This is a genomic window from Pseudomonas sp. 3MA1 (genome assembly GCF_029237275.1).
GTDB lineage: Bacteria > Pseudomonadota > Gammaproteobacteria > Pseudomonadales > Pseudomonadaceae > Aquipseudomonas > Aquipseudomonas fluorescens_AP.
The window spans coordinates 1-110856 of record NZ_JAACFX010000014.1 but is presented as its reverse complement, the minus strand read 5'-3'; the positions used below and the strand labels follow the sequence as shown (position 1 = coordinate 110856).

Annotated in this window: 106 protein-coding genes, 2 tRNA genes, 2 pseudogenes and 1 riboswitch (1 of these 111 only partly in view); of the genes and pseudogenes, 41 read left to right on the top strand and 69 right to left on the bottom strand. The window is 63.3% G+C overall.

What is annotated here, in order from left to right; genetic code table 11:
* Positions 1 to 549, top strand: partial view of a CusA/CzcA family heavy metal efflux RND transporter gene (locus GWQ44_RS27670; RefSeq protein ID WP_275928760.1) — the end only. Its footprint begins 2589 nt before the window's first position; only the last 549 of its 3138 coding nucleotides appear in the window; the start codon falls outside the window, past its left edge; it ends in the stop codon at positions 547 to 549.
* 644 nt (positions 550 to 1193) lie between these two features.
* On the opposite strand, the gene GWQ44_RS27665 is transcribed toward GWQ44_RS27670, so the two are convergent.
* The 3 genes from GWQ44_RS27665 to GWQ44_RS27655 form a co-directional block, all read right to left on the bottom strand.
* The gene (locus GWQ44_RS27665; protein ID WP_170004413.1) at positions 1194 to 1652 is read right to left on the bottom strand and encodes a transposase; all 459 of its coding nucleotides are present in this window, start codon (positions 1650 to 1652) and stop codon (positions 1194 to 1196) included.
* Positions 1653 to 1994: 342 nt separating this feature from the next.
* The gene (locus tag GWQ44_RS27660) at positions 1995 to 2213 is read right to left on the bottom strand and encodes a hypothetical protein (protein WP_275928759.1); all 219 of its coding nucleotides are present in this window, start codon (positions 2211 to 2213) and stop codon (positions 1995 to 1997) included.
* A gap of 176 nt (positions 2214 to 2389) precedes the next feature.
* The gene (locus GWQ44_RS27655; protein WP_016963584.1) at positions 2390 to 3718 is read right to left on the bottom strand and encodes an OprD family porin; all 1329 of its coding nucleotides are present in this window, start codon (positions 3716 to 3718) and stop codon (positions 2390 to 2392) included.
* A 331-nt stretch (positions 3719 to 4049) separates the two neighbouring features.
* Here GWQ44_RS27655 and GWQ44_RS27650 point away from each other — a divergent pair, with 331 nt between their 5' ends.
* Positions 4050 to 4382, top strand: a complete 333-nt coding sequence (locus GWQ44_RS27650) for a DUF2790 domain-containing protein (protein ID WP_103741506.1) — start codon at positions 4050 to 4052, stop codon at positions 4380 to 4382.
* A 22-nt stretch (positions 4383 to 4404) separates the two neighbouring features.
* On the opposite strand, the gene GWQ44_RS27645 is transcribed toward GWQ44_RS27650, so the two are convergent.
* Positions 4405 to 4899, bottom strand: coding sequence for a RidA family protein (locus tag GWQ44_RS27645; protein WP_047306098.1), 495 nt, complete (start codon positions 4897 to 4899; stop codon positions 4405 to 4407).
* Between the two features lie 215 nt (positions 4900 to 5114).
* On the opposite strand from GWQ44_RS27645, the gene GWQ44_RS27640 reads away from it, so the two are divergent.
* Both GWQ44_RS27640 and GWQ44_RS27635 read left to right on the top strand, forming a co-directional pair.
* Positions 5115 to 6431 (top strand): PAS domain-containing methyl-accepting chemotaxis protein, encoded by a 1317-nt coding sequence (locus tag GWQ44_RS27640; protein WP_275928758.1) that lies wholly within the window; start codon positions 5115 to 5117, stop codon positions 6429 to 6431.
* 185 nt (positions 6432 to 6616) lie between these two features.
* On the top strand, positions 6617 to 7933 hold the full coding sequence (locus GWQ44_RS27635) for a PAS domain-containing methyl-accepting chemotaxis protein (protein ID WP_275928757.1): 1317 nt from the start codon (positions 6617 to 6619) through the stop codon (positions 7931 to 7933).
* A 47-nt stretch (positions 7934 to 7980) separates the two neighbouring features.
* Here GWQ44_RS27635 and GWQ44_RS27630 read toward each other — a convergent pair whose 3' ends face one another.
* The 3 genes from GWQ44_RS27630 to GWQ44_RS27620 form a co-directional block, all read right to left on the bottom strand.
* Positions 7981 to 8508, bottom strand: coding sequence for a GNAT family N-acetyltransferase (locus GWQ44_RS27630; protein WP_047306095.1), 528 nt, complete (start codon positions 8506 to 8508; stop codon positions 7981 to 7983).
* Positions 8509 to 8566: 58 nt separating this feature from the next.
* Positions 8567 to 9472, bottom strand: coding sequence for a LysR family transcriptional regulator (locus GWQ44_RS27625; protein ID WP_047306094.1), 906 nt, complete (start codon positions 9470 to 9472; stop codon positions 8567 to 8569).
* Positions 9473 to 9582: 110 nt separating this feature from the next.
* Positions 9583 to 10356 (bottom strand): SDR family oxidoreductase, encoded by a 774-nt coding sequence (locus GWQ44_RS27620; RefSeq protein WP_047306093.1) that lies wholly within the window; start codon positions 10354 to 10356, stop codon positions 9583 to 9585.
* Positions 10357 to 10519: 163 nt separating this feature from the next.
* Here GWQ44_RS27620 and GWQ44_RS27615 point away from each other — a divergent pair, with 163 nt between their 5' ends.
* On the top strand, positions 10520 to 11125 hold the full coding sequence (locus GWQ44_RS27615) for a flavin reductase family protein (protein ID WP_275928756.1): 606 nt from the start codon (positions 10520 to 10522) through the stop codon (positions 11123 to 11125).
* A 114-nt stretch (positions 11126 to 11239) separates the two neighbouring features.
* Here the strand turns inward: GWQ44_RS27615 and GWQ44_RS27610 are convergent, their stop codons facing one another.
* Entirely contained in the window at positions 11240 to 12169 is a 930-nt protein-coding gene (locus GWQ44_RS27610; RefSeq protein WP_275928755.1) for a DMT family transporter, read from the bottom strand.
* A 102-nt stretch (positions 12170 to 12271) separates the two neighbouring features.
* Here GWQ44_RS27610 and GWQ44_RS27605 point away from each other — a divergent pair, with 102 nt between their 5' ends.
* On the top strand, positions 12272 to 13171 hold the full coding sequence (locus GWQ44_RS27605; protein ID WP_016967383.1) for a LysR substrate-binding domain-containing protein: 900 nt from the start codon (positions 12272 to 12274) through the stop codon (positions 13169 to 13171).
* A 33-nt stretch (positions 13172 to 13204) separates the two neighbouring features.
* Here GWQ44_RS27605 and GWQ44_RS27600 read toward each other — a convergent pair whose 3' ends face one another.
* The 4 genes from GWQ44_RS27600 to GWQ44_RS27585 all read right to left on the bottom strand — a co-directional run bounded on the left by GWQ44_RS27600 (position 13205) and on the right by GWQ44_RS27585 (position 17584).
* On the bottom strand, positions 13205 to 15439 hold the full coding sequence (locus GWQ44_RS27600) for an ATP-binding protein (protein WP_275928754.1): 2235 nt from the start codon (positions 15437 to 15439) through the stop codon (positions 13205 to 13207).
* On the bottom strand, positions 15436 to 16050 hold the full coding sequence (locus GWQ44_RS27595; RefSeq protein WP_275928753.1) for a biliverdin-producing heme oxygenase: 615 nt from the start codon (positions 16048 to 16050) through the stop codon (positions 15436 to 15438). Before GWQ44_RS27595 ends, GWQ44_RS27600 begins: the two co-directional genes overlap by 4 nt.
* Positions 16051 to 16307: 257 nt before the next feature.
* On the bottom strand, positions 16308 to 16694 hold the full coding sequence (locus tag GWQ44_RS27590; RefSeq protein WP_016967385.1) for a cupin domain-containing protein: 387 nt from the start codon (positions 16692 to 16694) through the stop codon (positions 16308 to 16310).
* A gap of 80 nt (positions 16695 to 16774) precedes the next feature.
* Complete coding sequence (locus tag GWQ44_RS27585) at positions 16775 to 17584, bottom strand: AraC family transcriptional regulator (protein WP_275928752.1); 810 nt, start codon at positions 17582 to 17584, stop codon at positions 16775 to 16777.
* A 194-nt stretch (positions 17585 to 17778) separates the two neighbouring features.
* Here GWQ44_RS27585 and GWQ44_RS27580 point away from each other — a divergent pair, with 194 nt between their 5' ends.
* Both GWQ44_RS27580 and GWQ44_RS27575 read left to right on the top strand, forming a co-directional pair.
* Positions 17779 to 18258, top strand: a complete 480-nt coding sequence (locus tag GWQ44_RS27580; RefSeq protein WP_179599797.1) for a GNAT family N-acetyltransferase — start codon at positions 17779 to 17781, stop codon at positions 18256 to 18258.
* A 100-nt stretch (positions 18259 to 18358) separates the two neighbouring features.
* Positions 18359 to 18671: pseudogene (locus tag GWQ44_RS27575) on the top strand (gamma-glutamylcyclotransferase).
* Between the two features lie 9 nt (positions 18672 to 18680).
* Here GWQ44_RS27575 and GWQ44_RS27570 read toward each other — a convergent pair.
* The 9 genes and pseudogenes from GWQ44_RS27570 to ggt form a co-directional block, all read right to left on the bottom strand.
* The gene (locus tag GWQ44_RS27570) at positions 18681 to 19262 is read right to left on the bottom strand and encodes a hypothetical protein (protein ID WP_179599798.1); all 582 of its coding nucleotides are present in this window, start codon (positions 19260 to 19262) and stop codon (positions 18681 to 18683) included.
* Positions 19263 to 19328: 66 nt separating this feature from the next.
* Positions 19329 to 20054 (bottom strand): polyphenol oxidase family protein, encoded by a 726-nt coding sequence (locus tag GWQ44_RS27565; RefSeq protein ID WP_275928751.1) that lies wholly within the window; start codon positions 20052 to 20054, stop codon positions 19329 to 19331.
* Positions 20055 to 20187: 133 nt separating this feature from the next.
* On the bottom strand, positions 20188 to 21000 hold the full coding sequence (locus GWQ44_RS27560) for a GyrI-like domain-containing protein (protein ID WP_275928750.1): 813 nt from the start codon (positions 20998 to 21000) through the stop codon (positions 20188 to 20190).
* Between the two features lie 78 nt (positions 21001 to 21078).
* The gene (locus GWQ44_RS27555) at positions 21079 to 21450 is read right to left on the bottom strand and encodes a helix-turn-helix domain-containing protein (RefSeq protein ID WP_016967390.1); all 372 of its coding nucleotides are present in this window, start codon (positions 21448 to 21450) and stop codon (positions 21079 to 21081) included.
* 5 nt (positions 21451 to 21455) lie between these two features.
* Complete coding sequence (locus GWQ44_RS27550) at positions 21456 to 21758, bottom strand: type II toxin-antitoxin system HigB family toxin (protein ID WP_275928749.1); 303 nt, start codon at positions 21756 to 21758, stop codon at positions 21456 to 21458.
* Between the two features lie 115 nt (positions 21759 to 21873).
* A complete protein-coding gene (locus GWQ44_RS27545) occupies positions 21874 to 22140 on the bottom strand; it encodes a DUF3077 domain-containing protein (RefSeq protein ID WP_016967392.1) in 267 nt (88 codons plus the stop codon).
* A gap of 476 nt (positions 22141 to 22616) precedes the next feature.
* Positions 22617 to 22896 (bottom strand): annotated as a pseudogene (locus GWQ44_RS27540) (transcriptional regulator).
* Positions 22897 to 23086: 190 nt separating this feature from the next.
* On the bottom strand, positions 23087 to 23581 hold the full coding sequence (locus tag GWQ44_RS27535; RefSeq protein ID WP_275928747.1) for a GNAT family N-acetyltransferase: 495 nt from the start codon (positions 23579 to 23581) through the stop codon (positions 23087 to 23089).
* Between the two features lie 154 nt (positions 23582 to 23735).
* Entirely contained in the window at positions 23736 to 25571 is a 1836-nt protein-coding gene (gene ggt, locus GWQ44_RS27530; RefSeq protein WP_275928746.1) for a gamma-glutamyltransferase, read from the bottom strand.
* Between the two features lie 247 nt (positions 25572 to 25818).
* Here ggt and GWQ44_RS27525 point away from each other — a divergent pair, with 247 nt between their 5' ends.
* The 4 genes from GWQ44_RS27525 (at position 25819) to GWQ44_RS27510 (ending at position 31012) form a co-directional block, all read left to right on the top strand.
* Complete coding sequence (locus GWQ44_RS27525; protein WP_016967395.1) at positions 25819 to 26811, top strand: cytochrome-c peroxidase; 993 nt, start codon at positions 25819 to 25821, stop codon at positions 26809 to 26811.
* Between the two features lie 144 nt (positions 26812 to 26955).
* Positions 26956 to 27468, top strand: a complete 513-nt coding sequence (locus tag GWQ44_RS27520) for a sigma-70 family RNA polymerase sigma factor (protein ID WP_060841054.1) — start codon at positions 26956 to 26958, stop codon at positions 27466 to 27468.
* A gap of 2 nt (positions 27469 to 27470) precedes the next feature.
* The gene (locus GWQ44_RS27515; protein WP_275928745.1) at positions 27471 to 28412 is read left to right on the top strand and encodes a FecR domain-containing protein; all 942 of its coding nucleotides are present in this window, start codon (positions 27471 to 27473) and stop codon (positions 28410 to 28412) included.
* Positions 28413 to 28531: 119 nt separating this feature from the next.
* Positions 28532 to 31012, top strand: coding sequence for a TonB-dependent receptor (locus GWQ44_RS27510; protein ID WP_275928744.1), 2481 nt, complete (start codon positions 28532 to 28534; stop codon positions 31010 to 31012).
* 60 nt (positions 31013 to 31072) lie between these two features.
* Here GWQ44_RS27510 and GWQ44_RS27505 read toward each other — a convergent pair whose 3' ends face one another.
* The 7 genes from GWQ44_RS27505 to GWQ44_RS27475 form a co-directional block, all read right to left on the bottom strand.
* The gene (locus tag GWQ44_RS27505) at positions 31073 to 31912 is read right to left on the bottom strand and encodes a 5'-nucleotidase, lipoprotein e(P4) family (RefSeq protein ID WP_275928743.1); all 840 of its coding nucleotides are present in this window, start codon (positions 31910 to 31912) and stop codon (positions 31073 to 31075) included.
* 180 nt (positions 31913 to 32092) lie between these two features.
* Positions 32093 to 32169 (bottom strand) — tRNA-Met (locus GWQ44_RS27500).
* Between the two features lie 77 nt (positions 32170 to 32246).
* On the bottom strand, positions 32247 to 33710 hold the full coding sequence (locus tag GWQ44_RS27495; RefSeq protein ID WP_275928742.1) for an amidase: 1464 nt from the start codon (positions 33708 to 33710) through the stop codon (positions 32247 to 32249).
* A gap of 70 nt (positions 33711 to 33780) precedes the next feature.
* Positions 33781 to 34815 carry an extracellular solute-binding protein gene (locus GWQ44_RS27490; protein WP_275928741.1) on the bottom strand — a complete coding sequence of 345 codons (1035 nt, stop codon included), beginning with the start codon at positions 34813 to 34815 and terminating at the stop codon, positions 33781 to 33783.
* Positions 34816 to 34842: 27 nt separating this feature from the next.
* Positions 34843 to 35652 (bottom strand): ABC transporter permease, encoded by an 810-nt coding sequence (locus tag GWQ44_RS27485; protein WP_275928740.1) that lies wholly within the window; start codon positions 35650 to 35652, stop codon positions 34843 to 34845.
* Positions 35649 to 36569, bottom strand: coding sequence for an ABC transporter permease (locus GWQ44_RS27480; protein ID WP_103741952.1), 921 nt, complete (start codon positions 36567 to 36569; stop codon positions 35649 to 35651). The genes GWQ44_RS27485 and GWQ44_RS27480 overlap by 4 nt, the downstream gene beginning before the upstream one ends.
* Positions 36570 to 36584: 15 nt before the next feature.
* Complete coding sequence (locus GWQ44_RS27475) at positions 36585 to 37703, bottom strand: ABC transporter ATP-binding protein (RefSeq protein WP_275928739.1); 1119 nt, start codon at positions 37701 to 37703, stop codon at positions 36585 to 36587.
* Positions 37704 to 37930: 227 nt separating this feature from the next.
* On the opposite strand from GWQ44_RS27475, the gene GWQ44_RS27470 reads away from it, so the two are divergent.
* Positions 37931 to 38836, top strand: a complete 906-nt coding sequence (locus tag GWQ44_RS27470; RefSeq protein WP_275928738.1) for a LysR substrate-binding domain-containing protein — start codon at positions 37931 to 37933, stop codon at positions 38834 to 38836.
* A gap of 12 nt (positions 38837 to 38848) precedes the next feature.
* On the opposite strand, the gene GWQ44_RS27465 is transcribed toward GWQ44_RS27470, so the two are convergent.
* Positions 38849 to 40906: a methyl-accepting chemotaxis protein gene (locus tag GWQ44_RS27465; RefSeq protein ID WP_275928737.1), complete on the bottom strand. Its 2058-nt coding sequence runs from the start codon at positions 40904 to 40906 to the stop codon at positions 38849 to 38851.
* Between the two features lie 326 nt (positions 40907 to 41232).
* Here GWQ44_RS27465 and GWQ44_RS27460 point away from each other — a divergent pair, with 326 nt between their 5' ends.
* Positions 41233 to 42450 (top strand): MFS transporter, encoded by a 1218-nt coding sequence (locus GWQ44_RS27460; RefSeq protein ID WP_275928736.1) that lies wholly within the window; start codon positions 41233 to 41235, stop codon positions 42448 to 42450.
* Between the two features lie 95 nt (positions 42451 to 42545).
* Here the strand turns inward: GWQ44_RS27460 and GWQ44_RS27455 are convergent, their stop codons facing one another.
* From GWQ44_RS27455 to GWQ44_RS27435, 5 genes are read right to left on the bottom strand one after another with little or no spacing between them, the layout of a single operon-like run.
* Entirely contained in the window at positions 42546 to 42917 is a 372-nt protein-coding gene (locus GWQ44_RS27455) for a c-type cytochrome (RefSeq protein ID WP_275928735.1), read from the bottom strand.
* Positions 42918 to 42976: 59 nt separating this feature from the next.
* A complete protein-coding gene (locus GWQ44_RS27450; protein ID WP_275928734.1) occupies positions 42977 to 44545 on the bottom strand; it encodes an FAD-binding oxidoreductase in 1569 nt (522 codons plus the stop codon).
* A gap of 13 nt (positions 44546 to 44558) precedes the next feature.
* Positions 44559 to 45248 carry a hypothetical protein gene (locus tag GWQ44_RS27445; protein ID WP_275928733.1) on the bottom strand — a complete coding sequence of 230 codons (690 nt, stop codon included), beginning with the start codon at positions 45246 to 45248 and terminating at the stop codon, positions 44559 to 44561.
* A gap of 10 nt (positions 45249 to 45258) precedes the next feature.
* Positions 45259 to 45594: a cytochrome c gene (locus GWQ44_RS27440; RefSeq protein WP_275928732.1), complete on the bottom strand. Its 336-nt coding sequence runs from the start codon at positions 45592 to 45594 to the stop codon at positions 45259 to 45261.
* Positions 45595 to 45642: 48 nt separating this feature from the next.
* Entirely contained in the window at positions 45643 to 47118 is a 1476-nt protein-coding gene (locus GWQ44_RS27435) for an aldehyde dehydrogenase family protein (protein WP_275928731.1), read from the bottom strand.
* Positions 47119 to 47630: 512 nt separating this feature from the next.
* Here GWQ44_RS27435 and GWQ44_RS27430 point away from each other — a divergent pair.
* Entirely contained in the window at positions 47631 to 49466 is a 1836-nt protein-coding gene (locus tag GWQ44_RS27430) for a sigma-54-dependent Fis family transcriptional regulator (protein ID WP_275928730.1), read from the top strand.
* Between the two features lie 79 nt (positions 49467 to 49545).
* On the opposite strand, the gene GWQ44_RS27425 is transcribed toward GWQ44_RS27430, so the two are convergent.
* Complete coding sequence (locus GWQ44_RS27425; protein ID WP_275928729.1) at positions 49546 to 50481, bottom strand: transporter; 936 nt, start codon at positions 50479 to 50481, stop codon at positions 49546 to 49548.
* A gap of 218 nt (positions 50482 to 50699) precedes the next feature.
* Complete coding sequence (locus GWQ44_RS27420; RefSeq protein WP_275928728.1) at positions 50700 to 51590, bottom strand: helix-turn-helix domain-containing protein; 891 nt, start codon at positions 51588 to 51590, stop codon at positions 50700 to 50702.
* 191 nt (positions 51591 to 51781) lie between these two features.
* On the opposite strand from GWQ44_RS27420, the gene pobA reads away from it, so the two are divergent.
* Positions 51782 to 52969 (top strand): 4-hydroxybenzoate 3-monooxygenase, encoded by a 1188-nt coding sequence (pobA, locus tag GWQ44_RS27415; protein ID WP_275928727.1) that lies wholly within the window; start codon positions 51782 to 51784, stop codon positions 52967 to 52969.
* A gap of 202 nt (positions 52970 to 53171) precedes the next feature.
* Positions 53172 to 55226 carry a TonB-dependent receptor gene (locus tag GWQ44_RS27410; protein WP_275928726.1) on the top strand — a complete coding sequence of 685 codons (2055 nt, stop codon included), beginning with the start codon at positions 53172 to 53174 and terminating at the stop codon, positions 55224 to 55226.
* Between the two features lie 59 nt (positions 55227 to 55285).
* Here the strand turns inward: GWQ44_RS27410 and ychF are convergent, their stop codons facing one another.
* The 8 genes from ychF to GWQ44_RS27370 form a co-directional block, all read right to left on the bottom strand.
* Complete coding sequence (gene ychF / locus GWQ44_RS27405; RefSeq protein WP_016967414.1) at positions 55286 to 56386, bottom strand: redox-regulated ATPase YchF; 1101 nt, start codon at positions 56384 to 56386, stop codon at positions 55286 to 55288.
* A gap of 23 nt (positions 56387 to 56409) precedes the next feature.
* A complete protein-coding gene (gene pth, locus GWQ44_RS27400; RefSeq protein WP_016967415.1) occupies positions 56410 to 56994 on the bottom strand; it encodes an aminoacyl-tRNA hydrolase in 585 nt (194 codons plus the stop codon).
* Positions 56995 to 57162: 168 nt separating this feature from the next.
* The gene (locus GWQ44_RS27395; protein WP_016967416.1) at positions 57163 to 57762 is read right to left on the bottom strand and encodes a 50S ribosomal protein L25/general stress protein Ctc; all 600 of its coding nucleotides are present in this window, start codon (positions 57760 to 57762) and stop codon (positions 57163 to 57165) included.
* A gap of 138 nt (positions 57763 to 57900) precedes the next feature.
* The gene (locus tag GWQ44_RS27390; RefSeq protein ID WP_003171603.1) at positions 57901 to 58842 is read right to left on the bottom strand and encodes a ribose-phosphate pyrophosphokinase; all 942 of its coding nucleotides are present in this window, start codon (positions 58840 to 58842) and stop codon (positions 57901 to 57903) included.
* Positions 58843 to 58890: 48 nt separating this feature from the next.
* A tRNA-Gln gene (locus GWQ44_RS27385) sits at positions 58891 to 58965 on the bottom strand.
* 37 nt (positions 58966 to 59002) lie between these two features.
* Positions 59003 to 59848, bottom strand: a complete 846-nt coding sequence (gene ispE, locus GWQ44_RS27380; protein WP_060844602.1) for a 4-(cytidine 5'-diphospho)-2-C-methyl-D-erythritol kinase — start codon at positions 59846 to 59848, stop codon at positions 59003 to 59005.
* A gap of 6 nt (positions 59849 to 59854) precedes the next feature.
* Positions 59855 to 60472, bottom strand: a complete 618-nt coding sequence (lolB, locus tag GWQ44_RS27375; protein ID WP_047306055.1) for a lipoprotein insertase outer membrane protein LolB — start codon at positions 60470 to 60472, stop codon at positions 59855 to 59857.
* A gap of 4 nt (positions 60473 to 60476) precedes the next feature.
* Positions 60477 to 62201 carry a tetratricopeptide repeat protein gene (locus tag GWQ44_RS27370; protein ID WP_199010702.1) on the bottom strand — a complete coding sequence of 575 codons (1725 nt, stop codon included), beginning with the start codon at positions 62199 to 62201 and terminating at the stop codon, positions 60477 to 60479.
* Positions 62202 to 62384: 183 nt separating this feature from the next.
* On the opposite strand from GWQ44_RS27370, the gene hemA reads away from it, so the two are divergent.
* From hemA to GWQ44_RS27340, 6 genes are all read left to right on the top strand, one after another.
* The gene (gene hemA / locus GWQ44_RS27365; protein ID WP_275928725.1) at positions 62385 to 63659 is read left to right on the top strand and encodes a glutamyl-tRNA reductase; all 1275 of its coding nucleotides are present in this window, start codon (positions 62385 to 62387) and stop codon (positions 63657 to 63659) included.
* On the top strand, positions 63659 to 64741 hold the full coding sequence (gene prfA / locus GWQ44_RS27360; protein WP_016965521.1) for a peptide chain release factor 1: 1083 nt from the start codon (positions 63659 to 63661) through the stop codon (positions 64739 to 64741). Before hemA ends, prfA begins: the two co-directional genes overlap by 1 nt.
* Entirely contained in the window at positions 64742 to 65572 is an 831-nt protein-coding gene (gene prmC, locus GWQ44_RS27355) for a peptide chain release factor N(5)-glutamine methyltransferase (protein ID WP_016965519.1), read from the top strand. It begins immediately after the preceding gene.
* Positions 65566 to 66321: a molybdopterin-synthase adenylyltransferase MoeB gene (moeB, locus tag GWQ44_RS27350; RefSeq protein ID WP_047306124.1), complete on the top strand. Its 756-nt coding sequence runs from the start codon at positions 65566 to 65568 to the stop codon at positions 66319 to 66321. Before prmC ends, moeB begins: the two co-directional genes overlap by 7 nt.
* On the top strand, positions 66314 to 67105 hold the full coding sequence (gene murI / locus GWQ44_RS27345; protein ID WP_016965515.1) for a glutamate racemase: 792 nt from the start codon (positions 66314 to 66316) through the stop codon (positions 67103 to 67105). Before moeB ends, murI begins: the two co-directional genes overlap by 8 nt.
* 113 nt (positions 67106 to 67218) lie before the next feature.
* Entirely contained in the window at positions 67219 to 67737 is a 519-nt protein-coding gene (locus GWQ44_RS27340) for an acyloxyacyl hydrolase (RefSeq protein WP_047306051.1), read from the top strand.
* Between the two features lie 8 nt (positions 67738 to 67745).
* Here the strand turns inward: GWQ44_RS27340 and GWQ44_RS27335 are convergent, their stop codons facing one another.
* The 12 genes from GWQ44_RS27335 to GWQ44_RS27280 form a co-directional block, all read right to left on the bottom strand.
* Positions 67746 to 68051, bottom strand: coding sequence for a YkgJ family cysteine cluster protein (locus tag GWQ44_RS27335; protein ID WP_047306050.1), 306 nt, complete (start codon positions 68049 to 68051; stop codon positions 67746 to 67748).
* Positions 68052 to 68105: 54 nt separating this feature from the next.
* On the bottom strand, positions 68106 to 68621 hold the full coding sequence (locus GWQ44_RS27330; RefSeq protein ID WP_016965511.1) for a DUF2878 domain-containing protein: 516 nt from the start codon (positions 68619 to 68621) through the stop codon (positions 68106 to 68108).
* Positions 68614 to 69885, bottom strand: coding sequence for a cyclopropane-fatty-acyl-phospholipid synthase family protein (locus tag GWQ44_RS27325; RefSeq protein WP_016965510.1), 1272 nt, complete (start codon positions 69883 to 69885; stop codon positions 68614 to 68616). The genes GWQ44_RS27330 and GWQ44_RS27325 overlap by 8 nt, the downstream gene beginning before the upstream one ends.
* Positions 69872 to 70687 carry a DUF1365 domain-containing protein gene (locus GWQ44_RS27320; protein WP_047306049.1) on the bottom strand — a complete coding sequence of 272 codons (816 nt, stop codon included), beginning with the start codon at positions 70685 to 70687 and terminating at the stop codon, positions 69872 to 69874. The genes GWQ44_RS27325 and GWQ44_RS27320 overlap by 14 nt, the downstream gene beginning before the upstream one ends.
* Entirely contained in the window at positions 70684 to 71931 is a 1248-nt protein-coding gene (locus GWQ44_RS27315; protein WP_275928724.1) for an FAD-dependent oxidoreductase, read from the bottom strand. Before GWQ44_RS27315 ends, GWQ44_RS27320 begins: the two co-directional genes overlap by 4 nt.
* Positions 71928 to 72698, bottom strand: coding sequence for an SDR family NAD(P)-dependent oxidoreductase (locus GWQ44_RS27310; RefSeq protein ID WP_047306047.1), 771 nt, complete (start codon positions 72696 to 72698; stop codon positions 71928 to 71930). Before GWQ44_RS27310 ends, GWQ44_RS27315 begins: the two co-directional genes overlap by 4 nt.
* Complete coding sequence (locus GWQ44_RS27305; RefSeq protein WP_047306046.1) at positions 72695 to 73120, bottom strand: nuclear transport factor 2 family protein; 426 nt, start codon at positions 73118 to 73120, stop codon at positions 72695 to 72697. The genes GWQ44_RS27310 and GWQ44_RS27305 overlap by 4 nt, the downstream gene beginning before the upstream one ends.
* Positions 73117 to 74559 (bottom strand): deoxyribodipyrimidine photo-lyase, encoded by a 1443-nt coding sequence (phrB, locus tag GWQ44_RS27300; RefSeq protein ID WP_275928723.1) that lies wholly within the window; start codon positions 74557 to 74559, stop codon positions 73117 to 73119. The genes GWQ44_RS27305 and phrB overlap by 4 nt, the downstream gene beginning before the upstream one ends.
* A 13-nt stretch (positions 74560 to 74572) precedes the next feature.
* Positions 74573 to 75508, bottom strand: coding sequence for a MerR family transcriptional regulator (locus GWQ44_RS27295; RefSeq protein WP_275928722.1), 936 nt, complete (start codon positions 75506 to 75508; stop codon positions 74573 to 74575).
* 3 nt (positions 75509 to 75511) lie between these two features.
* Entirely contained in the window at positions 75512 to 76462 is a 951-nt protein-coding gene (locus GWQ44_RS27290) for a DUF523 and DUF1722 domain-containing protein (RefSeq protein WP_016965957.1), read from the bottom strand.
* A gap of 120 nt (positions 76463 to 76582) precedes the next feature.
* Positions 76583 to 76798: a TIGR02450 family Trp-rich protein gene (locus GWQ44_RS27285; RefSeq protein ID WP_016965958.1), complete on the bottom strand. Its 216-nt coding sequence runs from the start codon at positions 76796 to 76798 to the stop codon at positions 76583 to 76585.
* Positions 76795 to 77781 (bottom strand): NAD(P)/FAD-dependent oxidoreductase, encoded by a 987-nt coding sequence (locus GWQ44_RS27280; protein ID WP_016965959.1) that lies wholly within the window; start codon positions 77779 to 77781, stop codon positions 76795 to 76797. The genes GWQ44_RS27285 and GWQ44_RS27280 overlap by 4 nt, the downstream gene beginning before the upstream one ends.
* 194 nt (positions 77782 to 77975) lie before the next feature.
* Here GWQ44_RS27280 and GWQ44_RS27275 point away from each other — a divergent pair, with 194 nt between their 5' ends.
* Positions 77976 to 78878 (top strand): TIGR01777 family oxidoreductase, encoded by a 903-nt coding sequence (locus GWQ44_RS27275; protein ID WP_016965960.1) that lies wholly within the window; start codon positions 77976 to 77978, stop codon positions 78876 to 78878.
* A 13-nt stretch (positions 78879 to 78891) separates the two neighbouring features.
* Entirely contained in the window at positions 78892 to 79917 is a 1026-nt protein-coding gene (hemH, locus tag GWQ44_RS27270; protein ID WP_016965961.1) for a ferrochelatase, read from the top strand.
* 60 nt (positions 79918 to 79977) lie between these two features.
* Here hemH and GWQ44_RS27265 read toward each other — a convergent pair whose 3' ends face one another.
* On the bottom strand, positions 79978 to 81252 hold the full coding sequence (locus GWQ44_RS27265) for a uracil-xanthine permease family protein (protein ID WP_016965962.1): 1275 nt from the start codon (positions 81250 to 81252) through the stop codon (positions 79978 to 79980).
* A 2-nt stretch (positions 81253 to 81254) separates the two neighbouring features.
* Positions 81255 to 81893, bottom strand: coding sequence for a uracil phosphoribosyltransferase (gene upp, locus GWQ44_RS27260; RefSeq protein ID WP_011063386.1), 639 nt, complete (start codon positions 81891 to 81893; stop codon positions 81255 to 81257).
* Between the two features lie 165 nt (positions 81894 to 82058).
* On the opposite strand from upp, the gene GWQ44_RS27255 reads away from it, so the two are divergent.
* The 4 genes from GWQ44_RS27255 (at position 82059) to GWQ44_RS27240 (ending at position 84024) form a co-directional block, all read left to right on the top strand.
* Positions 82059 to 82616 carry a hypoxanthine-guanine phosphoribosyltransferase gene (locus GWQ44_RS27255; RefSeq protein ID WP_042941423.1) on the top strand — a complete coding sequence of 186 codons (558 nt, stop codon included), beginning with the start codon at positions 82059 to 82061 and terminating at the stop codon, positions 82614 to 82616.
* A 3-nt stretch (positions 82617 to 82619) separates the two neighbouring features.
* Positions 82620 to 83093 carry a WbuC family cupin fold metalloprotein gene (locus GWQ44_RS27250; RefSeq protein ID WP_047306041.1) on the top strand — a complete coding sequence of 158 codons (474 nt, stop codon included), beginning with the start codon at positions 82620 to 82622 and terminating at the stop codon, positions 83091 to 83093.
* Positions 83094 to 83187: 94 nt separating this feature from the next.
* Positions 83188 to 83673: a hypothetical protein gene (locus GWQ44_RS27245; protein WP_016965965.1), complete on the top strand. Its 486-nt coding sequence runs from the start codon at positions 83188 to 83190 to the stop codon at positions 83671 to 83673.
* 63 nt (positions 83674 to 83736) lie between these two features.
* On the top strand, positions 83737 to 84024 hold the full coding sequence (locus GWQ44_RS27240) for a PA4642 family protein (protein WP_016965966.1): 288 nt from the start codon (positions 83737 to 83739) through the stop codon (positions 84022 to 84024).
* 67 nt (positions 84025 to 84091) lie between these two features.
* Here GWQ44_RS27240 and mqo read toward each other — a convergent pair whose 3' ends face one another.
* Together mqo and GWQ44_RS27230 are read right to left on the bottom strand one after the other, a co-directional pair.
* Positions 84092 to 85603, bottom strand: a complete 1512-nt coding sequence (gene mqo, locus GWQ44_RS27235; protein WP_047306039.1) for a malate dehydrogenase (quinone) — start codon at positions 85601 to 85603, stop codon at positions 84092 to 84094.
* Positions 85604 to 86339: 736 nt separating this feature from the next.
* A complete protein-coding gene (locus GWQ44_RS27230) occupies positions 86340 to 86573 on the bottom strand; it encodes a hypothetical protein (RefSeq protein ID WP_047306038.1) in 234 nt (77 codons plus the stop codon).
* Between the two features lie 206 nt (positions 86574 to 86779).
* Between GWQ44_RS27230 and GWQ44_RS27225 the strand changes: the two genes are divergently transcribed.
* Positions 86780 to 87364, top strand: coding sequence for a YajG family lipoprotein (locus tag GWQ44_RS27225; RefSeq protein ID WP_016964399.1), 585 nt, complete (start codon positions 86780 to 86782; stop codon positions 87362 to 87364).
* An 88-nt stretch (positions 87365 to 87452) separates the two neighbouring features.
* On the opposite strand, the gene GWQ44_RS27220 is transcribed toward GWQ44_RS27225, so the two are convergent.
* Positions 87453 to 87659, bottom strand: coding sequence for a hypothetical protein (locus GWQ44_RS27220; protein ID WP_016964398.1), 207 nt, complete (start codon positions 87657 to 87659; stop codon positions 87453 to 87455).
* Between the two features lie 188 nt (positions 87660 to 87847).
* On the opposite strand from GWQ44_RS27220, the gene GWQ44_RS27215 reads away from it, so the two are divergent.
* A complete protein-coding gene (locus GWQ44_RS27215) occupies positions 87848 to 88135 on the top strand; it encodes a hypothetical protein (RefSeq protein ID WP_177431187.1) in 288 nt (95 codons plus the stop codon).
* 66 nt (positions 88136 to 88201) lie between these two features.
* On the opposite strand, the gene GWQ44_RS27210 is transcribed toward GWQ44_RS27215, so the two are convergent.
* Positions 88202 to 89368 (bottom strand): 1-acyl-sn-glycerol-3-phosphate acyltransferase, encoded by a 1167-nt coding sequence (locus tag GWQ44_RS27210; RefSeq protein ID WP_047306037.1) that lies wholly within the window; start codon positions 89366 to 89368, stop codon positions 88202 to 88204.
* Between the two features lie 140 nt (positions 89369 to 89508).
* On the opposite strand from GWQ44_RS27210, the gene GWQ44_RS27205 reads away from it, so the two are divergent.
* The 3 genes from GWQ44_RS27205 to GWQ44_RS27195 are packed head-to-tail and all read left to right on the top strand — an operon-like array spanning position 89509 to position 90623.
* Positions 89509 to 89691, top strand: coding sequence for a CPXCG motif-containing cysteine-rich protein (locus GWQ44_RS27205; RefSeq protein WP_016967048.1), 183 nt, complete (start codon positions 89509 to 89511; stop codon positions 89689 to 89691).
* Between the two features lie 15 nt (positions 89692 to 89706).
* Positions 89707 to 89967 (top strand): DUF2007 domain-containing protein, encoded by a 261-nt coding sequence (locus GWQ44_RS27200; protein WP_047306036.1) that lies wholly within the window; start codon positions 89707 to 89709, stop codon positions 89965 to 89967.
* 35 nt (positions 89968 to 90002) lie between these two features.
* Positions 90003 to 90623 carry an SOS response-associated peptidase gene (locus GWQ44_RS27195; RefSeq protein ID WP_047306035.1) on the top strand — a complete coding sequence of 207 codons (621 nt, stop codon included), beginning with the start codon at positions 90003 to 90005 and terminating at the stop codon, positions 90621 to 90623.
* A gap of 134 nt (positions 90624 to 90757) precedes the next feature.
* Here the strand turns inward: GWQ44_RS27195 and GWQ44_RS27190 are convergent, their stop codons facing one another.
* Positions 90758 to 92899: a methyl-accepting chemotaxis protein gene (locus GWQ44_RS27190; protein WP_016964382.1), complete on the bottom strand. Its 2142-nt coding sequence runs from the start codon at positions 92897 to 92899 to the stop codon at positions 90758 to 90760.
* A 274-nt stretch (positions 92900 to 93173) separates the two neighbouring features.
* On the opposite strand from GWQ44_RS27190, the gene GWQ44_RS27185 reads away from it, so the two are divergent.
* The gene (locus tag GWQ44_RS27185; RefSeq protein WP_103741274.1) at positions 93174 to 93992 is read left to right on the top strand and encodes a M48 family metallopeptidase; all 819 of its coding nucleotides are present in this window, start codon (positions 93174 to 93176) and stop codon (positions 93990 to 93992) included.
* Positions 93993 to 94076: 84 nt separating this feature from the next.
* On the opposite strand, the gene GWQ44_RS27180 is transcribed toward GWQ44_RS27185, so the two are convergent.
* The 3 genes from GWQ44_RS27180 to GWQ44_RS27170 all read right to left on the bottom strand — a co-directional run bounded on the left by GWQ44_RS27180 (position 94077) and on the right by GWQ44_RS27170 (position 96923).
* Entirely contained in the window at positions 94077 to 94661 is a 585-nt protein-coding gene (locus GWQ44_RS27180; RefSeq protein WP_042940848.1) for a TMEM165/GDT1 family protein, read from the bottom strand.
* Positions 94662 to 94753: 92 nt separating this feature from the next.
* Positions 94754 to 94875: riboswitch (yybP-ykoY riboswitch) on the bottom strand.
* Positions 94876 to 94927: 52 nt separating this feature from the next.
* Positions 94928 to 95926: a class I SAM-dependent methyltransferase gene (locus GWQ44_RS27175; protein WP_275928721.1), complete on the bottom strand. Its 999-nt coding sequence runs from the start codon at positions 95924 to 95926 to the stop codon at positions 94928 to 94930.
* A gap of 31 nt (positions 95927 to 95957) precedes the next feature.
* Positions 95958 to 96923: a 2-hydroxyacid dehydrogenase gene (locus tag GWQ44_RS27170; protein WP_179599884.1), complete on the bottom strand. Its 966-nt coding sequence runs from the start codon at positions 96921 to 96923 to the stop codon at positions 95958 to 95960.
* 84 nt (positions 96924 to 97007) lie between these two features.
* Between GWQ44_RS27170 and GWQ44_RS27165 the strand changes: the two genes are divergently transcribed.
* Positions 97008 to 97637: a LysE family transporter gene (locus tag GWQ44_RS27165; RefSeq protein ID WP_016964387.1), complete on the top strand. Its 630-nt coding sequence runs from the start codon at positions 97008 to 97010 to the stop codon at positions 97635 to 97637.
* Here the strand turns inward: GWQ44_RS27165 and GWQ44_RS27160 are convergent.
* Complete coding sequence (locus GWQ44_RS27160; RefSeq protein ID WP_275928720.1) at positions 97621 to 98394, bottom strand: helix-turn-helix transcriptional regulator; 774 nt, start codon at positions 98392 to 98394, stop codon at positions 97621 to 97623. The genes GWQ44_RS27165 and GWQ44_RS27160 overlap by 17 nt on opposite strands.
* A gap of 85 nt (positions 98395 to 98479) precedes the next feature.
* Between GWQ44_RS27160 and GWQ44_RS27155 the strand changes: the two genes are divergently transcribed.
* The 5 genes from GWQ44_RS27155 (at position 98480) to GWQ44_RS27135 (ending at position 108132) form a co-directional block, all read left to right on the top strand.
* Positions 98480 to 99664 carry an MFS transporter gene (locus tag GWQ44_RS27155; RefSeq protein WP_275928719.1) on the top strand — a complete coding sequence of 395 codons (1185 nt, stop codon included), beginning with the start codon at positions 98480 to 98482 and terminating at the stop codon, positions 99662 to 99664.
* Between the two features lie 146 nt (positions 99665 to 99810).
* Positions 99811 to 101493 (top strand): fatty acid--CoA ligase, encoded by a 1683-nt coding sequence (locus GWQ44_RS27150; RefSeq protein WP_275928718.1) that lies wholly within the window; start codon positions 99811 to 99813, stop codon positions 101491 to 101493.
* Between the two features lie 337 nt (positions 101494 to 101830).
* The gene (locus tag GWQ44_RS27145; protein ID WP_275928717.1) at positions 101831 to 103693 is read left to right on the top strand and encodes a DUF1302 domain-containing protein; all 1863 of its coding nucleotides are present in this window, start codon (positions 101831 to 101833) and stop codon (positions 103691 to 103693) included.
* A 30-nt stretch (positions 103694 to 103723) separates the two neighbouring features.
* A complete protein-coding gene (locus tag GWQ44_RS27140; RefSeq protein WP_047306030.1) occupies positions 103724 to 105088 on the top strand; it encodes a DUF1329 domain-containing protein in 1365 nt (454 codons plus the stop codon).
* 308 nt (positions 105089 to 105396) lie between these two features.
* Positions 105397 to 108132 carry a LuxR C-terminal-related transcriptional regulator gene (locus GWQ44_RS27135; protein WP_275928716.1) on the top strand — a complete coding sequence of 912 codons (2736 nt, stop codon included), beginning with the start codon at positions 105397 to 105399 and terminating at the stop codon, positions 108130 to 108132.
* A 37-nt stretch (positions 108133 to 108169) separates the two neighbouring features.
* Here the strand turns inward: GWQ44_RS27135 and GWQ44_RS27130 are convergent, their stop codons facing one another.
* Positions 108170 to 109072 (bottom strand): LysR family transcriptional regulator, encoded by a 903-nt coding sequence (locus tag GWQ44_RS27130; protein WP_016964394.1) that lies wholly within the window; start codon positions 109070 to 109072, stop codon positions 108170 to 108172.
* A 392-nt stretch (positions 109073 to 109464) separates the two neighbouring features.
* A partial coding sequence (locus GWQ44_RS27125) for a calcium-binding protein (RefSeq protein ID WP_275928715.1) occupies positions 109465 to 110856 on the bottom strand: 1392 nt, incomplete at its 5' end.

The following is a 110856-nucleotide window of genomic DNA, read 5'->3' as shown; positions in this document are numbered from 1 at the left end:
GCGGGGTACTGGACCACTTGGGGCGGCCAGTTCGAGCAGTTGCAGGAAGCGTTCCAGCGTCTGCAAGTGGTGGTGCCGGTGGCGCTGCTGCTGGTGTTCGGCTTGCTGTTCATGATGTTCAACAACCTCAAGGACGGCCTGCTGGTGTTCACCGGCATTCCCTTTGCCCTGACCGGCGGGATCATGGCCCTGTGGCTGCGGGACATTCCGTTGTCGATCTCGGCGGGGGTGGGGTTCATTGCCCTGTCCGGTGTCGCCGTACTCAACGGCCTGGTGATGATTGCCTTTATCCGCAACCTGCGCGAGGAAGGGCGCTCGCTGTCCGTGGCGATTCATGAAGGCGCCCTGACCCGTTTGCGCCCGGTGCTGATGACCGCCCTGGTGGCGTCCCTGGGCTTCATCCCCATGGCCCTGGCCACCGGCACCGGCGCCGAAGTGCAGCGGCCCCTGGCGACCGTGGTGATTGGCGGCATCCTGTCCTCCACCATCCTCACCCTTCTGGTCTTGCCGGCGCTGTATCAATGGGCGCACCGCAAGGAAGAGGACTAGCGCCTGTCGCCGCTGCCGCAGGCTGTGAGCGGGCTGGGCGGCACTCCGTTGAAGGGGCGCGGCGTTCTTGAGGCCGCTGCGGGGTTGGCGGGAGCTCGTCAGGCAAGGTCCTGCGGACCTTTGCGCAGCTTCGCCGTGGCTCAGCAGCGGCTACAGGGCCAGTGCCGATCCGAGATTTGTGTAGCCGCTGCCGCAGGCTGCGAACGGCACGAAGGGCCGCGGCGTTCTTGAGGCCGCTGCGGGGTTGGCGGGAGATCGTCAGGCAAGGTCCTGCGGACCTTTGCGCAGCTTCGCCGTGGCTCAGCAGCGGCTACAGGGCCAGTGCCGATCCGAGATTTGTGTGGCCGCTGCCGCAGGCTGCGAACGGCACGAAGGGCCGCGGCGTTCTTGAGGCCGCTGCGGGTTCGGCGGGGGATCGTCAGGCAAGGTCCTGCGGACCTTTGCTCAGCTTCGCCGTGGCTCAGCAGCGGCTACAGGGCCAGTGCCGATCCGAGATTTGTGTGGCCGCTGCCGCAGGCTGCGAACGGCACGAAGGGGCGCGGCGGTCTTGAGGCCGCTGCGGGTTCGGCGGGAGATCGTCAGGCAAGGTCCTGCGGACCTTTGCGCAGCTTCGCGGGCTCAGCAGCGGCTACAGGGCGTGTGGGTTAGAGCCAGGCGGCATCCCAGAGGGGATAGTCACCCACGCGCTGGACCAGTCCCGCTCGAACCGGGTTGTAGATGATGTAGCGGGCAAGCGCCTTGAGGTCTGCTTCGCGACGGATGGCCCGTTCGTAATACCCTTTTTGCCACAGTCGACCACGCTGGTTAAGGCGCTGGTTGATGTTGCGCCCGCTTCGTGACTTGAGCCGGCACAAGGACTCTTCCAGCGAGCATTTCTGCAGTTGGAACAACCAGTGAATGTGATCAGGCATGACCACCCAGGCCAGGGAGTGGATGAGTCCCGCTTCGTGTTGGGCCCTGATTTGTTCGACCACCAGCCGCCCCAGGTAGAAGTCGCTGAACATCGGGCGTCGCTGTTCGGTCACGGCGGTTATGGCGTAGATTCTACCGATCTGTGTGTGTCGTCCTTTGAGCAGGCGATAACCATTGGATCGGAATTGCATTACCCGGCTCTCCCTGTGCTGGAATGATCCCTTCAAGCTAGTCCTGGCTCGGCCTGTTAACAGATGTATCTCGTTAACACCCGTGTCTCTCTTGCATCCCTGTAGCCGCTGCTGAGCCAAGGCGAAGCTGCGCAAAGGTCCGCAGGACCTTCAGCGCGGTAAAGAACGGCGTCTCCTGCGCAGGTGTTCGCAGCCTGCGGCAGCGGCTGAAAAAGCCCAGCATGGCCGGTAATTCTCGGGCAAAAAAAAGCGCCCCATGCGGGACGCTAAAAATTCATCTCTTTCCAAAGGAGCATCCAAAAAACGCTTCAAGAGATGAATGTGCTCGGTGGGCAGGGGCCGTTAAATATCTTCCTCGGCCGCTGCTGTGGAAGCATCGCGAAGGGCTGTGCCGGTGTCGCCCGTGGCCGCGGTTTGCTGGTTGGCGTCGCCGTGAATCTGTTCCTGGCTGGCCAGGAAGGCGTCACGCATTTGCTGCGGCCGTTCGCTGCCGTCGTCGGCCAAGGTGGTGAAGCTGGTGCTGGCCAGAAGGCCGATCAACAACAGTTGGGTTGGGCGCATGAATGGACTCCCGAGAAGCTCTTGGACCGTGGTAAACACGGCGGATTTGAGTGTGCTCGGGAGTATAGGGAGGCCAACCTAACGAGAAGGTGAGGCCGATATTACAGTTCTGAAAGGCGTGAGTCTGTGAAGAAGTTTTAACACCGGGCAGGCCGCAACCTGCCCGGGCAGACGCTCTAGAGCAGGGCCAGCGGGTACTCGACGATCAGCCGGAATTCCTCCAGGTCGGATTCGAACTGGCTGGAACGGATGGTCGCCTGGCGGATGCGCAGGGACAGGTCCTTGAGCGTGCCGTCCTGGAACACGTACTTGGCTTCGATGTCCCGTTCCCAGCGACGTTGATCGGTCAGTGGATCACCGGCGGCGTCGCGGCGCATGTACACCGAGTTGGCGTGGCTGTAGTCGGCGCCGCTACCGCGGGCGTAACGGCTCATGAACGACAGACCGGGAATGCCGAAGGTCTGCATGTCGAGGTCGTAGCGGACCATCCACGAGCGTTCCTTGGGCGAGTTGAAGTCGCTGTACTGGATCGAGTTGTCGAGAAAGATCGAGTCCGACTGGCGCAGGTAGTCGAAGTCGTCATTGCCGTTGTTGCGCTGGTGCGACAGGGCCAGGGTGTGGGCGCCGTAGGTGGCGCCGACCTTGGCGCTCCAGATGTTGTTGTCGAACTCGCCCAGCAGTTTCTTGCCCTCGTCCACGGCCTTGTAATAGTTGAAGCCGCTGAACAGGGTCAGGTCGTCGGACACCGGGTAGTTCACCGCCGTGCCGAAGTAGTACTGATCCCAGGCGTCTTTCAGGCGGCTGCTGTAGAGGCTGAAACTGAGGTTGGGGTTGAGCTTGTAGTCGCCACCGAAGTAGCCGACCCAGGGCGAGTCGACCTTGCCGGCGTAGAAGGTGGCGAAGCCGTCGCGCATGCCGCTGCTGTCGGGCTGGCTCATGGCGTGCAGGCGCCCGCCCTGCAGGTTGAGGCCGTCGAGGCTGGTGTTTTCCAGGGTCACCCCGCGAAAGCTTTCCGGCAGCAGGCGCGAGTCGCCGTAGTGCACCACCGGGGTCTTGGGGAACACATCGCCGACTTTCACCACGGTGTCCAGGGCCCGCAGTTTCACCGCGCCGCCGGCCTTGCCGTAGCCGTCGGCGGGCGCGTTGTCGTGGTTCACCGGCAGCATGCCGAAGGAGCCACGGCCGCCGCTGCGCCCGCTGCCGGAGTCGAGCTTGAGGCCGTACATGGCAAAGGCGTCGATGCCGAAGCCGACCGTGCCCTGGGTGAAACCGGATTCGAACCGGCCGATCAGGCCCTGGGCCCAGGCTTCGGAATAGCCGTTGCCGGTGGGGCTGGACTGGCCTTTGCGGTCGTCGCGGTTGAAGTAGTAGTTGCGCAGCAGCAGGTCGAGGCGGCTGCCTTCGATAAAGCCTTCGGGGCGTTCCTCGGCGGCCACCGCGGCCACGGGACACAGTCCCAGGACCGCGGCGAGCACGGACAGGGACAAGGGGGGATTGATACGCATGGGGTCGCTCCTGAGTGTTGGCAGCTATCAACTTTTATATCGCCGGAGGCGTTCTTATTGGGCTCGACCAACAGGCGCGGTAACGCCCTGCAAGTCGGCGTCGATAGTTGCAAACGGCAGATAACGGCGCGGTGACCCGCTGATTACAATTGTGCAAGAAAGGCTCGTCGACAGAGGCCGGCGGCGTCCCTGAAACCCCGCTGAACCGGGGGTTGGATGGCGCACCGGGGCGGCGTGCGCAGGCGCATGACAGATAAGTAATGTGCCCGCGATCATTCTGAAAGGGTCGGTTGCTTATCCTCGCCGCTGTCAACTGGACGAGGAAACTGTCATGAACACCGTCAACCTGAGTATCGCCGCGCTGCTGCTGTCCCTCTCTTCCCTGGCCCTGGCCGAAGGCGGTGGTGATCGCACCTTTGCCCGGGCCATGGTGGAGAACCAGAAGGCCATGGAGCGCTATGCGGCGAGTCAGGGCAAGCCGGCGCCGGTGGTGCAGAACTACCGCTACGGCATGGACCTGGATATCGCCAGGGTGGTCAGCGTCACCCCGCCGATCAAGTCCTGCAAGGTGGTGCCCTCGCGCATGACCTACGAAGACTCCGCCGGCCAGCTCAAGACCATCGAGTATCAGGTCATGGGTCAGTGTCGCAACAACGGCAGCTGATCCCTGGGGGCTGGCGCAGCCTTCAGGCGTCGCCGGTTTCGGGGTGCAGGGCGACGATCATGTCGACTTCCACCGAGGCGTTTTTCGGTAACTGATAGACCCCCACCGATGTGCGCGTGTGCACCCCGGCTTCGGCGAAGATCGAATAGAGCACCCCTGAGGCGCCGTCCGCCACCTCGCTCTGCTGGGTAAAGTCCGCCGCGCTCTGCACGTAGACGTTGATCCGCAGGATGCGCTGGATCCGTTGCAGGTCGCCGAGCATCTGCTCAAGGATCGCCAGGGCCCGCAGGGTACAGATCTGTGCCCCGTGGCGGGCCTGCTCCAGGCTGGTTTCGGCGCCCACCCGGCCGACCACCATCACCCTGTCGTCGATACGCGGGATCTGTCCGCTGACATACACCTCATCGCCATTGCGCACCGCCGGCACATAGTTGCCGCCAATGCGCATCTCGCCCTCGAAACTGTGTCCGACTCGTGCAGCCTCTTGCTGAAAAAGCGCCTTGCGTGATGCGTCCATAGTCCAACTCCGTCGATCGCCTGAGATTTCCCGATGCCGACTATACGCGCTGCCGGGCGCCGGTAAATCTTCGGTGAAAGGCCCGCAGGCAGGGGCTTTGCCCGCGGTTGAATTATTTTTGTCAGACAAGTCCGGGTTGCTATTAAGAAAAGACTTTCAGGGCCGATGTTAGGCCCACAGCAGCCTATTTTTTTAAGTCCTCCCGGTGCCTCCCCATGTTCAATAAACGCTTGAAGCAAGAGCTGGCGGCTCTTCGTGAAGAACTCTCGAGCCTTCAGCAAGTGAAGGAAAGCCTTGAAAGCGAGATGCTCGTGATCAATTTGAGCGCCGATGGACGGATTCAATCGGTCAATCACAACTTCGCCCAGGAAATGCTCTACAAGAGCGGCGACCTGCTGGGGCGCTCCCTGGAAGACATCGTTCCGGCCCACGTCAAGCACGACGAGTTTCACCAGCGCTTCAAGGCGACCCTGGCCCGGGGCGAGCACTTTGCCGGAGCGGTGCGCCTGCTGCGGGGCAACGGCGAGGAGGCCTGGCTGCGCTCGATCTCCCAGCCGGTCCATGACTCCGAGGGGCGGATCAAGTACTTCGCGATCTTCTCCAGCGACCTGACCCGCACCATCGAGGCCTCCCGGGAGCACGAGAACCTGATCGGCGCCCTGATGCGCTCCACCGCGCTGATCGAGTTCGACCTCAATGGCCATGTGCTGATGGCCAATGAGCGCTTTCTTTCCGGCATGGGCTACAGCCTGGCGCAGATCAAGGGCAAGCATCACCGCATGTTCTGTGAGCCCGAGGAGTACAACAGCGCGGCCTATCAGGCGTTCTGGAAACGCCTGAATGCCGGGGAATTCATCGCCGACCGTTTCAAGCGCATCGATGCCCATGGCCGCACGGTCTGGCTGGAGGCGTCCTACAACCCGGTGCTGGACGCCAACAACAAGCTCTACAAGATTGTGAAGTTCGCCACCGTGATCACCGATCAGGTGAACCAGGAACTGGCCGTGGCCGAAGCGGCCAACATTGCCTACAGCACTTCGCTGCAGACCGACAACAGCGCCCAGCGCGGCACCACGGTGGTCACCGAGGCGGTGAACGTGATGCGCGATCTGGCCAGGCACATGCAGGACGCCGGCGAGGGCATCGGCGCCCTGAACGAGCAGTCCCTGGTGATTGGCAGCATCGTCAAGACCATCAGCGGGATTGCCGAGCAGACCAACCTGCTGGCCCTCAACGCGGCGATCGAGGCGGCCCGGGCCGGTGAGCAGGGCCGCGGTTTCGCCGTGGTCGCCGACGAGGTCCGGCAACTGGCCTCGCGTACCAGCAAGGCCACCGAGGAAATCGTCGGCGTGGTCCGGCAGAACCAGGACATGGCCCGTGAAGCCGTGGAACTGATGGCCGAAGGCAAGTTGCAGGCCGAGCAGGGCCTGGCGCTGGCGGCGGAAGCCGGCACGGTGATCGTCGAGATCCAGGACGGCGCACAGAAGGTGGTGAGCGCGGTGGGGCAGTTCGCCAATCAACTGTCCAGCTGAGTCCGGAGGCCCCGGTGACGGGGCACGCTCGCCGGTGCGGCGCTGCTCAGTGCCAGGAATTATCGGGATCTTTCCGAGATGGTCTTAGGATTATTCTGAAAGGTCGGGCAGGGCGTGGAGAATGGTCAGCCAGCGCCGATGGCTAGAGGGATCGTTGTATTCACTCTTAGTCTGTCGGTGTATCCATGTTCAATAAACGTCTGAAACAACAGCTTGCCTCACTGAGCGACGAGCTGGCCGCTCTGCAGCAATTCAAGGCCTGTCTGGAAACCCAGGTGCTCAGCATCGAACTGGACAGCGAAGGGGTGATCCGTCGGGTCAACCAGAACTTCACGCGGACCCTGGGCCTGGATGGCCAAGAGCTCTGTGGGCAACCCCTGGAGCAGATCGTGTCGAGCCATGCGCAGGCGGCGCAGTTGTATCGTTCCTTGAGGGCGGCCCTTGAGCGCAACGAAGGCTACATCGGTCAACTGCGCTTGCAGCGTGGCGACGGTCGCGACGTCTGGTTGCATACCTGTGTCCAGCCGATCCACGACCCAGCCGGCCATCTCGACCACTACTCGCTGATCTGCACCGACCAGACGGCGTCGGTGGAAAGCGCCTGCGAGCATGAAAACCTGATGGCGGCGTTGCTGCGTTCCACCGCGGTGATCGAGTTCGACCTGCAAGGCCGGGTGTTGACCGCCAACCCGCGGTTTCTGGCGTGCATGGGTTACCGCCTGGATGAAGTCCAGGGGCAGAACCACCGCCTGTTTTGCGATCCCCAGGAATACGAGGGGCCGTCGTACCAGGAGTTCTGGGCGCGCCTGAACGCTGGCGAGTATGTCGCCGACCGCTTCAAGCGGATCGACAGCCAGGGCCGGGTCGTGTGGCTCGATGCCTCTTACAACCCGGTGCTGGATGCCAACGGCCAGCTGTACAAAGTGGTGAAGTTCGCCACGGTGATCACCGACCAGGTGAACCAGGAACGCTCGGTGGCCGAAGCCGCCGACATTGCCTACAGCATCTCCCGGCAAACCGATACCAGCGCCCAGCGCGGCTCGGCGGTGGTCACCGAAACCCTGGACGTGATGCGTGACCTGGCCAAGTGCATGCAAGAGGCCGGTGACGGCATCGAGGCCCTGAACGAGCAGTCCCTGGTGATTGGCAGCATCGTCAAGACCATCAGCGGGATTGCCGAGCAGACCAACCTGCTGGCCCTCAACGCGGCGATCGAGGCGGCCCGGGCCGGTGAACAGGGCCGCGGTTTCGCCGTGGTCGCCGACGAGGTCCGGCAACTGGCCTCGCGTACCAGCAACGCCACCGACGAGATCGTCGGCGTGGTCCGGCACAACCAGGACATGGCCCGCTCAGCGGTGGAACTGATGGCCGAAGGTCGGCAACAGGCCGAACAGGGCCTGACCCTGGCGGCGGAGGCCGGTGCGGTGATCGTCGAGATCCAGGACGGTGCGCAGAAAGTGGTGGGTGCGGTGGGGCAGTTCGCCAGTCAACTGTCCACCTGAGTGGCGTGCCGCCGGTTCAGGCTCCGCGCCCGTGGGCGCGGATCGGCTCAGCGCGGCGAGGGGGCATGGCACTCGTAGTGCAGACGGTCGAACCACTGCCCGTGCAACAGGAAGCTGCGGCGTGAATGGCCGTAGCAGGAGAACCCGGAGGCCTCCAGGACCCTGACCGAACCGAGGTTTTCCGGGCGGGCGTTGGCTTCGACGCGGCTCAACTGCAACTCGCCGAAAGCCCGTTGCAGGACCTGCGCCACCGCCGCCCGGGCGATACCCCGGCCATTGAATCGGGCGCCCACGCGATAGCCCAGTTCGGCGCAATTGAAGTAGGGGCGCTGCACCCGGTGCAGGTTGATGCGCCCTACCAGCTGTGAGTCCTGTCGAATCAGAAACTGATAGCCGCGATCCGCCGCAGCGTCCTGTTGCGCCTGGACGATGGCCTCGGCGACCCCTTCGGCGCAGTAGTAGGCCGCGGGGCGGGCGTTGATCGAGGCTTCGAAAAAAGCCCGGTTTTCTTGTTCGAACGCCAGCAGTTCGTGCCGGTCGTCCAGTTGTGGTGCGCACAGGTGCAGGTGGCTCATGGTCCGGGGGATCTCAATCCGTTGAAGGCGCTTTCATCTCACGATTGGCTTGTGCGCATCAAGCCTGCAGATGCGGATCGATCAATTCGGCGAACCACTCGATGAACACGTTCAACCGGCGCGAGCGATGGCGGCGGTCGGGGTACAGCGCGCAGATGTCCATCGGCGCCACCGGCAACTGCTGGAGCACCTGCACCAGCTCGCCGCGATCGAGCAGGTGCTGCACGTCGAAACGCGGCACCTGGATCAGCCCCAGGCCCTGGCGACAGCAGGCGATGTAGTTCTCGACGTTGTTGACGATCACCCGGCTGGGCAGCCCCAGCAGATGCTCGCGTCCTTGCAGCAGGTACTCCCAGGGCTGTTCGCGACCGGTGTCCGGGGAGGCATATCCGATCATCCATTGGCCGTTCTGCAAGTCTTGGGGGGTGTGGGGCTCGCCGTGTTCGGCGAGGTAGGCGGGGCTGGCGCAATTGATCATGGCCAGTTGCCCCAGGGGCCGGGCGATCAGGCTGCTGTCGGCCAGGCTGCCGACGCGGATCGCGCAGTCGATGCCTTCCTGGACCAGATCGATGCTGCGGTCGCTGGCGCCCAGGGCCAGTTGCAGGTCGGGGTACTGCGTCAGCCACTGGGGCAGGGCGGGCACGATCAGGCGCCGGGCGATGCGGCTGGGCACGTCGATATTCAAGCGCCCGCTGACATCCACCAGGCGATGGTGGAACAACTGGTTGAGCTCCGAGGCATCCGCCAGCAGGCGCCGTGCCCGCTCCAGGAGGATGGTGCCATCGGCGGTCAACTGCACCTGGCGGGTGGTTCGGTGCAGCAGCCGGGTGCCGAGGCCGTTCTCCAGTTGCTGCACGGCGGAAGAGACGGTGGCCCGTGGCAGTTCCAGGGCATGGGCGGCCTTGATGAAGCTGCCCATGTCGGCCACCTGGATGAACACGCGGTATTGCTCAAGCTTATCCATCGTAGGAACGATCCTGGTTCGGGGGACGCCTGACGGCAATGGAACGCTGCATCGTCCGAGGCGATCGATGCAGCGTCCCGGCAGGCCAATTTACCCCTTGGGCGCCAGGATTACTTGGTGGTGTAGCCGCCGTTGATCAGTAAGGTCTGGCCGGTGATCCACCAGCCTTCGGTCACCAGGTGGCGAATGAAGGGCACCACGTCCTCGATATCGGTGAGCCCGGTCTTGCTCGACGGCGACAGGGCCGCTGCGCTCTTGTGGTAGGCCACGGCGTCGGCGCCTTCGGCGGGGTAGAAGAACGGCGTGTCCATCGGGCCCGGTCCGACGGCGGTCACCGAGATGCCCCGGGCGCCGAACTCCTTGGCCGCGGCCCGGGTGAAGTGTTCCACCGGTGCCTTGGAGCCGCCGTAGGCGGCATAGAACGGGGTGAAGGCTCCCAGCAGCGACGTCACCAGGGTCACCAGCTTGCCGTTGTCCTCCAGGTGCTTGCCGGCTTCCTTGATGAAGAAGAACGCGCTCTTGGCATTGACCGCGAACATCTGGTCGTACTCGTCTTCGCTGATCTCGATGATGGGTTTCTTCAGCACCTTGCCCACGGTGTTGATGGCGATGTCGATCTTGCCGAAGCGTGCCTTGACCTCGCTGAACAGACGTTCCACCGCACCGGCGCGGGTGAGGTCGGCCTGCCAGGCGTGGGCCTCGACCCCCAGGGCCTTGAGTGCCTCCAGGGTGCTCTGGGCGTCGGCCTGACTGGCATCGCTGTTGTAGTGCACGGCCACGGCCCTGGCACCGTGGCTGGCCAGATCGCGGGCAATCAGGCCACCGAGGTTTTTCACCCCGCCAGCGATCAGCACGACTTTGTTGTTAAGGGAATGATCGGCCATGGCATGGCTCCTTCGAGGTTTGCGGTGAAGGCTGAGTCTAGTGTCTGCCATGGCGTTGATCAGCCGTCGGCGGTTGGACGGACTGTCCAGAAAATCCACCCAATCAGTGTGGCTGCACAGGTCGCGGATAGGTCTACAATCGGTTTTTTTTCAGGAGCCTGCCATGCCTGCATTTCGTCGTCCGGTGCCATTGGAAAAAGCCTACCGCCTGCTCAACCACGGCCCTACCGTACTGGTCAGCGCCGCCCACGGCGGGCAGCGCAATATCATGGCGGCGGCCTGGGCCATGCCCCTGGATTTCGAACCGCCGAAAGTCGCGGTGGTGCTCGACAAGTCCACCTGGACCCGGCAACTGCTGGAAGCCTCGGGCAGCTTTGTCCTCAACGTGCCCTGCGCCGCCCAGGTGGACATCGTGCAGAGCCTGGGCAACAGCTCCGGACTGGAACTGCAGCAGGCCGGCAGCGACAAGTTCGCCGCCTATGGTTTGTCGACCTTCACCGGCCAGGCCCTTGAGGCGCCTCTGCTGCAAGGCTGCGTGGCCTGGCTGGAATGCCGGCTGCTGCCCGAGCCGCACAATCACCAACAGTACGACCTGTTCCTCGGTGAAGTGATCGCCGCCCAGGCCGACACGCGGGTGTTCAGCGAAGGGCGTTGGCACTTCGACGGACAGGACTTGCTGCGCACCCTGCACCATGTCGCGGGTGGGCATTTCCTGACCATTGGCGACGCCGTTGACGGTCGTCAGTTGCCCCAGGTCGGTGAGGCCTGAGGCGAGCGCAGCCACTCTTTCAAGGATTGAACATGCACGACGTTTTCCAGCATCTGGTTCACCTGTTGGACAGCCATCAGGCGCGCTACCGGCTGATCCGGCCCGGGCGCGCGTTCAGTGGGGCCGCGGCAGGTGGCGGCGCACGGCCCACAGCACCCCGGCGAGCAACAGCAGGGCCGCTGAGCTTTGCAGCAGGCTCGGCAGGTGCTGCAGGCTGATGAAGCCGTAGAGCAGGGCGAACAGGGTTTCGAAGACGATCAACTGGCCGCTCAGGGTCAGGGGCAAGCGCCGGGTCGAGGCATTCCACATGCGATTGCCGAACCAGGAGCCCAGCACCGCGCTGGACAGGCTCAGGCCCCAGAACAGCATCCAGCGTTGATCACTGGCCTCGGTCTGGGTACCCGGCAGTGAAAAGCCCTGGGCCAGCAGCCAGACCACAGCGCTCATCAGACCGGTGGTGATGCCCCACAGGGTCGACCACTGACCGCTGTTGAAGCGGCTGCTCTTCAGGTAACGGGCGTTGTCGGTGGCGAACCAGGTCCAGCAGAGCAGGGCGCCGAAGGCGCAGAGCAGGCCCAGGGCCCGTTGGCCCAGTTCCACGGAACCGCTGTCGGCGGTGAGCAGGGTGTCGAGGTTGATGCAGCAGATGCCGGCGAACACCAGCAGCAGCGGCCAGCGCAGGCGGCGCAGGGGCAGGGCGTCGGCGTCGCCGCGTCCGGCCAGGGTGATGGTCAGCGGCAACAGGCCGACGATCAGCGCGGTGCTGGCTACCCCGGCCCACTGGATGGCGCTGGCCAGCAGCATGAAGTAGATCAGGTTGCCGGTCAGCGCCAGCTTCACCAGTAGCGCCGCATCGCTCCAGGTCAGGCGCTGCAAGAGCTCCCGGGCCTGGGGTGCAGCCAGGAGCAGGGAGAATGCGCCATACAGGGTGAAACGGGCACAGCTGAGCATCAGCGGACTGAACTCCGGCAACAGGCTGGGCACCACAATGGCCAGGCCCCAGACCGCACCGGCCAAGGCTGCATAAGCAACTCCGCGTTTCATGCACACACTCGCAGCGATTCATCAAAGCGCGCAGCCTAGTCATTGCTGACCGGTTGGACAAAGGATATATAGGCACCTACCTATTCTCCTGGGGAATGCCTGATGAGTCGTTTCGCGCGTCATTTACCGCCGTTGGAAACCCTGGTGACCTTCGAGGCGGTGGGGCGCAACGCCAGCTTCACCCGCGCCGCCACCGAGCTGTGCCTGACCCAGAGCGCGGTGAGCAAGCAGATCCGTGCCCTGGAACTGTCGCTCAAGACCGAGTTGTTCGAGCGTCAGGCCCGGGGCGTGAAGCTCACCGCCAGCGGCGCGTCGCTGTTTGCCGAGGTCAGCACCCAGCTGGAAGCCTTGCTGCGCAGCGTCAGCCGCTTGCGGGCCGGGCGCGACGCCAACACCATCACCGTGCAATGCACCCACGCAGTGGCGCAGTTCTGGCTGTTTCCGCGTTTGCTGGCGTTCAACAAGCAGCACCCGGACATCACCGTGAGCATCCACGCCAACAACGACATGGACGAATCCAGCGTGGCCGAGCACGACTTGGCCATTCTGTATGGCGCCGGGCACTGGTCATCCCTGGTGGCCACGCCGCTGTTCGCCGAGATCGTCTACCCCATTGCCAGCCGACAGCTGGTGTTGCCGGCCATTGACGAGCTGGCGCAACTGGCCGAGCTGCCACTGATCCAGCTCGATGCCTCGGCCTGGAACTGCATCGACTGGCGCGACTGGTTCCGGCATTTCGGCCTGGATTACAGCGCACCGTCGGGCGCCATGGGGTTCAACCAGCTGACCCTGATGTTCAGTGCCGTGCAGCAGGGCATGGGGGTTGGCCTGGGCTGGGATTTCATGGCCAGCGAGTTGGTGGCCCAGGGCGAGTTGCAGCGGGTTGGCGAGTGGGCGTTTCGCACCGGTCAGGCGGATTTCCTGGTGCACCCTCGGCACAAGCGCCTATCCGCCAGCGGCCAGCTGTTTCGCGACTGGCTGGTGGCCCAGGCGCTTGAATGAGCGCCCCGGGGCTCGGCGGCCCCGGGGCCGGCTTCAGAGGCTGGCGCGGGGCACGCTGAAGCGGAACTCGCTGCCCTTGCCCGGCTCGCTGTGGGCCTCGATCTTGCCGCCGTGGGCCTGGATGATGCCCTGGGTGATGTACAGCCCCAGGCCGGTGCCGTTGGGGTTGCCTTCCTTCAGGGTCCAGTAGCGGTCGAAGATAAACGGCAACTGGTCGGCGGGAATGCCTTCCCCGCTGTCGCGGACGCTGAAGACGATCTGCTCGCCGTCGGACATCGCCACCACCCCGACCTTGCCCTGCATGGGGGTGAACTTGATGGCGTTGCCCACCAGGTTCGACAGCACCTGGAACAGGCGCTCGGGATCGGCATGGATGGTCAGCTCCGGCTCGGCGTGAAAGCTGATGTCGATGGCCTTGTCCTGGGCCAGGGGCGCCAGCAGCGAATAGGCCTCCTCAAAGATCTGGCTGACCTCCAGCGGCTGGGGCGCGATGCTGTAGCGCCCGGCCTCGATCTTCGAGGTGTCGAGCAAGTCCTCCAGCAGGTTGTTCATGCGACTGGCGGCCTGTTGCATGGTGTCGATGGCCGAGGAAATGCGTCGCGAAGTGTGCGGACCGTCGGAGCTGAAGGCCTTCTGCAGCATGCCGCAGAGCATGGAAATCACCGTCATCGGGTTGCGCAGGTCGTGGGACACCACCGCCACCAGCTCATCCCGGGCGCGCACCGCCTGTTGTTCCCGCAGGACCTGGCGCGCCAGGTCGTGTTCCAGGGCCGAGCGGCGCAGGTCGTTGGCGGCGAAGCGGTCGCCGTGGCTCCACTTGCTGGAGATCCCGGCCATTTCCACCTTCCAGATCTCGAACGAGGTGCGCGGCCGCAGGCGCAGGCCGGCCTCGGAGTTTTCCAGGTCCAGGGGCTTTTGCGGGTTGCCGCTCCAGTGGATGTTTTCCTTCACTTCCGGGCGGAACCACAGCACGCCGTTATCCACAGGCTTGGGCAGGCTCATGGCCAGGACGCCACTGGCGACCTGTTGATAACTCGCCGCCGGCGGATACACGCTGGCCAGGTGATGGCTGGCGAACACCGCTTCCCCGGTGCCTTGCAACCAGCGGTGCAGGGCGCGGATTTCGTCCCGGGGCGGGCACTGGCCGAAGCAGTGCAGCTGTTTGTCCTCGATGATCGCCACGCCGCCGGCTTGCGTCAGGTCCAGCAGTACCTGCGGCGCCTGGGTCAAACCGTCGAAAACGCTGCCGCAGGTGTCGCGCATGGCCTGGTCGAGGCTGGCCAGGGCCGCGACTTTCTCTTCCCGCTGGCGGCTCAGGTCCAGGGCTTCCATGGCGCTGATCTGCAACGACAGCACCTGGCCAATGGTCTGGCAGGCGATGCGCAGTTCGTGGGGCACCAGCAGCGGCTGGCGGTTGCCGCAACTGATCAGGCCCCAGAGCTGATCGTCCTTGAGCAGGGAAATGCTCATGGACGACAGCACGCCCATGTTCTTCATGTACTGGCAGTGAATCGGCGACACGCTGCGCAGGGTGGCGAAGCTCAGGTCCAGGGGCTGCCGGGTGTCCGGGCGCAGGGTCGGCAGCAGCGGCACCGGCTGGTAGTCGGCGTTGGGAATGATCCGCAGCCAGTTGCTGCGGTACAGCTCGCGGGCCTGCTGGGGAATGTCCGAGGCGGGGAAGAACAGGCCGTTGAACACCTCCATCTCGGGGCGAGTGGCTTCGGCGATCACCTGGCCGTGGCCTTCCTCCTCGAAGCGGTAGATCAGCACCCGGTCGTAGCCGGTCATGGCCTGGATCTCGCTGACGCTGATGGCGTACAGCTCGTGCAGGGTCCTGGCCGCTTGCAGGCGCCGCAGCAGGCGCCCGAGGTCGTCGTTCTGCCACGTGTGTGGCCGGGGCTGATCGGGCTGGATTTCCAGCTCCAGCATCAGCACCCCCTGGTGGCGATGCAGCAAGCCTTCGAAGCGTCGGCCGTTGAGCGACAGGTACAGCGCAGGGGCATCGGCCAGTTGCTGCAGTTGCAGCTCCTCACGGATGCGTTGGCCGTCCGCGGCCCCCAGCAACTGCTCCAGAGGCTGGCCCAGCAGCGATTCGGCGGGCTGGCCCAGCAGCGTCTCGACGTTGGCGCTGATCTGCTGGATGTGCAGTTGCGGTTCGCACAGGGTCAGCAACACACCATGGGGCTGGATCGCCCCCGGGGAGCGGATCGGCTCGTTGGCGCAGTTGGCCAGCAACTGTTCGAAGGTTTGGGAATCTTGGGGGGTCATAGCAGCACCTCGCGGCGGTCGAGCCAGCGTTCGAAACAGGCAAATGTGGATTGCGCGGCGCTGACCGCGTCTCGGCGCGTGCTCGCGTCTTCGGGCATGCGCCCCAGGTAGTCGAGAAAGTCCTTCCAGCGCCGCCCGGTGGCAGCGCCATAGACGTCGAGAAAGGCGCCGCCGTTGTTGGCGTCCAGATCCAGGCGTAGGGCCATTTCCCGGCGCAGGACCTGTCCGCCCAGGGTCGCGCCTTCCAGTACGTAGAGCACGCCCAGGCAGGCCCCGGCGCCAGTCAGGCACGGCAGCTGCTCACAGCGGGGCTGGGCCTGGATGCTGGCGGCATCCAGGCCCAGGGCACGCAGATCCCCGAACAGGGTCGGGGTTTTCAGGCGTTGGCTGGGGTCGTAGCCCGGCGGGATCAGGCCGCTGTCCTGCAGGGCCGCCTCCAGGGGCTGATAGAAACCGTAATAGGCCTGGATCAGGCGTCGATACCAGGGCGCATCAAGCTGCGCGCAGAAGAACGGCAGGCGTTTCTCCAGGGCTACGTGCAAGGTCGCGGTGCCGGTGCGCAGGTCTTGAAGCAGGGTGGGCGTGGTGCTGGCTTGGTGCGGTGTCGGCATGCAGGGATCAGGGGTCGCAACAGGTAGTGGACGCGCCATGGGCGTCATCAAAGGCCGGGACCAGGCTGGCATCCCCGCGATAGAGCCATCGCACAGAAAAAATCGAAGCGTCACTTTACCCGTGCTTTTTCCCCGACGTAGGGTTTTTGGCACTCCGTCGGTCGGTCAGCAGCGGTTATTGGAGTGGCATGTCAAAGCGTCTGACCCCGCCGGCGCGGTGGAAATTCCCTTTTCCACCTTGCAGATTCAGGCGGGGGTCAGATCCAGACGTCGTTCTGCGCCGTGCGTTCGCCGCCCTGGTCGCCGGTGTTGAGCACGCCCTTGGGCTCGATCAGCAGCAGCTTGACCTCCTGCTCGGCCCAGGGCTTGTGCTCGACGCCCTTGGGCACCACGAACATCTCGCCGCTGCCGATGGACACCCGGCCGTCGCGAAAGTCGATGTACAGCTGGCCGTCGAGGACGATGAAGGTTTCGTCGGTGTCGGCGTGGCTGTGCCAGACGAATTCCCCTTGCAGCTTGGAGATCTTGAACTGGTAGTCATTCATCTCGGCGATCACCTTGGGGGTCCAGTGTTCGCTGAACAGGCCGAGCTTGTGCTTGAAGTTGATGCTCTGGTAGGCGGTTTGCGCGGTTGGGTTGGGCATGTTGCGGTCCACATCAGTGATGAATGAGCACTGAGGGTAACCAGCCGGCGGCGGTGGTTTCTTGAACGATCGTGTGTGGCTCAGCGGCCGAGCATCTTCAGCCAGCGCGCCGGAGGCAGGCCGTAAGCCTGGCGGAACTGCCGGGTCATGTGGCTCTGGTCGGAAAACCCGGCGATCAGCGCCGCCTGGGTCAGGGACTGGCCCTGGACCAGCAGGGCGCGGACCAGGTCCAGGCGGCGCATGCTCAGGTAGCGATAGGGGCTGGTGCCGAACAGCAGGCGAAAGTCCCGGGACAGGCTCCAGCGGTCGCGTCCGCTGTGGGCCTCCAGTTCGTCCAGGGTCAGGGTCCGGTCCAGGGCACTGTGGATGTAGTCCCGGGCCCGTTGCGCGGCGGCATAGTCCAGGCGCTGGCGCGACCGGGTGATGCCGGACACGCTGTTCAGGGCGTGGGCCAGGTCGAACAGGGCGTCTTCCTGTTCCAGCGGATCCAGGGGGCTGTCGAGCCCGCGCAGCAAGGCGTCGGTGGCGGCGGACAGCCGCGGATCGTTGGACAGGCCACCGGCAATGAAGGGCAGGGGCTGGCCGCCGAGGATCCGCTGGATCAGCGCGGGTTCGACATACAGCATGCGGTAGTGGAAACCGTCGTGGGTGCCGGCCTCGCCATCGTGGGCTTCGTCGGGGTGCAGGACCATGGTTGCCCCCGGCAGGCTATGGCGCCAGCCGCCGCGGTACTGGAAGCTCTGCACCCCGCGCAGGGTCCGGCCGATGGCGTAGGTGTCGTGGCGGTGCATGTCATAGCCATGGCCGGCGAAATACGCCTCGATGCGCTCCAGGCCCCGGGTGGGCGGCGCGCGATGAACCCAGTCGGTGACAGCGGTGGGCTTGACCATGGGGCATTCCTGGTGGATTTTGCGAGAGCCGCACATTAACCCAGGGGCTTGGCGCTTGTCTGCAAGGCTGGGGCCGATGGCACAAGCCTCTGTGCGGCAACTGCCTCTTGCTATTGCCACGCGGGCGGGTGACTAATCTGCAGGCACGATTACCCCTCACAAGGACGTTATGTCCCCGTATCTGGAGACTGCACATGGCTGTTGCCTTTCGCCCGGCAGAAGACGCCGACATCCCGCGTATCTGCACTTTTGCGCGCAATCCCGAAGAGCTGTTTTTCTTCTTTCCCGCCGCCACCTGGCCGCTGACCCACGACCAGTTGCGCGACTCCATCGCCCAGCGCAGCGACTCGACGGTGATCGAGTTGGATGGGCAGGTGGTGGGTTTTGCCAATTTTTATCGTTGGGAAAAGGACGGCACCTGCACCATCGGCAACGTGATCGTCGACCCCGAAGCGCGCGGCCTCGGCCTGGGGGCGCAGTTGATCGGGCAGATGATCGAGATCGCCCGCAGCCAGCACCAGGCCAGCGAGGTGACCCTGTCCTGCTTCAACAGCAATGTGGCGGGTTTGCTGCTTTATCCGAAGCTGGGGTTTGTGCCTTTTGCCATTGAAGAGCGCAAGAACAAGCAGCAGGAAAGGTTGGCGCTGATCCACCTGCGCTACAGCCCGAGCTGAAGCCTGCGGCCGCTGCGGGATTGATGAGCGCAGATCATTCATGTACCGGTCTTGATCATCACCCGCCATTGCGGACCAGCATCGACCAGGGGCGTCGCGGATGAGCAGGGCAACACCCGCATCGGGGCTTTTCTGCGGCCCCCTGCAGGACAAGGCGCAGCAGTTGGCCAACTCCGACCGTGAGCTGCAGGGCCACCAGGAGGCGATGCTCGGTCACCAGCAGGGCTGGGTGCAGATCACCGATCAGGAGGTATTGGCCGCCAGTGGCAAGATCCGTCACCCGATCCTGCGCCCTGGGACGGCGAACAGCGCGCCGCTTGCCGGCACGGTGTTCGGTATCTCTCCCGAGGAACTGGCGGCTGCGCGTGACCCTGGCCTCCGGGATCCAGGCCTGGGTCTACGTCAGCGCCTGAGTTCCGGGGTCACTCCGGCGGCAGCATCACCCCGATGCAAGCCAGCACCAGCACCACGGCCCCAAGGGCGCAGAGCACATAGTTGAGCGGGGTGAAACGGGCATTGCTGCGGCCTTCGGGGTCGCCGGCGGCGGCATTCAGGCCGCGCTGGCCCAGCCAGGTGACCCACGCCAGCACCGGCAGCAACGCCAGGCTGGCGATGTCGATGAACGGGTAGCCCATGTGCTGGCGGGCCAGGCCATCCAGCACGGCATTGAGGATCACCCCACCGACAAAAAGGGTGGCCAGTTCGTCGTGCCGCCAGTCTTGGCTGCGGCCGTCGCGCTTGAGTATCGCGTCGGCTTCGCGGTACAGCGCATGGATGAAGAAAATCGAGAGAAAGGCACGGACCAGCGGCCACAATTCCTGGCCGCTGGCGTGCCTGAACTGATGCCAGTTCCTGTAGGCCCAATACAGCTGGTAGACACCGAAGGTGAGGATGTACAGGGTCAGGAACTTGGCCTTGGACACCACATAGAAAGGTTGCGCTGCTGCTTGCGCCGAAGGGGCGGCCAGATCCGCCTGGGGCGGGGCATAGAGATTGTCAGACACGGGCACTCCTTGGGTTGGGTCTGAGGGGAAGGGGGCAAGCCTACCGCAGTCGGGCGGCGCTGTTGATCATGAAGCGGCTGTCCGGCCGATCCAGGAGTACTGGAAGGCCTTGGCTTCACCCCGATGCAAGCGTCGGCGATAGCTGGCCAGGGTCGGGGTCGAGCAGTAGGTGCACAGCTCGCTGATTTCGATCTGCTCATCCTGGATGCCGGCGGCATGCAGCAGGTACACGGCGTAGCGACTCAGGTCGAACCACAGGGAGTCGGCCTGGGTCGGCTGTGGCGGGGGAATTTGCGGGGGCAGCAGCGGGGCCGGCTGTTGGCGACTCCAGGGGGCTTGCGCAGATGGCCACAGCGGATCATGAGCGGCGGACAGGGAGTCGATGAAATCGGCGCTGACTTCATAGCAGCAAGGCTTGATCGACGGGCCGATGGCCACGCGCAGTTGAGGCACGCCGACGCCGCGGGCGGCAAAGTGCTCCAGCACATGGGCGATGATCCCGTTGCGCAGGCCTTTCCAGCCACCGTGCACCGCTGCCACCCAGGCGCCATCGTGGCTGCTGATCAGCAGCGGCAGGCAATCGGCGGTGACCACCGCGATGGGCCGGGCGGAATGGGTCAGGACCGCGTCGCCACGAATGATCCCGCTGGGCAGGGTGGTACTGGCTTCCACCACTTCGCCGCTGTGGACCTGGGAGCAGAAGAACAGATTGGCCGGCATGGCAGCGCCTACGATGGAAAACTCATGACGGATGCCGGTTATCTGCTGCAACACACCTGCCTGGAAACTCATCGCGCCTTCGCTCGGTTGCCTGGGAATGGCTGCAGAGCATAACGGCATCCGCGGTACTTTTGCTGACAACGGCCGGCCCGGACAGGGTCCCAGACCAGCGGTCGTTCCATGGCCGGCCTCTGCGCCGGGCGTTTCACACGTTCAACGGGATATACAACTCCACCACGCTGTGGGGATTCAGCGGGCCGAGAAAGCGTTCGCCGCTGTACTCGAACTCCAGGGCTTCGATCGGCAGCAGCCCGGCCGCGGGCAGCCATTCGCTGTAGGCGGCGCGGAAGGTTTCCGGCAGGGTGTGCACGGTGCCGTGATGCTCAACCCGGGCGTAGTGGCGGCCGGGGATTTCCAGCTCCACCATGCCCGGCACCAAGGGCGCGTCGGCGGCCACCGGCAGGCCGGCGATGTAGCGCCAATGGCCGTCGTCCAGAGGTTGGCAGATACCGTAAGTGCCAACGGGGTCGGCCAGTCGCTGGATCTCCTGTTCACGGGGTTCGAAGCGCTGCCAGAGTTCGGCGATGGAGCCCGGATCCCCCTGCTGCCAGGCCATGCCGATGATCCGTAGCGGCGCCAGGAGCACTTTTTCCGGCGTTTGCGGCGCCGGAATCTGGCGTTGCGGTTGCGCCAGATAGCGTTGCAGGTGGTCGAGCACTTTCTGGCTGCGGGCAATCTCGCTTTCCAGCTGCCGGGCGTGGTCCTGCAGTGATTGCTGCATGTGCAGCACGCTGTCCAGGCCGCCCTGGTCCGCCAGCGTGCGGATGTCTTCCAGGGACATGCCCAGTTGCCGCAGCCAGACGATGCGCCCCAGGGTCACGATCTGTTCCGGGCTGTAGTAGCGGTAGCCGTTGTCGCGGCCGGTGAGGGCCGGGGTGAACAGGCCGATGCTGTCGTAGTGGCGCAGGGTCTTGGTAGTGAGGCTGTGGCAGCGAGCCATTTGGCCGATGGTGAGCATGGAACGTCCTTGGTGTGGTTGGGCTGCCAGGCAGGTTGAGCCTTTACCCAAGGGCAAGCTCAAGCCCGGCAGCGTGGCTCAGGACGATTTGCTCGGCTTGATCAGACTTTCGGCCGGGATGCCGAACAGCTGGTGCAGTTTCCAGATCATCGGCAGGGTCAGCGCGCGCTTGCCGTTGAGCACCTCGTAGACGCGATTGGTGCGGCCGATGGCCGGCGCCAGGTCGGCGGCGGACAAGCCGGATTGCTCCATGCGGAACTTGATCGCCTCGATCGGGTTGGGCAGGTCCAGGGGAAACTGCCTGGCTTCGTATGCCTCGATCAGGGTGATCATCACATCGAAGTAATCGCCTTCAGGCGTCCCGGGCTGCGGCTCATTGTCGAACAGGGGCGAGACGCTTTTGAGCGCGGCGCGGTAGTCCTGGTCGGTGTGGATGGGGCGGATGTTCATGTGGGTTACTCCCTGTCTACGCGGTCGGCATCAATGGCGGCGTACTGCTGGTGGGTACCTACGAACTTGATGTAGAGCGCGCCGAAACGATAGGCCACGGCAACGACCAGTCGATACTCGTTGCCCTTGATGTTGAAGACCACCCTGCGGCTTTTGAGAACGCTTGCACTGCGGTACTGGTCCTTGATCTGCGCGGGGTTGGTCCACTCGGCTTTCCTTGCTTCATCGATCCAGGCCAGCAAGGGCTGTTCTGCATCCGGGTACTGCTCCCAGAAGGCCTTCAACTGACTGACTGCAATAATTCTCATGGTGCGATCCTAGTCCCGTCCTGGGACTTAAACAAGTCGCTGAGTGCGTCAAGCGATGTACGGGCAGATCGCTGGATCTGCCCGCGCAGGCGACGTTGGTTCAGGGACGATCAGGTCATGCAGAGAGTGTGGCGTGCACGTCGTCCATCAGTGCCTTGCCCATCTCTGCCAGGTAGTGTGCCGCCCAAGCATAGCGGTCGCACCGTGGCTCCATGGCCGCCTCCAGGGTGAATTGCTTTGCCAGATGCAACAGCGCCGAGGCGTGTTCCAGGGCATCGCTGATCGGCACGTCGGCATTCACCCGAAACAGCGGATGCGGGTGCTCGCCGCACTGGGAAAAGCGGATTTCACCGAGGGTGGTCAGGGGCGATTGAGTGGTCATCGGGCACCTCCGGTTTTGTGTGACGGGAGGTGTGGGGAGGACGGATTTCGAGTGTGGTGCATGGTGACGACTCCTTTCGTATGGGGAACCACCACCGTCTGCCGCCAAGCAGATTGGGGTGGCGGATTGCACAAGGTTGGCGGACCGGCACGAAAGGAACCGGCACCCCCGAAGGGGTCCCTGCGCAATCCGCCATGACACAGAAATGCGGGCACAAAAAAAGCGCCTTCATTCGTGTTTGGGCGCTATTGCGCCTTTCGTGGTTCGGGCCGCCAAGCCCGTTCGCTGATGTTGCAGCGACGGGCGAAGAATAGCCGGGAGGGGAGGGCGTCGCAACGGCATTGCCGCGACATTTTATGACTATGAGATTGACCAACCCTGTAGCCGCTGCCGCAGGCTGCGAACGACCGGAACGGTCGCCGCGATCTCCCAGGCGCCGAAGGCCCTTCGGTCCTTATCGCAGCCTGCGGCAGCGGCTACAGAGGTTGTGCCAGCACCTCACGAAATACATCGGGCCTGAGCATCGCGATATGCAGCAATGAACGGGCCGCTCCGGAAGGGCTCTCACCGAGACGCCAAGCAGTTGGGCAAGTTTGGGTTCGACAACCCGGTTTTACCACGGGCTTCGGCGGCCTTGGTGATCGGAATGCTATGGCCCTGCCGGCCGGCTTTGACATCGATGATCGCGTCCAGAAGCTCCTGGCCGATATTGCGTTTGGCATCACGTGCCAACAGTTCTTCTTCAGTAAGGGGCATGATTCATCTCCTTCGCGATTCTGCGCAGAACGGGCGCTGGAATGTTTTCGGTAGCGCCTTGGAGATTAAGAACGTGGAGTTGCAACGCCAATGAGCGGAGTCCTGATTTCCAGTCAGCCCATTCGCTTTCTTGTGTGTGATCCATGTCTTCGATGTCACCTTTTGCATCACCTGAAACTCAGTCACTCACTCAACCTACCAGCACTTTCGCCATCTCACTGGTCGCCGCCCAACCCAGCCCCTGATACAGCGGCTTGCCGGCCTCGGTCGCATGCAGCACGGCAAAGCCCAGCCCGCGCTGGCTGAACTCGGCCTCCGCCAGTTTCATCAGCGCCGACGCGAGGCCGCGCCTCCGGTAGGCCGGTTCGACGTAGACGTTGAGCACGTAGCCGCGCTGATCCTGGGTCGGATGGGAAGGGTGGGGCGGCCAGTCGATGCTCATCAGGCCGATGCTGGCCACGCTCTGCTCGGCGTCCATCAGGGCGAAGCCGTAATAGCGGCCGTCCTCCAGGCGTTCGCGCAACCAGGGGCGAAAGTGCTCGGTCATCAGCTGCAAGGTGCAGAGGTCTTTGCCCGCATCGAGAAACATCGCCTGGCGATGACGGCAGATCACTTCAAGGTCCTGGGGCGTCAGGCGGCGTGGGCTCAGGCCCGGGAGATCAAGGTTGGCGGCAATTTCGTTCATCGTCGGTTCCTCGCTGGACTAGGACGATGCTAGGGCAGAACCCCTGGCTGGGTCAGACACAGACCGCCGCAAAATCTTGCATACAGCGCCCTGGGCCCCCGCCCACAAAAAAGGGCCAGCCTCACGGCCAGCCCTCGGGTTCAGCACAGGGCCTTCAATCCCCCAGCGCTTCCCCTTCGCGCCGTGGATCGGCGCCGCCGGCCCAGGAGGCTTTGCCCTGGGCATTACGCACGCGAACGATGGCCTGGGTACCGCTGGTCATGTCGATCTCGTTCAGTTCATGACCCTGGGCTTTCAGCGCCTGTTTCAGCGCCGGGCTGAATTGGCCGGTCTCCAGTTCGGTGGGGCCGTTGCGGCTGCCGAAGTTGGGCAGGCCGACGGCGGCTTGCGGGTCGAGGTTCCAGTCGAGCATGCCCACCAGCGACTTGGCCACGTACTCGATGATCTGCGAGCCGCCGGGGGAACCGACGCTGGCCAGCAGTTCGCCGCTGGCGCGGTCGAAGACCAGGGTCGGCGCCATGGACGAGCGCGGGCGCTTGCCCGGTTCGACGCGGTTGGCCACCTTCTGGCCATTTTCCTCGGGGATGAAGGAGAAGTCGGTCAGCTGGTTGTTGAGCATGAAGCCCTGGACCATCAGGTGCGAACCAAAGGCCGCTTCCACCGTGGTGGTCATGGACACCGCGCCGCCCTGGTCATCCATCGCCACCACTTGCGAGGTGGAGATGCGCATTGGCGAGCGATCCGGTGCGTAAGCCACCTGGATGCCCTGGGGCTTGCCCGGCTCGGCCTTGCCCAGGCTGCGCTCGCCGATCAGCGCGGCGCGTTTGGCCAGGTAGCTCGGGGCGATCAGGCCGGCCACGGGCACCGGTACGAAGTCGCTGTCGGCCACGTACAGGCCGCGGTCGGCATAGGCCAGGCGCTCGGCTTCGGCGATCAGGTGCACCGCTTGCGGCGCGGGCTCAAGGCCGGCGGGCAGTTTGGTTTTCTGCGGCTTGAGCTGGGCCAGGGCGTAGCGCGGGTCGCGTTGTTCCAGAGCCTGCAGGGTGCCGAGGATCTGCGCCACCGCCACACCGCCCGATGAAGGCGGCGGCATGCCGCACACCTGCCAGCGCTTGTAGTCGCTGCACAGCGGCGCGCGTTCCTTGGCGCGGTAGCCTTGCAGGTCGTTGAGCGACAGGCTGCCGGGGTTGGCGTGGCCCTGGACCTTGGCGACTATTTCCGCAGCCACCGGGCCTGTGTACAGGGCGTCCGGGCCTTCCAGGGCGATGCGCTTGAGCACGGCGGCCAGCTGTGGATTTTTCAGCAAGGTGCCCACGGCTTTCGGCGTGCCGTCGGCATTCAGGAAGTACGCGGCCATGTCCGGCGAGCGGGCCAGGAACGGATCGGCGCTGATCATGCTGTGCAGGCGTGGCGAGATAGCGAAACCTTGCTCGGCCAGGCGGATTGCCGGTTCGAACAATTGCGCCCAAGGCAGGCGCCCGTGTTTCTGGTGGGCCATTTCCAGGGCGCGCAATACGCCCGGGGTGCCCACCGAGCGGCCGCCGATCTGTGCCTGGGGGAAGGGCATCGGCTTGCCGTCCGCCTGCAGGAAGAGCTTTTCGGTGGCGCCCGCCGGCGCGGTTTCCCGGCCGTCATAAGTGCGCACGGCCTTGCCGTCCCAGAGCACGATCATCGCGCCGCCGCCAATCCCCGAGGACTGCGGCTCCACCAGGGTCAGCACCGCCTGCATGGCAATCGCCGCATCGATGGCCGAGCCGCCTTTGCGCAGCATCTCGCGTCCGGCCTCGGCGGCCAGCGGGTTGGCGGCGGCGGCCATGTGTTTGTCGGCGTGCCGGGTCTGCATGTCGGTGCGGTAGCCCGAGGCGATTTCCGGGGCGGCGGGCAGGGCGGTGGAAGAAGGCGGGTTGTGGCAGGCGCTGAGGCTGAGGGCGGCGGCCAGCAGGCCGAGGCTGAGGAGTGAGGGGTGACGGGGAGGGAAGATCGAGAACACGCGTTGAGCTCCGTTCACTGGGAAATGAGGTGTCGTCCGTGGAGGGCAATGTACAGCAGTGGCGCCGCCAGCAGGGCCGGCAGGTGGCCATGACCCTGCGCTCGGCCAGTGGCAAGGCGCTGTTCAGCAGCCCTGTACATAGGGTCGCAGGCAGGCGTGCACCCGGCCACCGATTGATCTGAGTCAGGGCGGCAGGGGGAGGTTGGGCACAGGGTGCAGCAAACCATAAGCCTGATGAGAGGACGCCATGCACGCTTGTAAGTGGTTACTTGTGTTCGGATTGCTGCTGGGGAGCGAGGTGCGGGGAGAGACGCCGAGCGAGCCGATCCTGCCGGTGCAGCCGGCGAAGATCAGCGATGTGGCCAAGGTGGAGTTGGGCAAGCAATTGTTCTTCGATCCACGGTTATCCAAGTCCGGTTTCATTTCCTGCAACTCCTGCCACAACCTGAGCATGGGCGGCAGCGACAACCTGCCTACCTCCATCGGCCACAACTGGCACCAGGGGCCGATCAACTCGCCGACGGTGCTCAACTCCGGGTTGAGCTTTGCCCAGTACTGGGATGGCCGTGCGGCCACGCTGCAGGAGCAGGCCAGCGGCCCGATCACCAACCCGGGGGAAATGGGCTTTACCCATGAACTGGCGGTGGAGGTGCTGCGTTCCATTCCGCAGTACCGGGCTTCGTTCAAGCGCGTGTATGGCAACGATGAGATCAGGTTCGAAGACGCCACCAACGCCATTGCCGCCTTCGAAGACACCCTGGTGACGCCCAATGCGCCGTTCGACCGCTGGCTCAAGGGCGACAAGGCGGCCATCAGCCCGACTGCGCTCAAGGGTTATCAACTGTTCAAGTCCATCGGCTGCGTGGCCTGCCACAACGGCGAGGCGGTGGGCGGCGGCTCGTTCCAGAAAATGGGCATGATCGAGCCCTACGTCACCCAGAACCCGGCCCAGGGCGTGGCCGGGCTGACCGGCAAGGACGCCGACCGCATGCTGTTCAAGGTGCCGACCCTGCGCAACGTGGCGCTGACCTATCCCTACTTCCACGACGGCGCGTACTGGAAGCTGGAAGAGGCGGTGGACGTGATGGCCCGCCTGCAATTGGGGCGCAAGCTGGGCACCGAGGAGGTCGGCCAGATCGTGGCCTTCCTTGAGACCCTGACCGGCGATCAACCGGACTTCAAGTTGCCGATCCTGCCGCCGTCCTCGGCGCAGACACCGCGTCCACAACCCTTCAACTGACCTGGGTGGAAAAACCGCAGCGTGCTGCGGTTTTTCCGGAAAGGCCTGGCATGCGGCATTCAGGTCTGCCGAGAAGGGCGCTCTGTTGTCATGAAAAAACGGCTGGATAATAATGAGAGATATTATCATTAGCGACGGTCAATCATGGACGCAGGGGTCAAGGCTTCAATATCGCTGGAGATCGAAGATCTGTATGGCGCCCACCACGGCTGGTTGAAGGGCTGGTTGCGCAGCCGCACCGGCAACTGTGCCGATGCCGCAGACCTGGCCCAGGACACCTTCGTGCGGATGCTGTCGCTGCGCCAGTTGCCGGCACTGCGAGAGCCCCGTCATTACCTGGCGACCATCGCCCGCGGCCTGCTGATCGACAAGGCGCGCCGCAGAGTTCTGGAACAGGCCTATCTGGAGGCTTTGGCGGCACGTCCGGAGCCCCAGGACATTTCACCTGAAACCCATCATCTGATCATCGAGTCATTGCTGGCCATCGATGCCTTGCTCGATGGACTGGGCACGCGCACCCGGCAGATTTTCCTCATGGTGCAGCTGGACGGCCTGAGCTATGTGCAGGTCGGGCGGCAGTTGGGGGTGTCGGTGACCACCGTCAAGAATCATCTGGGCAAGGCACTGCTGCAATGCATACAACTGATGGACGATTGAACGTGCCGTCGCCTCCTCCCCTGGACAAGGCCCACCTGCAGGCAGCGGTGGACTGGTACCTGGTCCTCAACGATCAACAGGTCAGCGCGGCGCAGCAACAGGCCTGGCAGCAGTGGCTTGGCGCCGATGCGCAACATGCGCGAGCCTGGGCCCGGGTGCAAAGGCTGCAACAGCAGTTGCGTGGGGTCCCGCAGGATATTGCCTTGCCGGTCTTGTCGGAAATGGGCATCCAGCGCCGCCAGGGCCTCAAGGTACTGCTGCTGATGGCTGGCGGCTCGGCGTTGCTGGGCGGCTATCGGCTGTCTCCCTACAGCGCCGACTTCGCCACGCGCACCGGCCAGCGCCGGGAAGAGCTGCTGGCCGACGGCACGCGGCTGCACCTCAATACCGATACCCGGGTCGACGTTGCCTACAGCCATGAAGAACGGCTGATCTTCCTGCGTCAGGGCGAGATCCAGGTCACCACGGCCGCAGACCGGGCCCCGGCGCGTCCTTTGCTGGTGGTAACTGCCCATGGCCGCATCCGGGCCCTGGGCACCCGTTTCGATGTGCGCCTGGAGCCGACCTTCAGCCAAGTATCGGTTCAGCAACATGCGGTGGAGGTGCGCCTGAACGATGATCCGCAACATGCCCGGAGGGTCGCCGAAGGCCAGGCGCTGACCTTCGGCTCCGGGCAGATGGGTGCCCTGCGGGTGGCGGACAATGCCGAGAGTGCCTGGGTCCGGGGCCAGTTGGTGGCGCTTGACTGGCGACTGGCGGATTTCATCCGTGAGCTGGGTCGTTACCGCCCTGGCTACCTGGGGTGTGCGGATGAAGTTGCGCAACTGCGCATCAGCGGGGCCTTCCGCCTGGATGATATCGATGGGGTGCTGGCCAACCTGCCATTGTCGTTGCCGGTGAGGGTGCGCCGGTTTTCCAGGTACTGGGTGCGTGTGCAAGCGTGACGGGCGAATGGTCGCTTGAAGAAAAATCGTCAATGCGCCTTGCCGATTCCGCCTGGCGTTCGGCTCATCAGTAGAGCGGTCAATCAGCCGCCTTTACTGCTATGGCATAGGACGCGTACATGAGCCACCGGAGTCGTTTCACCCAGGCCGCCTTGCGGCGCAGTTTCAATCGCAAGGCGTTGAGCATCACCCTTGGCACGCTGCTGGCGGCCACCTGTGTTGCGCCGTTGGCCCTGGCCCAGGAGGCGGTGGGCGAAGCGCAGGAATTCAACATTGCGCCAGGAGCACTGGGTACTGCACTCAGTGAGTTTGCCGCGGCCAGCGGAGTTACCCTGTCCTTTGGCTCCAGCCAGACCCAGGGGCTCGTTACCCAGGGGCTCAAGGGCCATTATTCCTTCAGTCAGGGCGTGGCGCAGCTGCTGGCCGGCAGTGGCTTGCAGCTGCGCCAGGAAGGCCCGGCGCGCTATACCCTGGTCAAGTTGCCGACGGGGGCGGCGCTGCATCTGGGGCCGACCCAGATCACCGGCGTGTCTCTGGGTACCACCACCGAAGACACCGGTTCCTACACCACCGGTGCCATGCAGACGGCCACCAAGCTGGCCCTGTCGATTCGCGAGACTCCACAGTCGGTGACCGTGGTCACCCGCCAGCGCATGGACGATCAGAACATGCAAAGCCTGGAGGATGTGCTCAAGAGCACCCCGGGCATTTCCATCACCAAGGACGGACCCCAGCGGCCGATTTTCTATTCGCGGGGTTTTGAAGTACAGAACCTCATGGTCGATGGCCTGGCCAACGACATGTCGCATTACCTGAGCCGGGACATGAGCACTGCGGCCGACACTGCGATCTTCGATCGGGTCGAAGTCATGCGTGGCGCCGCTGGCCTGATGCAGGGGACGGGCAGCCCCTCGGCGGCGATCAACATGGTGCGCAAGCGGCCCACTGCCGCACCGCGTCTGAGCATCACTGCCAGTGCCGGCAGTTGGGACAATTACCGCAGCGAAATCGATGCCTCCAGTGCCCTCAATGACAGTGGCACGTTGCGCGGGCGCCTGGTGACTGCCTACCAGAGCAAGAACAGTTTCCAGGACGTGGCCGATGCCGAGCGTTCGGTGTTCTACGGCATTGTCGAGGCCGACTTGAATGACAACACCACGCTGACCGTGGGCGCTACCAATCAGGCGTCGCACACGACCACGACCTGGGGCGGGCTGCCTGCGGCGATTGACGGCCGGCACCTGCCCCTGTCGCGCTCGGCCTACCTGGGCAGTGACTGGGAGTACTGGGATCAGAACAACGTCACGGCCTTTGGTCGCCTGGAGTACCGCTTCGACAACGCCTGGAAATTGTTGCTGTCGGCCAGCAAGTCCTGGTCCGACTTGCAGATGCTCGGTTCGATGACCGAGCGTTTCGGCGCCGATTTCGACGAGTTCGGCCAGTACGTCGGTCAGTACCACTACAAGGATCAGCAAGGCAGCTACGACCTCTTCGCTTCCGGGCCGTTTGCCCTGTTCGGGCGTGAGCATGAGCTGGTGGTGGGGGCCAGTCAGCGTGAGCTGGCCTTTCGCGGCAAGGGCAATTTCCAGGACAACGAGACGCGGACCAACATCTACCGTCCCGATCCCCATAGCGTGCCCAAGCCGCAGATGGACCTGGATTACTGGCGCCAGGAGCGCAACTCCGAGCTGAAAAGCTTCTACCTCACCTCACGTTTCAGCCTCGCCGAGCCCCTGACCCTGATTCTGGGCGGGCGCCTGGACTGGTACGACTACGATGTGGATACGCGCTTTGCCGGGGTGCGCACCGCCTCCAGCACCGACTACAAGGTCACCCGCAACCTCACCCGCTATGCCGGCATGGTCTACGACCTTGACGCCCATCACTCGGTGTATGTCAGCTACACCGATGTCTTTAGCCCACAAGCGGAAGTGGACAGCTCCGGTGGCTTGATCAAGCCCGTAGTCGGCAAGAACTACGAGACGGGCATCAAGGGCGAATACTTCGAGGGGGCCCTGACCGCCAGCGCTGCGGTGTTCAGGATCGACCAGGTCAATCGCGCCAAGCAGGTGGTCAGCGCTCAGTGCTCCAGCCTGCAGTGCTACGAAGCCAGCGGCGAGGTGCGCAGCGAAGGTATCGAGCTTGAGGTCAACGGTAAGCTGGCGCCGGGTTGGGAGTTGGGGGCGGGCTACACCTATGCCCAGGCCAAGTATCGCAAGGACAGCAACGAGGACAATGTTGGCCGCCTGTTCGACACCGATATTCCACGTCACGTGTTCAAGGCCTTTACCACTTACCAACTGCCGGGAGACTTGCATCGTTGGACTGTGGGCGGGGGGCTCTATAGCCAGAACCGGATCTACAACAAGGATGTGAATTTCTACGACTCGGGCACGCCGATGTACGTCGAACAGAAAGGCTATGCCCTGGTGGACCTGATGACTCGCTATCGGGCGTCCGAACACCTTGAGTTTCGGCTTAACCTGAACAACGTCTTCGACAAGAAGTACTACCAGAGCATCAGCACCAATACCTACTACGGCAATGACATCTATGGTGAACCGCGCAATGCCATGGTGACGGTGCGATGGTCGCTGTAGCGGGTCATGGCTCGAAGGGAGCCATGACCACCCCTGTGCGGGGGCTGTGGTGTTGCGTGGTTAGTCTTTCACCTGCCAGGCGTTAGCTCCGGCCGCCGCCTTGAACTTGGCGCGGTTTTCCGGCGTGGCCGGCGGTTCGGAATCACCGAAGATTGCTTTCAACCAATGGCCGTCGGTGGGGTTGGGGAAGAGGATGAACTTGCGCCCGAACTGCTGCTTGTCCTCGGTCATCAGGCTGCTGCGCTGCTTGACGTCGGCCACGTAGTACTTGCGTTTGAAGTCGTTGAGGTTGTCGCCCAGCATCAGCACCACGTTGTGGTCCTTGGCGATTTCCTGCTGCCGTGGCTCCTTGTTGGAGCTGTCGCGGTACACCGTCAGGTGCTGTTCATCGGCGTAGGGCAACTGGTTCTTGCGCAGGTTGGACAGGGCGTGGTCGTAGGTCTTTTCGCCCTGGTCGCGGCTGGTGACGTAGAACACCTCGACGCCTTTGGACTGGGCGTACTTGAGGAATTCCACGGCGCCCGGAGTGGCCACCGGGCCATTGTCCGCGACCCACTTGTCCCAGGCCTCGTCGTCGAAGAACTCTTTCCCCGAATTGATCATGTAGCCCCAGTAGCTGTTGCTGCTGAGCACGGTGTCGTCGACGTCGCTGATGATCGCCAGCGGCCGGTCGCCGGCCTTGTGCTCCTGCAGGGCACGGTCCAGTTGCAGGCGGGCGATGTTGAAGCCCTGGTAGTACAGCGCCTCGAATTCGGCGGCGGTCTGCTTCCAGGCCACGGCGGCGGTCAACAGGTTGGAGGGCGGGGTGGGAACCTGCTCGGCGAAGGTCGGGGTACAGCCGATTGCCAGAAGCGAGAACAGCCAGGGAGCGACCGCGGGTCCGGTAGTTTTTATTTTCATTTTCGAGCCCTTGAAGTGAGGATGGCGCAGCTCTCACAAACACTGCCGCCGTGTTCTATCCCAGGCAGTGGCGGTGCTCAATGCGGGTGTCGCGTTTGTGGATCAATGCGGCGTAATTCCCGGTACTTTTTCGCGGGCATAAAAAAACGGCCTACCTTGCGGTAAGCCGTTTTTAGTACTTGGTGGCTACACAGGGACTTGAACCCCGGACCCCAGCATTATGAATGCTATGCTCTAACCAACTGAGCTATGTAGCCAAGTGGCGCGCATTATTCGCTCGGAACGACAATGCGTCAAGCGTTTTTATAAAAAAATTATCTACGCTATCAACCGTTTATCCCTTCCCCCCCGAAATCAGTGGCGATGGGCAGCGCTGGAACCAGCGGCTGGCCTGTTCGTAGGCGTGGGCCAGTTGCAGGACGGCGAAGTCGGCCTGGTGTTTGCCGATGATCTGCAAGCCCATGGGCAGGCCGTCGGCGTTGAAGCCGGCCTGCACGCTGGCCACCGGGCAGCCGGACAAGGTGCCGGGAATCACCACCTCCATCCAGCGGTGATAGGTGTCCATGGCCACGCCTGCGATGCTGCGCGGCCAGGGGATGTTCTTGTCGAAGGGGAAGACCTGGGCGCTGGGCAGCAGCAGGTAATCGAAGCGTTGGAACAGCTTTGAAATGGCGCGGTACCAGTCGCTGCGAATCACCGAGGCGTCGAAGACCTGGCTGGCGGACAGCTTGAGGCCGTTTTCCACTTCCCAGATGGCTTCTGCCTTGAGCTGTGAACGCTTGTGCGGGTCGGCATAGGCGTTGCCCAGGGAGCCGGCGACCATCCAGTGGCGCAAGGTGCGCCAACTGCTCCACAGGCGCTCGGGGGCAAACTCTGGGCGGGCCGGCTCGACGCTGCAGCCCAGGCTGCGGAAATCGCCCAAGGCCTTTTCGCAGAGCGCCATTACTCCTTTCTCCATCGGCAGGTAACCGTCGAAGTCCCCCAGCCAACCCAGGCGCGTGCCCTTGAAGTCGCGCTCCAGTGGCGCGGCGAAGCCCTGGCCGGACTCACTGATGGACAGCGGCGCCCGCGCATCGCCACCGGCTTGCACCGACAGCAGCAGCGCTGCATCGCGCACGCTGCGGGCCATGGGGCCTTCGTAGCCGAGCTGGTCGATGAACAGGTCGCTGCTGTCGTCGAACGGCACCCGGCCCTGGGACGGGCGGAAGCCGAAGATGTTGTTGAAGGCCGCCGGGTTGCGCAGCGAGCCCATCATGTCGCTGCCGTCGGCCACCGGCACCAAGTGCAGGGCCAGGGCCGCGGCGGCACCGCCACTGCTGCCACCGGCGGTCTTGCTTGGGTCATAGGCGCAGCCGGTGGCGCCGAACAGCGGGTTGTAGGTCTGCGAGCCGAGGCCGAACTCCGGGGTGTTGCTCTTGCCGATGATGATTGCCCCGGCGGCCTTGATCCGTTCCACCATGATGCCGTCGCGCTCGGGGATGAAATCCCGGTACAGCGGCGAGCCCAGGGTGGTGCGGATGCCCTGGGTCAGCGACAGGTCCTTGATCGCGTGGGGCAGGCCGTGCATCCAGCCACGGTACTCGCCACGGGCCAGTTCGGCATCGCGCTGCTCGGCCTGGGCCAGCAGGCTGTCGGCCGGTTGCAGGCTGACCAGGGCATTGACCAGGGGGTTGTAGCCTTCGATGTGGGCAAGGTAGGTCTGCATCACTTCCCGGCAGGAAACCTGACGCAGGCGGATACGCTCGGCGAGTTCATGGGCCTGGAGCAGGACCAGTTCGCTGGGGGGATTGGCAGTCATGGCAGGGGGCCTTTCAACGGCTGGAAAAACGCCCCGGCCTCCTGGCCGGGGCGGCAGAAATCGATGCCGATCAGCGCATCAGGTTGGTCCACAGGCGGTCGGCGAGGCGGATCGCGCCTTCGCCGCAGGTCTGGCTGAAAACCACCTTGGTGCCCTCGGGAATGTGCAGCTCGGGGGCATCCTTGAGCCCCGCGTCGAGGAAGGGTTCGACGCCCTTGATCGGGCTCTGGTGCTTGAGGAAGTTCTGGGTCATGGCGGCATTCTCAGGCTGGCTGAGGAAGGCGATGAAGGCCTTGGCGTTCGCCGGGTGCTTGCTGCCCTTGGGGATGACCATGTTGTCCACCCAGGCCAGCACGCCCTCTTTGGGGTAGAGGTATTTCAGGCTGGGCTTCATCTCCCGGGCACGCATCGACGAGCCGCCCCAGAACATCGACATGTCGATTTCCCCGGCCGCCAGGTTCTCGCGGATCGCCCCGGCCTTGGAGCTGTAGGTCTTGACGAAGGGCTTCTGCGCCTTGAGCAGGCCAAGGATCTGCTGCATCTGCTTGGGGTCTTCGCTGCACAGCGGAATGTTCAGGTACAGGCTGGCCATGTCGATCACTTCGCTCACCGAGTCGAACATGTTGATCCGCCCCTGCAGCTCCGCTGGCGGTTCGTAGAGCACCTTGTAGCTGTCGCTCGGGCCTGTGTAGCGTTCGCCGTTGAGCACCACGCTGGTGGTGCCCCAGATGAAGGGCACCGAGTAGGCGCCTTCAGGGTCCCAGGTCGGCTTTTTCAGGTTGTCGACCACACCGGCGTAGTAGGGCTGCTGGGCCGGATCGAAGCGTTCCAGCAACTGCTCCTTGATCAGGATCGGGATGAACTGGTGGGAGGGGATCGCCACGTCATATCCAGTGCCGCCCTGTTTCAGTTTGGCCAGCAGGGTTTCATTGGAATCGTAGGAATCCACCGTGACCTCGATGCCGGTCTGCTTCTGGAACTTGGCGAGAATTTCCGGCGAAAAGTAGCCGCTCCAGCTCACGACGTTGAGTTTTTCGGCGGCCTGCACCGCCAGTGGCAGGCTCAGCAGCAGCGAGGTTCCCAGACTTGCGATCAACTTGCTCATGGCATTTCCCCAAGGTCAGTGGACGGTTCAAGGGTGTTTCTTGCTCAACAGGTAAGAGAGGCTGACGAACAGCACCGAGACGCCGAGGATCAGCGTCGACACGGCGTTGACGTCGGGTGTCACGCCCATGCGCAACAGGCCGAAGATGAAGATCGGCAGGGTGGTGGTGCCGGCCTGGGACACCATCATCGAGATCACGAAGTTATCCAGGGAGACGATGAAGGCCAGCATCAGCCCGGAGACGATCCCCGGCATCAGCAGCGGCAGGGTCACCTTGCGAAAGGTCCGCCAGGGGCCGGCGTACAGGTCCGCCGCGGCGTGTTCCAGGGACAGGTCCATGTCGTTGAGGCGGGCGCGGATCGGCAAGTAGGCGAAGGGGATGCAGAACACCGTGTGGGCGATGATCAGGTTGCCGTAGCCCAGGGACAGCCCCAGCGTGGAGAACAGCGCCAGGGTCGCCACGCCGACGACGATTTCCGGCAACACCAGGGGCAGCATGATGGCGCCCATGGACAGTTGCAGGCCCTTGAACCTGGCCCCGCGCGAGGTGCCCAGGGCGGCCAGGGTGGCGATGGCGGTGGCCGCCATGCTGGCGCACACGGCGATCAGCAGGCTGTTGCCCGCCGCCTGGCGCAGGGCCTGGTTGGCGAACGCCGCGCGGTACCAGTCGAGGCTGAAGCCGCTCCACACCGTGGCCGACTGGTTGGCGTTGAAGGAGAACACCACCAGCACCAGGATCGGCGCGTAGAGGTACAGGTAGAACAGGAAGCTGAAACCGCCGAAGCCGGGAAAGTCCTGAACACCGAGGCCGTTGCGTTTGAACAGGCAGATCATCATGCACCCTCCTGAAGGGTTCGCTGGCGCTGGGCGCGCAGGGCGTAGACGGTCAGTACCAGCATCACCGCGGCCATCAGCACCAGGGACAGGGCGGCGCCGAAGGGCCAGTTACGGGCGTCGCTGAACTGCCGGAAGATCAGGTTGCCGAGCATCATTCGAGTGCCGCCGCCCAGCAGTTCCGGGGCGATCATGGCCCCCAGGCAGGGCACGAAGGTGAGGATCGCCCCGGCGAAAATCCCCGGCTTGGCGATTGGCAGCACCACCTTGCGCAAGGTTCGCCAGCGTCCGGCGTAGAGGTCCTGGGCGGCTTCCAGCAGGCGGATGTCCATCTTTTCCAGGGTGGCGTAGATCGGCAGTACCACGAAGGGCGCGTAGGTGTAGACCAGCCCCAGCAGCACCGCGCCGTCGGTGTACAGCAGTTGCAGCGGTTCGTGGATCAGCCCCAGGTCCATCAGGCTGTTGTTGATCACCCCGGTGTTGCGCAGCAGCAGGATCCAGGCGTAGGTGCGGATCAGCAGGTTGGCCCAGAACGGTACGGTGATCAGGAAGATCAGCAGGCCGCGGCGCTGCACCGGCTGCATGGCCAGCCACACCGCCACCGGAAAACCGATCAGCAGGGTGATCACCGTGGTCAGCCCGGCGATGCCGATGGAGCGCAGGGCGATCAGCAGGTAGGAGTCGGTGAAGGCCAGGCTGTCATCCAGTTGCCGCTCGAACAGCAGGGCGGTGTAGGCGTCGCTGCTGAAAACCTTGTTCACCCCGCCGTAGGGGTTGGCTTCCATCAGCGAGTAACCGATGACGATGAGGATTGGCACGATCAGGAACAGGCCGATGGCGATCAGCGCCGGGCTGACCCCGAGAAAACTGCGCAGGGCCTTGCGCCGTTCCAGGTGCTGGGAAATCGATGAGGCGTGCATGGCGAATCCTCGTGGTCAATCCAGCAGGACGCTGGCGCTGCCGCGCTCGAACACCAGCCCGGCGTGGCTGCCCACGCTCAGGCGCGGATGGTGTTCGAGGCTGTTGGGCGCACGCACGGTGAGGCGCGTGCCGTCGCCAAGGCTGACCTGGTATTGCAGGTCGGTGCCCAGGTAGATCTGCGCCTCGATGCGGCACGCCAGGGCGCCTTCCGCGGCCTCGCTACGCAGGTGCAGGCGCTCCGGGCGCACGGACAGGGTGACCTGCTGGCCGACTTTGACTGTGTTGCAGGGTTGCGCCGGCAGTGCCTCTCCGGCGGGTCCGCTGAACCAGGCCAGCCCGGCCTCGATGCGGCTGACCTGGGCCTGGATGAAGTTGGTTTCACCGATGAAGTCGGCGACGAAGCGATTGCGCGGTTGTTCGTAGATCTCTTCCGGGCGGCCCACTTGCTGCACTTCGCCTTCGGAGAGCACGGCGATGCGGTCGGACAGGGTCAGGGCTTCTTCCTGGTCGTGGGTGACGAAGATGAAGGTGATGCCGGTCTTGGCCTGGATCGCCTTGAGTTCTTCGCGCATGGCCTGGCGCAGCTTGAGGTCCAGGGCCGACAGCGGTTCGTCCAGCAACAGCACCTTGGGATGGGGCGCCAGGGCCCGGGCCAGGGCGATGCGTTGCTGCTGGCCGCCGGACAGTTGGTTGGGCTTGCGCCCGGCGAAGCGTTCCATCTGCACCAGGGCCAGCATCTCGCGCACCCGCTCGGCGATCTGCGCCTTGCTCAGCACCTGGCCCATGGGCCGGGATTCCAGGCCAAAGGCCAGGTTCTCGGCCAGGGTCATGTGGGGGAACAGCGCGTAATGCTGGAACACGGTGTTTACCGGACGCTCGAAGGGCGGCCGCTCGGCGATGTTCTCGCCGTAGAGGAGGATCTCGCCCTGGGTCGGAAATTCGAAGCCGGCGATCATCCGCAACAAGGTGGTCTTGCCGCAGCCGGAAGGCCCCAGGAGGGTGAAGAATTCGTTGTCGCGGATGTCCAGGTCGATGTGCTTCAGGGCCACCGGGCCGCTGTGTGGATCGCCGTAGACCTTGCGCACCGAGCGGATCGACACCGCCAGTGTTTGCAGCGAATGCAGGGCATTCATGCCTTACCTCCGATTCCCCCATGGGCTGTCGTGCAGGCCATGGATATTGTTTTTCTTAGGGCAGGATCGAGATGTGTTCGGATGCGTGCAAAGCCTGTTTTTAAAGGCTTTGCGCGGGTTCTTATTGTTCTGCTGGGGCTGATTATCAGTGAGGGGTTGCGGGGGCGAAACATCAATTTTAACATACCAGCTGTTAAATAATTTAATAGCAAGGGGCGGGCAAAATCATGGTCGAGCAGCGTTTGCCACCGTTGAATGCGGTGCGGGCTTTTGATGCCGCGGCCCGCCTGGGCAGTTATGTCGAAGCCTCCAAGTCGCTGCATGTCACCCAGCCGGCCATCGGCCGTCATGTGAAGCTGCTGGAGGACTGGCTCGGAGTGCAGCTGTTCGAGCGCACCTCGCGCGGGGTGATCCTGACTCCGGCAGGGGAGAAGTACCACCGCAAGATCGCCGCCGCCCTGCAACTGATCATCGAGGCCGGGCGCGAAGCCCAGCCCAAGGCCGCCGAGCGCTGGCTGCGGATCATGGTGGTGCCGGGGTTTGCCAAGCGCTGGCTGACCCCGCGCCTGGAGGCGCTGCGCCATGTGCGCCCGGGCCTGAAGTTCGCCATCGAACCGAACTCGACCTTCACCGAAGTGGACGCCAAGACCAGCGACCTGGGGATCGCCTACGGCCTGGACGGGCAGTACCCCGAGTCGCGGGTCAGCCTGATCTGCCCCCGGGTGTTTCCCATCTGCACCCCGGCCTACCTGGCCGGTATCGAGCCGATCAAGGGCCCGGCGGACCTGGCCCGCCACGAGTTGATCCATTTCGATGACGGCGAGTGGTGGAACCTGTGGTTCGCCGCCAATGGCCTGGATATCCACCTCACCTCCGACCTGATCTACGTGAACAACGATCATGCCCTGTCGGTGGCCGAAAGCGGCGGCGGGATTGCCCTGGCCAATGAAGTGCTGGTGCGCGAGGAGCTCAAGGCCGGGACCCTGGTGCGGGTGCTGGAAGATCAGGTGAAGCTGGAAAGCTACCGCGTACTGACCCCGGATGCTGAATGGTCCGAGGACGTGGAATGGTTTATCCAATGGCTCAAGGCCGAGCTCGAAGCGGACTTCCCCGAGGCTCGGCTGAGGGCTTGAGGGCCGTCGGCTTCAGGCCAAGCGGAAGCGCCCGGTGTTGACGCTCAGGGCCCGACTGCCCTGGTTCAGGCTGTCTGCCGCCAGGTTCACCGCCCGGGCCCCCTCCAGCAGACGCACCGCCGCCTGATCCACGTGCTGGATGTTGCTGCTGACTTCATCGGCGGTGCAGGCCTGTTCCTCCACGGCGGTGGCGATCTGCGCCAGGGTGTCGCTGACCCCTTGCACCGCATCGGCGATCTGCGCCAGGCGCAGGCCCAAGCCGGTCACCGACTGGGCATCGTTCTGGGCTTGGTCACAAGCGGCCTGCATCAGGCTCACCGCTTCATTCACCGTGCTGCGCAGGCTGTCCACGGTGGCGGCGATCTGCGCCGTGGACGACTGGGTGCGCTGGGACAGGCTGCGCACTTCGTCGGCGACCACGGCAAAGCCCCGGCCCTGATCTCCGGCGCGGGCCGCTTCGATGGCGGCGTTCAGCGCCAGCAGGTTGGTCTGCTCGGCCACGCCGCGAATGGTGTCCACCACCAGCTGGATCTGCTGCCCTTGCTCGCTGACCCGGCCCAGGGCGGCCGCGGTGTCGTTCAGGCGCTGGTTGAGTTGCTGGATGCTGGCGGTGGTGCGCTGGCTGTCGCGGCTGCTGTCGCTGGCGATGCTTCGGGTCTGCTGGGCACTGCCGGAGGCCTGTTCGCAGCTCTGTGCGACCCCTTGGGACGTGGCAGCCAGTTGTGTGGCGGCTGCGGCAATCTGGCTGATCTGCTGTTGCTGGGCCTCGACTTCGCTCAAGGCACCACTGGCGTGCTGGTTGAGGCTGCGCACCGCGTCTCCCAGTTGCAGGGTTTCGTGATCCACCCCTTGCAGGCTGCCACGCAGTTGCACCACGGCCACGTTCAGCGCGGTGCTGATCAGTGCCAGCTCATCGCGGCCCTGTACCGGCACTTGCAGGCACAGATTGCCGTCGCGCAGGGCTTCGGCCAGCAGGGTGATGCCGCTGGCGCTGCGGCGGATCGAGGCTTGCAGGCAGACGAACAGGTACAGCGCTGCCAGCACCAGGCAACCGAGCACCGTAGCCACCAGGATCAGCTGGCGCAGGGCTGAACCCTGGTAGTGATCCAGACGGCTGTCGAGGGCGGCCAGGGAGTCCTGGCGCAAGTTCGCCAGCTGGCCCAACAGGGTATCGAGGCCTTGTTCGAAGGCTTGCGGCTTGAGGATGATGCTGCCGGCGAACAGCCCGTCATCCAGCACTTTCAACTGCTCGTCCAGCTGCTTCAGGCTGTCCTGATAGCGCCCGGCCCAGGCCTGCAGTTCGCTGGGCAGGCGGGCTTCCAGCAGGCTGCCGGTCTTGCTCAATTGTTCGCGGGCATCGCCGATGCGGCTGCGCAAGTCCCGCAGTTGCAGACGGCTTTGCAGAGTGAACTGGCCCGATACCACCGAGGCTTGGCCAACGGCTGCCAGGCGTCCGACCCGCTCGATCAGGTCCGGGGCATGCTGGGTGGCAATCTGCGTCAACAGGTAGGTTTCCAGCCAGGGAGCCAGGGTCAGGCGGGTGTCCATGGCGATCTGCTCACGCAGCGCCTGCAGGGCGCCGAGGGCTGAAGTGAAGCGTTCGTAGCCGTCCGGCCACCAGCCGACACTGGCCAGGCTTTTCGAGTCCAACCCTTGCAGGCTGCCTTGCAGCGCCCGGTAGCGAGCGAGGGTGTCGTCCTCGGCGCCGGCCTGGTGCAGGGCATTGCCCAGCTCTTCGCTGGCCTGGAGCAGGCCGGGCTGGACCGCATCGAACGCCGCCACCGCGGCGAGGGTCGCCGGCGTCGGCTGGCGGTTGGTCTCGGTGGCGCGCCAGCGGGCGGCACGATCACGCTGTGCGGTCAGCAGGTTGTCCAGAGTATCCAGGGCTTGCAGTTGGCGGATCCCGGAGCGTTCGGTGGCCATCAGGCCAAGCCTGTCGCGGTAGTCCTGGCCGATCATCCACAGACTGCCCAGCAGCGGCAGGATGAACAGCAGAAACAACAGCTGGAATTTGCGAGCGAAGCCAAAACGCCCCAACAACGCCATGCCCGGTGCCAGAAATAGATGCATGCACTACTGCTCCTTTGGGCACCACGCACCATTGGCGTGCGGTCGAGGCGGCTGGCCCGGACCCTGTGCCCTCGTAAAAACGCCTCGGAAAGTGTGCAACCGGCGCCAGGATCATGCCGGCGCTGTAGCGTTACTTCCCATTTTCGCCACCCTGGGTAAGGGCGTCGGGTTGGTGTGGCGGCAGGAGCAAGATTCAGACCATGGCGATGGGCTATCAGTCGGCTGGCTGAAGTCGTTAGCAAGCTAATGGGATGGCGCGGGCGCACTGAAAAATGGCACATTGGCGCACCTGCCCCTGTGCACCCACCCGTTGTACGGAAAATCCTATGGCTAGCAGCAACCCTCAGACCGTCGCAACGACGACTTCTTCTGCTTCGCAAAGCAGCCCACTGGTCCTGCGCATCATTGGTGCCGTGGCCCTGGCCCATTTGATCAATGACCTGATCCAGGCGGTGTTGCCGGCGATCTACCCGATGCTCAAGAGCAACTACGGCCTGAGCTTTACCCAGGTCGGGCTGATCACCCTGACCTTTCAGCTCACCGCATCGCTGTTGCAGCCCTGGGTCGGTTTCTACACCGATCGGCGGCCTCTGCCGTTCCTGCTGCCGGCGGGCATGGTCTGCACCCTGATCGGCATTCTGATGATGTCTCAGGTGGGCAGTTTTGCCCTGATCCTGTTGGCCGCGGCCTTGATCGGCATCGGCTCCTCGACCTTCCACCCGGAAGCCTCGCGGGTCGCCCGGCTGGCTTCCGGCGGGCGCTATGGCCTGGCGCAGTCGAGCTTCCAGGTCGGTGGCAATGCCGGCACCGCGTTCGGCCCCTTGCTGGCCGCGGCGATCATCATTCCCTACGGCCAGGGCAATGTGGCCTGGTTCGGCCTGTTCGCGCTGTTTGCCCTGGTGGTGCTCTACGGCATCAGCCGCTGGTACGCCAACCACCTGCGCCTGCACAAGCTCAAGCAGGGCCAGGCGGCGACCCACGGGCTGTCGAGGAATCGGGTGATCAGCGCCCTGGTGGTCCTCGGGCTGCTGGTGTTCTCCAAGTACTTCTACATGGCCAGCTTCACCAGTTACTTCACCTTCTACCTGATCGAGAAATTCGACCTGTCGGTGGCCAGCTCGCAACTGCACCTGTTCCTGTTCCTCGGCGCGGTGGCGGCGGGAACCTTCTTCGGCGGGCCGATCGGCGACAAGATCGGGCGCAAGGCGGTGATCTGGTTCTCGATCCTCGGGGTGGCGCCGTTCACCCTGTTGCTGCCCCATGTCGACCTGTTCTGGACCAGCGTCCTCAGCGTGGTGATCGGCTTCATCCTGGCCTCGGCGTTCTCCGCCATCGTGGTCTACGCCCAGGAACTGGTGCCGGGCAACGTCGGCATGATCGCCGGGGTGTTCTTCGGCCTGATGTTCGGTTTTGGCGGGATCGGCGCGGCGCTGCTGGGGCACCTGGCGGACATCCATGGCATCGAGTACGTGTACTTCCTGTGCTCGTTCCTGCCGCTGTTCGGGGTGCTGGCGATCTTCCTGCCGCGTACTCGCAAAGCCTGACGGGCGTTGTTGGGCGGGTCAGAAAACGCCCGGGGCCAGGCTCCGGGCGTTGTCGTTTCAGCGTTGGCGCAGCTGCGACGGCGCGGCCTGTGCCGTCAATGCAGGCTTTTCAGGTAGGCAATCAGGTGCTGCCGGCTCTGCGGGTCGGGCTGGCCGGGAAACATCATGTTGTTGCCCGGCACCAGGGTCGCCGGGTTGCTCAACCAGCGCTCCAGGGTGGCGTCGTTCCATTGCAGGCCGGCGCCTTGCAGGGCACTGGAGTAGCTGAAGCCCTGGGCCTGGGCGCTGGCCCGTCCGAAGACTTGGTGCAGGCTGGGGCCCATCAGGTGTTTGCCGTTCTCGGCACTGTGGCAAAAGCCGCATTGGGCGCTGAACAGGGCCTTGCCGAGGACCGCGTCGCCGTCGGCCAGGGCCAGTGGCGCGGCCAGCAGCAGCGCTTGGGCTGCGAGCAGTTGGGTGTATTTCATGGATTTTCCTGTGGCTCAAAGGGCCCCGTGGCGTGCTGCCGACGGGGCGTGTACGCGGCTTAGAAAGGGTTGGCCAGGTCGATCCCGGATTTGCCCGGGGCGAGGATGTTGTTCGGGTCCAGGGCGCGCTTGATGGCGTGCTCGACCTTGCGCTTGACCGGGCCATAGCTCTGCGCCACCCGCTCCTGGAAGGCGGTGTTGACCCGGTACACGGCATAGCCTTGCTGTTCGAACGCATCCAGCAGTTCGGCGAAGCAGGCGTTGGCGCGGCGGGTTTCCTCCGGGTTGCTGCGGTCATACAGCACGTCGATCACGTGGTGCATGTCGCGCCAGCCGACGATGAATTCGCCCACATAGTCCAGGCCGTGTTTGTTGAGGATTCGCTTGGCCAGGGCCTGCTGCTTGTTGCACTCGCTGCCGCGGGCCTGGCTCACCGGCGCGAACCACATCGAGCCACCGCCGCCGCGCCAGTTGTACAGGCCGAACTCTTGCAGGTTGGGCACCCCGGACATCAGTTGCGAGCGGTACAGGAAGGGTTGGGTGGTGCCGGCCTCCTCCTGGGTGACGAGGCGTCCCTTGCCCAGGGCCTTGAGGGCCTGATTGACGATCTTCCAGTTGACGTCCACCTGCTCCTGAGTGCCGTACAGGGCGGCGTAGACGTTCCAGGCGCCGAGGTTCTTGTCCTTCTGGATCTGCTTGAGGATGGCCTCGGAGGTGGCGCCCGGCTCGCTGGTGTAATCGGCGCGGCGGGTGTTGCAGGTGGCGGCCTCCCACAGCACGCCGGCGATCACCACCGAGTTGGGAATCACCTGGGCGATGCGCAGCGGGCGGATGAATTCGACGATCTCGGCGATGTCCGACTCGTTCTCGAACTTGATCTCGAACGGCTTGAACACCGGCGGCTTGGGCATCAGCCAGAAGCCCATCTTGGTGCAGATGCCGTAGTTGGCCTGGGTGAACATGCCGTCCAGGGTCGGGCCGTAGCCCCACTTGAACACCTGCCAGGCGTTGTCGCCTTTGACCCCGCCCATGCCGGTGCGATAGACGTCGCCGTTGGCCAGCACCACCTCCATGCCGCATTGCATGAGGAAGTGTTCGCCGTAGGGGGTGTAGCCGACGCCGCGGTCCATGGTGTTGCCCAGGGGGCCGGCGATGGCCGAAGGCGCCGAGAAGGACAGCATCAGCGGCAGGTTGTGTTCCTGGATGTAGTCGTAGAGCTGCTGGTAGGTGACCCCGGGCTCCACCAGCGCGGTGCACAATTCCGGGTCGACATGAAGGATCTTGTTCATCTTCTTCAGGTCGAGAATCACCTGGCCGCGCTGGCCGGGCGCTGCCGAGCCGTAGCCGAAGTTGCGTCCGGTGGAGATGGTCCAGACCGGAATCTTGTGCTCGTTGCAGATCTTCACCACTCCTTGCACCTGCTCGACACTGGTGGCGGTGACGGCGGCCGAGGGCATGTGCTCGGCGGTGTCCACCGCCATCATGATCTTGGTGTAGGGCACCAGCTGGTCGTCCTTGACCAATACGTTCTCGTCCCCCAGCAGGGCACGGAACTGGGCGATGGCCTGGTTGAAGTGGGCTGCATTCACGCCCCGTGGCAACAGTGGCTTCTGGGTTTGCTCAGTCATTGGATCAGCTCCTTCAAGCCTCAATCGAGAACGAAACGAAATGGCCGCTCAATGGCACGGCCCGGGGGCTGGCCAATGGCGCCTGGCCGAGACGGCCGCTGGCCAGTTCGGCCAGGCTGTAGCCGAGGGTGGCGGCCCACTGTTCGGCGCTGCGCGGGTCGCGAGCGCGGGCGCCGGCCTGGAATGCCGGTTGTGCCAGCAGGCGCTGTTCGCTGAGGCTGAAACCGGCGCCACAGGCGTTCAATTGCAGGCCCAGTTGCAAGGCGCAGCCATCGGCGGCCGTGGTGCCCAGCAGTTGGTGACGCGAGGTCCGCGCATCGCTGTGGTGCTGGCCGAGCCAGTGCACTCGGGCCCCGGCGCTGCGGGCCTGGTCGAGCACCAGGGCGGCGCTGGCATCGTCCAGCAGGCCGATGATGCGTTGTGGCTGGCCACTGCCCAGGCGTTGTTGCAGCGCCAGGATCGACGCCAGGCTGGCTTCCCAGCGTTGCACGCTGACCTGGCGCGCCGCCGGGCTGGCGTTGATGCCCTGGACGAAAGCCGAGTCGGCGACGGCGGCGCTGACCAGGGCCAGGGTGGGCAGGCGCTTGCCCGTGGACGGGCCCAGCACGCTGTTGGCCAGGCTCAGGCCGGGGCCGGTCACTGCGACGCTGGCCAGACCGCCCAGGGCCATGCCCTTGAGCAACGAGCGACGTTCAATGTTCATGGGCGCCTCCTCAGGGTTGGGCGGCCGTGGCCGGGGCTTTGGAGATGTAGTCGGCGACCTGCTGCAAGGCGTTGTCGTCGATGAACGACGCCGGGAATGCCGGCATCGCGCGAAAGCCGTTGCGCACCACCGCGGTGATGTAGGGCGTTGGCAGTTGGCGTCCCTTGATCTGCGGGCCGACGTGCTTTTCGTGGCAGTGGCCGCAGACCTTGGCGTAGACGTTTTCACCGTTTTTCCAGACGCCATCGCCATCGGCGGCGGCCGTAGTGGCCAGCACCGCCAGGGGCAGGCTCAGGCACAGGGCAAGGCTGCGTTTCACAGCTGGGCTGTTGAGGAGCGAGGACATGGCGTACTCCGTATTGTTATGGGGTGATTCGGTGGATAGGCGCCCTGCTCAGAACGGATAGGGGCGCGGTGTGTGTTGCAGGGTGATCCAGTGGTCGGTGGTGAATTCATCGATGGCCCAGTCGCCGTTGAAGCGGCCCAGGCCCGAGTTCTTTTCACCGCCAAAGGGTGCGTTGGGTTCATCGTTGACCGGCATGTCGTTGACGTGGCTCATGCCCGCGTGCAGGCGTTGGGCGAACTGCACGCCACGCTCCGGGCTGGCGCTGAACACGGCGCTGGACAGGCCGTACTCGCTGGCATTGGCCAGCTCCAGGGCGTGCTCGGCATCCCGTGCGCCCTGGATGCCGACCAAGGGGCCGAAGATTTCCTCGCGGGCAATCTCCATGTCGGCGCTGACGTCGCCGAACACGTGGGGTGGCAGCACGTTACCCGAAGCCGGGCCGCCCACCAGCAAGGTCGCCCCCTCGCTCAGGGCCAGGTTGATCTTGTCTTGCAGGCCGGCCAGCTGTTTGTGGTTGATCACCGGGCCGACCACCGTGGCCGCCAGGTTCGGGTCGCCGTAGGGCAGGGCCTTGACCCGTTCGACAAAGCGTTGGGTAAAGGCTTGCAGCACTGGTTGTTCGACGATGATGCGGTTGATCGCCATGCAGATCTGCCCCTGGTGCAGGAACTTGCCCACCACCGCGGCGTTCACCGCCTGTTCCAGGTCGGCATCGGCCAGGACCACGAAGGGGCTGTTGCCACCCAGCTCCAGGGCCACGTGCTTGAGGTGCTCGCCGCCACTGGCGATGCGCCCGATATTGCGGCCGACCTGGGTCGAGCCGGTGAAGGAGATGAACGCCGGCACCGGGTGCTCGACAAAGGCATCGCCGATTTCCGCCCCGGTGCCGACCACCACGCTGAGCACCCCGGCGGGCAGGCCGGCTTCCTCGAAGATCCGTGCCAGCAGCAGGCCGCCGGTCACCGGGGTGTCGCTGGCGGGCTTGATCACCACCGCGTTGCCCAGGGCCAGGGCCGGCGCCAGGGAGCGGGCGCTCAGGTGCAGGGGGAAGTTCCAGGGGCTGATCACCCCGATCACCCCCAGCGGCTTGCGGTAGACGCGGCTTTCCTTGCCGGGGACGTTGGAGGCGACGATCCGCCCATGGACCCGGCTGGGCAGGCTGGCCGCCTCGACGATGATGGCGCGGGCCGCGCCCCATTCGATCTGCGCCTTGATCCGGGTACTGCCGGACTCGCGGACCAGCCAGCCGATGATTTCCTCGCGGCGTTCATCGAAGATCCGCGCGGCGTTGAGCAGCACTTCGCTGCGTTGCGCTGGCGCGCTGGCGGCCCATTGCGCCTGGGTCTGGCGGGCCTTGGCATAGGCCTGGTCGAGGTCCTGGCGGTTGGCCAGGCTGATCTGCAGCAGGCATTGCTCGGTGAACGGGTCGAGGACGGCCAGCGCTTGGCCGCTGCTGCCGGCGCGCCATTGTCCGGCGATGGGTTGCAGTTCCAGATGTTGATAGGCAGGTCGAGTCGCAGTCATGGGGTGCTCTCTTGTTCGTGGCCATGGCCCGGCTGTCAGCAATCAAGCCGATGGCGTTTGAGTGTAGGGATGGGTGCCCGGTACGGCGGCGTTTCAGCCGAGACGGGCTGCGTTGCGCAATGGGCCGTGGCGCAGGCGTGAGGGGTAGGGCGGGGGAGGCGTGAGGAAGGCAGAAAGCATGGCAAGGTCACCTGTTGTCTTGTTATGGATGAGCGTCTGCCTGTGCATAACAACTATCGTGCCACGGTCGTTTTTCGTGAAAATATTGTTTTAAAACAATTGGTTAGATGATTGACCTGGTTGCCGGGAGGACCGTCGTGCGGGGCGCACTGCGGAAATTTATGCAGAGAAGTCGCAAGGGCGTCGAAAGCTCGGCACTGCCGGGGCGCTTGCGGAAACTGTGCGGTTACCGGCCAGAATCTGCGCATCGCTCTTAGCAAGCAGGGACGGCGATTGACCTGGCAAAGCGCCGGGGCATACTGCAAGGCCCCTGAGCTGCCTGTTGATTGCCCATGACTCGTTCTCCTTCCAGCCAGCCCGGCCGTCCTGCGGATGAAGATTTCCTCAAGCAGATGCTGGGGCGGCAAAAGCGCTTGATCGTCGATCGCACCAGTCAATTCGAGGCCAGCGGCCTGCCTTCGGCCGAGCAACTGGCCGAGACCGTGGCCTTCGCCCCCCAGGACGGCAGCATCTGGCTGTGCGGGCAGCGGATGATGCTGATGCAGGGTTCGGCGTTCGGCTCCATCCGTCGTGAATTGATCGAGGCCCTGGGCTTCGACAAGGCCCGTGGCCTGATCACCCGCATCGGCTGGCAGGCCGGCGCCCGGGACGCGGCACAGGTCAGCGAACAGTGGCCGGAAGGCGATCACGCCAGCCTCTACAGCGCCGGGCCGCGCCTGCACATGCTCGAAGGCATGGTCAATGTCGAGGTGGTGCGCTTCGAGATCGACTCCAGCATCGGCCATTTCTATTCGGAATTTCTCTGGCACAACTCCTTGGAGGACGACGAGCACATCGCCGCCTATGGCCTGGGCGGCGAGCCGGCGTGCTGGATGGAGATCGGCTATGCCAGTGGCTACGCCTCGTCGCTGCTGGGGCGGCTGGTGGTGTTTCGCGAGCTGGAATGCCGGTCGATGGGGCAGCCGGCCTGTCGGATTGTCGGCAAGCCGGCGCAGCTGTGGGACGACATCGATGTCGACCTGATGTACCTCGACCCGGGGGATTTTCTCAGCCGCAGCGCCTATGCCTCGGGGGTGCAGACCCAGGTCGCCGAGCTGCCGGTAGCGCCCGGTGAACAGCAATTGGTCGGCATCTCGGCGGCCTTTGTGGCCGCCAGCCAGTTGTTGCAGCGGGTGGCGCCGACCCAGGCCACGGTGCTGCTGACCGGGGAGTCGGGGGTGGGCAAGGAGTTGTTCGCGCGCCATCTGCATCAGGCCAGCAGTCGTCGGCAGCAGCCGCTGGTGGCGCTGAACTGCGCGACCCTGCCGGAAAACCTGGTGGAGGCCGAACTGTTCGGCGTGGAGCGGGGGGCCTTTACCGGCGCCGATCGCTCGCGCCCGGGGCGCTTCGAGCGGGCTCATGGCGGCACCTTGTTTCTCGATGAAATTGCCACCCTCAGCCTTTCGGCCCAGAGCAAGATCCTGCGAGCCTTGCAGGAAGGCGAGATCGAGCGGGTGGGGGGCACCGAGCCGCTGCGGGTGGATGTGCGAGTGATCGCGGCGACCAACCTCGACCTGCGACGCGAAGTGGAGGCCGGGCGCTTTCGCGAGGACCTGTTCTACCGCCTGAATGTGTTTCCCATTCATCTGCCGCCCCTGCGTGAGCGCCGCGAAGACATTCCCCTGCTGATGAGTTACTTCCTGCACCGCTTCAGCCAGCGCCACGGGCGCCAGCTGGCGGGTTGCAGCACGCGGTTGGTGAATGCCCTGCTGACCTACCGCTTCCCCGGCAATATCCGCGAGTTGCAGAACCTCATCGAGCGCGGCGTGATTGCCGCCGGCGACGGCGAAATCATTGATGTGGTGCACCTGAGCGAGGCGGGGACGCCGCTGGCGGGTGTCGCCATTGGCTTGAATGCCGACGGGCGCCTGGTGCCACCGACGGTGCGCGAGCCTGCGCCCTTGTCAGCGACGGCCAGGGCGGATGAGCCTCCGCTCGAGGAGCCGGAGCTGGCCAGCCTGCAGGCGTTTCTCTCCGGGCGGGCACCGGCCTTGAGCACGTCCCTGGAAGAGATCGAATTGCGCCTGGTGCATCTGGCCCTGGAGCGCTCCGGAGGCAACATTACCGCGGCGGCGCAGATGCTCGGCATGAGCCGGGCTCAGGTCAGCTATCGGCTCAAGGGCCGTTGAGCCGGCCCGCTACTGCGTTTCGGCAGCAGAGGGCGCGGCGTTCGACGCTTCAGAGTGCGCTGATTCAGAGTGTGTTGACTCAGAGCGCGGTGGTGAACTTCAGCCAGTAGGTCTGGCCCTCGGCGCGGTTGCGCACCGCCGACTCGTCCTGCCATTTGGCGCTCAGCGACCAGCCGCTCTTGCTCTGAAATCGCACCGCTGGGCCGATGGAGAACGAGCGTCCGCGATTGCCATCGCTGGCTTGCACCTGGGCCGCGGCGGCGCAATCGGTGACGCTGCACTTGTCGTCGCTGATCTGCTGATAGGCGTGCCCGCCGACGCCGATCACCCAGCCATTGCCCAGCCCCCAGCCGAGGCTGTAGTCGGCGTGCAGCTCGCGTCCGGACTGATAGTGGGTGGCGCGGTTTTCGAAGTTGTAGTCGTGCATCAGGCGCACATCGGCGTTGAAGCCCTGCGGATCGGTGTAGGTCATCGCATACACCGCTTGCACGGTGTAGTAGTGGTTGCCCAGGTTGATCAGGTCGTCCTTGTCGTATTCGCCGCCGCTGGGCAGGACGAAATCGACCCCCAGGGCACTGTGCAACTTGTCGCTGTGATGAAAGCCCAGCACCGGGCCGAGGTGGGCGTCGCCAATCCCGCGCTTGTGATCGTGAGGGCCGTTCTTGATGTTCAGGCGCATGTCGTTGAGGGGCAGCAGGGCATGGAAACCGAGATGGCCCCCCAGCACCTCTTGCTCGGTGACCCAGACAAAACGTGGCACCACGCTGGTGACTCGCAAGTCGATGCTGGCCGCGCGGTGGCCGGCGTTGTCCCGCAGGCTGTCGGCCAGGTAGTTGCCGGCGAAAACCTGGGCATAGGTGCCGGGCGGCGGCAGGATGCCCATGCCGTAGAGTTCGATGCCCAGGGGCCAGGAGGACACGCCGCCTTCGCTGGCCTGCACCCATGAAGTGTGGGCGCAAAACAGCAGGCTGGAGGTGAGTGCAAGGACGCGCAGGCGCGAGGAGGTCTGATGCATGAGAAGGTCTGCCTTATTGTTATGGGAGCGCTGGCAGGAGTAGGGCTCCTGACGCGCCGGCAGAGCGTCTCAACTAGCGTGCCAATCCTTATATCTTTAATTTATCGTTTTAAATCAATTGGATAGGTTGTTTTTCGTTGCAGTGGGCGAGCGCCTTCGGCGTCTTGTGGCGAGATTTGTTAAGAGAAATCGGCGACCTGCACAAAACTCGCGCCGGCTCAGCGACTGCCGGGGTCTTGCCCGGCACTCTGGCGAAAGGCGTTGGGCGTCTGCCCGCTGAGGCGCTTGAAGAAACGCGAGAAGTAGGTCGGGTCGCTGAACCCCAGGTTGTCCGATAGCTGGCTGATGCTGATGTTGGTGTAGATCAGGCCGCGCTTGGCTTCCAGCATCAGGCGCTGGTGCAGCATCTGCAGCGCGCTCTGCCCGGCCAGTTCCCGGCACAGGGTATTGAGGTGGACGCTGGACAGGCCGATGCGATGGGCCAGGGATTCCACCGTGGGGTGTTGCTGATAGTGGCGCTCCACCAGCTTGATGAAATGCCCCAGCAGCTGCTGATTGCGCTCGCCGCGGTTGCTCGGTGGGGTGTTCTGCTGGCCACGGCGACTGATCCACACCACCAGCACGTTGACCAGCGAATGCAGCAACAGGTCGCGGGCGGCGGCGCTGCCTTCGTATTCATCCATCAGCGCCTTGAACAGGGTGTTGAGGCTGTGGCGGTCACGGCCCACCGGGTAGCAGCCGGCGCTGGCCAGCACCGCCAGCGGCGCCCCCAGTTGCGCTTCCAGCTGGGCCACCAGCGGCGCGCCCAGGGTCAGCACATAACCCTGGATGTTTTCCGAGAACTGAAAGCCGTGGACCATCAGCGGTGGCACCACCTGGATCGATGCTTGGCGCACGTCCTGGCGCCGCCCCTCGACTTCCACCAGGGCCTGACCGCGCTGCACGTAGAGCAACTGGTAGAGGTCGGCGTGACGGTGCGGCTTGATCTCCCAATGGTGCAGGCTGCTGCGCTTGGGGATGGATTCACAGTGCAGCAGGTCCGGGGTCGGCCAGGCCTGGTTTTCCCCATAGAGCTTGAACACCGGGATGCTGGAACGGCTGGCTTTCATCGAAGGCGACCTGTCGAGACGGGTGGCTGGAGTGCTCGATAATCGAACGCTGTTTGCAAAAGTGCATTTTTACCTGGGTTTATCACCATTTTTTGCGATTTTTGTCGGCAAAAATGCAGGGGTACAACAATAACCATAAATTCCGGATTTCGCCTGCACGGTGACTGGAATGCCCTTGAGAGATGACAACAATGAAAACTCAGGTTGCGATTATCGGCGCCGGTCCCTCCGGCCTTCTGCTGGGCCAACTGCTGCACAAGGCCGGCATCGACACGGTGATTGTCGAGCGCCAGACCCCGGAATATGTGCTCGGCCGCATCCGCGCCGGGGTGCTCGAACAGGGCACCGTGGACATGCTGCGCGAGGCTGGTGTGGCCCAGCGTATGGACGCTGAGGGCCTGGTTCATGAAGGGGTGGAGCTGTTGATGGGCGGCAAGCGCGTGCGCATCGACCTCAAGGCCCTGACCGGCGGCAAGACGGTGATGGTCTATGGCCAGACCGAAGTCACCCGCGACCTGATGCAGGCCCGCGCGGCCAGTGGGGCGCCGATCATCTACTCGGCGGACCAGGTGCAGCCCCACGACATGAAGGGTGCGCAGCCCTACATCACCTACGAAAAGGATGGCCGGCAGCACCGCATCGACTGCGATTACATCGCCGGCTGCGACGGTTTCCATGGCGTGGCGCGCAAGAGCATTCCCGAAGAGGTGCTGACTCACTACGAGCGCGAGTACCCCTTCGGCTGGCTGGGGCTGCTGTCCGACACCCCGCCGGTGAATCATGAATTGATCTACGGCCAGCACGAGCGTGGTTTCGTGCTGTGCAGCCAGCGCTCCCTGACCCGCAGCCGTTACTACCTGCAAGTGCCGCTGAGCGACAAGGTCGAGGACTGGTCCGACGAGCGCTTCTGGGACGAACTCAAGGCCCGTCTGCCAGAAGACGTGGCGGCGGATCTGGTCACCGGGCCAGCGCTGGAGAAAAGCATCGCGCCGCTGCGCAGCTATGTGGTCGAGCCGATGCAGTACGGCAAGCTGTTCCTGGTCGGCGACGCCGCGCACATCGTCCCGCCCACCGGGGCCAAGGGCCTGAACCTGGCGGCTTCCGACGTGTGCTACCTGTACCGGATCCTGGTCAAGGTCTACCGCGAGGGGCGTACCGAGCTGCTGGACAAGTACTCCGAGCTGGCCTTGCGCCGGGTGTGGAAGGGCGAGCGTTTCAGCTGGTTCATGACCAACCTGCTGCACGATTTCGGCGAGCACCATGACGCCTGGGAGCACAAGATGCAGCAGGCCGACCGCGAGTATTTCCTCAACTCCCACGCGGGCCTGGTGAACATTGCCGAGAACTATGTGGGCCTGCCTTACGAAGACATCTGCTGAGCCTTCGGCCTTGGAAGCATCGGCCTTGGAACCGCTTGCAAACGGGGGTGGTTGCGAGGCCGTGTTTGCACATGGGCACGGGTCGAAAGGTATCGGTCAAGAAACATTCCTATTTCTAAATGATATTTATTAGCATTACACTTCGATCCTCTCTCCCTTGATGCACCACCAAGGTGCATTGAATCGACAAGGATCGTTTGTCATGAAAGTCAGCTCCTGCCTGCTCAATTCGCTTCTGCTCAGCGCCGGTGTCGGCCTGCTGGCTCCGCTGGCGCAGGCCGGCGAGGCCTCAGAAGAGGTCAAGCCGGCGCCGTTGGAACTGGACACCGCGTTTGTCACCGCCACCGGCGGCGCCACGGATCTCAAGGATGCTCCGGCCAGCGTCAGCGTCATCACCCGTGAGGAAATCGAACGCCAGCCGGTCTATGACCTCAATACGCTGTTGCGCCGGGTGCCGGGAGTGACCGGTGGTTTCGGCCCGGTGGGCGAGCAGTCGAAGATCAAGCTGCGGGGCCTGGACGACAAGTACACGTTGATCCTGGTGGACGGCAAGCGCGTCGGTAGCTCCGCCGACCTGAGCTATCGTCGCGACCTGGCGCGCCAGGACCTGAACTGGATCTCGCCGAACATGATCGAGCGCATCGAGATCGTCCGTGGGCCGATGTCGTCGCTCTACGGCTCGGACGCCATGGGCGGGGTGATCAACATCATCACCCGCAAGGTCTCGCGGACCTGGACCGGTTCGGCCAGCACCCACATCACCGTGCCCAAGGACTCCGATCGCGGCCAGACCACCCAGTACAGCGTGAATGCGTCGGGACCATTGACCGAGTCCCTGGGCCTGCGCCTGGGCGCCAACGTCACGCGGCGGGCAGCGGATGAAGTCGAGGCGCGGCGCGATGCCCAAGGCGACTTCATGTACGACGACGGCGCTGGCGGCTCCAAGGACCAGAGCGTGAATGCCCTGCTGGACTGGCAGATCAACGAGGAGCAGAGCCTGTCCTTCGAGGCGGTGCATGGCGTCGAGCATTCCTGGTCATCGAAGAAGACTTTTGGTGATTGGGACGAAACCATTGGTGGCGCCTTCGGCCCCAGCCGCCTGACCCGCGACAGCTACATCCTGTCCCACAACGGTGACTGGAGCTTTGGCACGACGAAGCTCGATGCCTACCTGAACCAGTACCGCAACGATCTGGATAGGGGCAAAGCCAACTCCGAGGAGAAGATCGTCGAAGGCAGCCTCAACCTGCCCTTCGAGCTGCTGGTGGACCAGCGCCTGACGCTGGGCGGGCAATGGAAGCGCGAGGAGCTGACCAACACCAACACCCTGGGCACCGTGCCCGTGGATTACCAGGGCACGCCGGTCAATGGCTCGACCTTGAAGGGCGATTATTCGGCAGCCTTTATCGAGGATGAACTGTTCCTGCTGGACAACCTGTCCCTGACCCTGGGCAACCGTTTCGACCACAGCGACAAGTACGGCAACCACAACAGTCCGCGGGCTTATGTGGTCTATCACCCGCACCCGGACTGGACCGTGCGTGGGGGTGTTTCCAAGGGCTTTCGTGCGCCGAGCCTGAAGGAAGGCAGTGCGGGAGCGGCGACCGAGTCCGGTGGCCGGGGCTGTGGTTCGTTGCGTCCGCTAGGTTATGGCGGCGGCAGTTGCTGGATGGCGGGTAACCCGAACCTGACACCGGAAACCAGCACCAACAAGGAAATTGGCCTGTCGTTCGATCATGACGGCTGGGAAGCCAGCCTGACCTACTTCCATACCGATTTCACCGACAAGATCGAGTACGGTCCCCTGGGCCAGTACCAGGGCCGTTGGTGGACCCTGCTGGAAAACGTCGACAAGGCCCGCACTCGTGGTTGGGAAGGCACCGCCCGGGTGCCGCTGGGTGATTCGGTGACGTGGCGCACCAACGCCACCTACATGCTGGAAAGCCGGAACCTGAGCACCGGCGAAGATCTGATCAGCTCGCCCAAGCTGTCGGCATTCAGCGCGTTGGACTGGCAGATCAATGACCGTTTGAGCACCGAACTGTCGGCGCAACACGTCGGCAAGCAGCGCGGCATGGGCAATGATTTCGTGCAGTCCTACACCACCTATGACCTGACGGCGAACCTGGCATTGACCAAATGGCTGACGTTGAACGGTGGGGTACAGAACCTGATGGACAAGGACCTGCGGGACGGATCGACCAACTTCTATGTGCCCGGACGGGCGTTCTTCGCGGGGGCGACCACCTATTTCTAGGGGCGCTGGATAGAGCGGGGGAGGTCAGCCCCATTGCGTGGCAATGGGGCTGAAGAGGCTTACACGTTGAAGCGGAAGTGCATTACGTCGCCATCTTTGACGATGTATTCCTTGCCTTCCAGGCGCCATTTGCCGGCTTCCTTGGCTCCGGCTTCACCCTTGAACTGGATGAAGTCGTTGTAGGCGATGACCTCGGCACGGATGAAGCCTTTCTCGAAGTCGGTGTGGATCACCGCGGCCGCTTGTGGCGCGGTGGCGCCGACGCGCACCGTCCAGGCGCGAACTTCCTTCACCCCGGCGGTGAAGTAGGTCTGCAGGTTGAGCATTTCGTAGCCAGCGCGGATCACCCGGTTCAGGCCAGGCTCTTCCAGGCCCAGGGCCTCAAGGAACATGTCCTTTTCTTCGCCGTCTTCAAGCTCGGCGATTTCCGCTTCGATCTTGTTGCACACCGGCACCACCATGGCGCCTTCTTCTTCGGCGATGGCCTTGACCACGTCCAGCAGCGGGTTGTTCTCGAAGCCGTCTTCGGCCACGTTGGCGATGTACATCACCGGCTTGGTGGTCAGCAGGTGGAAGCCGCGGATGATCAGCTTTTCGTCGCTGCTCATGTCCTTCATCAGGCTGCGGGCCGGCTTGCCTTCGGTGAAGTGGGCAATCAGCTGCTCCAGCAGGGCTTTCTGGGCCACCGCATCCTTGTCACCGCCCTTGGCGTTGCGGGCGACTTTCTGCAGCTGTTTCTCGCAGCTGTCGAGGTCGGCGAAGATCAGTTCCAGGTCGATGATCTCGATGTCGCGCTTGGGGTCGACGCTGTTGGACACGTGGATCACGTTGTCGTCTTCGAAGCAGCGGACCACGTGGGCGATGGCATCGGTTTCGCGGATGTTGGCCAGGAACTTGTTACCCAGGCCTTCACCTTTCGAGGCACCGGCCACCAGGCCGGCGATGTCGACGAACTCCATGGTGGTCGGCAGCACGCGCTCCGGCACGACGATCGCCGCCAGGGCGTCCAGGCGCGGGTCGGGCATCGGCACGATGCCGCTGTTGGGCTCGATGGTGCAGAAGGGGAAGTTCTCGGCCGCGATCCCGGATTTGGTCAGGGCGTTGAACAGGGTGGACTTGCCGACGTTAGGCAGGCCGACGATGCCGCAATTGAATCCCATGGTGTATTCCCCGAGGAGTAGAGTCAGGCCTTCTGGCTGTGCAGGTTTTTCATCGCGCGGTTCCATTCACCGGCGAAGATATCCGGCAGCACGCCGAGGGCAAAATCGATGCTGGCATCGAGTTTTTCCTGTTCGGCGCGTGGCGCACGACCCAGGACAAAGTTTGAAACCATACTGGCAACACCCGGGTGGCCAATGCCGAGCCGCAGGCGGTGAAAGGTATTCTGATTGCCGAGCTGCGCGATGATGTCCCGCAGTCCGTTGTGCCCGCCATGCCCGCCGCCGGTCTTGAGCTTGGCGACGCCGGGTGGCAAGTCGAGTTCGTCGTGGGCCACCAGGATCTCTTCCGGCTTGATGCGGAAGAAGCCGGCAAGCGCCGCCACGGCCTGGCCGCTACGGTTCATGTAGGTGGTGGGAATCAACAGACGAATGTCCTGACCCTGGTGACTGAAGCGCCCGGTCAGGCCGAAATATTTGCGATCGGCGACAAGGCTGACACCTTGTTTTTCGGCGACGCGCTCAACAAAAAGGGCCCCTGCGTTATGCCGGGTCTGTTCGTATTCGGCGCCTGGATTACCCAGGCCAACGATCAGTTTGATGGCAGTCACGATAGGGGCCCTTCTTTGGAGTGGTGAATAACATCGCCGCAACCGGTGCTACGGCGAAAGTGGACGACAAGAGCTTGGTTGCCTTGCGGCAAACTTCGCGTTCTCGCCCGCTTTCTCGCTACGTTCCAGTCCGCGATGTGTTCCGCTCAACTCCGGCGTCAGAGTGAATTACTCTGCTGCGCCTTCTTCTTTCTCAGAAGCAACACGTGGTGCGTAGACGTTGGCGACTGCCAGGTCGTTGCCGTGTGCCAGAGCAACAAACTCAACGCCTTTAGGAGCGGTGAGGTTGGACAGGTGGATCACGGTGCCGATGTCGGTCTCAGCCATGTCGACTTCGATGAATTCAGGCAGGTCTTTCGGCAGGCAGGAAACTTCGATCTCGGTGGCTGCGCGGAAGATCTCGCCGCCTTTCTTGATCGGGGCAGCTTCGTTGATCAGGTGCACTGGAACCATGGCGGTCAGTTTCTGACCGGCAACTACGCGAACGAAGTCAGCGTGCAGCACGTGGCCTTTGGCTGGGTGACGTTGCAGGGCCTTGATCACGACGTTCTGCTTGGTACCACCTACGTTCAGCTCGATGATGTGGCTGTAGGCAGCTTCGTTTTCCAGCAGCTTGGCGACTTCTTTGGCCAGCATGCTGATGGATTCAGGGGCTTTGTCGCCACCGTAAACTACAGCTGGAACCAGGCTTGCGAGACGACGCAGGCGGCGGCTCGCACCTTTCCCCAGGTCGGAACGCAGTTCAGCATTCAGAGTAAAATCGTTCATGTTGTATCTCCAAAATAACCACACTCGCCCCAGCGTTTGCGACCAGCGCTAAAGGCGATATGGGCAAAAAAGCCCCGTCCCAACACAGGTTGGGACGGGGCGCTTTTCGTCATCGGGATGTTTTGCCAGGGACGAGCCCTAGCGGAACATCGCGCTGATCGATTCTTCGTTGCTAATACGGCGAACCGCTTCGGCAACAACCGGTGCGATATCCAGTTGACGGATACGCGCACAGGCTTGTGCTGCAGCGGACAGCGGGATGGTGTTGGTCACCACCAGCTCGTCCAGCACGGAATTTTCAATGTTTTCGATGGCCCGACCCGACAGCACAGGGTGTGTGCAGTAGGCAAAGACCTTGGCTGCGCCATGCTCTTTCAGGGCCTTGGCCGCGTGGCACAGGGTGCCGGCGGTATCGACCATGTCATCGACCAGAATGCAGGTGCGTCCTTCGACGTCGCCGATGATATGCATCACTTCGGAGTGATTGGCTTTCTCACGACGCTTGTCGATGATCCCGAGATCCACGCCCAGGGACTTGGCCACGGCACGTGCACGCACGACGCCGCCAATGTCCGGGGACACGATCATCAGGTTTTCGAAACGCTGGTCTTCGATGTCATCCACCAGAACCGGGGAGCCGTAGATGTTATCTACCGGAATATCGAAGAAGCCCTGAATCTGGTCAGCATGCAGATCAACCGTGAGAACACGGTCGATGCCGACTACGGTAAGCATGTCAGCGACGACTTTCGCGCTGATGGCCACACGTGCGGAACGCGGACGGCGATCCTGACGGGCATAACCAAAATAAGGAATAACAGCAGTGATACGAGTCGCTGAGGAGCGGCGGAAGGCATCAGCCATCACGACGAGTTCCATCAGGTTATCGTTGGTCGGAGCGCAAGTCGGCTGAATAATGAAGACGTCTTTACCGCGGACATTTTCATTGATCTCGGCAGTAATTTCGCCGTCGGAGAATTTTCCAACAGAGATGTCACCGAGAGGGATATGCAGCTGACGTACTACACGCCGAGCCAGATCGGGGTTAGCGTTCCCCGTAAAGACCATCATCTTGGACACGCGCAGTACCTGAAGGCTGAGGGTATACCTGGATGAGTATAAGGAAAATGGCAGGGGCGGCTGGATTCGAACCAACGCATGGCAGGATCAAAACCTGCTGCCTTACCGCTTGGCGACGCCCCTGTATCTGTTGCTTTCGAGTACCTGATACTCGATTCCTTTAGAGCAGACCTTGCAGCTTGCGATGCAACATCGAAACGTTGCTTCCTTTTGCCACAAACCCTGTAAGGGTCTCTGTAAGAAGGGCCGAGACTTTATCAGCTTCAGCTTTGCTTGGGAAGCCCCCAAACACACAACTTCCAGTTCCAGTCAGTTTTGCTTCGGTAAATTTACCTAGCAAATTCAATGCGTTACGTACTTCTGGATAACGCCTTGCGACTACCGGAAGGCAGTCATTTCTGCTGTTTCCCTTGGGAACGGGGCGCACTTTAATGGGCGGAGTGTCACGTGTCAACAGCGGATCTGAAAAAATTTCTGCTGTACTTACAGACACTTGCGGGACCAGTACCAGATACCAGGGTTCTTCGGGATATTCAGGGCTGAGTTTTTCCCCAACGCCTTCAGCGAACGCCGCGCGGCCGCGTACAAAAACCGGAACGTCGGCCCCCAGGGTCAAGCCCAGTGCCGCCAGGCGGTCTTCATCCCAGCCCAGTTGCCAGAGATGATTGAGACCCAGCAGGGTCGTGGCGGCATTGGAACTGCCGCCGCCGATGCCGCCGCCCATGGGCAGGATCTTGTCGATCCAGATATCGATGCCCTGGGTACAGCCGGATTGTTCCTGCAGTTTTTTGGCCGCCTTGACGATCAGGTTGCTGTCGTGGGGCACCCCCGGGAAGTCGGTGTGCAGGCGAATGACACCGTCATCACGCAGGGCGAAGGTGATTTCATCGCCGTAGTCGAGGAACTGAAACAGGGTCTGCAACTCGTGATAACCGTCTTCACGGCGACCGAGGATGTGCAGCATCAGATTGAGCTTGGCCGGGGAGGGCAGGGTCAGTTTTTCCATGGTCGGTCACTGCCCCAGCTTGCGTGGCAGCCATTCCTTGATCACCAGGGTGACGTCAAGGTCGCTGCCATGCAGCTTGATGCGCTCGGGCAGCCAGTAGCCGTTCTGCTCGGAATAGCTGCTGTATTCCACTTGCCAGCCATCCTGTTCCAGGCTCGCCAGGTGGCTGTCGCCGTCCAGGGTCAGGCGGCTCTTGCTGTCGGGGGCGGGCAGGCCGCGAACCCACCAGGCCAGGTGGGAAACCGGCAGTTTCCAGCCGAGCTGTTCTTCAAGCAGGGTTTCCGGGCTGGTGGCTTCATAGCGGCCCTGGTTGGCCACTTCCAGGCTGACCTGGCCGGGGCGGCCGGTCAGGCGCGCGGCGCCGCGACCCAGTGGGCCCGACAGGCGGATGTCGTAATAGTCCTGGCGTTGCAGCCAGAACAGCGTGCCGCTACCGGAGTCCTTGGGCGCGCGGATGCCGATCTTGCCGTTGATCTGCCAGCCATCGAGGCCGGTCAGTTGATCCTTGTGCAGGCGCCATTGGGCGGGGTTGCCCTGGCCCTGGACCGATTCACGGGCGCCAAAGCCGGCGCAGCCGGCCAGCAGGGCGATAAAGCTGAAAACAATGAAGTGGCGCAAAAACATGGTCTTAAAGAGTCTCTGATCCGGTCAGGCGTTTGATGGTGTCGCGCAATACAGGGCTGTCTGGCTGCTCCTTGATGAACTTACTCCAGATTTGCTTGGCCTCGCGCTGCTTGCCGTTGTTCCACAGTACTTCGCCCAGATGCGCCGCGACTTCCTGGTCGGGGAAGCGCTCAAGGGCCTGGCGCAGCAGGCGCTCGGCCTCGTCGAGGTTGCCCAGGCGGAAGTTCACCCAGCCCAGGCTGTCCATGACCGCCGGGTCTTCCGGGGTCAATTGGTGAGCCTGTTCGATCAGCGCCTTGGCTTCGGCGTAACGAGTGGTGCGGTCCGACAAGGTGTAGCCCAGGGCGTTCAAGGCCATGGCGTTGTCCGGCTCGCGTTGGATGATCAGGCGCAGGTCTTTCTCCAGTTGCGCCAGATCGTTGCGTTTTTCCGCCTGCATGGCGCGGGTGTAGAGCAGGTTCACGTCATCGGGATATTGCTGCAGGGCTTGCTGGATGACTTTCCAGGCGCGGTCCCCCTGATTGTTCGCCGACAGGGTTTCGACTTCGACCAGGTACAGCTGGATGGCGTAGTCGGGCTGGGCATCGCGGGCGGCTACCAGGCGTTTTTGCGCCTCGTCGGTGCGACCGTTGCTCATCAGGATGTCGGCCTGACGCAGTTGTGCCGGCAGGTAATCGTTGCCCGGGCCGACCTGAGCGTATTCGATCAGCGCCCCTTGCGGGTCGTTCAGCTCTTCGGCGATCCGTCCCAGGTTCAGGTGGGCGGAGTCTTCGTGGCTTTCCCGGGCAATCAGGTCTTCCAGGTAGCCCTTGGCTTCTTCCCAGGCCTTGGCTTCCAGGCACACCAGCGCCAGGGAATAACGCAGTTCGTCATCTTCCGGATACTGCTGGACCAGGCTGGAGAACTGAGTCTTGGCGTCTTCCATGCGGTCCTGCTCCACCAGCATGCGGGCGTAGGTCAGGCGCAGGCGCTTGTCGTCCGGGTACTTGCGGATGCTTTTTTCCAGCAGCGGCAGGGCTTCCTTGCCGCGGTTCAGGCTTTGCAGGAGACGGGCGCGCAACAGCAGTGGAGCGACTTCGCCGTCTTCCGGCGGGTTCTGCTCCAGCAGAGCCAGGGCGTCCTTGGCGTCGCCGTCCTGTTGCATCAGCAGGGCCTTGCCGAAGATCAGTTGGCTGTTGTGCGGGTGTTTCTGCAACAGCCGGTCGAAGCTTTTCATCAGGCCGTTGCGGGTGTCCTGATCGGTGTCGGCCGCCGACAGCGCAAGAAAGTCGAAATGGGTGTCGCCCTTGCCCTGCAGGACCTTCTCCATATAAAGCAAGGAGTCGTCATAACGACCCGCGCGGGCCAGCTGGATGGCGGCAGCCCGTTGTGCTTCCAGGTCGTCGGGGGCGTTCTTGGCCCAGATCAGCGACGTGTCCAGGGCCGCCTGATCGGCGCCCAGGTATTCGGCGATGCGAAAGGCCCGCTCGGAAATACCCGGATCCTGGGTGTTGATGGCCTGGGTCACGTAATTGTCCAGGGCAATGTCGAAACGATTGCGCTGACCCGCCAGTTCAGCGCTCAGCAGGCTGAAGATGGTGTCTTCACTGAACGAGGAATAAACCTTGGGCTTTTCAGGGGCGGGGGTGCTGTCTTCCACCGGCGACGTAGCGTCCGATGAAACGGGGGCCAGTGACTGGCAACCGCTGAGGAAGACAAAGGCGAGGAGCAACGCGGAGGATCTATTCATATAGGAAGAGGGCGACTAACCTGCGGTCGGATCATCATGACACAAGCCTTCGGTCAAACATAACCGAGACTCAACGGGATGCCAGAACAGAGGCAGTCTATTAGGACAATAGTCGGCGGTAGTTGTTCTGCGTCGGTCGAAGTAGGACAATTGTCGGCTTCTCGACATCATCAGCGACCTTGAATGGCCTTCCTTGCACTCGGTATTAACCACAAGACTGCTTCTGTAGACGTCCGCGAGCGCGTGGCCTTTACCCCTGAGCAGTTGGTTGAGGCCTTGCAGCAGCTCTGCCGACTCACCGACAGCCGCGAAGCTGCGATCCTCTCCACCTGCAATCGCAGTGAGCTCTATGTAGAACAGGATCATCTTTCTGCGGATGTGGTACTGCGCTGGCTGGCGGACTATCACCACCTGAGCCTAGACGAGCTTCGCGCCAGTGCCTATGTGCATGAAGACGATGCGGCAGTTCGTCACATGATGCGGGTGGCCTCGGGGCTCGATTCGCTGGTGCTGGGCGAGCCGCAGATCCTCGGACAGATGAAGTCCGCCTACGCCGTGGCCCGTGAGGCCGGCACCGTCGGCCCGCTGCTGGGCCGGTTGTTCCAGGCGACCTTCAGCGCCGCCAAGCAAGTACGCACCAATACCGCCATCGGCGAGAACCCGGTGTCCGTGGCCTTTGCCGCGGTGAGCCTGGCGAAACAGATTTTCAGCGATCTGCAGCGCAGCCAGGCGTTGCTGATCGGCGCGGGCGAGACCATTACCCTGGTGGCCCGGCACCTGCACGACCTGGGGGTCAAGCGCATCGTCGTGGCCAACCGCACCCTGGAACGCGCCAGCCTCCTGGCCGAGCAGTTCGGCGCTCACGCGGTGTTGCTATCGGACATTCCCCAGGAGCTGGTGCACAGCGATATCGTCATCAGTTCCACCGCCAGCCAGTTGCCGATCCTTGGCAAGGGCGCGGTAGAAAGCGCGCTGAAGCTGCGCAAGCACAAGCCGATTTTCATGGTGGATATCGCCGTTCCCCGGGATATCGAACCTGAAGTCGGCGAGTTGGACGACGTTTACCTCTACACCGTCGATGACCTGCACGAAGTGGTCGCGGAAAACCTCAAGAGCCGTCAGGGCGCGGCCCAGGCCGCCGAGGAGCTGGTGAACATTGGCGCCGAGGATTTCATGGTGCGCCTGCGCGAACTGGCGGCGGTGGATGTACTCAAGGCCTATCGTCAACAAAGCGAGCGCCTGCGCGACGAAGAACTGCAAAAAGCCCTGCGCCTGCTGAGCAACGGCTCCAGCGCCGAGGACGTGCTGGCCCAACTGGCCCGCGGCCTGACCAACAAACTGCTGCACGCGCCGAGCGTGCAACTGAAAAAGCTGTCTGCCGAAGGCCGCCTCGATGCGCTGGCCATGGCCCAAGAACTCTTTGCCCTCGGTGAGGGCTCATCGGATAAAACCCCGTAATGAAAGCGTCACTGCTCAGTAAGCTGGACATTCTCCAGGATCGTTTCGAGGAACTGACCGCCTTGCTCGGCGATGCTGAGGTCATTTCCGATCAGGCCAAGTTCCGCGCCTATTCCAAGGAATACGCGGAAGTCGAGCCGATCGTCGCCTCCTACAAACAGGTGCTCAAGGTCCAGGCCGATCTCGAAGGCGCCCAGGCGCTGCTCAAGGACAACGACCCGGACCTGCGGGAAATGGCCGCCGAGGAAGTGCGCGAGGCCAAGGAGCAATTGGTCGAACTGGAAAGCGTGTTGCAACGCATGCTGTTGCCCAAGGACCCCAACGACGGGCGCAACGTATTCCTGGAAATCCGCGCCGGCACCGGCGGTGACGAGGCGGCGATCTTTTCCGGCGACCTGTTTCGCATGTATTCGCGCTACGCCGAACGGCGCGGCTGGCGGCTGGAGATCCTCTCGGAAAACGAGGGTGAGCACGGCGGCTATAAAGAAGTCATTGCCCGGGTCGAAGGCGAGAACGTCTACGGCAAGCTCAAGTTCGAATCCGGCGCGCACCGCGTGCAGCGGGTGCCGGCCACCGAATCCCAGGGCCGCATCCACACCTCGGCCTGCACCGTGGCGGTGCTGCCCGAGCCGGACGAGCAGGAAGCCATCGAGATCAACCCGGCGGACCTGCGCATCGATACCTATCGCTCCTCGGGCGCCGGTGGTCAGCACGTGAACAAGACCGACTCGGCGATCCGCATCACCCACATTCCTTCGGGGATCGTGGTCGAGTGCCAGGAAGAGCGTTCCCAGCACAAGAACCGGGCCCGGGCCATGTCCTGGCTGTCGGCCAAGCTCAACGACCAGCAGACCAGCGCCGCGGCCAATGCCATCGCCAGCGAGCGCAAGCTGCTGGTGGGCTCGGGGGATCGCTCCGAGCGCATTCGCACCTACAACTTCCCCCAGGGCCGGGTCACCGATCACCGGATCAACCTGACCCTGTATTCCCTGGACGAAATCCTTGCCGGGGGCGTCGAGGCCGTGATTGAACCGCTGCTGGCCGAATATCAGGCCGATCAACTTGCGGCATTGGGTGAGTAAATGACCATCATCGCCAGCCTGCTGCGCGCAGCTCAATTACCTGATTCGCCGACGCCGCGCCTGGACGCCGAACTGCTCCTGGCCGCGGCCCTGGGCAAGCCCCGCAGCTTCCTGCACACCTGGCCGGAACGCATCGTGCCCAGCGAGGCCGCTTTGCTGTTCGCCGAATACCTGCAACGACGCCGTGCCGGCGAGCCGGTGGCCTACATCCTCGGCCAGCAGGGGTTCTGGAAGCTGGATCTGGAAGTGGCCCCCCATACCCTGATCCCGCGCCCCGATACCGAATTGCTGGTGGAGGCGGCGCTGGAGCTGCTGCCCGCGACCCCGGCCCAGGTCCTCGACCTGGGCACCGGCAGCGGCGCGATAGCCCTGGCCCTGGCCAGCGAGCGCCCGGCCTGGAAGGTCACGGCCGTGGATCGGGTGCTGGAAGCCGTGGCCCTGGCCGAACGCAACCGCCAGCGCCTGCAACTGGACAACGTCACCGTGCTCAGCAGCCACTGGTTCAGCGCGGTCGAGTCCCAGCGCTTTCATTTGATCGTCAGTAATCCCCCCTACATCGCCGAGGCCGACCCCCATCTGGCGGCCGGCGATGTGCGTTTCGAACCCGAAAGCGCCCTGGTGGCGGGCAAGGACGGTCTGGACGATGTGCGCCTGATCGTCAACCAGGCCCCGCAACATTTGCATGCCGGTGGCTGGCTGATGCTGGAACACGGTTACGACCAGGCGGCGGCGGTTCGCGAGTTGCTGACTGCGCAAGGCTTCATTGAAGTCCACAGCCGGGTCGATCTGGGCGGTCATGAACGCATCAGCCTTGGGTGCCTGCCGTGCTGACCGATCAGGAGCTGTTGCGCTATAGCCGGCAGATTCTGTTGCAGCACATCGACATCGACGGCCAGTTGCGCCTCAAGCAGAGCCGGGTACTGATTGTCGGCCTCGGCGGCCTCGGTGCCCCGGCGGCGCTGTACCTGGCAGCGGCCGGGGTCGGCGAGCTGCACCTGGCCGACTTCGACAGCGTCGACCTGACCAACCTGCAACGTCAGATCATCCACGACAGCCAGAGTGTCGGGGTCGGCAAGGTGGATTCGGCCATCAGCCGGCTGTCCGCCCTCAACCCGGAAATCCGCCTGGTGCCCCATCGCCAGGCACTGGACGTCGACAGCCTGGCCGCTGCCGTGGCCGCGGTGGATCTGGTGCTTGATTGCTCCGACAACTTCAGCACCCGCGAGGCGGTGAACGCCGCTTGCGTGGCGGCCGCCAAGCCCCTGGTCAGTGGCGCGGCGATTCGCCTGGAAGGGCAGTTGTCGGTGTTCGATTCGCGCCGCCCGGAAAGCCCTTGCTACCACTGCCTGTACGGGCACGGCAGCGAAGCCGAACTGACCTGCAGCGAGGCCGGGGTGCTCGGTCCGCTGGTGGGCACCGTGGGCAGTTTGCAGGCGCTGGAAGCCCTGAAGCTGCTGGCCGGGTTTGGCGAGCCTCTGGTGGGCCGACTGTTATTGATCGATGCCCTGGGTACGCGTTTTCGTGAACTGCGCGTCAAGCGTGATCCCGGTTGCAGCGTCTGCGGAGTTCAGCATGAGTGAAGCGCCCATTGCGGTGTTCGATTCCGGTGTCGGCGGCCTGTCGGTACTGGCGGAAATACAGCAACGGCTGCCCAACGAATCGCTGCTGTACCTGGGTGATTGCGGGCATATTCCCTATGGCGAAAAGACCCCGGAGTTCATTCGTCAGCGTTGTGCGCTGATGGCGCGGTACTTTCGCGAACTGGGCGCCAAGGCTCTGGTCCTGGCCTGCAACACCGCCACCGTGGCCGGAGTGGCCGACCTGCGCCGCGATTACCCGGACTGGCCCATCGTCGGCATGGAGCCTGCGGTCAAGCCTGCGGCGGCGGCGACCCGCAGCGGGGTGGTCGGGGTGCTGGCCACCACCGGCACCTTGCAGAGTGCCAAGTTCGCCGCCTTGCTCGATCGCTTCGCCGCGGATGTGAAAGTGGTCACCCAGCCCTGTCCCGGTCTGGTGGAAATGATCGAAAACGGCGACCTCGACAGCGACGCCCTGCGGCAACTGTTGCAGGGCTATGTTGAACCGCTGCTGGCGGCCGGTTGCGACACCATCATCCTGGGGTGCACCCACTATCCATTTCTCAAGCCGGTGCTGCTGCAGATGCTGCCGGCCCATATCAGCCTGATCGACACCGGCGGCGCCGTTGCCCGGCAGTTGCAACGCCTGCTGGATGAGGGCGAGCTGCGGGCCCGGGGCCCGGCCCGCGAGACGCGTTTCTGGACCAGCGGCGACGTCCCGCACTTTGTCCAGGTGCTGCCGCTGCTGTGGAAAGGTCCCGGTAGCGTTGAGCGTTTCCAGTGGTGAAAAAACTGAAAAACGCTCTGCCGCGGCTGAACTTCTGAGCGCGCGCGAGCTTCTATAACCTTTCCAGAAGGTTGTACAAGACCATACGTAACCGTTGAAAAAGGACGTTCCTGATGAAGCGACTGTTGTGTTTGGCCGCGCTGGCGGCCGGGTTGTTGGGGCACAGTTTTTCCGCGCAAGCGGCCGGAGTCGAGTTCTCCGTGGGACAAACCAGCGATTCGACCCAGGCCTACCGGTTGGGTATGCAATGGGACTGGGACAAGAGCTGGCTGCAAAGTGATGTCGGTCGACTGACCGGTTACTGGAGCGGCGCCTACACCTATTGGGATGGCGACAAGACGTCGAGCAATCACAGCCTGTCGTTCTCCCCGGTGCTGGTCTATGAATTCGCCGGGGCCAGCGTCAAGCCGTACATCGAGGCGGGGATCGGGGTAGCGGCCTTTGCCCACACCGAGGTCGAGGACAACAAGCTCGGGTCATCCTTCCAGTTCGAAGACCGTATCGGTTTCGGCCTGCGTTTCGCCGGTGGGCATGAAGTCGGTGTCCGCGCCACCCATTACTCCAACGCCGGCATTCAAACCCCCAACGACGGTATCGAAAGCTACGCGCTGCATTACACGATGCCGCTCTGAGGCCGCTATCAGCGATACGCCGTGGCGATTCCCCGGCGTTCGCTCAAGCAATCGGCTTCCCCCAGCTCGAATTCGCGACAGATCAATGGCCGCAGCTCATAGATGCTGCAGCGCATGCTGTCGCGGTCCAGGGCCGCGCACCAGCCGTCGTCCAGGCGGCGCATGACTTCCCCGCCCCAGTCATCGGTATCGATAAAGCGTTCGGGCACCCCGGTGTCGGTGATCAGCATCACTTCCAGCTGGCAGCAGCAGGCGGCGCAGGTCGAGCAACTGATGGCGGGTTCGGGGACGGGGACAACGGGAATGGTGATCATAGGCACGCAGTGTAAGGCAGTCGGCCCCTGCTGTGGGAAAGCCCGGACGGACGCTCAGTCCGGGATGGCCGCCTGTGATTCTTCCGCGGTGGGCCGTGCGAGCACGTGCAGCAGCGGCAGTAGCAAGCTCCAGAGCAGCCCCAGCCCCAGCAGGGTCGGCCACAGGCCATAGGCAAAGGTCACCCCGGCCAGGCGGCCCCCGGCGTAATAGGACAGCGGCCCGCACAGCGCGCCGACCAGGCAGGTCAGCCACCAGGGCCGGGCGGTCCACGCCAGGCAGTGGCGCAGCGTGGTGCCCAGCAAGGCCCAGAGCACGATCAGCCACAGGGGAATCAACAGGCTCACTTGCTGGAACTGGAACACCCCCAGCCAGTGCAGGAAGCTGTCCAGGGTAATGCCGGTCAGGGCGACCCCGAAAATCATCCGGCCTTCCGCTGCCCAACTGCCGATCCAGCGAAAATGCGCCAGCAGGATCGCCACCCCCAGCAGCAGCCAGGCGCTGTCGCCGGACAGCACACAGATGAACCAGCCCAGCTGGAACAGCAGGGCGTTGGCCAGTTGCTTACGCATCGAAACGTCCCAGCAGGGGTTGCGGCACCGCCGAAGGTTTGGCCAGGAGCATCTGCGCGGTGCCGATGCTGCGTTCCAGGAAGCCGCCTTCGCAGTAGCACAGGTAGAACTCCCACAGACGCAGGAAGTACGCGTCATAGCCCAGCTCGCTCAGACGGCCGTGGGCGCGGCGGAAGTTCTCGTGCCACAGGCGCAGGGTGCGGGCGTAGTGCAGGCCGAAATCCTCCATGTGCAACAGGTTCATGTCGGTGTCGCGGCTGACCACTTCGAGCATCTTCTGCACGCTGGGCAGGGCGCCGCCGGGGAAGATGTAGCGCTGGATGAAGTCCACGCCCTTCTTCGCCTGTTCATAGCGCTGGTCACGGATGGTGATGGCTTGCAGCAGCATCAGGCCGTTGCTTTTGAGCAATCTTGCGCACTGCTTGAAGTAGGTGGGCAGGAAACGGTGGCCCACGGCTTCGATCATTTCGATGGACACCAGCTTGTCGTACTGACCGTCCAGATCGCGATAGTCCTCCAGCAACAGGGTGACCCGGTCCTGCAGGCCGGCGGCGTCGATGCGCTGCCGGGTAAAGGCGAACTGTTCCTTGGACAAGGTGGTGGTGGTGACTCGGCATCCGTAATTCTGCGCCGCATACAGCGCCATGCTGCCCCAGCCGGTGCCGATCTCCAGCAGGTGGTCTTCGGGCTTGAGCGCGAGTTTCTGGCAGATGCGCTCCAGTTTGTTCAACTGGGCCTGCTCCAGGCTGTCGTTCTCGCTGCGAAATTGCGCCGCGGAATACATCATCGTGGGGTCGAGAAACTGCTCGAACAGCTCATTGCCGAGGTCGTAGTGGGCGGCGATGTTTTTCTGCGAGCCCTTGCGCGTGTTGCGATTGAGCCAGTGCAGGCCACGTACCAGCGGCCGCCCCAGACGCGCCAGGCCGCCTTCCATGGCATCCAGCACCTCCAGGTTGCTGACGAAGACGCGGATCACCGCCGTCAGGTCCGGGGTGCTCCAGTAGCCATGGATGAACGCCTCGCCGGCACCGATCGAGCCACTGCTGGCCACTAGCCCCCAGGCGCTGCTGTCGTGGATATGGATTTCACCAAGCAAGGCCGCGCTGCGGTCGCCGAAGACCAGGCGCTCGGCGTTTTCGATGACCAGCAGTTGTCCGTGCTTGAGTTGCGCCAGTTGCCGCAGCACGCCGCGACGCAACAGGTTGGCGGTCAGGCTGTGGGTGCTGAACAGGGTATTTCTGGCCGATACGCTAGAGGATTTCATGGCGGCGATCCTTGGGTTGTACAGCGGCTGTGCGATAGGCGCCGTCGGCGGCCTCATGGGGAAAAAACGTGATGCCCTTGGCGGCCAGGCGCAGGGCCTGCCAGTAGATGGCCAGGCAGGTCTTGGCGGTCATCCATGGAAAACTGCGCAGGTACTGGTGCAGGCTGCGGCGATCCAGGGCCTGGCGCTGCAGGCTGAGGGTGGCGTCGAACACCTTGAGATCACCCTGCCAGTCGGCCATGTGCACGCCCAGGCGGTCGGCCGGCGGGCTGAAGCTCATGCGGTATTCAAGGTCGCGGGGCAAAAACGGCGAGACGTGAAAGGCCTTGGCCACGGCGAAGTGCTGGTGCTCGGGCGCGCTGGCACTGTCCGGGCGGGCCGGCAGCACATAGTGATAGCGCTCGCGCCACGGGGTGTTGGTGACTTCGCAGAGAATCGCCGCCAGTTGCCCGTCGGCCTCGAAGCAGTAGAAGAAGCTCACCGGGTTGAACGCCAGGCCCCAGCTGCGCACCTGGGTCAGCAGGCGCACCGCGCCGCCCGGTGCATGGCCGATGGCCGCGGCCACTTGCTGGCGTACCGCGTCGATCAGGCGCATGCCCTGGCCGGTGAAGTCTTTCAGGTAGTCGCTTTCGCGGAAGGCGAAGGCGGCGAAACGGCTGCGGCCCGCCAGGGGCGAGAGCCCCAGCACCGCGTCCTGCTCGTCCAGGTCCAGGTACAGAAGGCCGATCCGGTAGCGGAAGGCATGGTCCTTGGGGGCGAAGCGCCGGTGGCTGATCCAGCCGCTGTACAGGGCACTGTTCACAGTTGTTCACCAAAGGCCTGGGCCACGCGCAAGGCACTGACCACGCCGTCTTCGTGAAAGCCGTTGGCCCAGTAGGCGCCGCAGTAGAAGCTGTGCTGGGCGCCTTGCAGTTCGCTCCAGCGGGCCTGGGCCGCCACCGCTTCGAGGCTGTACTGCGGATGGGCATAGGTGAAGCGGGCCAGGATCTGCGTCGGGTCGATGACCGCGGTCTGGTTGAGGCTGACGCAGAAAGTGGTGTCGCTCTTCAGGCCTTGGAGGATGTTCATGTCGTAGGTCACGGCGGCGGCTTTGTCGCCGCTGGCGTCCAGGCGGTAGTTCCAGCTGGCCCAGGCCAGGCGCCGGCGCGGCAGCAGCCGGGTATCGGTGTGCAGCACCACGTCGTTGTCGGCGTAGGGCAGGGCCTGGAGAATCTCCCGCTCGGCCCGGCTGGGGCTGGCCAGCAGTTGCAGGGCTTGGTCGCTGTGACAGGCGAACACCACCTTGTCGAAGCGCTCGCTGCCGGCGGCGCTGTGGATCAGCACGCCGGTTTCGTCGCGCTCGACCCGTTGCACCGGGCAGTCGAGGCGGATGTGCTCGCGGAACGAAGCGGTCAGGGGTTCGATGTAGCGGCTTGAGCCGCCTTCGATCACGCACCACTGCGGACGGTTGTTCACCGACAGCAAGCCGTGGTTCTTGAAGAAGCGCACAAAGAACTGCAAGGGGAAACCGAGCATCTGCACCCGTGACATGGACCAGATCGCCGAGCCCATGGGCACGATGTAGTGCTGGATGAAACGCTCGCCGTAGCCCTGGTCTTTCAGGTATTGGCCCAGGGTGGTGTCGGCGGCGATCCGCTGTTGCTGCAGATCGAGCAAGGCGGCTTTGTTGAAGCGCAGGATGTCCCGCAGCATGCCCCAGAACCCGGGCGACAGCAGGTTGCGCCGCTGGGCGAACAGGCTGTTGAGGTTGTTGCCGTTGTACTCCAGGCCCGAGGCCGGATCGCACACCGAGAAGCTCATTTCGGTGGGTTTGAACTTGACCCCGATCTGGCCCAGCAGGCGGATGAAGTTGGGGTAGGTCCAGTCGTTGAAGACGATGAAGCCGGTGTCTACGGACTGGGTTTCGCCGTTGTGGCTGACCTCCACGGTGTGGGTGTGACCGCCGATCCAGCTGCTGGCCTCGAAGACCCGGATGTCATGGCGACGGTTGAGAACGTAGGCACAGGTCAGCCCTGCGATGCCGCTACCGATAATGGCGATTTTCACGATGCACTCCCCGTGCGGGCCAGGCGTTTGGCGATGGCCAGTTGCAGGCGGCCGGGCAGCCAGGACAGCAGCTTGAGGCCGAAGATGAACGGGGCGGGGAAAGCGATCTCCAGATCCCGGTGTGACAGACGCTTGTGGATATGCCGGGCGGCCTTGGCGGCGGGCCAGCTCATGGGCATGGCAAAGTCGTTGCGCGCGGTCAGCGGGGTATCGACGAACCCCGGGCTGACCACGGTGACGTCGATGCCCTCGGCGGCCAGGTCGATGCGCAAGGATTGCAGCAGGTAACGCAGGGCGGCCTTGGAGGCGCCGTAGGCACCGGCCCGGGGCAGCGGCAGATAAGTCACGGAACTGGCCACGCCCACCAGATGGGGGCGATTGCCGGCGCGCAGCAAGGGCAGCGCGGCCTCGATGCAATAGCCGGCGGACAGCAGGTTGCTGCTCAGCACACGCTCGATCAGCGCCGCGTCGAATTGCTGCACGTCGATGTATTCACAGGTCCCGGCATTGACAATCGCCGTGTCCAGGGCGCCCCAGGCCTGGGCGATGCGCTTGCCGATCTCGCGCACCTGCAGGGCGTCGGTGAGATCGCCGGGCACCACCAGCACCCGCCCCGGATAACGCTGGGCCAGGGCCTCCAGGGGCTCGCGCGAACGGGCGCTGACGGCCACCTGGGCGCCGGCCTTGAGCAGTTCTTCGGCCAGCGCCGCACCGATGCCGCTGCTGGCACCGGTGAGCCAGATCCGCCGTGGCATTGCTGGGTTCATCCGAGTCTCCTTTTCAACCAGGCGATCACCGCGCCCAGTAGCGGCAGGTGTTCGTAGAGCAGCGCGCCGGCGTCGAAATAGTCGCGATGCCGATAGACCTTGGCGTCGCGCCAGTGCAGGTGCGAGCAACCGGCGACCCGGATCAGTTGGCCCCCGCGCAGGCGCGGGTGGCGGTAGCTCATGGTCCAGCGCAAGTAGCCCTGGCCTTCGTCGCAGCTGTCGATGCCGTGGAAGTCGAAGCGTAGCTCGCTGACATTGGCGTACAGCTCGGCGAAATAGTGCCGCAGGCGCGGCAAGCCATTGACCTCGTGCAGCGGGTCGGTGAACTGGATGTCCTCGCTGTAGAGCTGATCCAGGCGCTGCAGGTTGTGCTTGTCGAGGCTGGCGAAGTCTCGGGCAAAGCGCTCAAGGAAATCACTCATGGGGCATCTCCCACGTCCGGCCGCGACGGCAGGGCCTTGAAGGCGGCCAAGGCACGATCTCGTGACATCGACAGGTCGACCATGGGCGCCGGATAGCCGGCGACCGCGAACAGGCCGCCCATGGCGCCGGGGTTGTGGATATCCCTTTTGTTCAACCCCGCCAGTTGCGGCAGCCAGTGCTTGATGAAGCGCCCCTCGGGGTCGAAGCGTTCCGATTGGCTGATCGGGTTGAAAATGCGGAAGTACGGTGCGGCGTCGGTGCCGGTGGAGGAACTCCATTGCCAGCCGCCGTTGTTCGCCGCCAGGTCGCCGTCGATCAGGTGACGCATGAAGAAACGCTCGCCTTCGCGCCAGTCGATCAGCAGGTTCTTGGTCAGGAACATCGCCACCACCATTCGCAGGCGGTTGTGCATCCAGCCCGTCTCCAGCAGTTGGCGCATGGCGGCGTCGATCAGCGGCAGGCCGGTGCGCCCCTCTTGCCAGGCCGCCAGGTCTTCGGGGGCGTCGCGCCAGGCCACGGCTTCGGTTTCCGGACGGAAGGCACGGTGCCGGGAAACCCGTGGGTAACCCACCAGGATGTGTTTGTAGAACTCGCGCCACAGCAGCTCGTTGATCCAGGTGACGGCGCCGGGGTTGCCGCTCTCGAACTCTCCCTGATTGCAGCGCAAGGCCGCGTGCAGGCACTGCCGCGGCGAGATCACCCCGGCGGCGAGGTACGGCGAAAGCTGGCTGGTGCCGGGCTTGGCCGGGAAGTCGCGTTCGCTCTGGTAGTAGTTGATCTGCTCGTCGGTGAACCGTTCCAGGCGGCCCAGGGCTTGGTCTTCACCAGCCGGCCAGAGGTCGCGCAGTGTCTGGCTGGGGCGCGGGAAGCCGTCGATATGCTGGGGCACGGGATCGGCCTGGATCGACAGCGGCAATTGCGCCTTGGGGAGGTCGATCAGGGCCGGCAGCGCGCTGTGCAGGCGGCTGTAGCAGACCTTGCGGAACTGGCTGAAGACCTGGAAGTAGCCGCCGCTCTTGGTCAGCACGCTACCGGGCTGGAACAGCAGTTGATCGAGGTAGCCCTGGACGCTGATATCGGCTTCTTCCAGGACCCGGGTCACCGCGGCATCGCGTCGGCTCTCGTGGATCCCGTATTCCTGGTTGAAGTGCAGCATGCGTACCTGCAGTTGCCGGCACAGTTCCAGCAGGACTTGGGGCGCCTGGTCCCAGGTGGTGGCGCTGCGGATCAGCAGGGGGATGTTCAGGCGGCCCAGGGCCGTGCTCAATTGCTGCAGATTGCGCAGCCAGAAGTCGACCTTGCACGGTGCGTCGTCGTGGGCCTGCCACTGCTCCGGGCTCAGCAGGTACACCGCCACGGTCGGGCCACGCCGGGCGGCGGCGCAGAGGGCGGTGTTGTCATGTAGGCGCAGGTCGCTGCGCAGCCAGATCAATTGCATGCTGATTCCCGGTTCAGAAGAGTCCTCGCTCAAGCAGCGCCTGGCAGGCCGTTATCGGGTCCTGGGCCAGGTGCAGATCGGCGATTTCAGAAAGACATACGGACCACTCGGCGGGGTGGATGCACACCGCGGGTCCGGCGATGAATTTTTTACAGGCAATGCCGTTGAGCAGCCTGGGCAACTGCGCAGGGTTCAGGGCCTTGCTCGAATACAGCAGCAGGCCCCGGGCCTGCAGGCGTTCGACGGCCAGGGCCAGTTCGGCGCCGGGCAGCGGCCAGTCGAAGACTTCCACCGGACAGTCGGCGCTGCTGGCCAGCCAGGCGGTCAGCCACAGGTGGGGTTCCAGTGCCAGGTCCGACTGGTTGACCAGCAGCAGAGGTGGATCTTGCAGTTGCCGGTTGTTGTGGTAGATCCGTGCCCCCAGCTTGCTGCGCAGCCAGGAATAGAAAAACACCTGCTCCATCTGGCTGCCGAACTGGCCTTGCCAGCGCTGCTCCAGTTCCGCCAGCAAGGGCATCAGCAGGTGCTCGCACAGGGTGCGCGGCGGATACAGGGCCATGGCCTGGTTGAAGGTGTCATCGACCTTGCGCTCGGCCAGTTGGCTGATCGCCAGACTCAGGGTCTGGCGCAGCCGCTGCCAGTCATTCTCGGCCGGCGTACTGGTGCTCGGGGCGCTGTCCAGCAGGTGCTTGACCTGGCTGACCGCTACCCCACGATTGAGCCAGGTGAGGATGGTGAGGATTTCCTGCACTTGCTCCCGGGAGTACAGGCGGTGGCCCTTGGGGGTGCGCAGGGGCACGATCAGCCCGTAACGGCGCTCCCAGGCGCGCAGGGTGACGGCGTTGACCCCGGTCTGGCGCGCCACTTCACGAATCGGCAGCCAGCCTTCATCCAGGGCACGCCGGTAGTGGGCGCTGTTGTCTTCGGCCTGTTGATCGAGTCCTTTCATGGCTCAGATCGCGTTGCGCAGGCTGAGGTTTTCCGGGTGCGGCTGCAGATACAGCTGCTGGGCGATGTAGGGGTCGGGGTGCTGGCGGAAGTGGTGCTTGAGCAGGGTCAGGGGCACCACCAGTGGCACGATGCCGTGACGATACTGACCAATGACATGCTGCACTTCCTGCTTGTCCGCGCTGCTGATGGCTTGCTTGAGGTAGCCACTCAGGTGCAGCAGCACATTGCTGTGGGTGCCGCGGGTCGCGCATTTGCTCAGCGCTGCCATCAGTTCGCTGAAATAGCGCGGGCCGATCAGGTTCGGGTCGCTCTTGCCCATGCTGCCCAGCAGATTGCCCAGGGTCTTGTACTGCACCGGGTGATGGGCCATCAGCAGGTATTTGCAGCGCGAGTGGAAGTCGGTGAGGGCGCGGCGAGTCAGGCCCTGCTTGAGCAGCGCCTGCCAGTCGCGATAGACGTAGACCCGGGTCAGGAAGTTTTCCCGCAGCACTGGATCGTTCAGGCGCCCGGCTTCCTCCACTGGCAGATCAGGGTGTTTCTGACAGAACGCCTGGGCGTAGATGCCGCGGCCGCCGTTGCGATGGGGAATACCGTTGGCCTGATACACCTTGACCCGCTCCAGACCGCAGGAGGGCGAGTTCTGCATGAAGATGTAGCCGCAGATGTCACCGACCTCGGCCGCCATGCGTTGGCCATATTCGGCCAGGGGCAGGGTGACATCCAGGCTGGCGTCCACGGTGCCTACGGCTCTTGGTTGCTCGGGGTCGCCGACCAGGCGGATAGGTTCGCGGGGGGTGCCCATGCCGATGGCGACTTCCGGGCACAGGGGCACGAAGTCGAAGTGCTCGCTGAGGACTCGGCTGCATAGGCGGGACTCTTTGTGTCCACCGTTGTAGCGGACTTCCACGCCCATCAGGCAGGCGCTGATGGCAATTTTCGGCTTGGCGGACATGGTGCAACCTCCAGGGCTTACCTGTACAAAAACGTAGCGTTGTACAACTTGTCTTCATCATAGAATTAAAGTTGTACAAGTCAAATTATTTGTACAGGTATTGCCCGGTGGTTGGGCCGGTTACCGCCAGCCCATTTGCCACTCGCTGTCGTTCTGCAGGGTTTGCCAGTTCAATCGCTGGCAGCGTCGGGTGAGCACCGCTTGCAGTTCGATGTCCAGCACGGTGCCTTCTTCATCGCAGAAAAGTTCGGTGACCAGAAAGTGCTTTTCGCGGCGTTGCGGGTGGGCTGCCGTCCACTTCGACAGCAGCAGCTTGCGTGGGTTGAGGCGATTCACTGCAGGCTCTCGTGCAGCCGGCGTGCGGCCTCCTGGCCACTGAGCCAGGCGCCTTCGACCCGACCGGAGAGGCACCAGTCGCCACAGGCATACAGGCCCAGGTCGGCGTCGGCCAGGGCGCCCCATTCATGGCTGGTGGCCGGGCGGGCATAGAGCCAGCGGTGGGCCAGGCTGAAGGTCGGGGCGGGCATGACGCTGTGCAGCAGCTCGGCGAAGGCCCCGTGCAATTGTTCGATCACTGCCTCTTTGGAGAGGTCGATGTGCTGCCGGCTCCAGGCGCTGGTGGCATGCAGGATCCAGGTGTCGAGGTGGCTGTCGCGTCCGGGTTTGCTGCGGTTGCGGGCCAGCCAGTCCAGCGGGCTGTCCTGGACGAAGCAGCCTTGCATCGGGGTTTCCAGGGGGGTATCGAAGGCCAGGGCCACGGCCCAGGTGGGGTCCATTTTTACCCCGGCAGCCACCCCGGCGAGCTTCGGCGCGGCGGCCAGCAAAGCAGTGGCTTGCGGCGCCGGCGTGGCAATCACCACGTGGCTGAAGGGGCCGTGGGTAAAGCCTTCGGCGTCCTGCAGGTGCCAGTGCTGTTCGCCACGGAAGACCTCGGTGATGCGGCAGGCGAAGTGCACTTCGAGGTCACCGATCAGGGCGCGGGTGATGGCACTCATGCGCGGCGTGCCGACCCAGCGGGTCTGCTCATCGGGTGAGGGGCTGAGCTGGCCACCTTGGGAGTTGTAGAGTTGCGGTGCCCACTCGGCGACCCAGCCCTTGGCTTGCCAGCGCTGGACTTCGGTGACGAAACGACGGTCGCGGGCGGTAAAGTACTGGGCCCCCAGATCCAGGCTGCCGGCATCACTGCGTTTGCTCGACATGCGCCCGCCGCTGCCGCGGCTCTTGTCGAAGAGTTGGATGCTGTGCCCGGCATCTCGAAGTGCCTGGGCGGCGGAGAGTCCGGCGATGCCGGTACCAATGATTGCGATGGGTACTGTCATAGGGGCCTCGTTTACCAGTCTGTACAGATTACGCCGCTACTAAAACCTGTACAATATTGTTTTTTGGTATAGCTTTCGGCGTCATCGGTTGTGCAGGTTGTCTATCGTTAAGTCACAGCCTGTCCGATTGAAAAGATCCCTGCTTATAAAAATAGACTAGTGATTCGGGTAAAACGCCACGCGAGGAAGATGTCATGCATATATTGCTGACCGGCGGTACTGGGTTGATCGGGCGTGCGCTGTGTCGTTACTGGCAGGCCCAGGGTCACCAATTGAGTGTATGGACGCGCCATCCCGAAAAAGTGGCCGCTCTGTGTGGTCCCCAAGTGCGGGCCATCAGAACTTTGCAAGAGCTGGACCAGACGCCGCTGGATGCGGTGATCAATCTGGCCGGCGCCCCGATCGCCGACCGGCCCTGGACCCACAAGCGCAAGGCGCTGCTGTGGAGCAGCCGTATTGCCCTCACCGAAACCCTGCTGGCCTGGCTCGAAAGTCGCGAGCACAAGCCCAGGGTCCTGGTTTCGGGATCGGCGGTAGGTTGGTACGGCGATGGCGGGGAACGGGAACTGAGCGAGGATTCGCCTCCGGTCAATGAAGACTTTGCCAGCCAGCTGTGCATTGCCTGGGAAGAAACGGCCCAGCGTGCCGAGGCCATGGGGGTGCGTGTGGCGTTGGTGCGCACCGGTTTGGTGCTGTCTGCCGAGGGCGGTTTTTTGTCGCGCCTGCTGCTGCCGTTCAAGCTGGGACTGGGCGGGCCGATCGGTAGCGGTCGGCAGTGGATGCCGTGGATTCATATCGACGACCAAATTGCCCTGATTGATTTTCTTGTGCATCAGGATGAGGCACGGGGTCCTTATAATGCCTGCGCGCCGAAGCCGGTGCGCAACCGCGAATTCGCCAAAAGCCTGGGGCGGGTGCTGCACCGGCCAGCGCTGATGCCGCTGCCGGCCTTTGTCTTGCGCCTGGCCCTGGGTGAGTTGTCGTTGCTGTTGCTGGGTGGCCAGCGTGCCGTTCCCGCGCGTTTGCTGGAGGCGGGATTCACTTTCCAGTTCACTGATTTGTCCGCGGCCCTGGACGATATTGCCAGCCGCCTCTGAAATAGGACGTTGCATGACCGATCACGCGTTGCTCCTGGTCAATCTCGGTTCGCCGGCCTCCACTTCGGTGGCGGATGTGCGCCGCTACCTCAACCAGTTCCTCATGGACCCCTATGTCATCGACCTGCCCTGGCCGGTGCGGCGGCTATTGGTGTCGCTGATCCTGATCAAGCGTCCGGAACAGTCGGCCCATGCCTACGCCTCGATCTGGTGGGAGGACGGTTCGCCGCTGGTGGTGCTCAGCCGGCGCCTGCAGCAGGTGATGAGCGAGCAGTGGAAGCAGGGCCCGGTAGAGCTGGCCATGCGTTACGGCGAGCCTTCGATCGAATCGGCGCTGCTCAAGCTGGTGGCCCAGGGGCAGAAAAAAATCACCCTGGCGCCGCTCTATCCTCAGTTCGCCGACAGCACCGTGACCACGGTGATCGAAGAGGCCAGGCGTGTGGTGCGCGAGCGCCAGCTGGATGTGCAGTTCAGCGTGCTGCAACCCTTCTACGATCAGCCCGAGTACATCGAGGCCCTGGCGGCCAGCGCCAGACCCTACCTGGCCCAGGAGCATGATCATCTGCTGCTGAGCTTTCACGGTCTGCCGGAGCGGCACCTGACCAAGCTCGACCCTACCGGCCAGCATTGCTTCAAGGATGCCGACTGTTGCCGCAACGCTTCTCCCGCGGTGTTGGCCACCTGTTATCGCGCACAGTGCCTGCGAACGGCATCGGCCTTGGCCGAGCACCTGGGGTTAGCGGACGGCACTTGGTCAGTGTCGTTCCAGTCGCGCTTGGGCCGGGCCAAATGGATCGAGCCCTACACCGAGACGCGCCTTGACGAGCTGGCCAAGCAGGGCGTGAAAAAGCTCATGGTGATGTGCCCGGCGTTCGTCGCCGATTGCATCGAGACACTGGAAGAGATCGGTGATCGCGGACGCGAGCAGTTCCGCGAGGCGGGAGGCGAGGATCTGCGGTTGATCCCGTGCCTGAATGACGACCCGCAATGGGCGCAGGCCTTGAACACCTTGTGCGCGCGGGCGCCGTTGGCGTTGTAAGCGGCTTCGCCGGCAAGCCGGCTCCTGCGAGAGGGGGACGGCTTGGCGGCGAAGGGTTCTTCAGATCAGAGGCTCGTCGGCCTTCTTGTTCTTCCAGCCGTCATTACCCGGCAGCACCAGATTCAGCACGATGGCGACGATGGCGCACAGGGCGATGCCCTTGAGGCCGAAGTCGTCCGGACCGGTACCGGTGCCTACCAGCACGCCGCCAATGCCGAACACCAGGGTCACCGAGACGATCACCAGGTTGCGGGCTTCGCCCAGGTCGATCTTGTGGCGGATCAGGGTGTTCATGCCCACCGCGGCAATCGAACCGAACAGCAGGCAGAGAATCCCGCCCATGACTGGCACCGGGATGCTTTGCAGCAGGGCGCCGAACTTGCCGATAAAGGCCAGGGTGATGGCGAAGACCGCCGCCCAGGTCATGATTTTCGGGTTGTAGTTCTTGGTCAGCATCACCGCGCCAGTGACTTCGGCGTAGGTGGTGTTGGGCGGGCCGCCGAACAGGCCGGCCGCGGTGGTGGCGATGCCGTCACCGAACAGGGTGCGATGCAGGCCTGGCTTCTTCAGGTAGTCGCGACCGGTCACGCTGCCGACGGCAATCACCCCGCCGATGTGTTCGATGGCCGGGGCCAGGGCGACCGGGACAATGAACAGGATCGCCTGCCAGTTGAACTCCGGTGCGGTGAAGTGCGGCAGGGCCAGCCAGGGCGCGGCGGCGATCTTCGCGGTGTCCACCACGCCGAAGTAGAAGGACAGGGCAAAGCCCACCAGCACCCCGGAAATGATTGGCACCAGGCGGAAGATGCCTTTGCCGAACACCGCGACAATCAGCGTGGTCAGCAGCGCCGGCATCGAGATCATCATCGCCGTCTGGTAATGGATCAGCTCGCTGCCGTCACCGGCCTTGCCCATGGCCATGTTGGCGGCGATCGGGGCCATGGCCAGGCCGATGGAGATGATCACCGGGCCGATGACCACCGGCGGCAGCAGACGGTCGATGAAACCGGTGCCCTTGATCTTCACCGCCAGGCCGAGAAAGGTGTAGACGAAGCCCGCCGCCATCACCCCGCCCATGGTCGCCGCCAGGCCGAACTGGCCCTTGGCGAGAATGATCGGGGTGATGAAGGCAAAGCTCGACGCCAGGAACACCGGCACCTGGCGCCCGGTCACTACCTGGAACAACAGAGTCCCGAGACCCGCCGTGAACAGCGCCACGTTCGGGTCGAGACCGGTAATCAGCGGCATCAACACCAGGGCACCGAAGGCCACGAAAAGCATCTGCGCGCCAGACAGCACCTGGCGCCAGAGCGGATCGTTGAACTCATCCTGCATGATCAGGAGTCCTTCTGCTTGGTGCCGAAGATCTTGTCACCGGCATCACCCAGGCCTGGAATGATGTAGCCATGCTCGTTGAGCTTCTGATCGATGGACGCGGTGTAGATCGTCACGTCCGGGTGCGCCTGCTCGACGGCGGCGATGCCTTCCGGGGCGGCCACCAGGACCATGGCGCGGATGTCACGGCAGCCGGCTTTTTTCAGCAGGTCGATGGTGGCGACCATGGAGCTGCCGGTGGCCAGCATCGGGTCGATGATCATCGCCAGGCGCTCGTCGATCTCCGGAACCAGTTTTTCCAGGTAGGTGTGGGCCTGCAGGGTTTCTTCGTTGCGGGCCACGCCCACGGCGCTGACCTTGGCGCCCGGGATCAGGCTCAGCACGCCTTCGAGCATGCCGATACCGGCACGCAGGATCGGTACCACGGTAATCTTCTTGCCGGCGATCTTCTCGACCTGGACAGGGCCGCACCAGCCTGGAATCTCATAGCTTTCCAGGGGCAGGTCTTTGGTGGCTTCGTACGTCAGCAGGGCACCGACTTCCTGAGCGAGCTCGCGAAAGTTCTTCGTGCTAATGTCTGCGCGGCGCATAAGGCCAAGTTTGTGTCGGATCAGCGGATGGCGGATCTCACGGATGGGCATAGGGAAAGGCTCCGGCGGCGGGCAAAAAAAACGGCCTAGATTAATCTATCCGGGGTGGTTGTCCTATAGACATAAAGTACGTTAGTCCAGAAACGCTTGATCTGATCGGGCCGGATGCGTACCTTTGCTCGCTTTTCCGAAACTGCCACCCCCTTGGAGAGCGCCATGTCCGCTGATCTCGAGCATATCCGTCAAATCATGCGCGAGGCTGACTGCCTGTACACCGAAGCTGAAGTCGAGGCGGCCATCGCCCGTGTCGGTGCACAAATCACTGAAGAACTGGCTGAGCGCAATCCGGTGGTGTTCTGCGTCATGAACGGCGGCCTGATCTTCGCCGGCAAGCTGCTGACTCACCTGCAGTTCCCCCTGGAAGCCTCCTACCTGCACGCCACTCGCTACCGCAACGAAACCAGCGGCGGCGAGCTGTTCTGGAAGTCCAAGCCGGAAGTCTCCTTTATTGACCGCGACGTGCTGATCATCGACGACATCCTCGATGAAGGGCACACCCTGGGCGCGATCATCGACTTCTGCAAACACGCCGGTGCCCGTGCTGTGCACACCGCGGTGCTGATCGACAAGGAGCACGATCGCAAGGCCCGTCCGGACCTGAAGGCCGATTACATGGGCCTGCCTTGCGTCGACCGTTACGTCTTCGGCTACGGCATGGACTACAAAGGCTACTGGCGCAACGCCGCCGGCATCTATGCCGTGAAAGGGATGTAAGACATGACCGGGCCGAGCTTTCTCGATCAAGCGTTGTTCAGCGACCTGGCTGAGAAGGCTGCGGCCAATCCCCGTGGTCGTCAGCATCACAACTTCCACGCCATGGAGGAGCCTTGTCATCGCATGGCGGTGGCGCTGCAACCCTCGACCTATGTTCCGCCGCACCGGCACCTGAGCGCCGACAAGGCCGAGACTCTGCTGGTGCTCAAGGGGCGACTGGGCGTGCTGATTTTCGATGAGGCGGGCCAGGTCAAGGGCAAGCGTATCTTGCAGGCCGGTGGTGACTGTGTCGGTGTTGATCTGCCGGCCGGAGTCTTCCATGGCCTGGTGGCGCTTGAAGCCGACAGTCTGATGTTCGAATGCAAGGCCGGTCCTTATCGTCCGGTGGGCGAGGGCGAACAGGCCAGTTGGGCGCCTCGGGAAGGTGAGCCTGGCGTGGCCGAATACCAGGCCTGGATGCGCGCTCAATTCGACTGACGGCGTACCCCTAGCCTGGGGCAACTGTCACAGGCTGTGAGGATTTGCAGCAAAAACCCGTGCTAGAGTGCTCAGCCCTTGATTGGAGCCTGTCATGAGCCTGTTGATTCGCACTAGCGCGGCCCTTCTTCTGAGCTTGAGCCTGCCCCTGGCAGCTGCCCCGGCGCCCTTGCACGGGCAATTTCTGCCGCCTGATGACCTGACTCTGCGCGACTCGGTCCCTGAACAGCAGCAGCTGTTGCAGGTCACCGAGTACTCGGTGGTGATCGGCAGCCAGCGACAATCCAATCAGCAGCCGATTCCGGTGACATCGCCGGTGTGGGTGCGGCTCAAGGGCAAGCCGCTGAACAAGGGCGCCACCATCAGCCAGGTGCTGGTGAATTTCGACGGTGAGAGCAAAAGCCTGAAAAAGCCCCAGTACGACGCCAAGACACGGACCCTGACACTCTATTACCCCCTGGCCCAGTATCGGGCGGTGATGGACCTGTTGCGTAACGACACTGTGTATTGTCAGTTCCTCAGCTACGCCAATGGCCATATCTGGGCCGACTTGCACACCGGCAGCGTGCGTCCGCGTTGAGGCCCGAGGCGGGCTGAGGGTAAACTGCCGGCCCCGTGTAATGTCTGCGAGCTGGAGTCGGCGATGCGTAAAGATAAGAAACAAGTGATTGGTGACGAGATCAGCGACGAGCAGATCAAATTGTTCCTCGATTTCGAGCCGGTCGACGCCACTTCGCCGTCCCTGCACAAGCTGATCAAGGCCTATCGTGGTCTGCGCATCGACGACTTCGAGCGCTTCCTGGTGTTCTTCCTCGAAGCCGGCCTGGATCTGGACGGCAAGGATGAGCGCGGCCAGACCTTCGTCGACCTGATCAAGGATCAGCGCAACGCCGCCGACTACATCGAGCTGATGAACAACGCCCGCGGCTGAGTCGTTCAAGACCCATAAAAAAACGCCCCGTCCTGCAAAGGACGGGGCGTTTTTTATGGGCGGCGGATCAGGCGCAGCTTTCGGTTTCCTTGTTGGGCTCGACCAGCTCCAGGCTCAGGTTATTTTCGCTGTTGATCTTGTGATACAGCGCCGCGTCGGTTTCCAGGGCCTTCTCCCGCGCCGGGAAAATCTCCTTGAGCTTGGCGGCCCATTCGCCGCTGGCCTTGGCCGGGAAGCAGCGTTCGATCAGTTCCAGCATGATCGACACGGTCACCGAAGCGCCCGGAGAGGCGCCGAGCAGGGCGGCCAGGGAGCCGTCCTTGGCCGCCACCAGTTCGGTGCCGAACTGCAGGATGCCGCCTTTTTTCGGGTCTTTCTTGATGATCTGCACCCGTTGCCCGGCCACTTCCAGGCGCCAGTCTTCGGCCTTGGCCTGCGGATAGAAGCGGCGCAGGGACTCCAGGCGCTGCTCCATGGACTGCATGACTTCACTGACCAGGTACTTGGTCAGGTCCATGTTGTCCCGGGCCACGGCCAGCATCGGGCCGATATTGCCAGCGCGAACCGACATCGGCAGGTCAAGGAACGAGCCGTGCTTGAGGAACTTGGTGGTGAAGCCGGCATAAGGTCCGAACAGCAGGGACTTCTTGCCGTCGACCACGCGGGTGTCCAGGTGCGGCACCGACATCGGTGGCGAACCCACGGCGGCCTGGCTGTAGACCTTGGCCTGGTGCTGCTTGACCACTTCCGGGTTGTCGCAACGCAGCCACTGGCCGCTTACCGGGAAGCCGCCAAAGCCCTTGCTTTCTTCAATGCCGGAAGCCTGCAGCAGCGGCAGCGCCGCGCCACCGGCGCCGAGGAACACGAACTTGGCGTCGACTTCGCGGCTGTTGCCGCTGTTGACGTCCTTGATGCTCACGGTCCAGCCGTTGTCCTTGTTGCGCTTGAGGCCGGTCACGCGCTTGCAGTACTTGACCTGGGCATCGGGGGCGCTGGTCAGGTGCTTGAGCAGCTGGTTGGTCAGGGCGCCGAAGTTGACGTCGGTGCCGTTGATCACCCGGGTCGCGGCGATGGTTTCGTCCGCCGGGCGGCCCGGCATCATCAGCGGCATCCACTCGGCCATCTTGGCCTTGTCTTCGGTGTATTCCATGTCCGCGAAGGCATGGTGCTGGCTCAGCACTTCAAAGCGCTTCTTGAGGAAGGACACACCCTTGTCGCCCTGCACGAAGCTCAGGTGCGGCACCGGGCTGATGAAGGACTTGGACGAGCCGAAGGTGCCTTTCTTGGTCAGGTAGGACCAGAACTGTTTCGACACTTCGAACTGGGTATTGATGTGCACGGCTTTCTTGATGTCGATGCTGCCATCGGCGGCCTGTGGCGTGTAGTTCAGCTCACAGAGGCCAGCGTGGCCGGTACCGGCGTTGTTCCACGGGTTGGAACTCTCCGCGGCACCCGAATCCATCAGCTCGACGACTTCCAGCTTGATTGCGGGGTCGAGCTCTTTGAGCAGTACAGCGAGGGTGGCACTCATGATGCCGGCCCCAACCAATACGACGTCTACTGCTTCGTTATGCGCCATTAACGCGTCTCCAAAATCTGCAGCACCAAATTGACGGCATGGCTGCCAGGAGTGACGGGGCGGTTCACGTAATGCCCCAGGTTACCCATGGCCAGGATCGCCATGTCCGAATCTTCGCAATTCTTTGCAACTACTGCGGACGCTGCCAACCGGGCCTCAAGGTGCATATGAACGCATCTCGGGGCGCCTCGGGCAATTCGACTTATGGTCGATACATCCGCTCGTGCAACCAAATCCGTCAGCGGACAGGCTTCAAGCACCAGTTCTTGAGGAGTGCTCGGTCCTGTGTAATCGGGCTGTTGTAGAGGCCAATGGTGCCAGTTCAGACGCAAAACTATTCATTTGCTCGCCACACTCTTGTGAAGTTGTGAAAACCCGTTTTTTCACGCTCTTTTGAAGACGTGAACCTCAAAAAAGGGCTGCCTCAGCCTGGCACCTGGCCCGAGCGGTGATGCCGGCACAAGGTGCAGGCACAACGGGCAAACAGCTTTAAGTGGCCGAGCAACGGCAGCTCTGCAGATTCGCGAAAAGTGGAGGTTTGCAAGGTGGTACAGCAAGCACGCCAGCTTCACTCGATCTGTGTGGGCGGCTCTCTGTGGGCGGTGCGGGGTGCCAATGCAGTGGCGTTGGCGGTACTGCGAGGCCCGATCAGGAGACGTCCTTATAATCGGGGGGAGATTGTAACGAAGAAATGCGCAGAAATGATCCTGTTTCGTGACTTTTATTAGGCTGTTGGTCAGGTGGCCAGTATCGGTTGCACCACGGGGCCTGTGCTGCGTGGGCTGATCCGGGCGCTGGCGGGCAATGGCTGGTGCAACCAGTTCAGGCGAACCTCCTGGATTTCCACCCAGCCGTCGCCCACCGGGACGGCGAGACAATGCTTGAAGGCCTGGCAGCGTCCCTGGCTGTCCAGCAAGGCGAAGCTGCGAAATGACTGACGCGGGGCGAACAGGGAGCGAAGGAAGTTCATGACCAGGCACCTGATTGTGTCATTGACGATAAGAATGTCCTTGAACCGTTACATCATGATGTATGGCGGGTGAAAGGCAGGTTACAGGAACCCGCTTGTACGGCACCTGTCTGAGTCCTGACTAACTCATGCCCGACGCTGGTTCGTCGCGGTTGTGCACCGCTATACTGCGGGCCTGTTTGTGCCTGATTCCTGGAGAGATGAGCATGTTGCAACGCCTGTTGTTCGGTTTGATCACTGTGACCAGCCTGTCGCTGGTGGGTTGCGCCCACAGCCCGCAACAACTGAGCCCGGAGCCTAAGCTCACCACTCAGCTGGCGCCTGTCGGCCACGGTCAGCCGGTGGTGGTGAGGGTGGTCGATGGACGTCCGTCGCCGACCCTGGGCACCCGTGGCGGCCTGTATCCGGAAACCAGCGCCATTACCGTGCAGAGCGCGCAGATCCTGCCGAAGCTGCAGGCCCAGGCCGAAGCGGCGGTGCGTCTGCTGGGCTTCACCCCGACAGCCGCTGGCAGCAATGCTCCGCAGTTGACCGTGACCCTGGCCGAGCTCAAGTACCAGTCGCCTAAAGAAGGCCTGTACGTGACCGAGGCCACCATTGGCGCGACCTTCCGTTCCGATGTGCAAAACGCCAACCGCCGCTACAGCGGTCGCTATGGCGCGTCCCTGGACCAGCGTTTTGGCATGGCGCCGAACCAGGACACCAACACCAAGCTGGTGGGCGATGTGTTGAGCGATGCGCTGACCCGCCTGTTCAAGGACCCGACCATCGGTCAGATCCTCGGCGAATAAGACGCCGCAACGGACCTGGATCCGTTGCCACCCGGTCGACAGAAGCCCGGTTGCCCTTCAGGCAGCCGGGCTTTTTGCTGGTCGTGTCTCAGGCCGCTTCGACGTAGAAGTCGAGCATGCTGATGCCCGTCAGCAGGTCGGTTTCCGGGAGATCCGCGTGCTGATGCCCACCCAGTGCGCAATACACCAGCCAGTGCCGGTCCTGAACATTGAAGGCCAGGGCGCCCACCAGCGCCTGCTGTTCTTCGCTGGGGGTGATCAGGTAGAGGCGATCCTGGTTTTCGGCGTGCAGCATGACAAGCTCCGTGGGTTTCGAGGGGCGACAGACTGGCTTGTTTGGATGACGAAAAGATGACGCTTTAAATTAATTGCCCCGTGCCTCGTTACTGGTCGGAAAGGCCCCCGCGATTCGATGGGGATTGAGTAGAATCCGCGCGCGGGTGCACTCGGCGACCCGAATACGCTATTCCTTCGAGGTTCATGATGTCGCTGCAACTGATCTGGTCGATGTTCAACGCCCACCCCGCCAAATTGATCAATCTGCTGGCCCTGTTGTTCGCCTGTCCGGGCAGCTGGTTGCTGCATGCCACCCGCCGCCGCGAGCAGCGAGCCCTGGCCAACCTGGCCACCCAGAGTGAAGACCGGGCCGTGGATCAGCCGCTGCTGATGCTGGACCCCGCCACTTTGCGCATCAATCGCTTCTTCTATCGTTTCGGCTTCGCCTGCCTGGGGCTGGCACTGCTGGTGTCCTGGATCAGCACGCGTTTCTGATCCAGCCCGCAGCTGCAGAGACGACAACGGCGCCCATGGGCGCCGTTGTGCATTGCGGGGCCGCGCTTACAGCGGCAGGCCGGCCTTGACCCGGTACTGGTTGCGTACCGGATTGGCGTATTGCAGCACCAGATAAGGGCGGTGCTCCGGCGGGCAGGCGTCCAGTCGGCGCTGCCATTCTTCCTTGGCCTTGGCCAGTTCCTGCGCCGGGAACACCTCGGCGGCGGCCGGAACCTGCAGTTGCGGATCGGCGTCGCTCCACTGGGCGTAGGCTAGGTAGTGCACCGGAAACAGGCGGTAGCCGCCGAGAATCTGCCGGTCCATTTCCACCGCCAGTTGCTTGGTGTCGTCGAACAGGGCGCTGATGGGGGCGGCGAAGTTTACGTGGACCCGACCCTTGTAGCCGGTGATGCCCTTGGCGATGCTCACATCGTCCTCGCCGGGGGCCTTGGTGTAGCTGCCGGTGGTGGCGCGGATATACAGCTCGCGAGCCTTGGCCTGATCGCAAGGGTCGTATTCGTAGCTGATGGACACCGGGGTCAGGTTCAGCGAGCGGATCACCTCGGCAAACGGCTCGTCCTTGCGGCTCATGTGGAACATCTTGAGGATGGCCGACTCGGTGCGGTCATCGCCATCCTTGGCCCGGCCTTCGGCCTGGGCGATCCAGATCGACTGGCCGTCGTTGCGGATCGAGTGGTTGATATAGGCCGAGAGCAATTGATAGGCCGCGAGTTTTTCCCGACGACCGCTGATGGAGCGGTGCACGATGAAGCTCTTGTTCAGGCGCATCAGGTCGCTGACAAACGGCTTCTGCAGCAGGTTGTCGCCAATGGCGATGCGTGGCGTCGGCAGGCCGGCGTGGTACACCGCGTAGTTGACGAAGGCCGGGTCCATGACGATGTCGCGATGGTTGGCCAGGAATACGTAGGCGGTGCCCGACTTGAGCTGCTCGACGCCGGTGTAGGTCACGCCGTCGGTAGCGCGTTCGATGGTGTGGTCGACATAGAACTCGACCTTGTCCTGCAGCGTGGCCACCGAAGTGACTCCGGCGAACTCGCGGCGCAGGCGATGGGCGATCAGGGGTTTTAGCAGCCAGCCGAACGTGTTGGCAAAACGCGGGAAGCGAAAGTGGGTGAGGATATCTAGAAACGCCTTGTCGCTGAGCAGCCGGGCCAGCACCGCTGGTACTTCGCTGTCGTGGTAAGGTCGGATGGCATCGAATTCGCCCATCATGCTCTCTTGTTAGAAACGGCTAGGGTAAGTAAAGGTTCGGATCGAAAAAAGGCCGGGCGCGGTCTGAAAACTCGGCTCAGACAAAAAAAGCCCTGCAAATAGACCGGCGATTATACGCATAAGTCACTCTGGAGACGGCGATGCTGGAAACCGACCATTATCAGTGCCCTTACTGTGGCGAACAGGCGGAAGCGGTTCTGGACCTGTCCGCTGGCGATCAAACCTATATAGAAGACTGCCCGGTCTGCTGCCGGCCGATAGTCTTTACGCTGCAGACCGATGGCCGGGAATGGATGCTCGACGTGCACAGTGAAAACGACTGACGGGGAGAGGCTCTCATGCAGCGCATCTACGAGCCGGAAAACCTGATGGAAGGCGAGTTGCTCCAGGGCATGCTGGCCAGCGAGGGCATCGAGTCCCACCTCCAGGGGCGCGACCTGCTCGGCGGGGCCGGGGAGCTGCCGTTGTTCGGGTTGCTGGGGCTGTCGGTACACGACCATCAGGCGCAGCAGGCGCGGGCGCTGATCGCTGCGTACAATGCGGCCCTGCCATTGCCCTTTGACGAACCGGACAATTTTGCCGGGGTGCTGGTCTGTTAGGCTGAGCGCCGATTTGCCGAGAGTTGTATTGCCCCATGTGTGGACGTTATGCCCTGTTTCGCTGGAACCCCGCCTTTGCCGCCTTGCCGGGATTTCCCGAGGATCAGCGCGCGCAGTGGAATATTTCGCCCAATGATTCGGTGCTGATCCAGCGCGCGGAAAACGGCCAGCGCACCCTGGCCCGGGCCCGTTGGGGGCTGACCCCGGCCTGGCTGACCGACCTGTCGCGTACCCCGGCCCATGCCCGGGCGGAAACCCTGGCCGAGCAGCCGATGTTTCGCCAGGCGTTTCGCGAGCGGCGTTGCCTGCTGCCGGCCAACGGTTTCTATGAGTGGCGGGGTGGCAGCCGCAAGCGGCCTTACTGGCTGACGCCGGGGGAGGGTTCGTCGATCTTCTTTGCTGCGATCTGGGAGGCCTACCCGGTGCAGGAGCAGGTCTGGCTGAGCACCGCGGTGGTGACCCAGGCGGCGGCCAATCTGCGCCGCCCGCTGATCCTAGATGCCGCCGGCCAGGACGCCTGGCTCGATCCCGAAACCCCATTGCATGCCCTGCAAGCCTTGCTCGCCAGCCCGCCCGCTGCCTTGCGCGAGCGGGTCCTGGCCAATCTGGTCAACGACCCCAAGCTCAACGGCCCCGAGTGCCTGACCCCCGCCTGACTGACCGGCCAAGGGCGCTGATTGCAGGAGCTGGCTGTAGGGGCTGGCTGTAGGAGCGGGCAGGCCAGCGAAGAGGCCCTTGAGAGCGTCTTCGCCGAGCGGCCAGATCCTGCGCGGGGAGGCGTGTCGCCGGGTTACACCTTGAACTGATTGATCAGGCGCCGTTGCTGTTCCGCCAGCTTGGTCAGCCCGGCGCTGGCTGCGCTGGACTCGTCGGCACCGCCGGCCACTTCATTGGCCACCTGGCCGATGTTGATCACATTGCGGTTGATGTCTTCGGCCACGGCGCTCTGCTCCTCGGCGGCGCTGGCGATCTGGGTGTTCATGTCGTTGATCACCGACACGGCCTGAGTGATGGTTTCCAGGGCCTGGGCAGCCTTGGCCGCATGCTCCACGCTCTGGTCGGTCTTGTGCTGGCTGTCCTCCATGACCCGCACCACTTCCCGGGTGCCCTGCTGCAGTTGCTGGATCATCGACTGGATTTCTTCCGTGGCCTGCTGGGTCTTCTGCGCCAGGTTGCGCACCTCGTCGGCGACCACGGCAAAGCCGCGACCCTGTTCGCCGGCCCGGGCTGCCTCGATCGCTGCGTTGAGGGCCAGCAGATTGGTCTGTTCGGCGATGCCGCGAATGGCGATGAGGATGGCGTTGATGTTTTCGCTGTCCTTGGCCAGGGTCTGCACCACGCCCACCGCGCGGCCGATTTCTTCGGCCAGGGCGCCAATGGCACTGGAGGTGTCGCGCACGATCTGCATGCCCTGGCTGGCGGCCTGGTCGGCATGGCTGGCGGCTTGCGCGGCTTGGGTCGCATTGCGTGCGACGTCCTGGGCGGTGGCGGTCATTTCATGTACCGCGGTGGCCACCTGATCGATTTCCACCATTTGCTTGTGCACGCCCTGGTTGGTGCGAATGGCAATGTCGGCGGTGTGTTCCGAGGAGTCGCTGACGCTCTGCACCGAGGTCACCACCTGGCTGATCATCGCCTGCAGCTTGGCCAGGAAGGTATTGAAGCCCTTGGCGATCGAACCCAGCTCGTCGGCGCGGTCGCTGGTCAGGCGCCGGGTCAGGTCGCCTTCGCCCTGGGCGATGTCGTCGAGCATGGCCACCATCTGCCGCAGCGGCCGGGCGATGCCATGGCCCACCAGCCAGATCACCAGCAGGCCGAGGCCGGCAATCAGCAGGCCGACCATGGCCATGCCGAACGTATCGGCCTTGCGCTGTTGCGCCAGATCGTTCTGCAGGGCGTTCAGATCGGCCATCACCGCCCCCAGGGGCAGTTGCAGCATCAGGGTCCAGTTGGCGTCGGTCTGGCCGATGCCGAACGGCAGGTACAGGGCGATCTTGCCGTTGGCCTGGTCGACGTTATAGGTCACTTCGCCGCGCTTGAGGCTGGACAGCCTGGCCACCGCGTCTGGGGGCAGTACATCGCTGACCTTCTCGCCGAACTTGCTCGAATCCTTGGTGTAGGCCACCAAGCGAGCGTTGCCGCCGATCAGTGCCATCTCACCGGCACCGCTGTAGAGCTTTTGATTGGCGCCCACCAGCATGTCCTGGATGAAGTTCACCGACAGGTCGGCGCCGACAATGCCCTGGAACTTGCCGTTGAGCAGAATCGGCTGAATAAAGGAGGCGAGCATCACCACCTTGTCGCCGACCTTGTACGGGGCGGGGTCGATGACGCACGGCTTGAGGCTGTCCTGGGAGCACAGGTAGTACTCGCTGGTGCGCACGCCGGTGGAGAGCAGGGTCCGATCGTTGACGTCGGCCAGTTTGTCCAGGCCCAGGCTGCCGTCTTCGTTGCGGAACCACCAAGGCAGGAAGCGGCCATTGGCCGCGTCGATGCCCACCACCGAGGTGCCGACATAGGCCGCGTCGTTGTGGTCGATGGCGTTGGGCTCCCAGCCGATGTAGGCGCCGAGGATCTTCGGGTTCTGGGTGACGTTTTCCTTGACCAGTGCGATCAGTTGTTCGCGGCTCAGGCTGAGGCCGGCGTGGCCTTGCGCATCCGCAGTGCCCAGCAGGGCATTGACCCGCACCAGGCCGCCGGCAATCAGCAGTGGCGCTTCGAGTTCGCGCTGGATCTGGCTGACCTGGGTCTGGGCCAGGCCGCTCAGGCGCTGTTCGATCACTTGCTCGAACTGGGTCTGGGTGCGTTCTTGCACCATGTGCTGGGTCCTGGCCCCGGAGAACAGGGCGTACAGCACCAGGGCTGCAACCACACTGAGGACGATGGCTCCGGCCAGGGCGGCCACGGAAAACTGGATCGACTTGAACTTCATAGAGGCTCCGGGCGCAGGAATTGAGGTCTGCCATGCTGTATCGGCCGCAGCCTCACCGGTCATTAGCCTGGAGAGGAGAAAGGACTGTTTCAGAGGGTTAAAGGTCGTTATTGACGGGGGTGTGTCGCAGGCCGTTGGCGGCCTCGGGCGAAATGTGAAGTTTTTTCGTCAGGCTCTGGATGTATCTGAATTGCGACTGAATGCGTGTTTTGCATCTGGCGCGGATACAGTTCCGCCCTTAGGATACGCGCCATGTTTTCAGGGAGGTTTCATGATGAAGAAGTCGTTACTGGTGTGTGCGCTGAGCGCTGCCGTTCTCCTGACCGGTTGTGAAACGGTCAATACCACCAGCGGTGGCGTGGTGGGTGTGGATCGCAAGCAGTCCATGTTCAGCATGGTGTCCAGTGCTGAAGTCAACCAGTCCTATGCCCAGTCCTATCAACAGACTCTGGGTGAGGCCAGCAGCCAGGGCGTGCTGGACAAGACCAGTGCCAATGCCAAGCGCCTGCAGGTCATTGCCAACCGCCTGATCGCTCAGGCGCCGACCTTTCGCCCCGACTGCGCGCAGTGGAAGTGGGAGGTCAACCTGATCAAGAGCGATGAGCTCAACGCCAACTGCGGTCCTGGCGGCAAGATCATTTTCTACTCCGGCCTGATCGAAAAACTGAAGCTGACCGACGATGAAATCGCCGCGGTCATGGGCCATGAGATCGCCCACGCCCTGCGCGAGCACGGTCGTGAAGCGATGTCCAAGCAGTACGCAGTGGGTGCTGGCAAGCAGATCGCAACCCTGTTCGGTGTCTCGCAGGAAACCGTGGCCCTGGGTGACAACGGGGTGAACCTGCTGATGACCCTGCCCAACAGTCGCGAGAATGAAAACGAGGCGGACCTGATCGGCCTGGAGCTGGCCGCTCGTGCCGGCTACAACCCGAACGCGGCCATCAGCCTGTGGAACAAGATGGGCCAGGCTGCCGGTGGTTCCGCGCCGCCCGAGTTCATGAGCACTCACCCGGCTTCCACCAGCCGAATCGCTTCCTTGCAGGCGGCGATTCCGAAGGTGATGCCGCTGTATGAGCAGGCCAAGAAGTCCTGATCCATCGCTGCATTTTCGCTGACGCTTTCGCCGGCAAGCCGGCTCCTACAGGTTGTGTAGGAGTCGGTTTGCCGGCGATTTCGTTTATAGCCAGCCGCTGATCTGCATGGCCTTGTACACCGCCACCACGGCGAGGATGAAGAAGGCCGACGCCGCCAGGCGACGAATCAGGGTCAGGGGCAGTTTGTCCGCGGCGAAGTTGCCCGCCAGCACCACCGGTACGTTGGCAATCAGCATGCCCAGGGTGGTGCCGATGATCACCAGCCACAGGTCCGGATACTGCGCCGCCAGCATGACGGTAGCGACCTGGGTCTTGTCGCCGATTTCCGCCAGGAAGAAGGCGATCAGGGTCGTGAGGAAAGGCCCGAACTTGCGTGCGGTTGTGGCTTCATCGTCATCCATCTTGTCTGGAACCAGGGTCCACAGGGCCGTGGCGGTGAAGCTGGCGGCCAGGATCCAGTGCAGGGTCGCATCCGAGAAGAAGCTGCCGAACCAGGCACCTACCGCGCCGGCGGCCGCGTGGTTGGCCAGGGTCGCGGCGACGATGCCGGCGATGATCGGCCAGGGTTTGCGAAAGCGCGCGGCAAGAATCAGGGCGAGCAGTTGCGTCTTGTCGCCGATTTCGGCCAAGGCAACGATTGCGGTGGGAACGAGGAGAGAATCCAGCATCATCAGGGTTTTCCTAAGGGGCGGGTCGACACGGCTATGACACGTACAGCCTTCCCGCCCCGGGTAAGGTGTGCGTGTCATAGGTCTTGTCAAACCCTGCGGTCCGTCTGTGCGGACTCTTGGGTCGCATGCGCCATGGTCTGAGGACCAAGTATGTTGACGCATGCCGGACGAGCGTGGCGCTCGTGGGAGACTACTCCCCTAGGACGGAGCGGATTCTGCCTAGGCAAAATCCATTCGGCAAGCCTTGTTTGCGAAAAACCATCTCAGCCGCGCTTGGCCCGGTAAATCCGGAAACCCTGGCCTTCGGCTTTGATCGCGCACGGCCCCAGGTGCTCTTCGATCAGCGGCTGGTAGCGCAGGAAGCTGTTGGCCACTACCCGTAGTTCGCCACCTTTTTGCAGGTGTTTGGCCGCTTTTCGCAGCAGGTTTTCTGTGGCTTGGTAATCGGTGTGGACCCCGGTATGGAAGGGCGGATTGGTCAGGATGCCGTTCAGTTCCATGGGCGCGGCGTCGATGCCATCACCGGTCAGAACCTCGGCCTGCAGACCGTTGGCGGCCAGGGTCAGGCGGCTGCTGGCGGCGGCAAAGGCGTCCACATCCAGCAGGGTCACGCGGCTGTCCGGGTAACGGCGTTTGACGGTGGCGCCCAGCACCCCGGCGCCACAACCGAAGTCCAGCAGATGACCGGCGGGCAGGTGATCCAGATGCTCCAGCAGCAACGCGGTGCCGCGATCCAGGCGTCCATGGCTGAACACGCCCGGCAGGCTGACGACTGTCAACGGACCTTCGGCCAGGGGCAGTTCGTATTCCTGGGCCAGGCTATCCAGCGCCACCGGTTCGGGAGCGTTGGCAACCGTGACCTGCCACAGTTGGCAGTGGCGCGCGCTGTCGAGCTTGCGCGGCTTGCCGAAGGGGTTGAGTTGCTTGGCGGCGCTTTCCACGCCGCTGCGTTTCTCGCCCACCAGGTACAACTCGCGCCCGGCCAGGCGTGAGGCCAGGGCATTGAGCAGGTAGTCGGTCAGGTCCTTGGACTTGGGCAGGAACAGTACCGCGCTGTCGAAGGGCTCGGCCGGTGCTTCTACACCAAAGTGACTGCGGCCTGGAAAACGCGCCTCCAGGGCTGCCTGATCGCCGGCGTGCCAGCTCCAGCCCCGGGCGTTGGGCAGGCGGCCCAGCAGGTCGTCGGCGGCCAGGCCGGCCAGCAGCAGTGAGCCTTGAAACAATTCAGCCTGACGCAACAGTACTTCACTGCGTGTGTCCATGATCCGCCCCCGAAAAAAGTGGCGAAGTTTATCAACTCACGACCCGCAGCGGGGCGCCGCTGAAGAAGGCGCGGGCGTTTTCCGTCAGTTGGCCGACGATTCGCTGGCGCGCCTCGCGGCTGCCCCAGGCGTTGTGCGGGGTGACGATCAGGCGCGGGATATCACCGGCCAGCAGTGGATTGCCGTTCACCGGCGGCTCGACGCTCAGCACGTCGGTGGCCGCGCCGCCCAGATGGCCGCTGCGCAGTGCGTCGGCCAGGGCCTGTTCGTCGATCAGGCCACCGCGGGCGGTATTGACCACCAGGGCGCCGGGCTTGAGCAGGGCCAGTTCCCGGGCACCGATGAAGTGGCGGGTGTGTTCGTTGAGTGGGCAGTGCAGGGTCAGGGCATCCACCTGTGGCAGCAATTCCTCCAGCGGCAGGCGATCCGGTCGAGCCGGGCGTCCGGGGATCTGCCCCAATACCACACGCATGCCAAAGGCTTCGGCCAGGCGCGCCACGGCGCTGCCCAGTTCACCATTGCCCAGCAGGCCGAGGGTCTTGCCCGCCAGTTCGATGATGGGGAAGTCCAGCAGGCAGAACTGCTTGGCTTGCTGCCAGCGGCCGGCGGCCACGGCTTGTTGGTAGTCGGCAACCCGAGTGGCGAGATTGAGCAGCAGCATCAGGGTGTGCTGGGCCACCGATGGCGTGCCGTAGCCCTGGCAGTTGCTGACACAGATGCCTTGCTGGCGGGCCGCGCTCAGATCGACATTGTTGGTGCCGGTGGCAGCCACCAGGATCAGTCGCAGATCGGGGCAGGCCGCCAGGGTTTCGGCGCTCAGGGCGACCTTGTTGCTGATGACCACCTGGGCGCCTTGCAGGCGCTCGATCACCTGCTCCGCGGGGGTGTGGGCATGCAGTTGCAGGGGGCTGAAGCAGTGGTGCAGCGCACTCAGGTCCAGGTCGCCCAGGTCCAGCGAGCTGTGATCGAGGAAGACGGCGCGGCGATTGTTGATCATGAACTGTACCTTTTGCACGGGGGATCTAAGGCGTAATCTGCCGAGCCTAACAGATGAAATAATTAGACATACACAGGAGCCTGCATGTACCTCACCGAGTTCTTGACCGTTGCCCTGATCCACTTGCTGGCGGTGGCCAGCCCCGGCCCGGATTTCGCCGTGGTGGTGCGCGAAAGCGTGACCCACGGCCGTCGCGCCGGCACCTGGACCGCCCTGGGCGTGGGCTGCGCGATCTTCCTGCACGTGGGTTATTCACTGCTGGGAATCGGCCTGATCGTTTCCCAATCCATCGTGCTGTTCAACGCCCTGAAGTGGCTGGCGGCCGCCTACTTGCTGTACATCGGCTTCAAGGCCCTGCGCGCCCAACCGGCCAAGCCGGCGGCGGATGATCTGCACCAGGAGGCGGGCATTCGTACCGCTCGCGGGGCCTTTACTTCAGGCTTCGTGACCAATGGCCTGAACCCCAAGGCAACGCTGTTCTTTCTCTCGCTGTTCACCGTGGTGATCAACCCGCACACACCGCTGGCGATCCAGGCCGGTTACGGGGTGTACCTGGCGGCGGCTACTGCGCTCTGGTTCTGCCTGGTGGCGCTGCTGTTCAGCCAGCAGCGGGTGCGTGCCGGCTTCGCCCGCATGGGCCACTGGTTCGACCGCACCATGGGCGCGGTGCTGATCGCCATCGGCGTGAAACTGGCCTTCACCGAGATGCATTGAGTGCGCTGAGCTGGTTCAGGGTCGCCACGTAATGCCGTGGCGTATCCCCCAGCAAGCGGTAGAACATCGCGCTGAAGGCCCGGGCACTGCCATATCCCAATGAGTCGGCCACGCTGTGCACGCTTTCCCCGGCGAGCAGGCGTGGCAGGGCTTCCATCAGGCGCAGTTGCTGGCGCCAGGCATTGAAGTTCATCTGCACCTGCTGTTGAAACAGCCGCGCCAGGGTCCGCGAGCTGGCGCCGACCTGCTGTGCCCAGTCTTCCAGGGTGTGGGGATGGTCTGAGGTCTGCAGCAGGGTGCGGCAGATGCTCTGCAGGCGCCGGTCCTGGGGCATGGGAATGTGCAGGGGCAGGTTTTCCAGGCCGGCGATCTCTTCCAGCATCAGTTGCTGGATCAGCGGATTTTCCGCCTGCTCCGGTCCTTGCACCGCCCGCAGGATCAGCTCCCGCAGCAAGGGTGTCACCGCCAGTACACAGCACTGTTGCAAGGACGGTGGAGACAGATGGGCAGCAATGAACAAGGAGCGCATGCGGACCTCGCCGACCATGAAGATCTCATGCTCCACCAGGGGCGGAATCCACACCGCGCGGGTTGGCGGAATTACCCAGGCGCCTTGGGCGGTGACCACGCGCATGGTGCCGCAGGCGGCGTAGAGAAACTGCGCTTCGCGATGGCGATGGGAGGGCTGGTGGGCGGCATCGGGATAGTCGCGGGGATAGGCGCTCACCGGGCCGTGGTGGAAGTGGCTGATTAACATGTCCGATCCAATGACTTTGTTGTCAGGAATGCTGTAAACAGCCAACTTAGCATAGGCGACACAACAACCAACCTTGTGTGCCGCCATGAATCAAGCTCGAAACGTTATCCGCTACGTCAATGCTGCCCATGTCATCGATCACATGTTCATGCTGATCTTTCCCGCCGCCGTGCTGGGCATGACCCAGGCCTTTGCCCTGGACTATGCGGCGCTGATTGGCCTGTCCCTGGGCGGATTCATCGCCTTTGGCGCCTGTTCGCTACCCGCCGGTTGGCTGGGGGACCATTGGAGCCGACGACAGATGATGTTGCTGTTCTTCTTCGGCATTGGCGCGGCGTCGATCCTTACCGGCCTGAGCAACAGCCCGACCCTGTTGGTGATCGGCCTGACCCTGATGGGGGTGTTCGCTGCGATCTACCACCCGGTGGGTACGGCCATGCTGGTGGCGTATGCCCAGAATCGTGGACGGGAGATTGGCATCAACGGCATGTGGGGCAATCTCGGCGTGGCTTTTTCGGCGCTGATCAGCGGTTTTCTGGTGGCCCGGTTCGGCTGGCGTTCGGCCTTTATCCTGCCGGGGGCGGTGGCGATCCTGCTGGGAATCGGTTTTGCCTTGCAGGTGCGTGAGGAGCCGGTGCCGGTTCGGCCCCACGTCGGCTTGAAGGGCAAGGGCGGGCAGCAGATCTCCATGTTCCTGGTGTTCGGTGTATTGGCCCTGGCCACGGCCACCGGCGGGGTGGTGTTCAACGCCACCACCATGACCTACCCCAAGCTGTTCCAGGAACGCCTGCACGCACTGTTCACCTCGCCGCAGGCCCTGGGCCTGGTGGTCAGCCTGGCCTATGCCTTCGGTGCGGTGGCGCAGTTGACCATTGGCCGGGTGTTGCATCGCTTCAGCCTGAAGTGGCCATTCATCGTCTTGACCCTGTTCCAGGCGCCGCTGCTGCTGGCCATGGCCCACAGCGAGGGCTGGAGTGTGATCCTGCTGGGGGCGGCCTTCATGTTCGTGGTGTTTGGCCAGGTCACGGTGAATGACGCCATGGTCGCCAACTTCGTCGCGCCGCAGTGGCAGTCGCGGGTCTTCGCCTTGCGTTACTGCTTGTCGTTCGGTGCCAGCGCCACGGCCATTCCGTTGATTGCCCTGGTGGAGCCGCGCCAGGGGTTGAGCGGCCTGTACCTGATCCTCGCCGGGTTTGCCGCGCTGACCTTTGCCGCCGCGCTGGCGTTTCCCCGGACTCCGGCCGAGGCGGCGGTGGGACAGAACGCTTGAACTCACGCGGAGCCGCACCAATGCTGGCTTGGAGCTAGTATTTGTACGGCTCTGCAAATCATCCCTTTGGCTGATTTAGCAGGCGCACAGGCACTCTAGAGTGAGTATTCTCCAGCTACGACCGAGCCGTCAGAAAAGGGATTCTTATGTTGCAGACTCGTGTTATCCCCCCCGCCGAAGGCGCCTATCAATACCCGCTCTTGATCAAGCGGCTGCTGATGTCCGGCAGTCGTTACGAGAAAACCCGCGAGATCATCTACCGCGACCAGTTGCGCTACACCTATCCGACCCTGATCGAGCGCGTGGCGCGCCTGGCCAACGTACTGACCGCCGCCGGGGTCAAGGCTGGCGACACCGTGGCCGTCATGGACTGGGACAGCCATCGCTACCTGGAGTGCATGTTCGCCATCCCGATGATTGGCGCAGTGATCCACACCATCAACGTGCGTCTGTCGCCGGAGCAGATCCTCTACACCATGAACCACGCCGAAGACCGCTTCGTGCTGGTCAACAGCGAGTTTGTCGGTCTGTACCAAGCCATCGCCGGGCACCTGACCACGGTGGAGAAAACCCTGCTGCTCACCGATGCGCCGGAGAAAACCGCCGAGCTGCCGAACCTGGTGGGGGAGTACGAGACGTTGCTGGCCGCCGCCAGCCCCCAGTACAGCTTCGAGGATTTCGACGAGAACTCGGTGGCCACCACCTTCTACACCACCGGCACCACCGGCAATCCCAAGGGCGTGTATTTCACCCACCGGCAACTGGTGCTGCACACCCTGGGGGTGTCCACCATCATGGGCTGCATCGACAGTGTGCGGCTGCTGGGCACCAACGACGTGTACATGCCCATCACCCCGATGTTCCACGTGCATGCCTGGGGCCTGCCCTACGTGGCCACCATGCTCGGGCTCAAGCAGGTCTACCCGGGACGCTACGACCCTGAGTACCTGGTGGAGTTGTGGCGCCGGGAAAAGGTCACCTTCTCCCACTGTGTACCGACCATCCTGCAGATGGTGCTCAACGCCAAGGCGGCCCAGGGCACCGATTTCGGCGGCTGGAAGATCGTCATCGGCGGCAGCGCGCTGAACCGAGCGCTATATGAGGCAGCCAAGGCCCGGGGCATTCAACTGACTGCCGCTTACGGCATGTCGGAGACCGGCCCGCTGGTGTCCTGCGCCCATCTCAATGACGAACTGATGGCGAGCAGCGAAGACGAGCGCACCACCTACCGGATCAAGGCCGGGGTGCCGGGCCCGCTGGTGGAAGCGGCGATCATCGATGCCGAGGGCAAGTTCCTGCCGGCGGACGGCGAGTCCCAGGGCGAGTTGGTGCTGCGCGCGCCCTGGCTGACCGAAGGCTATTTCAACGAGCCGCAGAAGGGCGCCGAGCTGTGGGAAGGCGGCTGGCTGCACACCGGCGACGTGGCGACCCTGGACAGCATGGGGGTGATCGACATCCGCGACCGGATCAAGGACGTGATCAAGACCGGCGGCGAGTGGATCTCCTCCCTGGACCTGGAAGACCTCATCAGTCGCCACGCGGCGGTACGTGAAGTAGCAGTGGTGGGCATTGCCGATCCGCAGTGGGGCGAGCGCCCGTTCGCCTTGCTGGTGATCCGCGAAGGTCATGCCATTGGTGCCCGCGAGCTCAAGGAACACCTCAAGCCATTCGTGGAGTTGGGCCACTTGAGCAAGTGGGCGATCCCCAGTCAGATTGCCCTTGTTACTGAAATTCCCAAGACCAGCGTTGGCAAGTTGGACAAGAAGCGCATTCGCATCGACATCAGCGAATGGCAAGCCAGTAACAGCACCTTCCTCTCCACGCTTTGAGCGTCTGTTGCCGTGCCCGCCCGGGCACGGCATGCCCACCCGGCAAGCCTTTGCCTTGTGCTCACGAGATTTTCAGCCATTCTTAGCGCGCCGTCTTTCAACGGCTGTGGCAAAGGGTTGTTCCAGCGCGGTGGGTGGCTACAAATCACACTTTAGAGGGATCAAGCAGTAATCCCCGCTGGATATAGTCCGTTCACGGATTTTTCTGAAGTACGGAGCATTGTGGGGTGCTCGCGCCACGCAACTTCGGGCCTGGGGCGGTGTTGCTCGACCCGGTATCCGCAGCGTCTTCAGAAGAGCGTACTGCCATAACAATAATGCACATGGAGTAGCGTCGATGACATCAGCAAACCAGTTCTGGCGCCGGGCGAAACTGCCCCTGGCCGTCGGTCTCGCCTCCACGCTCGCCGGGCCGGCATTCGGCGTCAGCTTCAATATTGGTGAAATCGAAGGCAGCTTCGATTCGTCCCTTTCCCTGGGAGCCAGTTGGTCCACCGCCGAGCGCAACAAGAACCTGATCGGGGTCAACAACGGCGGCAAGGGCCTGTCCCAGACCTCTGACGATGGTCACTTGAACTTCAACAAGGGCCAGACCTTCTCGAAGATCTTCAAGGGTATCCATGACCTGGAGTTGAAGTACGGCGATACCGGTGTGTTTGTCCGTGGCAAGTACTGGTATGACTTCAAGCTCAAAGACGAAGACCTGGACTTCAAGAACATCAGTGACAACAACCGCAAGGAAGGCGCCAAGTCTTCCGGCGGGCAGATCCTCGATGCCTTCATCTACCACAACTACTCCATTGCCGATGAGCCGGGTTCGGTGCGTTTCGGCAAGCAAGTCGTGAGCTGGGGTGAAAGTACCTTTATCGGTGGCGGTATCAACTCGATCAACCCGATCGATGTGTCGGCGTTCCGCCGTCCTGGCGCGGAGGTCAAGGAAGGCCTGATTCCGGTCAACATGTTCTACATCTCCCAGGCCCTCACCGAGAACCTCTCGGCCGAAGCCTTCTACCAGCTGGAGTGGGACCAGACCGTTACCGATAACTGCGGCACTTTCTTCTCGCAGCCGGACATCATTTCCGATGGTTGCGACAATAACCTGCGGGTGCTGAACAAGCGTTCGACCATCAACCCGGCAGCGTTCCCGACCCTGAACGCCCTAGGGGTGGACGTTAACAACGAAGGTGTTCTGGTTCGTCGTGGCGCAGATCGTGATGCCCGCGACAGTGGCCAGTTCGGCGTGGCCTTTCGCTACAACTACGAGCCGCTGGATACCGAGTTCGGCGCCTACTTCATGAATTACCACAGTCGCGCGCCGATCTTCAGTGCTCAGGGCGCTGCGTCGCGCTACTACACGATGCCGTTGGGGCCGTTGGCTAGCGCCAGGCCGCTGATCGTGGCCGGCAACTCCAACTACTTCGTCGAGTATCCGGAAGATATCCGCCTGTATGGCCTTAGCTTCTCCACCACCTTGCCTACCGGCACGGCCTGGAGCGGCGAACTGAGCTACCGCCCCAATGCGCCGGTCCAGCTGAACTCCACCGACATCCTGTTTGCCGGTGTGACGCCCATTGCCGGCTTTGGCAACGCCTCTGTCTTGAAAGGCACTCCCGGGCAGGACCTGCACGGCTATAACCGCAAGGAAATTACCCAGCTGCAGACCACCTTTACCCACTTCTTCGATCAGGTCATGGGCGCCAGCCGCCTGACTCTGGTGGGTGAAGTCGGCATGACTTATGTCGGAGGCCTGGAGAGCAAGACTAAAGCTCGTTATGGCCGCGATCCGGTCTTTGGGCCAGGCACATTGCCGAACGGTTTCTGCGCCACCCTCAACAGCAGCACCATCGCCGGAGCCGGTGCGGGTACTGACGCCAGCAACCGCACCACCAACTGCAACAACGACGGCTTCACCACCGCCACTTCCTGGGGCTACCGCGGTCGTGCCATCTGGGAATATCCGGATGTGTTCGCCGGTGTGAACCTCAAGCCCAACGTGGCCTGGTCCCATGACGTCAAGGGTTACTCGCCAGGCCCTGGCGGCAACTTCGAAGAAGGCCGCAAGGCCATCAGCCTGGGACTGGATGCCGAGTACCAGAACACCTACACCGCGAGCCTGGCCTACACCAACTTCTTTGGTGGCGACTTCAGCACCGTGGATGACCGGGACTTCCTCGCCTTGAGCGTTGGCGTGAACTTCTAAGCACACTGCATTTTCAGGAAGAACAACACTATGAAAATCACCAAGAGTCTGTTGCACATCGGTGTGCTGGGACTGTCACTGCTGGCCACCGGGGTCATGGCCGCGGTTTCGGCCGATGAAGCCGCCAAGCTGGGCACCAGCCTGACGCCGATGGGCGCGGAAATGGCCGGTAACGCCGCCGGCACCATCCCGGCCTGGAAGCCCATGGCGACCAACGCCGGCACCGTGGACAGCAAGGGCTTCCTGTCCAACCCTTACGGCAGCGAGCAACCGCTGTTCACCATCACCGCGCAGAACGTCGAGCAGTACAAGGACAAGCTGGCGCCGGGGCAGTACGCGATGTTCAAGCGCTACCCGGAAACCTTCAAGATGCCGGTCTACCCGTCCCACCGTGGGGCCACGGTGCCGGCTGACGTGTTCGCCGCCATCAAGCGCAACGCCACCAAAACCAATCTGGTGTCCGGCGGCAACGGCCTGGAGAACTTCGAAACCGCGATTCCGTTCCCGATCCCGAAAAGCGGCGTGGAAGTCATCTGGAACCACATCACCCGCTACCGCGGTGGCAGCGTGACCCGTCTGGTGACCCAGGCCACGCCACAGGCCAACGGCTCCTACAGCCTGGTGTACTTCCAGGACCAGTTCGTGTTCCGCGACAAGATGAAGGATTACGACCCGAAGAACCCGGGCAATATCCTGTTCTACTTCAAGCAGAAAGTGACCGCCCCGGCGCGCCTGGCCGGTGGTGTGCTGCTGGTTCACGAAACCCTCGACCAAGTGAAGGAGCCGCGTTCGGCCTGGGTCTACAACGCCGGCCAGCGGCGTGTGCGCCGTGCCCCGCAAGTGTCCTATGACGGCCCGGGTACCGCCGCCGACGGCCTGCGTACCTCGGACAACCTGGACATGTACAACGGTGCGCCGGATCGCTACGACTGGAAGCTGGAAGGCAAGAAGGAGATGTACATCGCCTCCGACAGCTACAAGCTCGATTCGCCGAGCCTGAAGTACGCCGACATCATCAAGGCCGGGCACATCAACCAGGATCTGGCTCGCTACGAGCTGCGCCGGGTCTGGCATGTGGTCGCGACCCTGAAGGAAGGCCAGCGTCACATCTACGCCAAGCGTGACTTCTATATCGACGAGGACACCTGGCAGGCGGCGGTGATCGACCATTACGACGGGCGTGGCCAACTGTGGCGCGTGGCCGAAGCCCATGCCGAGAACTACTACGACAAGCAAGTGCCGTGGTACGCCCTGGAAACCCTCTACGACCTGCAGTCCGGCCGCTATCTGGCGCTGGGCATGAAGAACGAAGAGAAGCAGGCGTATGACTTTGGCTTCACCGCAACCACCAGCGATTTCACTCCTGCCGCTTTGCGTCAGGACGGAGTTCGCTGATCCGCTTTGAATAGAGGCCGCATCCTCGGAAATTGCCCCGACTGGTTCGGGGCTTTTTTTTGCCTGAACAATCCTGCACTCGGGGAAGTGCACAACAATCCAGGTGGGCTAGGCTGGTTTTCTCCAAGTGAATGAGTAAGTTGCCTAATAAATAACTGAAATATCGACTGATCAGTCAGATATATCCGACCCATTTGGACATAGTCTTTTTTACCTGAATGGTCGCAAAAATCTTCAACAGGTCGCTTTTTACCGCTAGTCTGCGGGCATCTGCTACGCCGACAACCCTACATCAATAAGAGTTGGCCATGACTGAGCTGTCCTCCCTTCAACGGTCTGCCAGCGCGGTGATTCCCGCGTTGGAAGGGCGTTTCTATCGACCCCCCCTGCCCGACGGATACGTGCAGCGGCCGCGTCTTTGCGAACGCTTGAGCGCCGGGTTGAAGGGCAGGCTGTTGCTGGTCAGCGCGCCGGCCGGATTCGGCAAGAGCTCGCTGGCGGTGGAGTTCTGTCAGGGTTTGCCGGGGAACTGGCAGAGCCTGTGGCTGGGGTTGAGCCGCCGGGACAGCGATCCCGGGCGCTTCCTGGAGCGTCTGCTGGCAGGCTTGCAGCAGTACTTTCCCCAACTGGGCCGGCAGTCTCTCGGGCTGTTGAAAATGCGCCAGCGCCATCAGCCCTTCGCCTTTGAAGAGTGGCTCGACGGCCTGCTGGACGAGCTGGCACAGCATCTGTGCGGCAGTAAACCGCTGCTGCTGGTGCTTGATGACTATCACCTGGCCCAGGGCCCGGTGCTGGACCGCTGCTTGCAGTTCTTTCTCAATCACCTGCCCGATGGCCTGGTGGTGCTGGTCACCAGTCGCCAGCGTCCGGACTGGCATCTGGCGCGGCTGCGGCTGTCGCGACAGTTGCTGGAACTCAATGAACAGGACCTGCGCCTGACCCATGACGAATCCCTGAGCCTGTTGGATCGGCACAGCAGCGCCTTGCGTGGCGAGGCCCTGGAAAGCCTGATCCAGCGTAGCGAGGGCTGGGTGGCGGGGTTGCGTTTCTGGCTGCTGGCGGCGTCCGAGGCCGGTGCGCTGGGCACCTTGCCCCAGAGGCTGCATGGCGGCGAAGGGCTGATCCGCGATTACCTACTGGAGGAGGTCATCGATTGTCTGCCCGCCGAGGTCCAGGCGTTCCTCTATGACACGGCGCCCCAGGAGCGTTTTTGCGCCGAACTCTGCGACGCCCTGCGCGAGGCCCATGACAGTGCCGACATCCTCGGGTTTCTGCAGGCCCACCAGGTGTTTCTGGTGCCGCTGGACGAACACGGGCACTGGTATCGCTATCACCACCTGTTTTCCGATCTGTTGCGCACCCGCCCCACGGCCAATGCCCTGGTGCCGGCCGCCACTCTGCATCTGCGGGCCTGTCGCTGGTTCAATGCCCAGGGGCTGCTGGATGAAGCGGTGGAACAGGCGCTGCGCGCCGGGCACCTGGATGTGGCGGCCAACCTGGTGCAGAACCTGTCGGAGGAGCAACTGCTGGCGGAGCAGAATGTCGGCATGCTGCTGCGCTGGAAGATGGACCTGCCCGACAGCCTGTTGATCAGCACGCCGCGCCTGATCGTGCTTTACAGCTGGGCCCTGGGCCTGGCCTGCCAGCTGGATGCCGCGGAAGAGCTGGCCGATCACTTGAGTCGTTTCTTGCCGGCGCCTTCGGCCACCGCGCAGAAGTCGATGCTGGCGCAATGGCTGGCCCTGAGCGGGATCATCGCCCGTGGTCGCGGGCAGCGGGAAAGAACCCTGGCCTATTGCGGTGAAGCTCTGGAGAGCCTGCCGCACAAGCGTTACGGGCAACGCCTGATGTGCCTGTCGACCCTGTCCAATCTGGCGATTACCGACGCCGACCTGTGGCGCGCCCGCAGTCTCAATCGCGAATCCCTGGAGCTGGCGCAACGGGTTGGCAATCCGCTGTTCGAGGCCCTGGCCCATTACGATCGGGCCCGGGTCCTGCAGGCGCGGGGCGAGGTGCTCAGAGCCCTGGAGGAGGTGCACCAGGGGCTGCGACGGTTGCAGGGGCTGTCGGCTCAACGGCTGTACGCGGTGCGGGCCCGGCTGACCCTGTATGAAGGTTATCTGTTGACGCTGCGGGCTCAGCCGGAAACCGGTCTGCTGCGACTTCAGGCCGGGCTGGTGGAGGCCCGGGCCTGTCGTGATATCAGCGTGCTGATCGCCCACTGCGTGATCGCCAAGCAGGAGGGCTTGCGAGGCGAGTTTGCCCGGGCCTTTGCCGAGCTCGCCGAAGCCGAGCGCCTGATGCACATCTGGGACGTGCCGCCGATCTACTATCTGGCAATGATTACCCTGGTCAAATGCGAGCTCTGGCTGACTCAGGGACGCACCGACCTGGCCGAAGCCTGGCTGGGCCGCCTGGGCCAGACCTACACCGGCGAACAGGCGGCGGCACCGCCTGAGTTTCACCCGCAACTGCCGTTGCATATCGAGCTGCAGCAGGCCCGGCTGGACGCCATCAAGGGCGACGTCGCCAGGGCCGAACAACGTTTGCGGCGGCTGGAGGAGCATGGTCGGCAGAGCGGTCGGCAGCTGTTGAGCGTGATGGCCCTGACCCAGAAGGCTCAGTTGCTGTTGGTGCTCGGGCGTGGTCCCGAGGCCCGCCAGGATTTGCTCCAGGCTCTGGAAGCGGCGGTGGGTGGCGCGTTGCAGCCTTTCGAGGGGCTGATTGCCGAGCATCCCGGTTGGATGCGCGAGCAGTTGCAGCATGGCGTGCCGACTGCCTTGACCCAGGCGCTGTTGGAGCGGTTGCCCGCCGCTCCTCGGGAGCTTGCCGAAGTGGCGGTGCCCAGCGAATCCTTGAGCTCCAGGGAGTTGTCGGTGCTGCAGTTGATCGCTCAGGGCTGCTCCAACCAGGAGATCAGTGAGCGACTGTTCATCTCCCTGCATACGGTCAAGACCCACGCCAGCCATATCAACAGCAAGCTGGGGGTGGAGCGCCGCACCCAGGCGGTGGCCCGGGCCCAGGAACTGGGGCTGCTGGGCTAGGCGCCCGGATGCGGGGCAAGTTGGCCGCAAGGTGCGTTCAACGAGCCAGGTGTTCCTTGCAATAGTCGGCAAACAGGCGCGCCGGCTTGGTCAACTGGCCACGCTTGAGCCAGGCGGCGACCAGGCCGGAGCCGGTCACGTCCTCGACGATATCCACGCACACCACCGGCTTGCCGTCGTAGGAGCACTGGGAGTGGGGGCGGGTCACCAGGATCGAAAAGCCGAAGCCCTGGCCCACCATGCCCCGCACCATCTCGATGGAAGGCGAGCTGAAGGCGATCTGCGGTGTCAGCCCCAACTCCTCGAACAGGCTGACAAAGTAGGTCCGGCTGGGTTGCACATCCAGCAGGATCATCGGCTCCAGGCTCAGGTCCCGCAGCGAAACCTGGGCCTGTTGGGCGTAGCGATGATCGGCCGGCAACAGCGCATAGGGGCGTTGCGGCGGCATCAGCGGTTCGGTCTCGATGGTGCCGTCCAATTCATGTTCATACAGGATCACCAGATCGAAGGCGCCGCCGGTCAGGCCTTGCACCAGTTCCTGTTGCTCACCGTCGCGGATGCGGATCTCCACGCCGGGATAGAGCGCGCTGAAACCGGCGATCAACTGCGGCAGGTACAGCGGCGCCACGGTTTCAAAGCAGCCGATGTCGATCTGTCCGGACACCACATCATTGTCGGCCAGGGCGTTCTGTTCGAACTCCTTGGCCATGCGCAGCAGTTCCTGGGCCTTGCGATAGAAGCGTGCACCGCTTGGGGTCAGGGACACCCCCAGGGCGTGATGACGAATCAGCAACTGCACACCGAAGCTGTCCTCCAGGCCCTTGATGGCGGTGGAGATCGACGGCTGGGCGATATACAGCTTGCGCGACGCCTCGGCGACGCTGCCGCACTCGACGGTGGTGATGAAGTACTTGAGTTGACGCAGATTGTAGGTGGCCACAGCGAACCTCGTTCTTTGCCTTGGCGCGGGGGTATTGGCCCTGTTCCGAGCCTGACTAGAGTCTCTACCAACTGAAAGTAAGCAACTTATGCACTGACTTTCTCCGGATATGAGTTTTTCTTGTCTTGCAACAATACCCACAAGCTCTGGCGCAGGGGGCAGGAGCTAGCCAGGTTTTTCGTCGGTAGAGAGCATCTTTTTCTTTGCTTCTTTGGCTTGGGTCTACCCAACCGATGCTTTCGCCAAGGTGCAATGGGATGTTCGAACTTGAATCGACTTGGTTGAGTGGACAGGGTTAGAGGGAGCGCGTCATGACAAGGCAAGCGCCCCAACGGGTGTCGGGGCATTGTTTATTGGGGAACCCTCAACCTTCTCAGGATTGTGCGTCAGATTCAGGCCACCAGATCATTGGCACTGAAGCTGTTAACTCCCAGCAGTTGGATCTCGAAATCCGCGTCCAAGTTACCGTTGATGTTGCCGTACAGCACGTGATCGACAAAGCGTAGTTGGCCGGCGGCGGTAAAGTCGTTGGTGTCGATAAAAGTGAACTTGTTGACTCCAGCGACAAGCACATTGGCATCCAATTGCGACAGGTCGATTTTGTCACCTTGGGCGCTGCTGAAATCAGTGATCACATCGCGAGCATTGCCTTTACCCAGCTCGCTCAACAAGTTAAATACAAAGCGATCGGCACCGGCTCCACCCGTTAAGGTATCGCTGCCCTGTCCTCCAATCAGCACATCATCACCAGCGCCCCCATCGAGCTGGTCATTGCCGCTACCGCCGTTGAGGAGGTTGTTGCCATCGTTACCGATCAGTACGTTGTTCAAGGCGTTGCCGGTGCCGTTGAGGTTGGTGCTGCCGGTCAGGGTGAGGTTTTCCAGGTTGGCGCCCAGGGTCCAGCTGACCGAGGAGCGAACCGTATCGATCTCGCTGGCCAGGGTGCTGGTTTCGATGATGACGTCACGCACGTCGTCGACTACATAGGTGTCGTTGCCGGTACCGCCGATCAGGGTATCGATGCCTGCGCCGCCATCCAGGAAGTTGTCGCCTGCGTTGCCGGTGATGCGGTTGTTCAAGCCATTGCCGGTGCCGCTGAGGCTGGCGTTGCCCAGCAGGGTGAGGTTCTCCAGGTTATCGCCCAGGGTCCAGTTCACCGTGGAGAAGACGTTGTCGATCTCGCTCAGTGAGGTACCGCGCTCGATGATGGTGTCGCCGCTGTCATCGACATAATAAGTGTCGTTGCCGGCACCGCCGTCGAGGATGTCGGCACCGCCTTTGCCGTCGAGGATGTTGGCGGCACTGTTGCCGACCAAAGTGTTGTTGGAGTCGTTGCCGGTCAGATTGATTGCGCCGGTGCCCATCAGCTGGCCGTCTTCGATATTGGCGCTCAAGGTGTAGCTGACCGAGGTTTGCACCCGGTCGTAGCCTTCGCCCTCGAGTTCGATAATCTTGTCGGCGAGGTTGTCGACGATATAGGTGTCATCGCCCGTACCGCCGATCAGGGTATCGATGCCGGCACCGCCGTCGAGGTAGTCGTTGCCGGCACCGCCCTGGAGCGTGTTGTTGTAGGCATTACCGATCAGGCGGTTATCCAAATCGTTGCCAACCAGGCTGAAGGTGCCAGCTCCTATGAGTGTGGCGTTCTCCACGTTCCGCAGGTTGCTCAGGCTCAGGTCAACAGTGCTGTTTTGCGCGGTCGCGGCGTAGGTGATGTTCAGCGTATCGAGGCCTTCATCCGCGAGTTCTTGCAGCAGGTTCAATTCAGCGGCCTGATCGAGGAT

What these genes read in the sequence shown, in the direction of transcription:
- GWQ44_RS27280 (WP_016965959.1), bottom strand. Translation starts at nt 77,781, where the DNA reads ATGACAGTACCCATCGCAATCATTGGTACCGGCATCGCCGGACTCTCC.
- GWQ44_RS27435 (WP_275928731.1), bottom strand. Translation starts at nt 47,118, where the DNA reads ATGACTGCGACTCGACCTGCCTATCAACATCTGGAACTGCAACCCATC.
- GWQ44_RS27240 (WP_016965966.1), top strand. Translation starts at nt 83,737, where the DNA reads ATGCGTAAAGATAAGAAACAAGTGATTGGTGACGAGATCAGCGACGAG.
- GWQ44_RS27545 (WP_016967392.1), bottom strand. Translation starts at nt 22,140, where the DNA reads ATGACCACTCAATCGCCCCTGACCACCCTCGGTGAAATCCGCTTTTCC.
- GWQ44_RS27555 (WP_016967390.1), bottom strand. Translation starts at nt 21,450, where the DNA reads ATGAACATCCGCCCCATCCACACCGACCAGGACTACCGCGCCGCGCTC.
- GWQ44_RS27520 (WP_060841054.1), top strand. Translation starts at nt 26,956, where the DNA reads ATGGACGCAGGGGTCAAGGCTTCAATATCGCTGGAGATCGAAGATCTG.
- GWQ44_RS27455 (WP_275928735.1), bottom strand. Translation starts at nt 42,917, where the DNA reads ATGAAATACACCCAACTGCTCGCAGCCCAAGCGCTGCTGCTGGCCGCG.
- GWQ44_RS27170 (WP_179599884.1), bottom strand. Translation starts at nt 96,923, where the DNA reads ATGATCAACAATCGCCGCGCCGTCTTCCTCGATCACAGCTCGCTGGAC.
- phrB (WP_275928723.1), bottom strand. Translation starts at nt 74,559, where the DNA reads ATGCAATTGATCTGGCTGCGCAGCGACCTGCGCCTACATGACAACACC.
- GWQ44_RS27640 (WP_275928758.1), top strand. Translation starts at nt 5,115, where the DNA reads ATGTTCAATAAACGCTTGAAGCAAGAGCTGGCGGCTCTTCGTGAAGAA.
- GWQ44_RS27470 (WP_275928738.1), top strand. Translation starts at nt 37,931, where the DNA reads ATGGTCGAGCAGCGTTTGCCACCGTTGAATGCGGTGCGGGCTTTTGAT.
- ispE (WP_060844602.1), bottom strand. Translation starts at nt 59,848, where the DNA reads ATGGAAAAACTGACCCTGCCCTCCCCGGCCAAGCTCAATCTGATGCTG.
- GWQ44_RS27590 (WP_016967385.1), bottom strand. Translation starts at nt 16,694, where the DNA reads ATGCCCAACCCAACCGCGCAAACCGCCTACCAGAGCATCAACTTCAAG.
- GWQ44_RS27150 (WP_275928718.1), top strand. Translation starts at nt 99,811, where the DNA reads ATGTTGCAGACTCGTGTTATCCCCCCCGCCGAAGGCGCCTATCAATAC.
- GWQ44_RS27480 (WP_103741952.1), bottom strand. Translation starts at nt 36,569, where the DNA reads ATGCACGCCTCATCGATTTCCCAGCACCTGGAACGGCGCAAGGCCCTG.
- GWQ44_RS27655 (WP_016963584.1), bottom strand. Translation starts at nt 3,718, where the DNA reads ATGCGTATCAATCCCCCCTTGTCCCTGTCCGTGCTCGCCGCGGTCCTG.
- GWQ44_RS27195 (WP_047306035.1), top strand. Translation starts at nt 90,003, where the DNA reads ATGTGTGGACGTTATGCCCTGTTTCGCTGGAACCCCGCCTTTGCCGCC.
- GWQ44_RS27625 (WP_047306094.1), bottom strand. Translation starts at nt 9,472, where the DNA reads ATGGATAAGCTTGAGCAATACCGCGTGTTCATCCAGGTGGCCGACATG.
- GWQ44_RS27580 (WP_179599797.1), top strand. Translation starts at nt 17,779, where the DNA reads ATGGCTGTTGCCTTTCGCCCGGCAGAAGACGCCGACATCCCGCGTATC.
- GWQ44_RS27330 (WP_016965511.1), bottom strand. Translation starts at nt 68,621, where the DNA reads ATGCGTAAGCAACTGGCCAACGCCCTGCTGTTCCAGCTGGGCTGGTTC.
- GWQ44_RS27595 (WP_275928753.1), bottom strand. Translation starts at nt 16,050, where the DNA reads ATGCCGACACCGCACCAAGCCAGCACCACGCCCACCCTGCTTCAAGAC.
- GWQ44_RS27155 (WP_275928719.1), top strand. Translation starts at nt 98,480, where the DNA reads ATGAATCAAGCTCGAAACGTTATCCGCTACGTCAATGCTGCCCATGTC.
- GWQ44_RS27245 (WP_016965965.1), top strand. Translation starts at nt 83,188, where the DNA reads ATGAGCCTGTTGATTCGCACTAGCGCGGCCCTTCTTCTGAGCTTGAGC.
- GWQ44_RS27190 (WP_016964382.1), bottom strand. Translation starts at nt 92,899, where the DNA reads ATGAAGTTCAAGTCGATCCAGTTTTCCGTGGCCGCCCTGGCCGGAGCC.
- GWQ44_RS27165 (WP_016964387.1), top strand. Translation starts at nt 97,008, where the DNA reads ATGTACCTCACCGAGTTCTTGACCGTTGCCCTGATCCACTTGCTGGCG.
- GWQ44_RS27395 (WP_016967416.1), bottom strand. Translation starts at nt 57,762, where the DNA reads ATGAACGATTTTACTCTGAATGCTGAACTGCGTTCCGACCTGGGGAAA.
- GWQ44_RS27425 (WP_275928729.1), bottom strand. Translation starts at nt 50,481, where the DNA reads ATGCATCAGACCTCCTCGCGCCTGCGCGTCCTTGCACTCACCTCCAGC.
- GWQ44_RS27410 (WP_275928726.1), top strand. Translation starts at nt 53,172, where the DNA reads ATGAAAGTCAGCTCCTGCCTGCTCAATTCGCTTCTGCTCAGCGCCGGT.
- GWQ44_RS27255 (WP_042941423.1), top strand. Translation starts at nt 82,059, where the DNA reads ATGTCCGCTGATCTCGAGCATATCCGTCAAATCATGCGCGAGGCTGAC.
- GWQ44_RS27645 (WP_047306098.1), bottom strand. Translation starts at nt 4,899, where the DNA reads ATGGACGCATCACGCAAGGCGCTTTTTCAGCAAGAGGCTGCACGAGTC.
- GWQ44_RS27550 (WP_275928749.1), bottom strand. Translation starts at nt 21,758, where the DNA reads ATGAGAATTATTGCAGTCAGTCAGTTGAAGGCCTTCTGGGAGCAGTAC.
- GWQ44_RS27295 (WP_275928722.1), bottom strand. Translation starts at nt 75,508, where the DNA reads ATGAAAGGACTCGATCAACAGGCCGAAGACAACAGCGCCCACTACCGG.
- prmC (WP_016965519.1), top strand. Translation starts at nt 64,742, where the DNA reads ATGACCATCATCGCCAGCCTGCTGCGCGCAGCTCAATTACCTGATTCG.
- GWQ44_RS27310 (WP_047306047.1), bottom strand. Translation starts at nt 72,698, where the DNA reads ATGAACCCAGCAATGCCACGGCGGATCTGGCTCACCGGTGCCAGCAGC.
- GWQ44_RS27230 (WP_047306038.1), bottom strand. Translation starts at nt 86,573, where the DNA reads ATGAACTTCCTTCGCTCCCTGTTCGCCCCGCGTCAGTCATTTCGCAGC.
- GWQ44_RS27535 (WP_275928747.1), bottom strand. Translation starts at nt 23,581, where the DNA reads ATGAACGAAATTGCCGCCAACCTTGATCTCCCGGGCCTGAGCCCACGC.
- GWQ44_RS27420 (WP_275928728.1), bottom strand. Translation starts at nt 51,590, where the DNA reads ATGAAAGCCAGCCGTTCCAGCATCCCGGTGTTCAAGCTCTATGGGGAA.
- GWQ44_RS27465 (WP_275928737.1), bottom strand. Translation starts at nt 40,906, where the DNA reads ATGCATCTATTTCTGGCACCGGGCATGGCGTTGTTGGGGCGTTTTGGC.
- GWQ44_RS27440 (WP_275928732.1), bottom strand. Translation starts at nt 45,594, where the DNA reads ATGTCCTCGCTCCTCAACAGCCCAGCTGTGAAACGCAGCCTTGCCCTG.
- GWQ44_RS27635 (WP_275928757.1), top strand. Translation starts at nt 6,617, where the DNA reads ATGTTCAATAAACGTCTGAAACAACAGCTTGCCTCACTGAGCGACGAG.
- GWQ44_RS27495 (WP_275928742.1), bottom strand. Translation starts at nt 33,710, where the DNA reads ATGACTGCCAATCCCCCCAGCGAACTGGTCCTGCTCCAGGCCCATGAA.
- GWQ44_RS27140 (WP_047306030.1), top strand. Translation starts at nt 103,724, where the DNA reads ATGAAAATCACCAAGAGTCTGTTGCACATCGGTGTGCTGGGACTGTCA.
- GWQ44_RS27565 (WP_275928751.1), bottom strand. Translation starts at nt 20,054, where the DNA reads ATGAGTTTCCAGGCAGGTGTGTTGCAGCAGATAACCGGCATCCGTCAT.
- GWQ44_RS27660 (WP_275928759.1), bottom strand. Translation starts at nt 2,213, where the DNA reads ATGCGCCCAACCCAACTGTTGTTGATCGGCCTTCTGGCCAGCACCAGC.
- GWQ44_RS27205 (WP_016967048.1), top strand. Translation starts at nt 89,509, where the DNA reads ATGCTGGAAACCGACCATTATCAGTGCCCTTACTGTGGCGAACAGGCG.
- GWQ44_RS27505 (WP_275928743.1), bottom strand. Translation starts at nt 31,912, where the DNA reads ATGAAAATAAAAACTACCGGACCCGCGGTCGCTCCCTGGCTGTTCTCG.
- GWQ44_RS27485 (WP_275928740.1), bottom strand. Translation starts at nt 35,652, where the DNA reads ATGATGATCTGCCTGTTCAAACGCAACGGCCTCGGTGTTCAGGACTTT.
- GWQ44_RS27620 (WP_047306093.1), bottom strand. Translation starts at nt 10,356, where the DNA reads ATGGCCGATCATTCCCTTAACAACAAAGTCGTGCTGATCGCTGGCGGG.
- hemA (WP_275928725.1), top strand. Translation starts at nt 62,385, where the DNA reads ATGGCCTTCCTTGCACTCGGTATTAACCACAAGACTGCTTCTGTAGAC.
- GWQ44_RS27275 (WP_016965960.1), top strand. Translation starts at nt 77,976, where the DNA reads ATGCATATATTGCTGACCGGCGGTACTGGGTTGATCGGGCGTGCGCTG.
- GWQ44_RS27325 (WP_016965510.1), bottom strand. Translation starts at nt 69,885, where the DNA reads ATGAAATCCTCTAGCGTATCGGCCAGAAATACCCTGTTCAGCACCCAC.
- GWQ44_RS27290 (WP_016965957.1), bottom strand. Translation starts at nt 76,462, where the DNA reads ATGTCCGCCAAGCCGAAAATTGCCATCAGCGCCTGCCTGATGGGCGTG.
- GWQ44_RS27605 (WP_016967383.1), top strand. Translation starts at nt 12,272, where the DNA reads ATGAGTCGTTTCGCGCGTCATTTACCGCCGTTGGAAACCCTGGTGACC.
- GWQ44_RS27510 (WP_275928744.1), top strand. Translation starts at nt 28,532, where the DNA reads ATGAGCCACCGGAGTCGTTTCACCCAGGCCGCCTTGCGGCGCAGTTTC.
- GWQ44_RS27475 (WP_275928739.1), bottom strand. Translation starts at nt 37,703, where the DNA reads ATGAATGCCCTGCATTCGCTGCAAACACTGGCGGTGTCGATCCGCTCG.
- prfA (WP_016965521.1), top strand. Translation starts at nt 63,659, where the DNA reads ATGAAAGCGTCACTGCTCAGTAAGCTGGACATTCTCCAGGATCGTTTC.
- GWQ44_RS27335 (WP_047306050.1), bottom strand. Translation starts at nt 68,051, where the DNA reads ATGATCACCATTCCCGTTGTCCCCGTCCCCGAACCCGCCATCAGTTGC.
- GWQ44_RS27610 (WP_275928755.1), bottom strand. Translation starts at nt 12,169, where the DNA reads ATGAAACGCGGAGTTGCTTATGCAGCCTTGGCCGGTGCGGTCTGGGGC.
- GWQ44_RS27460 (WP_275928736.1), top strand. Translation starts at nt 41,233, where the DNA reads ATGGCTAGCAGCAACCCTCAGACCGTCGCAACGACGACTTCTTCTGCT.
- GWQ44_RS27175 (WP_275928721.1), bottom strand. Translation starts at nt 95,926, where the DNA reads ATGGACACACGCAGTGAAGTACTGTTGCGTCAGGCTGAATTGTTTCAA.
- GWQ44_RS27220 (WP_016964398.1), bottom strand. Translation starts at nt 87,659, where the DNA reads ATGCTGCACGCCGAAAACCAGGATCGCCTCTACCTGATCACCCCCAGC.
- GWQ44_RS27200 (WP_047306036.1), top strand. Translation starts at nt 89,707, where the DNA reads ATGCAGCGCATCTACGAGCCGGAAAACCTGATGGAAGGCGAGTTGCTC.
- GWQ44_RS27630 (WP_047306095.1), bottom strand. Translation starts at nt 8,508, where the DNA reads ATGAGCCACCTGCACCTGTGCGCACCACAACTGGACGACCGGCACGAA.
- pobA (WP_275928727.1), top strand. Translation starts at nt 51,782, where the DNA reads ATGAAAACTCAGGTTGCGATTATCGGCGCCGGTCCCTCCGGCCTTCTG.
- GWQ44_RS27265 (WP_016965962.1), bottom strand. Translation starts at nt 81,252, where the DNA reads ATGCAGGATGAGTTCAACGATCCGCTCTGGCGCCAGGTGCTGTCTGGC.
- mqo (WP_047306039.1), bottom strand. Translation starts at nt 85,603, where the DNA reads ATGGCGCATAACGAAGCAGTAGACGTCGTATTGGTTGGGGCCGGCATC.
- murI (WP_016965515.1), top strand. Translation starts at nt 66,314, where the DNA reads ATGAGTGAAGCGCCCATTGCGGTGTTCGATTCCGGTGTCGGCGGCCTG.
- GWQ44_RS27340 (WP_047306051.1), top strand. Translation starts at nt 67,219, where the DNA reads ATGAAGCGACTGTTGTGTTTGGCCGCGCTGGCGGCCGGGTTGTTGGGG.
- GWQ44_RS27665 (WP_170004413.1), bottom strand. Translation starts at nt 1,652, where the DNA reads ATGCAATTCCGATCCAATGGTTATCGCCTGCTCAAAGGACGACACACA.
- GWQ44_RS27225 (WP_016964399.1), top strand. Translation starts at nt 86,780, where the DNA reads ATGTTGCAACGCCTGTTGTTCGGTTTGATCACTGTGACCAGCCTGTCG.
- GWQ44_RS27370 (WP_199010702.1), bottom strand. Translation starts at nt 62,201, where the DNA reads ATGAATAGATCCTCCGCGTTGCTCCTCGCCTTTGTCTTCCTCAGCGGT.
- GWQ44_RS27160 (WP_275928720.1), bottom strand. Translation starts at nt 98,394, where the DNA reads ATGTTAATCAGCCACTTCCACCACGGCCCGGTGAGCGCCTATCCCCGC.
- GWQ44_RS27650 (WP_103741506.1), top strand. Translation starts at nt 4,050, where the DNA reads ATGAACACCGTCAACCTGAGTATCGCCGCGCTGCTGCTGTCCCTCTCT.
- GWQ44_RS27585 (WP_275928752.1), bottom strand. Translation starts at nt 17,584, where the DNA reads ATGGTCAAGCCCACCGCTGTCACCGACTGGGTTCATCGCGCGCCGCCC.
- ychF (WP_016967414.1), bottom strand. Translation starts at nt 56,386, where the DNA reads ATGGGATTCAATTGCGGCATCGTCGGCCTGCCTAACGTCGGCAAGTCC.
- GWQ44_RS27615 (WP_275928756.1), top strand. Translation starts at nt 10,520, where the DNA reads ATGCCTGCATTTCGTCGTCCGGTGCCATTGGAAAAAGCCTACCGCCTG.
- GWQ44_RS27215 (WP_177431187.1), top strand. Translation starts at nt 87,848, where the DNA reads ATGTCGCTGCAACTGATCTGGTCGATGTTCAACGCCCACCCCGCCAAA.
- hemH (WP_016965961.1), top strand. Translation starts at nt 78,892, where the DNA reads ATGACCGATCACGCGTTGCTCCTGGTCAATCTCGGTTCGCCGGCCTCC.
- GWQ44_RS27185 (WP_103741274.1), top strand. Translation starts at nt 93,174, where the DNA reads ATGAAGAAGTCGTTACTGGTGTGTGCGCTGAGCGCTGCCGTTCTCCTG.
- GWQ44_RS27210 (WP_047306037.1), bottom strand. Translation starts at nt 89,368, where the DNA reads ATGATGGGCGAATTCGATGCCATCCGACCTTACCACGACAGCGAAGTA.
- lolB (WP_047306055.1), bottom strand. Translation starts at nt 60,472, where the DNA reads ATGTTTTTGCGCCACTTCATTGTTTTCAGCTTTATCGCCCTGCTGGCC.
- GWQ44_RS27145 (WP_275928717.1), top strand. Translation starts at nt 101,831, where the DNA reads ATGACATCAGCAAACCAGTTCTGGCGCCGGGCGAAACTGCCCCTGGCC.
- GWQ44_RS27490 (WP_275928741.1), bottom strand. Translation starts at nt 34,815, where the DNA reads ATGAGCAAGTTGATCGCAAGTCTGGGAACCTCGCTGCTGCTGAGCCTG.
- GWQ44_RS27600 (WP_275928754.1), bottom strand. Translation starts at nt 15,439, where the DNA reads ATGACCCCCCAAGATTCCCAAACCTTCGAACAGTTGCTGGCCAACTGC.
- GWQ44_RS27250 (WP_047306041.1), top strand. Translation starts at nt 82,620, where the DNA reads ATGACCGGGCCGAGCTTTCTCGATCAAGCGTTGTTCAGCGACCTGGCT.
- upp (WP_011063386.1), bottom strand. Translation starts at nt 81,893, where the DNA reads ATGCCCATCCGTGAGATCCGCCATCCGCTGATCCGACACAAACTTGGC.
- GWQ44_RS27180 (WP_042940848.1), bottom strand. Translation starts at nt 94,661, where the DNA reads ATGCTGGATTCTCTCCTCGTTCCCACCGCAATCGTTGCCTTGGCCGAA.
- GWQ44_RS27430 (WP_275928730.1), top strand. Translation starts at nt 47,631, where the DNA reads ATGACTCGTTCTCCTTCCAGCCAGCCCGGCCGTCCTGCGGATGAAGAT.
- GWQ44_RS27135 (WP_275928716.1), top strand. Translation starts at nt 105,397, where the DNA reads ATGACTGAGCTGTCCTCCCTTCAACGGTCTGCCAGCGCGGTGATTCCC.
- GWQ44_RS27450 (WP_275928734.1), bottom strand. Translation starts at nt 44,545, where the DNA reads ATGACTGAGCAAACCCAGAAGCCACTGTTGCCACGGGGCGTGAATGCA.
- GWQ44_RS27560 (WP_275928750.1), bottom strand. Translation starts at nt 21,000, where the DNA reads ATGCTCACCATCGGCCAAATGGCTCGCTGCCACAGCCTCACTACCAAG.
- GWQ44_RS27525 (WP_016967395.1), top strand. Translation starts at nt 25,819, where the DNA reads ATGCACGCTTGTAAGTGGTTACTTGTGTTCGGATTGCTGCTGGGGAGC.
- GWQ44_RS27445 (WP_275928733.1), bottom strand. Translation starts at nt 45,248, where the DNA reads ATGAACATTGAACGTCGCTCGTTGCTCAAGGGCATGGCCCTGGGCGGT.
- GWQ44_RS27305 (WP_047306046.1), bottom strand. Translation starts at nt 73,120, where the DNA reads ATGAGTGATTTCCTTGAGCGCTTTGCCCGAGACTTCGCCAGCCTCGAC.